The sequence below is a fragment of the Cellulomonas sp. P5_C5 genome (genome assembly GCF_054049655.1).
In genome coordinates, this window is the sequence record NZ_JBFULY010000010.1 from 1 (window position 1) to 115,343 (window position 115,343).

Below are 115,343 nucleotides of genomic sequence, written 5' to 3' on the forward strand. Positions count from 1 at the left end.
TGTTGTTCCTCCCCCACCCGTACGCTGCCCCACCACCCGTGACACACCAGGTGTTGAAGGCGTCCGTCGACGCCGAGGCGCACGAAGGCAGACCGACTACCTGCCCGACGCTCCGAGCAGGCTCCTCCGGCCCGTTGTAGCCCCAGCGGTACATGGTTCCGTCGGCCGTCAGGGCGACCGAGCCGGACTCGCCGGCTGCGATGGCGACAGCACCAGAGACCCCCGGAACCTGCAGGGCGATGGACCCCGTTCCGACCGCTGTCTGCCCCCACCCGTTGACGCCCCACGCCCACACCCCGCCGGAACTGGTCAGCAGGAGGGCGTGCGAGCTGCCGGCTGCGACGTCCACGAAGGAACCTGTCGCTGCCGAGTCCACCAGCGACGGGGCGGTGTCGATCATGCCGGAGTTGTTCAGCTCTCGACCCCACCGGTAGGCGGCTCCGTCCCGGGTCACGGCGATCGTCATCGATGAGGACGCTGCGACAGCCCGTGCCGGAGGAAGACCGGGCACGCGGAACGGAGTCATCACAGCCTGCCCCACTCCGGGCGTCCCGTTGCCGAGCTCCCCGTAGTACCCGTTACCCCACGTCCACACCGAACCGTCGCTGGTGAGCGCCACGGTGTGGCTCGAGCCGACGGACAGGTCGACGACGTCGGTGATGGAGACCTCGCCCGGACGGTACGGGTCGCCGCCACGCCCGAGGTAGTTGGCCCAGCCCCACGTGAACACCCGGCCGTCGACGGTACGGACCGCCGCAGAGCGCAGCCCGACGAAGACCTCAGCAACCGGGGGCAGACCTTCCACCTTGGTGCGCGCAAAGACGGCGGCACTCGGGGACTCACCGTTGCCGATCCCCGCGGCCGTCTGGGCGCCCCACGCGTACACCGTCCCGTCCTGCGTCAGGCCAAGGGTCGTACCCGCATCGCTGGAGACGACCTGCTTCCACCTGCCACCGCCATCGCCGGTCGGCTTGCCGCCGTCGTTGTCCCAGATGTGCCACGTGTGCTCGAGCATTCCGGGCTTGCTCCAGCTCGCGAGCTCGAACCCCAGGACGCTGACCTCGAAGCCGGCACCGGTGGAGAACTCCACCTCAGCGTCTGCCCGCGGGGTCTTGCCGGTCTCCAGCTTCCCGGTGAGCTTGGGGGTGATGGACGTGCTGACGAACGGGCCGGCCATGTCGTAGAGGTCGAAGCTGAGCTTCGCCTCTCCTGTCACGGAGGCCTCACCCTCCAGGGTCCCCGCCCATGCAGTCTCGGGGTTGCTCTTGACGTCGTGAACGCCCTGCCAGCCGTCCTTCTGGGTGTACCGAACTCCGAGCTCCTCGTGCAGGGTGACCTCGGTCGTCATCTCCAGCGACGCCGTCGCCTCGAGGGCTCCGGTGAGGGAGAGCTCGATCTGCGGGGTGAAGACCAGCGGGACGAGTCCGGTCGGCACGGTCACAGGGGGCAGGTGCAGCGACGGGAAGTACTTGTCCAGGAGCTCGCGCGGAGAGCCCTCCACGGAGGCGCCCGCAGATGCGCTCAGCGACCCCTCGATCGCGCGCTCGATCTCGATCTTCTGATCACCGACGAGGACGAACGAGACCTGGTGCAGCGACGGCGTCAGGTCGAGCCAGGAGTCACGTTGGATGTCGATGTCCACCTCGGCGTCGAGCGCGAAGGTGAGCGAGTCCTTCGCGGTCACCGCAATCTCGCCGCTGATCTCGTGTTCGGTGCCCGTATCCGGCCCGTCGTCCTCGCCGGGCTCGTCCTCGTCCTCGTCCTCCGGGCACAGGCTGAACTCGGTCATGTGGGCGTCGTAGCAGACGTGGAACGCGTACTCGTTCGCCCAGGTGTGGTCGATCAACGAGAGGCTCAGGTCCGTGGCGGCCGCGACGCCCGTGCCCTGCGACGTAGCCGGCGCCGGCGGCGTGCCGGTGATCCTCTGGTGCACGTGAAGCTCGTTGAACGTCTCCTGCAGCGTCGCGTTCACGGTGTCGAGGACCACGGTGCTGCCCAGGTCGTGCACAGCGACGACCCGTCGCAAGGCGCCCTGCGGCGTCGCGGCCGTCGGGCCGAGCGCGACGATGTTCCCGACATCGACCGGCGAGCTTGCGGTGTCCACCGTGAGCGTGCTCGGCGTCGCGGCGGTGATGGTCGACTCGATGGCGTCCGAGCCGGCCGCGTCGAGATCGGGATTCGGGATGACCTCGCCGGGGCTTGTCGTCGTGACTGTGCGCCGGACGCTGCTGACGTTGCCCTTCTTGTCGAATGCGCGCACGACCACCGTGTGGCTGCCGTCGAGCGGGACGACCTGCCAGATGAAGTCGGCCCGGTTGCCGTGCCGGGTCAGGGTCGCGTCGCCGGTGTCTGTTCCGTCGACGACGACCTCGACCTTCGCGACACCGGAGCCGGTGTCCGTGGCCGAGCCCTCCACGATGACCGCGCCGTCGACGGACAGGTCGATGCGCACGCCGTCGTCCGGGGAGGTGACGGCGAGCGTCGGGGCGAGCCTGTCGATGGGCAGCCGAGCGCTGAGCCTGTGCAAGCGCGCAGCGGCGAGCGTCGTGGCCGTGTCGGTGGTCGTCTCGAATGCGTTCTTGCCGCCCAGGGCGCCGGTCAGGGTCGCGTCCGTCGGCAGGGAGCGTGGGGCGTCGCCGAACGCGGGCACCGCTGCCGTGAGCGTGCCGTTGGTCGAGCCGAACGCGACGGCGGGTGTAGTCGTGTGCGCGGGCGACGAGCTCGTCGACCTGGCCTGGGAAGACGTAGGCCTGTTGTCAGGGCCACTGCACGCAGCGAGCCCGAGGGCTCCGACCATGACCGTGACGAGCACTGCCTGACCTCGAATGCGCACAGCACCTCTTCTCGTGGGCGCGGACGACTCCGCACGCGCGGGACCCTGCCGGGCCGGTGGGCCACGGCAGTCCGCGTTGCCCCATCGGCACGCTGACAGGGCTGGTTGAGGAGGCAGGACTTGCGCACCCGTGTGGACCCGGACACAGCCGTGCACGCTGACTGGGGTGTTTTCTTGGGTGCGGCAGTCTCCGCGGGCTCGGCCTCGTCAGGCGAAGTCGAACAGCGGCGGGAACACGATCACGATGACCGCGGCCCAGGCGGCGTAGACCGGTAGGTACCGCGTCTGCCAGCGCTCGAGCTCGGAGAACGTGCCGCGACCGCGCAGGAACCGGGCGCTGCGCCACGCCGAGACCCCGAGGTGCACGAGCAGCAGCAGGTTGAGCCCGAGCGCGGCGATCTTGTTGGGGCTGGTGCCGAACTCCGCGATCCGCGTGAGCATCGCGGTCAGCATCACGGCGTCGACCGCGAGCGCGACCCCCACCATGACGAGCTGGAGCCAGTCGGCGAGCGCGGGCGGTGCGAGCGGGTCGCGAGCCGAGACCGAGTACAGGAGCAGCGCCAGGACCAGCACGAGGATCGCGTCCATCAGGATGAGCAGCTCGCGGTCCACCTCGACGAGGCCCCCGGAGGCGACGAGCGCCACGAGGACGGCCACGAGCATGGCGATGGTCAGCGGCGTGAAGATCCGGGTCAGCACAGGCGCGATGTTCTCGACGACGTCCTGCTTGGCCTCGACGAGCCAGGCGGCGACGATGAGGGCGCCCGGGACAGCGAACGGCATCACCCACTGCGTGATCACCGGTTCGGGGTCGACGCCCACGAGCTGCAGCACCGCGGCGGTGAGGCCCAGGAGGACCCCGCCACCCAGGGCGAGCAGCGTGAAGTAGATCGCGAGCTCGCCCGTGAACCGCACGAAGTCCATGCGTCGGCCGTCGGAACGCCACGATTCTGCGACGTACGCGAGCCCGACGAGCAGCCACAGGACGACGGGCGCGTGCAGGATCGCCAGCACCTCGGTCGACCCCTCGGGGACGAACGGGTACACGTTGAGCACGACGGCGAGCACGAGGAACGGCACGACGATCGCGGCGACGGTCCGCACGCCGACCCGGCGCTTCCACCCGAGGTACGCGGCGAGGAACGGCACCACGAGCAGGCCGATGTTGCGCGCGAGCGCGACCTCGTCGTCGCCGAACCAGGCGATGCCGGCCCGCACCGCGACGCCCGCACCGGCCGCGAGCGCGATGACGACCGCGAGCTCGCGCCACCGCGGTGCCGGCGAGCCGGGCGAGTCGTCGGGGACCAGCGCGAGCTGCTTCCACAGCCGGTCCGAGTGCTCGCGGGCGTACTCGCGGGAGACGGCGTCCAGGTTGCCGAGGCGCTTGATCGCGACGAGGAACGCCTCGTCGTCGTCGAGCCCGGTCGCGCGCAGGTCGGCCACCTGACCCCGGAGGTGGTCCTCGAGCTCGTCGACGTCGGCCGACGAGATGACCTGCCGTCGGTGCACGTAGCCGCGCCAGCGGTCGATCTGGGCCTCGAGCTCGTCGTCGTGCGCCATCACGCCCACCCCTCCACGACGGGGGTGGGTCGCGGTGCCGACTCCCAGACCTGCCGCAGCGCGTCCGCGACGACGCTCCACTGCGCCTGCCGTTCGGCGAGCGCCGCCCGGCCGGTCGGGGTGATCGCGTAGTGCTTGCGACGTCGACCCGACTCGGACGTGCCCCAGGACGCCGAGACGTGGCCGAGCCGTTCGAGCCGGTGCAGGAGCGGGTAGAGCATGCCGTCCGTCCACTGCATGCGTCCGCCGGAGAGCTCGCCGACGCGCTTGAGGATCGCGTACCCGTAGAGGTCGCCGTCCACGAGGATCCCGAGCACGAGCGGTGTCGCCGAGGCGGCGACCAGGTCCTTGTCGATGTGCACGACGTCTCCTCTACCTTGATGTGCTAGGTATCTAACCCTAGCTGATCTAGGTATCAGCGGTACCGCTCGACGAGCGCGTCGCCGATCGAGGCCAGGCGGTCCCGCACCCCCGCAGGCCCGGTCACCTCGATCCACTCGACCAGCCCGGAGAGCTCGCCGGCGAGCACGTACTCGTCGCCGCCGCGGATCACGACCTCGATGCGGCCGTCGGCCGTGGCACCTCCCACCTCGAGCCGGTCGCCGAACGCCATCCGCAGCAGTCCCGTCGCGTCGGCCGCGCAGACCGCCTGGACCTCGAGCGGAGTCCGCAAGCGGTCCACCTCGTCGGCGATCTCGCGCCAGCTCCGGGCAAGGTCGAAGTCGTCGGGTCGGTGCACGGGGTCGACGGTCGGGTCGACGGACGACACGCGGTCGATCCGGAAGGTCCGCCGGCCGGCCTCGGTGTGGGCGACGAGGTACCACGACGGACCCTTGGCGATGATGCCGAGCGGATGGACGGTCCGCTCCGTGTCGACGCCGGTGCGGTCGACGTAGCCGAGCCGCACCTGGACGCCGCGGATCACCGCGTCCTGGAGCTCGTCGAGGAACCGCGGCGGTCGCGGCTCGACCCGGCTGGACCCCCATCGCTGCGGGTCCAGGACCAGCGACGACGCCGCTGCCTCGGCCTGCACCCGGAAGGGCTCCGGCAGGGCACGGACGAGCTTGCGCAGCGCTGCCTTCACCGCCGGCGTCGCGGCCGACGCCGGGCCGGCGACGAGGAACAGGGCGCGGGCCTCGCTCGCGGTCAGCCCGGACAGGTCGGTGCGGGCGCCGCCCACCAGGCGCCAGCCACCGCCCCGGCCCTGCAGCGAGTACACGGGGACCCCTGCCATGGCGAGGGCGTCGAGGTCGCGGCGGGCGGTCCGCTCGGAGACCTCCAGCTCCCGGGCGACCTCTGCCGCCGTCACCTGCTCGCGCCGCTGCAGCAGCAGGACGATGGCCATCAGCCGGTCGGCTCGCATCCCCCCAAACTCGCACAGAAAACCGGTCACGAGGTGACCTGTTTCAGTCCGCACCATGGCGGCATGACCTCTTTTCCCGACCCCACCCTTGTCCCCGTCAACGGCGTCGTGCTCGAAGTCTTCGAGGCAGGCCGAGAGAACGCCGGGAATCCCATCGTGCTGTGCCACGGCTGGCCGGAGCTCGCCTACTCCTGGCGCCACCAGGTGCCCGCCCTGGTCGCCGCCGGCTACCACGTCATCGTCCCGAACCAGCGGGGCTACGGAGGCTCGTCCCGCCCGACCGAGGTGACCGCCTACGACATCGCGCACCTGACGGGTGACCTCGTCGCCCTGCTCGACCACTACGGGTACGACGACGCCACGTTCGTCGGGCACGACTGGGGCGCCATGGTCGTCTGGGGCCTGGCCCTGCTGCACCCGGACCGCGTGACCAGGGTGATCAACCTGAGCCTGCCCTACATGGAGCGTGGGGAGATGCCCTGGGGCGAGCTCCTGGCGCTCGTGCTCGGCAGCGACTACTACTTCGTCCACTTCACCCAGCAGCCCGGCGTCGCCGACGCCGTGCTCGACGCGAACACCGCCCGGTTCCTGCGCAACCTGTACCGGAAGAACGAGCCCCCCGCGGAGCCCGCGCCGGGCATGGCGATGATCAACCTCGCCCGAGCGGAGACACCGCGCGGGGAGCCCGTCCTGAGCGACGACGAGCTGGCCGTACTGGTCTCCGCTTTCGAGCAGTCGGGGTTCACCGGCAGCATCAACTGGTACCGGAACCTCGACCGCAACTGGCACCTGCTGGCCGACTCGGACCCGGTCATCCAGCAGCCCACCCTGATGATCTACGGCTCCCGGGACACCGTCGCGCGGTCCGAGAACCTGGCCGCGTTCGTGCCGAACGTCGACGTGGTCACCCTCGACTGCGGTCACTGGATCCAGGAGGAGAAGCCGGAGGAGACCAACCAGGCGATCCTCCACTGGCTGGACCAGCGCGACGCCAGCTAGTCCGCGCCCGCCGGCCGCAGCCCGTGACGGAGGCCCCGTGACCAGCGTCTCCGCTGGTCACGGGGCCTTTGTGACTCCCGAGTGGCCGAGGAAGTTCGTTCCGTCGCGGACCGGCGGCAACTCGCTCTGAGAACGCATGAGGGACGACTGCACCAACTGGCGCTCCTCGGGTGCATCCAGCGTCGGTTCTCGGGAGCGCGCCGCATCACCAAGTGCTCTCACGTGAACACCCGTTGGACCTGGCCCCAGCCGGGGTCAGTCAGGTGAGCCTCGAGACCCGCCTCACGCACGGCTGCGGCGGCGTACCGGCCCGCCTCGCGCAGAAGGCCGGCCTCGTCGACGCGCGTGGCCACCCGGTCCTCGAGCAGCACCTCGCCGGCGACGAGAACGGTGCGCACGTCACGGCCGACGGCCTGCAGCATGATCCGGTGGACGGGCATCCACCAGGGGGTCAGGTGCGGCGCGGCGGTGTCGAGCAGGACCAGGTCGGCGCGCTTGCCGATCTCGATGGACCCGATCTCGTGCTCCATCCCGAGCGCCTTGGCCGCGTCGACCGTGATCATCTCGAGCAGCTTGCCGGGCGGGAACAGGTACGGGTCGCCCGTGCGGACCTGGTGCGCGCTGCGCACACCACGCGCGGCCTGCAGCAGGTCGAAGGGGCGCAACGGCGCGCAGCCGTCGGTGGTCAGTGCGACGTTGATGCCCTGGGCCATCATCGCGGGCACGTTCACCTCTCCGCCGGGTGCGTGACCGAAGTGCGTTCCGGTCGCGGCGAGCATCGCGATCTCCTCCTCGGAGATCCCGATGCAGTGCTGCAGGAGCACGTCGGGACCGAGGAGCGCGTACTCGTCGTCCTGCAGTGCCAGCCGCACCTGCCCGCCGAACGCGTCCGAGTGGATGCGCACGCCGTGGCGCGCGGCCAGCTCACGTACGCCGCGTGCGTGCTCCCTGTCACCGTCGGTCAGCCGCACCGCCGCGTCGGGCGTCGACGGGTTGGCGGAGTCCACCGACGGCACGATCGAGAACGGCGTGACGAACACGCGCGTGAGCCCGCCGCGCGTGCCGTCCAACGTCCGCACGACCTCCTCGGTGACGTCGAGCATCTCCGCGAGCGAGGTCGAGCGAGCACGCCAGCCGGCGCCGTCGGGGACTGACGACGGATACGGATAGGGCAGGCCGGACGGCCCGACGCAGACGATGTCGGCCAGACCCACCTCCCCGTACGCACGCGCGTGCTCTGTCGATGGCCAAGCCACGTCAGAGCGAGGCTCCGAGGCCATCACCGAGACCGACGTCGTGACGCCTACCCGAAGCCTGTCGATGGCCGAGACCAGACCGTCGAGGTACCAGAACTCGGGAGTGGTCCAGTTGAAGTAGAACGGCGTCACCACCGACTCCCAGGTGCGGGGTGCGTCGGAGGCGAGGGACTTGATCAGCGAGTGCCCCGCATGCCCGTGAGCATCGATGAGGCCAGGCAGCAACGCGACGTCGTCGCCGCCCAAACGCCGCGTGGCGGCGGGGTGGCGGACGTCGATCTCCGCGCGCGGCCCCACGTCGACGATGCGGTCACCGTCCACGACCACGCTGGCGTTCTCGAGGATCCGCCGTTCACCATCCATGGTGACCACGGTCTGCGCGTCGATGATCAGGTCCGCCACGTGTCGATCTCCTTCGTCTACGTCGGGAACGCCATTCGACTCACGGAGTCGAGGCCGCCTCAACGGCGACGGCGGGCTGAGGGTGGGTGCGCGGGCGGGGTGCCCGGCTCAGGGGGTTCGCGTCGGCATGGCCGCGAAGGACGGGAGGCGGTCGCGTTCGATGTGGGCGTAGGCGACCGACTCCGCGACGCGCGGGTTCCCGGAGGCGATGGCATCGCGCAGCGCGATGTGGTCGTGGAAGGCCTCGTCCACGTCGAGATCACTGGTCAGGTAGAACAGCCAGGTCATGCGCCCCGAGATGGTCCGCATCATCTTGAGCATCAGGGCGTTGTCCGCGGTCGCGACGATGGCCTCATGGAAGTGCGTGCTCTCCTGCGCGATCCGCAACGGGTCGCGCAGGGCGACGACGTCGTGCGACACGGCCAGAGCGGCCTCCAGGACGTCGAGCGACGCTCCGTCGGCAACCTGCCGTGCGGCGTAGCCCGCCGCGCCGACCTCCAGGCACAGCCGGACGTCGAACAGGTCGTCCACCTCCTTCTCCCCCCACTGGGCCACGACCGCGCCGCGCCGGGGTGAGGTGTGCACGAACCCGTCGCGCTCCAGCAGCGGGACAGCTTCGCGGAGCGGGACGCGGGACACGTCGAGCTCCTCGGCGATGCGCTGCTCGGGCAGTCGGCTGCCCTGCGGGTAGTGGCCCAGGATGATCCGCTCGCGGACCGTCTCGTAGATGCGCTGCGACAGCGAGGCCCGCGGCTCGGCGGTCTTCGTCATGACGCCCTCTCTGGGGTGGGGAGGCCGGGCCCCGAAGGACCCGGCCTCCAGTGGATCACTGACCGTCGATCACTTTCCGTCGATACCGAGCATCGCGAAGTTCAGCTCGTTGGCGCCGATGCTCTGGGCCTCGGCCACGCCAGTCAGCCACGGCTTCGTGACGACCCAGTCCTTGATGTACGCCAGGTTCATGAAGCAGCCGGTCTCCCCGAGCAGGTCGCCGGCCTGGACGTAGAGGGCGGTGTCACCGCTCACCACGGCTTCGTCGAGCAGCGCGTTGACCTCCTTGGACTCACAGCCGAAGTAGTTGACGCCACCGCTCGCGTCCCAGAAGACGTGTCCCCACATGTACGGGTCGCCACCGTCGGGACCGTTGTTCCCGTCGATCATCGCGTCCGGACCCTTCGACGGGTCGTTGATCCAGTCGTACGCGGCGCTCGTCTCGTAGCCCTGGGCCGTCGCGTCCAGACCGGCGGCCTGGAGGTTGGCGACGACGATGTTGGCCATCAGCTGGGCGTTGGCGCTCGAGTTGCCGTATCCGATGACCAGCGACTTCGCGTCGTCGGGCAACGTCTTGGCGTACTCCGTCAGCACCGTCGGGTCGTAGGTGATGGCCTGCTTGTCGGCACCGCCAGGGATCATGCCGGCCGCGTACATGGTGGTCGCGACCGCCGACCGCTCACCGAGCACCTGGTCCACGAACGCTTCCTGGTCGAGCGACTTGAGGAACGCGATCCGCGCCTCGGTGTCCGTGAAGAACGGCATCGCCGAGTTCAACGTGACGAGCGAGGCCTGGAAGGTCGGCAGGAAGTAGTTCTTCACGTCGGCAGCCGTGGAGTACTTGTCCAGGCTCGAGGACGGCAGGGCCGAGACGATCACGTCGACGTCGCCGGAGTCGAAGGCGAGCTCGAGGGCCGAGGCGTCCGTGTAGATCGGGAGCTCGACGGTGGTGAACGGCGAGGACTCGCCCCAGTAGTCCTCGTACTGGGTGAGCGTGTAGCCGACGCCGGTCTCCGCCTTGGTCAGCTCGTACGGGCCGGTGCCCAGGTCGTGCGTGGACAGGTAGGTCTGCGCGTGGTCGTCGCCCGCGTTCGCCTCCAGGCCCTCGGGCGACTCCATCTTGGGGCCGTACGGCGACGCGAGGTAGCTGAGGAACGCCGAGTTGGGCTTGTCGAGGTGGATGACGGCGGTCAGGTCGTCGGGGGTGTCGACGCTGGTCACGCCGGCCACCATGTACGACGCGCCGCCCTCGACCGCGATGCGCCGGTCGAACGCGACCTCGACGGCGGCGCTGGTGAACGGGGTGCCGTCGTGGAACGTCACGCCTTCTCGCAGGTGGAACGTGAACTCGGTGTTGTCCGGGCTGGCCTCCCAGCTCGTCGCGAGCCGAGGCGCGATCCCGATGGCGTCGCCGTCCATCTTGTACTGGACCAGGCCCTCGTACGTGTTGAGGATGAGCGCCTGGCCGTTGTTGGCGTAGTAGATGTCGGGGTCCGGCGGCTGGCCGATGTCACCGAGCAGGCCGACCGTCAGCACGCCGTCGGAGGGCGCAGCCGCGCTCTCGCCGTCGTTGGAGTCGATGGATGAGGCCGAGCACGCGGACAGGGCGAGGGCGGTCACGAGCACGCCTACCAGGGCGAGGCCGCGCAGCTGTCGAGAAGGTCTCGTGGACACGGGGGTCTCCTTGAGTTGGTCCGGTCGAGGGGTCGGTCAGGTAGAGCGGCGGCGGCAGTGCGCCTCTCCGTCGTCGTCACGCGGTGATCCGCGGGTCGGCTGCCGCCTGGATCAGGTCCACGGCGGTGTTGGAGAGGACGTAGATGGTCCCGAGCACGAGCGTCACGCCCGCGATCGCCGGGAAGTCGGCCACGGGGATGCTCGCGGCCAGGTAGTTGCCGATGCCGGGCCAGCCGAACACCTGCTCGACGACGACCACGCCGGCGAACATGAAGCCCAGCTGCAGGCCGGCCATCGAGACGGCGGGCCCGGCGGCGTTGCGGAAGACGTGCTGGCGCAGGACGTGCCCCTCGTCGAGACCCTTGCTCCGCGCGGTGCGGATGTGGTCCGCGCGCAGGGTGGCCTCGAGGCTGGTGCGGAAGATCCGGCCGATGGCGATCGCGGGGATGATCGCCAGGACCGTGGCGGGCAGGACCAGGTGGCGCAGGGCCTCCGTGAGCAGCGGGCCGTCGCCGTGCAGAGCGGCGTCGATCACGAGCATGCCGGTGGGGCCCGGGGAGTCGGACGCGCCTTGACCGTTGCCTGGGAGCCAGCCCAGGCGGCCGTAGAAGAACACGATGCCGACGATGGCCAGCACGAACGGCGGCGCCGCCCCGAGCACCAGGAGCCCACCGCGCACAGCTCCGGTCCCGCGCCACTGCAGAGCGCCGGACACCGCGAACAGCGTGGCCAGGACCAGCGCGACGAGGAACGCGGCAAGGACCAGCTCGATGGTCGCCGGCAGGTATGTGCCGAGGTCGTGCGTGACGTCGTTCCGAGTGCGCAGCGAGCGGCCCAGGTCGCCGGTCACGGCCGACTGCAGGAAGTCCACGTAGCGCACCGCGAGCGGGTCGTCGAGGCCGAGCTGCTCGCGCTTGGCGGCCACCACCTCCTGGGAGGCGTTGGCGCCGACGTAGGCGCGGGCGGGGTCGGTCGGTGAGATCTGCTGGAGCAGGACGAGGACGAACGACAGGACGACGAGCAGCAGGATCGCCGCACCGGCACGTTTGAGGGCGAAGGTGCGCACGTCACCACCTCGCCGGGAGGAGCGAGCGGACGGCGTCGCCACCGAGATTGGCGACGAGGGTCAGGACCAGGACGGCGAGCGCCGGCACACCCGGCACCGTCCAGTGGCTCAGGAGCTGCTGCATGGCGCGTGCCGTGTCGGCGCCGAGCTCGGGGGCGGGAGCCTGCTGGCCGAGGCCGAGGAACGACAGCCCCGCCAGGAGCAGGATCACGTTGCCGACGTCGAGGCTCGCCGTGACGACAGCGGTCGGGACCACCCCGGGCAGCAGGTGCCGCGTGACCAGCCGGACCTCGCCGACGCCCGACAGCCGGGCCGCCTCGACATGGGGTCGCGCGGCGAGCGCCTTGACCTCGCCACGGATGATCCGCGCGTAGAAGGGCCACCAGACGATCGCGACCGCAACGAGAGTGTTGCGCAGACCCGAACCCATCGCCGCGACGATCGCGATCGCGACCAGCGCGCCCGGCAGGGCGAGGAACAGGTCGGTGAACCGCATGAGCACGTCGTCGAGCCAGCCACCGCGCGACCCGGCGATGACGCCGACGATCCCGCCGATGATCAGGCCCGACGCGACGACGACCAGGGCGCTGAACCAGCTGACCTGCATCCCGATGAGCGTGCGGCTGAACAGGTCCCGACCGATCGAGTCCGTGCCCAGCACGTGGTCCGGGCTGAACGGTGGCAGGTTCAGCGCGCCGACCGGCTGGACCGGGTCGTACGGCGCGATGACCCGCGCGAAGAGCGCGACGAGCGTGATGACCGCGAGCAGGGCGACGAGCGCGATGCTGACGGGGCGGGCGAGCCGCACCGCGGGGACCGGGCGGATGCGGGTGCGTGGGACGACGGCGGTGGACATCAGACCTGGACCTCCCGGATCTCGGGGACGGCGTCGAGGAGGGTGCGCGTGTACTCGTGCTGCGGGCTGCCGGTGACCTGGTCTGCGGTGCCCAGCTCGACCACGGCGCCCGACTGCATCACGGCGATCCGGTCGCCCATCAGCCGCGCGACGGCGAGGTCGTGCGTGACGAACAGGACCGTCATGCCGAGGCGGGCGCGCAGGTCCCGGATGAGGGCGAGCACGCTGCGGGCCAGGGAGGCGTCCAGCGCGCTCGTCGGCTCGTCGCAGAGCAGGACGGCCGGTGGGACGACGGTCGCGCGGGCCAGGGCGACGCGCTGGCGCTGACCGCCGGAGAGCTCGCTGGGTCGAGCCCTGCTGACGTCGAACGGGAGGCCGACGGCGTCGAGGGCCTGTTCGATGCGGTCCTGCTGGGCGGTCTTCGACAGCTTCAGCGGCCTGAGGCGTTCGGCCAGCGTGTGGCCCACGGACATCCACGGCGTCAAGGACGAGCCCGCGTCCTGGAACACCATCTGCGCGCCGCCGGGGGCGATCTCGACGGTGCCCGCCGTGGCCTTCTCGAGGCCCGCGATGATCCGCAGCAGCGTGGACTTGCCCGAACCACTCTCGCCGACGATGGCCAGCCCCTCGCCCGGGGCGACGTCCAGATCGACCCCGGTCAGCGCCCGGACCTCGCCGTGCCTGACCGTGAACGTGCGCTCGAGCCCGCGGACCCGGACGGCGGGACCGGCGATCTCCGCGGCCGTCGCGTCACCGTCCGCGAACCGCTCGTCGCGCGGCGAGCTCAGCGACAGCCGCGACGTCAGCAGCGACCGCGTGTAGGCGTGGGACGGGTGGGTGACCACCGTGCGCGCAGGTCCGAGCTCGACCAGCTCGCCGTGGTGCAGGACGGCGAGGCGGTCGGCGATCTGGTCGGCGACGCCGAGGTCGTGCGTGATGAGCAGGACCGAGCAGCCGAGGTCGTCGCGCAGCTCGCGGAGCAGCTGCAGGAGCTGGGCCTGCACGGTGACGTCGAGGGCTGTGGTCGGCTCGTCGGCGATGACGAGCCTCGGGCGGCCGGCGACGGCGATTGCCGCCATGACCCGCTGCCGCAGGCCGCCCGAGAGCTGGTGCGGGTGGACCCGCAGGCGAAGGGTCGCGTCGCGCACGCCGACGGCCTCGAGCAGGCGGACCGACTCGGCGTCGTCCCCCGTGGACTCGCGGATCTGCCGGCCGATGCGCATGGTCGGGTTCAGCGACGTCATCGGGTCCTGGAAGATCGCGCCGAGCGACTCCCGGCGGACCCGTCGCAGCTCCTTGTCGGGCGCGCGCTGCATGTCGACGCCCGTCACGGTCACGCTGCCGGTCACCTCGGGGTGGCTGCTGTGCGGCAGGAGTCCGAGCAGCGCGAGCGCGAGCATGCTCTTGCCCGAGCCGGACTCGCCGACCAGCCCGACGATCTCCCCCGGCGCGATCGCCAGCGACACCCCGTGCAGGATCTCGCGACGCTCCCCGTTCCGGACCAGGGACAGCCGCAGGTCGTCGACGACGGCGACGGCCTCCGTGGTCGACGCCTTCACGGGCGCCTCGCTCACGGCCGTCACCGGGGAGCCCCGAAGATCGCCGGGTTCGCCACGACGGCCGCGTGGATCTGGTCGGGCGTCGTGAACCAGATCTCGTCGGCGCGGGAGGCGAGGTGCTCCAGCGCGCGGGTCAGGGCGCGCAGGCGGAACGGCGCCCCGGAGATGAACGAGTGCAGCACCACCGACATGACCAGCGGACGATCCTGGGCCGCGAGCAGCAGCTCGTCGAGCTCGTCGACGATCATGTCCGCGAAGTCCCGGGCCGTGATGTCGCGGCCGATGACCGTGCTGGAGTCGTTGACCTCGGCGTTGTACGGGATGGCCAGCAGGGGGCCCTTGTCCGTGCGCAGCCAGACGGGCTGGTCGTCGACCCGCAGGTCGAGCAGGTACCGGTAGCCCGAGGCCGCCAGCAGGTCGATCGTCGCCGGGGTGTGCGTGAGCCACGGGCTGGACCAGCCACCGGGGGCCGTGCCCTCCGCGTCGAGGATGCGGTCCGCGACGGCCCTGAGGTAGGCCGCCTCGTCGGGCACGTCCGCCAGCGAGTCGGAGTTGCTCAGCCCGTGCCCGACGATCTCGGCGCCATGCTTGCGGGCCGCGTCGAGCACGTCGGGTGCCGAGTCGTACACGTCGGTGTTGAGCAGCACGGTCGGTGAGATGCCGAAGTCGGCGAGCCGGTCGAAGAGCCTGAAGGCTCCGACGCGGTTGCCGTAGTCACGCCAGGCGGTGTTGACGAGGTCGGGCGAGGGCACGCCGGGCAGGGTGTCCTCGACGTGCTCGCCGCCCACCCGGTACTCCTCGACGCCCACGCACACGTACACGGCGAGCTTGGCGCCGCCCGGCCAGGTGCCGGCCGGTCGCGTCGTCACGGGGCTGTAGTCGTACCGGGTCACTGGACTCCCACCCATCGGTGCACACCCACGTCGTGCCGGGCGGCCTTGTGGACCATCGCGCGGTACGCGGGCTCGACGACGGCCGCGTGCGCTCGCGCCTGCGCCAGAGCCGGCTGCTTCGCCTCGAAGATCGCGCGGGCTTCGGCGAGGAGCGCGTCCTCGTCGACCGTCGTGACACGGCCGTTCTCCGCGACGACCTGCCCGTCGACGACCGTGAGGACGACGTCCCGGCCGTCCTCTGCGTAGACGAGCTGCTCCCTCAGGTCGTTGAGCGGGGTGAACGGCAGGGAGTGCAGCTCGACCATCGTGAGATCCGCGAGCATGCCGACCTCGACAGCGCCGAGCCGCCCCTCGAGCCGCTGTGCGCGGGCGCCACCGAGCCAGAGGGCGTCGAGCACCTCGTGCGCCGCCGGCCAGTCGTGCGGGTCGCGACCGGACACGTTGTGGATCAGGCCCGCGGTCTTCGCGACGGTCCAGATGTTGACGGTGTCGTCGCAGATCGCCTCGTCGGTGCCCAGCGCGACGGGGATGCCGCGGTCCAGGACGTCGCGCCACGGCATGACGCCGCTGCCGAGGCGCAGGTTGCTGACGGGGTTGTGGATGACGGTGGCCTTCGCAGCGGCGATCCGGTCCAGGTCGTCGTCGGACACCCAGACCGCGTGGATGACGTTGGTGCGCTCGGTGAGCAGGCCGAGCTCGTCGGTGTAGCGGACGATCGATCTGTCGTGGAAACGCGGATGCGTGGTGAGCGCCGCCTGCGTCCGGGTCTCCAGCATGTGTGCGTAGACGGCGAGGTCATGCTTGTCGGCGAGCGTCTGCAGAGCGGCGAAGTACGCGGGACTGACCCGCTGCGGCGCAGACACCGACACCGCGGCGCGCACGCGGCCGCGTCCGTGCCAGCGGCTGATCAGGTGGTCGTAGGCGGCCAGGAGCTCGTCGGCACCCGCTGCAGGCGGCTTCGCCAGGTAGTCCCCGAGCTCCGGGGCGTCGTCGGAGATGAACGGGAGCTTGTCCTTCTCGGGCAGCTCGGGCTGGTCCAGGGCGAGCGTCGCGCGGATGCCGGAGTCCTGGTAGGCCTGCGCGACGGCGTCGATGATCTCGGGCTTCGGTGTCGGCATGAGGAAGGCGTCGTCCTGCACGCTGGTGATGCCTCGCTGGAGCATCTCGACCGCCGCGAGCATGGTGCGCACGTACGCCTCGTGCGGCGTCGGGGTCAGCGACGGGTCCGCCGGCGACTCCTGCAACATGAACAGCTCGAGCGGCAGGCTCCGTACGCTTCCGCGTAGGTGGTTGGCGGGCGAGTGGAAGTGCGCGTTGACCAGGCCGGGCACCAGGAGCCGGTGCGCGTCCCCGGGAACGACATGGTCCGCTCGTGCCGACTGAACGCTGGGGTTCGAACCGAGTCGAGGGCCGATGGCGGCGATCTTGTTGCCCTCGACCATGACGTCGGTCGGGCCGACGTAGCCGGCGGGGGCGGTGCTGTCGTAGACGAGGACGTCGGTGAACAGCAGGCTCATCGCCAGACCTCCGCGACTCGCGGCGTCGTCACGCTTCCGAACGAGCTGGCCCGCGACGTCCACAGGCCCTGCGCGACGAGCCCGGCAGCCATGACGACTGCCGCGGCGACCCCCTCGACCACGGGAACCTCCAGCGCTTCGCTCAGCGGGTCGACGATGTCCGCGAGGCCAGCGCAGCCGAGCACGATGACCTCGGCGTGCTCTCCGATCGCCTCGCGTCCTGCGGCGACGAATGCCGCCAGGACACCCGCGCTGCCCTCCTCGAGGTCGGCGACGGCCGCGTCGACGGCGGTCACCGTCACTCGGTGCCCCAGGCCCAGGTCCCGCACCACGCGCTCGGAGTGCACGATGGTCCGCGGTGGCATGGTGATCACGGCGATGCGGTGCCCGAGCAGCGCAGCGGTCAGCAGGGCCGCCTCGGTCATCCCGACCACCGGCCCGGTGGCCACCTCACGGGCCGCCGCGACGCCGGTATCCCCGAAGCACGCGATGACGAACGCGTCGGTGGTGGCGTCGTGCTCCTGCACCTGCTCGACGACGCCCAGCGCGGCCCACGCCTCCTCGGCGTGACTCTCGACAGAGGAGACACCGTGGGAGGGCTTGGTCCCCGTGACCTCGACACCCGGCGCAGCCGCGCGAGCCGCCTTGACGATGGTGCGCGTCAGCGCCTCGGACGTGTTCGGGTTGATGACGGTGATGTTCACACCGACCTGCCGTTCGCCCGCGGGGCTCGGACGAGCCCGTCGACGGCGATCCCAGGGACTGCGGACATGAGTGGCGGTTCCCTTCCGTCGGCGACCTGTGACGGGGACGGTATACAAGCGGCGTTTCCGAAGCGGCCCTCCTTCGTGAACGGCCTGTTACGGCGTGCGAAGTTGTAGACAAAAGACCCCAACGGGGGAACCGCAGTGGAGGTCAAGGGCTGATCCGACCCCTGGCAATCACCCGCATCGCTTGTCGTTGCACTAGCCACGGGACTCGCGGGTCGCGTCGTACCAGGAACCGACCGCACGCTTTCCCAGCCACCCGAACACCACGAACACCACGACGCCGAAGAGCGACGCGACGATGATGGCTGCGAACAGCTGTGGCGACTGCACCTGCGCCTGGTAGCGGCTGATCAACGCTCCGATCCCCGGTTCGCCCTGACGGAAGAAGAAGTCGGCGACGATCGCGCCGACCACGGCGAGGCCGGCCGAGATGCGCATGCCGGCGAACAGGGCGGGCATGGCGGCCGGGAGCTCGAGCCGGGTGAGCACGACGAAGCGGCTCGCATGGTGCAGCCGGAAGAGGTCGCGTGACCGGGCGTCCACGGACTGCAGCCCGAAGAGAGTGTTCGAGACCACGGGGAACAGCGCGATCATCACGCAGACCACCACTCGGGCGAAGAACCCGAAGCCGAACCAGAACCCGATCAGCGGGATCAGCGCGAGAACCGGGATGCACTGGAGCATGACGGCGTAGGGGAAGAGGGAACGTTCGACCCAGCGCGCGTGCGCCATGGCGATCGCCCAGCCGACCCCGAGCACGATCGCGACGGCGAGCCCGGTCATCGCGACGACAGCGGTGCGTCCCAGGGCCTGCATGATCTCCTGGCGCACCTGGTCGTCGAGGAAGCCCTCGATCAGGACCTGGTGCGGAGGGGGCATGAGGAAGCGTCGGTCGGCATCGAGGAGCCCGTAGCTGATCAGGTACCAGATGCCGATCGCGAAGCCGAAGACGGCCAACGGCGGCCAGAGGTCGCGCAGAAGGTTCGTGGTCACGGTCCGCGGCGCCTGCGTCGGCCCGCCGTTTCTGGCAGCAGTGGTCATGGTCACCCGGAGTACCCCGATCTGAGTGCGGCACTGATGCGCTCGTTGAGAGCGGCGAACTCCGGGCTGAACCGGACGGTCGCGTCGCGGTCGAGCCCGAAGGGGACGTCGACCTCGTCCACGATGCGTCCTGGGCTGCCGGACATCACGACGACCCGGGTCGACATGTAGATGGCTTCCCGGACCGAGTGGGTGACGAAGAGACCGGCGAACCGACGGTCCGCGAAGATGCCGAGCACCTCGTCGTTGAGGCGTTCGCGGGTGAGCTCGTCGAGCGCCCCGAACGGCTCGTCGAACAGGAAGAGGTCAGGCTCCAGGGTGAGGGACCGGGCGAGCGACACCCGCATCTTCATGCCGCCCGAGAGCTGGTGCGGGAGGTAGTCCCGGTAGTCCGTCAGACCCACCGTCTCCAAGGCGTCCAGGGCGTTCGATCGCCGGGCCCTCCCCAGCGTGCCGTCGAGCTCGAGAAAGAGCTCGACGTTCCTGAGCACGTTCCGCCAGGGCAGCAGGTTCGCGTCCTGGAAGACGAACCCGCGGCGCTGCGCCTCCACGACCGCGGAGCCAGACGTCGGTGACGCGAGCCCGGAGGCGATGCCGAGGAGCGTGCTCTTGCCACACCCGGACGGCCCCACGACCGAGACGAACTCCCCGCGGCGGACGGTGAGGTCGACGTCACGGACGGCCTCGGCCCCACCGGGGTAGGTCATGCCTACCCCGGTGAAGTCGAGCATCGTGCCGCCCAGTGCCCGGGCGCCGCCCGCAGCGCCGGTTGCCGAGTCGGAGAGATGACTCATGCTGATGCTCACTCGCTGTCCGGGAGTCCGATGGTGGTGTCGAGGAAGTCGTTGGTGTACAGGTCCGTCGCCTCGAGTCCGTCGGCAGGCGCAGTCCCGTTCGCAGCCACGATCGGGCTGGCCAGGTCGAAGATCGTCTGGACCCGTGCCTCGTCGAAGTCGCCCAGCGTCGCGTTGGAGCCGTTGCTCACGAGCCCCAGCTCGAGCTGCTTGCTGGTGGAGTGCTCTGCCTGGGCCGTCGGGTAGACCCATCCGGTCGCGAACTTCTCGACCGCCTCCGTGATCAGGGCGTTCGTGCCGTCCGGGTCGGCGAAGAAGTCGACCGTGGACTGCTGGACGACCGGGACGAGCTCCTTCAGGCAGTCCGCCTCGGCTGTGACGTCAGCGGTCCGGACGGACAGCGCGACGGCGTAGAGGGGGTAGCCGGCGTCCGCGATCAGCTGGTACGCGACCGGCTTGGCCCACTGCTCGAGCTCGTTCTCGTAGACGAAGGGCTCGACGGTCGCGAAGCCCTGCTGGCCGTCCGTGCCGCCCGCCGCGATGAAGTTGCCGGGGGTCCCGTCGTAGCTGCCGTCGATCTGGCTCTCGTCCAGAATTCCGGCACCGACCAGGTAGTCCATCCAGGTGGCGCCGTCGAAGTACCGCACCTTCGCCCCGGTCGCCCCGAGCTCGGCGATCGTCTCGACGTCGGGGTAGGTCGCCGGGTCCCACATGACAATCCACGGCGCCTTCTCGAAGCTCGCCAGGACCGCCGTCGTCGGCATGTCGGCCGAGCTGGCGATCGCCTCGTCCGTGTTGACCCAGCCGAGCAGGATGTCCTTGTCGGTGTACATCTGGGCGGGGACGCCCTGGAAGCCGATCGCGGGACCGCCGGAGCGGATCTCGACATCGACGCCGGTCCACTCACCCCCGGCGAAGAGCGGTCCACGGACCACCTTCTTGTCCGCGTCGATCGTGGCGCTGGGACCGGCCAGGCCGTAGAGGCCGCCCATCTCCGACTCCGGGTTCCAGTCGGTCTGGATGACGACGGTGCTCGGGCACACGCCCGAGAGGTCGACGGCTCCGACGCTGAGCGTCTCGGACGACGACGGGGTTGCGGCGTCGGAGGATCCGCAGGCGGTGGCAGCCAGGCAGACGGCTCCGAGGACCAGGGCTGAGCGAGTCGCGCGGTCGGGCTTCATTGTTCTCCTTGGGGGGATGTGCCGTCAGGGCGGAGCGGCTCCGGTGGGAGTGTCAGAACTCGTCGATCTCGGTGACTCGACCGGGCTCACCTTCGCCGTCGGAGGAGAGGGAGAAACGGTCTCGGGTGGAGGTGTAGAAGCTGGCACCGAACCGCCCGACGGGTGCGTAGTCCTGCAGCCGCACGCGCCAGGTCTGTGTGTCGACCAGGCCGGCACGCGCATGCAGCCGGCGGATGCGGCCGAAGTAGATGTGCCTGCTCGCTGTGGCCATGCCCTCGAAGAGGGTGCACTCGAAAGCGACCGGGGCCTCGGCGATGCGTGGGGGGCTGACGACGTCGCTCGGCAGCGCGGTGAGCCCGACCGTCGCGAGCTCGTCGACGTGCGCCGGGAAGCGAGTCCCGCAGGCATGCATCTGTCGGACGATCGGCTCGTCCACGAGATGGACGACGAACTCCCCCGACGACTCGATGTTGGCGACGGTGTCCTTCTGGTCCCCGTCGTCCAAGCGGTTCACGCTGATCATGACCAGCGGCGGATCCTCACCGGCCATGGCGAACATGCTGAACGGCGCAGCGTTCGCGACGCCGTCCGGACTCACCGTCGTGACCAGCGCGATCGGCCGGGGCACGATCAGGCTCGCCATGAGCTTGTAGCGCTCGTAGGCACCGAGCTCGTCGAAGTCGACGACCGTGAACGCCGGTGCGGTCGGGGGCTGGGCCGTCACGCCCTCACGCATGGCTTGCCACCCACCACGACATGATGATGTCGCGCAGAGCGTCGCCGTCATCCTTGTACACGTCGTGACGCCGCACCCGTGAGAACGACAGCTCGTCGGACGCGTCGAGCTCGACCTCGAGCTCGACCATGCGCAGCGGTGTCCGTGGGAACGCAGAGACGTACGACGGATCGCGGACCAGAGCGCGGTCGGTCCGGATGTTCGGCTGGCGGAACTGGGCCGGGGTGCGCTGGCTGTCGTACTCGAGCAACGCCGGCACGGCGGCGATCTCAGCCACGGTGGGGGTCAGCACCTGCGCCAGGACCGGACGCATCGAGTAGTTGCTCGTACCCATGATGTCGTTGCCGCAGATGTTGGGCACCGCGAGGACGTCGACCAGCGCCATCAGCTCGACGTGGCTTCCCGGCGCGCTCGCCTGACGGACGATCTCGGGCATCCCGTCGGTGACCTGGGTCGCCATGAACAGGTTGAACGAGTCGTGGACGTCGTCCGGGGTGAGTCCGTACTCGCGCTGGGCCTCAGCCTGGATGTCGGCGCAGTTGGTGTGCTCGGAGAAGCCGTGCTTGGACTCGTACATGTTCGCGCTGCAGCGCGGGAACAGCGTGTCGTTGATACGCGCCGTGTCGGCCTGGAGGTACATCAGGGCTCGTTCACGCGGCGGAGCCGACCAGAGGAAGTCGCCCTGGCTCGGGTTGATCCCGTGCAGCGTGCGGGTCCGGCCCACGTGCATGAACTCGCGGTAGTCGTGAAGGTTGAACACGTTGAGGTCGACGCACTGGTCGCCGTCGATCTGCTCGACCCGGAGGATCTCGCCGGCTCTGACCTCGAGAGCGCGCCCGGTTCCAGGCTCGAGCACATGGTTCGTCACGATCGTGCGGACGGGCGTCGGAACGGCTGCGTCGTACCACGTCCACGGACGGCCGCTGGGTCGGGGGTGCGGTCGCCGGACGACTCCGGTCGCGGTCTCACGGATCGCAAGCCGGGCGAGCCCGCCACGGTCCGGAGCGACGCCGGCGTCGACGGACGCGTCGATCAGCTCGAGCTGCTGGTCGGTGAGGCGGAGCAGTGTCATCACGAAGCGGACCTCCAGTTGTGTATACGGAACTAGTAGAGACTGCATACGTTTCTGAAACATTGCGCATACGTAAGACCTGGGTTTCGAACCGGTTTCGCACGACGAAGGGCCGATTTCACGTATACGGTGCTGTTGTGACTGCTGCTGAACGCCCCGCAGACCGCGCCAACCACGCGTTCCTGAGCCTGCGCTCCGCGATCGCCGAGGCCGCTCTGCCTCCGGGTACGCGGCTGCCCGAAGATGTGCTCGCGCAGCAGTACGGCGTCAGCCGCACGTTGATCCGAGGCACGCTCGCGCGGTTGACCGCTGCGGGACTCGTCGAGACCGGGAAGGCGAAGTCCGCGCTGGTAGCCAACCCGTCACTGACCGAGGGGAAGGAGACGTTCGAGGTCCGCCGGTGCCTCGAGCGGCAGGCCGTGCGCCGCATCGCGAACAGCTGGCAGCCGTCGATGGGCGCCGTGCTGAGCGAGCACGTGACCCGCGAGCTCGCGGCGGCGGCGACGCCCAGCCCGCAGGTGTCCGGGCGGCTCGGAGCCGAGTTCCACATCCTGCTGGCAGAGCTGTGCGGGAACGCGCTTCTCGAGCGCTACCTGACCGAGGTCATCTGGCGCTGCGCGCTGATCCTTGCGGTGCATGGGCGCGCGCACGACCAGCGCGGATCCGTCGAGGAGCACCAGCGCCTCGTCGACCTGCTCGCCGCACGGGACGCCGACGGCGCCGACGCGCTCGTCGTCCAGCACGTCGCGGCCGTGGAGGAACGCACCCTGGCCGGCGTGGGCGCCGACGAGCACCTCGACCTTGCCTCGGTGCTCAGCCGGTACTGAGCCGGTACGCGCCACCACCACCGCGCTGAACCCCAGGAGCTGCTGTGAGCATCACGACCGTCCTTCAGGATGTCCGCCCGTGGGGCGGCGAGGCGCGCGACGTGCACCTCGACTCGTCCGCCATCCGCGCAGTCGTCCCCGTCGGGTCACCGGTCCCCGACGGGGCGACCGCCGAGCCCGGCGGTGGCAGGATCCTGCTGCCGTCGTTCTCCGACGTCCACGTCCACCTCGACTCCACCCGGATGGGTCTCCCGTACCGCCCCCGGACCGGGGGCAAAACCCTGTGGGAGCGCATCGCGGACGACCGGGCAAACTGGCGCTCCTCCGGCGCCTCCATCGCCGAGCTGGCCACCTTCACGTGGGGCCGGATGGTGGCGCAGGGCACCACCCGCGCCCGCAGCTACGCCGAAGTCAGTGCCGACTGCGGGCTCGAGCGGCTGCACGGCGTGCTCGCGGCCCGCGAGGCGCACGCCGACCGCGCCTCCCTCCAGGTGGTCGCCTTCCCGCAGGCGGGCCTGTTCATCGAGCGAGGTGCCGTCGAGCTCCTCGACGAGGCCCTGTCCCAGGGCGCCGACGTGGTGGGCGGGATCGACCCGTGCGGGCTCGACAAGGACCCGGTCCGGCACCTCGACACCGTCTTTGCGATCGCGCACAGGCACCAGGCGGACATCGACATCCACCTGCACGAAGACGCTGCTCTCGGGCTCTTCACGACCGGGCTCATCCTCGACCGCGTCGCCGCCCTGGACATGCGCGGACGGGTCACCATCGCCCACGCCCCGTGCCTGGCGTCCGGGCACTCCGACGTGCCCGGCGTCATCGCCCGTCTCGCCGAGCTCGACGTCTCGGTGACGCACGCGGCACCGCCCGGGCCGTGGGCGTTGCCGCTCGTCGCGCTGGCCGAGGCGGGCGTGCGCGTCGGCGTCGGCGAGGACGGTCAGCGCGACTACTGGTCGCCCTACGGCAACGGCGACATGCTCGAGCGCACATGGCAGCTGTCGTTCGCGCAGCGCTTCAACGACGACCCACTGATCGAGCACGCTCTGGCGGTCGCCACGTGGGGCGGGGCGACGATTCTCGACGCCACGCTGCCCCGCGTCACCGGGACGCTGGATCGACCGGGTACCGCCGTCGGCGACCCGTCGGAGCTCGTGCTCGTCACCGGCGACGCACCCGCCGCCGCCGTCATGGACCGCTCTCCCGACCGGGTCGTCCTCCACGCCGGTCGGGTGGTCGCCCGTGGCGGCCAGCTGGTCTCGCACTAGCGGACGGGCCACCGCGGGGTCGTTGCAGGCCCCCACGACGAAGGCCCCGCGCCAGCGTTTCCGCTGGTCACGGGGCCTTCATGGTGGGAGCCGCCTAAGAGAATCGAACTCTTGACCTTCTCATTACGAGTGAGACGCTCTGCCGACTGAGCTAAGGCGGCGTCGTCGGGATCCGTGGACCTCGGCGAGCCCGCTCACTGTACCTGGCCGACCCCCGGCGCTCCAAAGCGAGCACGGCAGGCGATGGCGGTCGCAGTGAGCGCCACGGCGTCCTCGGCGATCGCGGCCAGCACGCCGGGGAGCCGACCGACTGCCCACGCCCGCCAGGCGGCTCCGCCGTAGGCACCGGCGAGGCCGCCGATCCCGCCTGCGAGCGCCGGCACGACGGGGTTCGCACCGGCGCGCGCGGCGAGCATCGTCGCGCCGATCGCGCCCGAGGTCGCGCGGACCAGGGCACCGCCGTGCTCCAGCCGGCTGGGGGCGGTGGGGAGCTTGTCGCCGACCAGCTCGCCGATCACGCCGAGGGCCGCGGCCGCTCGGACGAGGGGTGGACGGCCGCCGGTGAGGGTCGGACCGGCGGGGCCGAGGGAGGCGCGCGCTCCGGCGGCCCAGCCGAGCAGGAGGGAGCGTGCCACCAGCGCGGTGCGGGCATCGTCGCGGGACGGGGCTGTCATCAGGACACCGTCACCTGCGGACGTGCGTGCGGCAACCCGAGGGTCAGCAGCGGGTGCCCTCGTCGGGGACGGCGCCGGTGAGCAGGTAGGCGTCGACGGTGTCGGCGATGCACGCGTTGGAGGAGCCGTACGCGGTGTGCCCCTCCCCCTCGTACGTCAGGAGGACGGCCGACGACAGGGTGCCCGCCAGCTGCTCGGCCCACCGGTACGGCGTCGCGGGGTCGTTGGTGGTGCCGACGACGAGGATCGGCGCGGCGCCCTCGGCGGCGTAGGAGTCAAGGCCGCCGACCTCGGGCACCGGCCACTGGGCGCAGACGGTGCCGCCGTAGCCGAAGAAGTAGCCGACGGTGGGCGCGGCGGCCTGGATCTCGGCCGCCTCCGCGCGCATCACGTCGAAGTCCGCGGAGTCGCGTCCGTCGAGGCAGTTGATCGCGTAGAACGCGACGGTCGAGTTGGTGCTGAACGTGCCGTCCGGCTGGCGGTCCGCGTACTGGTCGGCCAGCTGGAGGAGCATCGTGCCGTCGTTCTGGTCGATCGCGGCGGTCAGTGCCTGCGACAGGAGCGGCCAGTAGGACTGGGCGTACAGCGGGAGGGCGATCCCGTAGAACGCGAGCGACCGGGTCAGCACGCGGTCGCCGTCGGTGGGCAGGGGGTTGGCCTCCGCCCGCTCGAACAGCTCGGTGATCTGCGCGAGCCCGTCCTCGACCGACCCGTCGAGCGGGCACCGCGGGCCGGCCTGGCAGTCGGCGATGTAGGCGCGCAGCGCGTTCTCGAAGCCGACGGCTTGACCCTCGGCCGCCTCGGCGGAGGTCAGGTCGGGCGGGAGGGCGCCGTCGAGCACGAGCCGGCCGACCTTCTCCGGGAAGAGCGACGCGTAGGTGGCGCCGAGCGCGGTGCCGTAGGAGAAGCCCAGGTAGGTGAGCGTGGCGTCACCGAGGGCCGCGCGGAGCACGTCGAGGTCGCGCGCGGCGCTGACCGTGTCGACGTGGCCGAGCGCCTCTCCGGTGTTCTGCTTGCACGCGGCGCCGAGCTCGCCGTACATGTCGATGACGTCCTGGATCCCCGCATCGGTGGAGTAGTCGGGGTCGTAGGCCAGGATCTTGTCCAGCCCGGGTCCGTCGACGCACTCGACGGGGCTCGACCGCTGCACGCCGCGCGGGTCGAAGCCGACCAGGTCGAACTGCTGGGTGATGTCGTCGCTCACCATCGCCGCGACCTGGCTGACGAAGTCGACGCCGGAGGCGCCGGGGCCACCGCGGTTGAGCAGCAGGGAGCCGATCGGCTCGCCGCCGGTGGCCTTGGCCCGCGCGAGCGCGATCCCGATCGACGGCCCCGCAGGGTCCGCGTAGTCCAGCGGCACCTGCGCCGTGGCGCACTCACCCTGCGCGCACGTCGTCCACTCCAGCTGCTGGCCGTAGTAGCGCGCGAGGTCGCCCGTCACCTCGGGGGTCGGCGAGCCGGGGGTCGTGGTCTGGCCGGACGCCTGGTTCTTGGGGGGCACGCAGCCCGCGAGCAGCACGACCACGACGAGCACGACCGAGAGGAGGGCGGCGGTGCGGTGCCGCCGGTCGCGCGCGACGCCCGTGGGCGCGACGAGGCGGGCGGAGAGCGGCATGCGCCCACGGTAACCGTCCGAGCTGAGCGCCCGGCCCCGCGTCCGCCGGATGCGCGGGACCGTCACCCGATCTGCACAGCGCTGTGCCGGGCGGAGCCGGTCAGCCCTGCGGGCGCAGCGCCACGGCCATCGCCTCGACAGCGAGCAGCGGGGCGACGTTCCCGGCCAGGCGGGTCCGGGCCTGCCCCACCGCGTCCATCCGGCGCAGCGTCTGCTCGGCCGTGCTCGACCCGGCGAGGGTCCGCACCGACTGCTCGTGCTCGACGTTGACCAGCTCGACGCCCGCGCCCAGCTGCACGACGAGCACGTCGCGGTAGAGCGACAGCAGGTCGACCATCGCGCGGTCCAGCACGTCGCGCTGCGCCCGGGTGGCCCGGCGCTTCTGGTCCTCCTCGAGCTGCCGGACCTGGGTGCGCAGCGTCGGCGGCAGCGTCGCAGCACCCTCGGCACCCATCGACCGCAGCAGCTCCGCCTTCTCCTGCGCGTCCCGCTGCTCGGTCGCCGCCTTGGCGTCGGCCTGCGCGGTCTCGACGAGCTCACCGGCGGCCAGCACCGCGTCGCCGACCCCGCGGATCTTCGCCGCGATGCCCAGCACCGCGGACCGCCGCGCGCGCGCCTCCGGGTCCCGGGCGAGCCGACGGGCGATCCCCACGTGGCTCTGTGCGGCGCGGGCAGCGACCGCCGCGACCACCGGGTCGATGCCGTCCCGCGACACCAGCAGGGCGGCGACCGCGTCGACGGGCGGCACGCGCAGCGCCACGGAACGGCTGCGCGAGCGGATGGTGACCAGGACGTCCTGCGGGCTGGGCGCGCACAGGACCCAGACGGTCCGCCCGGCGGGCTCCTCGATCGCCTTCAGGAGCGAGTTGCCGCTGGTGTCGTTCAGCCGGTCGGCGTCCTCGATGATGATGACCCGGTAGCGCCCCTGCGACGGCGACCGCTGCGCGAGCTCCACCAGCGGCCGCGCGGTCTCCGCCCGGATGAAGACGCCCTCGGTGGCGACGACCGTGACGTCCGGGTGCAGCCCGCGCAGGGTGGTGGTGCAGTCGTGGCAGGTGCCGCAGCCGCCAGTCGAGCACTGCAGCGCCGCGGCGAACGCCCGGGCGGCGTTGGACCGTCCGGAGCCCGGCGGTCCGGTGAGCAGCCACGCGTGGGTCATCGCGGCCGGGTCCTCGATCGCGTGCCGCAGGACCTCGACCGCGGGCTCCTGGCCGACGACGTCGTCCCAGACGCTGGTCACGCGGCCACCCCGAGCAGGGCGGCGACGCGGTTCCTGACCGCCGTGGCGAGCGCGTCGACCGGCTGCGTCGCGTCGAGCACGAGCCAGCGCCCCGGCTCGGCCTCGGCACGTCCGAGGAACGCCTCGCGGGTGCGCCGGTGGAACTCGTCGCCCGCGCGCTCCAGCCGGTCGGGGTCCCCCGTCAGCCGAGCCTTGCCCGCGGCCGGGTCGAGGTCGAGCAGCACCGTCAGCGCGGGGAGCAGACCGTCGACGGCCCACAGCGAGAGACGCTCCACCTCGTCGGCCCCCAGGTCACGCCCGCTGCCCTGGTAGGCCACCGACGAGTCGAGGTACCGGTCGGTCACGACGACCGCGCCGCGGGCCAGCGCGGGGCGGACCAGCGACGCCACGTGGTGCGCGCGGTCGGTCGCGTACAGCAGCGCCTCGGTCCGGGCGTCGACGTGGTCACCGTGCAGCACCGCGTCGCGCAGCAGCAGCCCGAGCTCGGTGCCGCCCGGCTCACGCGTCAGCACGACCTCCCGGCCGAGGCCGGTCAGCCACTCGCCCAGCAGCCGCGCCTGCGTCGACTTCCCGGCGCCGTCGCCACCCTCGAAGGAGAGGAACAGGCCAGGGAGCGTCGTCACGTGCGTCAGGGTAACCGTCGGGTCCGACGTCACTCGCCCGGGTAGGTGACGCCGACCAGCGACCGGATCGTGTCCATCGTGCGCAGCACCTCGAGGGTGTTCTCCCACGTGAGGCGCGGGCTCTGCGTCGCACCGGCCGCGACCTGGCGGGCGACCTCCGCGGCCTCGTACTGCAGACCCTTGGTGCCGGGCTGGTCGAAGTCCCAGACGCGGCCGTCCAGACGCTGCACGCGGAACGACGTCGGGCCGTAGAAGCTGCCCTTGACCCAGATGTTGCCCTCGGTGCCGGAGATCGTCGCGATCGTCGGTGTCTTGGCCCACAGGGTGGTCGACAGGGTCGCCTGCGCGCGGTCGCCGTAGGACAGGACGATCGAGATCTGGCCGTCGACCCCCGTCGGCGTGAGCTGCCCGACGGCCTGCACCGCGTCCGGGACGCCCAGGAAGTCGTGCGCGAACGACACCGGGTACACGCCGAGGTCGAGCAGGGCACCGCCGGCGAGGGCGGGGTCGAACAGCCGGCTCTTCGGGTCGTACGTGAACGCCTGGCCGTGGTCGGCGGACAGGTTGATGATCTCGCCGATCTCCCCGGCGTCGATGACCTGGTGGAGCGCGTAGACGTGCGGCAGGAACCGCGTCCACATCGCCTCCATGACGAACACCCCGGCGGCGGCCGCGGCGGCGAAGACCTCCTCGGCCTCGCCCGCGTTGCGCGTGAACGCCTTCTCGACGAGCACGTGCTTGCCGGCGCGGATGGCCAGGAGCGCCTGCTCCTTGTGCTCGGAGTGCGGGGTCGCGATGTAGACGGCGTCCACCTGCGGGTCCTCGACCAGCTCCCGGTAGCCGACGTGCGTGGTCGGGATGTGGTGCGCCGTGGCGAACCGCTGCGCGCGGTCCCGGTTGCGCGAGCCGACGGCCACCAGCTGCGCGCGGGTGTGCGCGTTGACGGCCGACGCGAACGTCGCGGCGATGTTGCCGGCGCCGAGGATGCCCCAGCGGATCGGCGGAGCGGAGCGGGGGTCTTCAGCGCGATCAGCCATGGGCGACAACCTAGTACGCGACGCACGACGGTTCCGCCCGGTCCCGGTCCCGGTCCGTGCGCGCGAGACCGTCACTTCGACGCGAGACCGGCAGTTCGAGGTGACGTTCTCGTGCCGAAGTGACGGTCTCGCGGCCGCCGGCCGGACAGGCGGCGTTGACGTGGGCGCGTCCGCCTTGTTGGGTGTCCGGGTGCCCGACGTCCCCGACCGCCTCGCCGCCTGGGGCCAGGAGCTGGTCGAGGTGCACGACCGGCTGCGCGACGAGCTGGACCGGCTCCTCGACGGGCTCGACGAGAGCTCGGTGCTGACCCCTGACCTGCGCAGCCACTGCGTGGCGTTCTGTGGCGCCGTCGGCCGGCACCACACCAGCGAGGACCGGACCGCGTTCCCCGCGCTCGCGGCCCAGTACCCGGAGCTGCAGGACACCCTCGACGGTCTCTCCCGCGACCATCACGTGGTCGCGGGCCTCCTGCAGAGCATCGACGCGGTCCTGACCGGCAGCGACGACCTCGCGCGGGCGCGCAGCGAGATCGACGGGCTGGCCGCCATCCTGGAGTCGCACTTCCGCTGGGAGGAGCGCACGGTCGTCGCGGCGCTCGACGGCCTCCGGGAGCCGGGGCTGACCGCCGAGCGGCTCTACGGGCAGGACGTCTGACTACTTCTTGGCGGCGGCCTTGGGCTTCGCCGGGGCGCGGCGGGCGGGGGCCTTCTTCTTCGCGGGGGCCGACGCGCGCTTCTCCACCAGCAGCTCGATCGCCTGCTCGCGCGTGATCGACTCGGGCGTGAGGTCGCGCGGGAGGGTCCGGTTGGTGACGCCGTCGGTGACGTAAGCGCCGAAGCGGCCCTCCTTGACGGTGATCGGCTTCTCCGACGTCGGGTCGTCGCCCAGCTCGCGCAGCGGGGGCGCTGCGGTGGCGCCGCGACCGCGCTTGGGCTGCGCGTAGATGGCCAGCGCCTCGTCGAGGGTCGTCGTGAAGAGTGCCTCCTCGGAGGCGAGCGTGCGCGAGTCCGTGCCCTTCTTCAGGTACGGGCCGTAGCGGCCGTTCTGCGCGGTGATCTCGGTCCCGGACTCGGGGTCGACGCCGACCACGCGGGGCAGCGACAGGAGCATGAGCGCGTCGTCGAGCGTGACCGACTGGAGCGACATCGACTTGAACAGCGACGCGGTCCGCGGCTTCGGGGCGGCCGCCAGGGCGCGCTTCTGGGCGGCGGCCGACAGGGACGTGTCGATCTCCGGGTCGGGCAGGATCTCGGTGACGTACGGACCGTAGCGGCCGTTGCGCGCCACGATCTGCGTGCCGGTGACGGGGTCGGTGCCGAGCACCTGGTCGCCCTCGGGCTGCGTCTCCAGCAGCTCGCGGGCCTTCGCGACCGTCAGCTCGTCGGGCGCCAGCTCCTCGGGCACGGAGGTGCGCCGCGTGGTGCCGTCCTCGGCGGGCTCGGCGGCCGAGTCCTCCAGGTACGGGCCGTACCGGCCGACGCGCAGGACGATGCCCTCGCCGATCGGGATCGAGTTGACCTCGCGCGCGTCGATGTCCCCGAGGTTGGCGACGAGGTCCCGCAGACCCTCGCCCTCCTCGTTGCCCGTGCCGTCGCCGAAGTAGAACCGGGACAGCCACGCCACCCGGTCCTTGTCCCCCGCCGCGATCGCGTCGAGGTCCTCCTCCATCTCGGCGGTGAAGTCGTAGTCGACCAGCCAGTCGAAGTTCTCCTCCAGCAGCCGCGTCACGGCGAACGCGAGCCACGAGGGCACCAGCGCCTGCCCGCGACCGGTCACGTACCCGCGGTCCTGGATCACGGAGATCGTGGCGGCGTACGTCGACGGCCGGCCGATCCCGCGCTCCTCGAGCGCCTTGACCAGCGAGGCCTCGGTGTAGCGCGGCGGCGGGGACGTGCGGTGGCCGTCGGCGGTGAGGTCGGACGCGGACATCGGGTCGCCCTCGGCCATCTTCGGCAGGCGCGCGTCGTCCTTCTCGGCCGGGGCGTCGTCCGACGAGTCGTACCGCGAGACGTCGCGACCCTCCTCGTACGCGGCGAGGAAGCCCCGGAACGTGATGACGGTGCCCGACGCGGAGAACAGCACGTCGGTGCCGTCGGACGCCGTGGCTCCGAGGCGGACGGACGCGGTCTGCCCGCGCGCGTCGGCCATCTGGGAGGCGACCGTGCGCTTCCAGATGAGCTCGTACAAGCGGAACTGGTCGCCCGACAGCTCCTTGGCCACCTGCGCAGGGGTGCGGAAGTGGTCACCGGCGGGCCGGATGGCCTCGTGGGCCTCCTGCGCGCCCTTCGCCTTGCTCGCGTACACCCGGGGGGCGTCGGGGATGTACTCCGCGCCGTACAGCTCCGAGGCCTGCCGGCGCGCGGCGTCGATCGCCTGCGAGCTCAGCGACGAGGAGTCCGTACGCATGTAGGTGATGTAGCCGTTCTCGTACAGGCCCTGCGCGGTGCGCATGGTCTGCCGGGACGCCATCCGCAGCTTGCGCGACGCCTCCTGCTGGAGCGTCGAGGTGGTGAACGGTGCGGCCGGGCGGCGCGTGTACGGCTTGGTCTCGAGCGACGCGACGGAGAACGCGGAGTCGGCCAGCCCGGCGACCAGGGCGGTGGCCCGGGCCTCGTCCAGGTGGGCGACGTCGGCGGCGCGCAGCTGTCCGGTGTCGAGGAAGTCGCGTCCGGTGGCGACGCGGCGGCCGTCCACCGACGTCAGGCGTGCGTCGAACGACGGCTCGGCGTCGTCGGCGACGGCGAAGGTCCCGGTCACGTCCCAGTAGTCGGCGGCGACGAACGCCATGCGCTCACGCTCGCGCTCGACCACCAGCCGCGTCGCGACGGACTGCACGCGGCCCGCGGACAGTCCCTGCCGGACCTTGCGCCACAGGACCGGGCTGACCTCGTACCCGTACAGCCGGTCGAGGATGCGTCGGGTCTCCTGGGCGTCGACCAGCCGGTCGTCGAGCTCGCGGGTGTTGGCGAGCGCCCGCTGGATGGCCTCGGGGGTGATCTCGTGGAACACCATGCGCTTGACGGGGACCTTGGGCTTGAGCTCCTGCAGCAGGTGCCAGGCGATGGCCTCGCCCTCGCGGTCCTCATCGGTGGCCAGGAAGAGCTCGTCGGACTCCTTCAGGAGCTTCTTGAGCTCGCTGACCTTCTTCTTCTTGTCGGCGTCGACCACGTAGTACGGCGCGAACCCGTTGTCGACGTCGACGGCGAACTTGCCGAAGGGGCCCTTCTTCATGTCCGGGGGCAGCTCGGAGGGCTGCGGCAGGTCGCGGATGTGCCCGACGCTCGCCTCGACGTCGTACCCCTCACCGAGGTACCCGGCGATCGTGCGCGCCTTGGCAGGCGACTCCACGATCACGAGCTTGCGCCCTGCAGACATCAGTCAGGCCCTTCTCAGACTGCGACGGGCCGGTCGACCCGTGCGACGTTGGGGACTCTACGGCGTCCGGTCAACCCCGCGGCAATCGCGATGCCGCGGCCTGGCGCAGCAGCAGCATGATCGCGAACGCGAAGCAGGACGCCATCAGCACGCCTGCGGCACCGCCGAGGTAGGCCGTGACCTCTTCCGCGCGAGCGTCCAGGTCGTCCAGGTTCTGCCACGTGTGGGACAGCGCGACGACGGCCGACGCACCCGCCCCGACCCCGACGACCAGCAGCCCCGCGACGACACCGCGCATGGTCGCCGGCGTCGGCGGCCGGTCGACCGAGAGCCGCAGCGCACCCGTCGCCGTCGACGCCCGCGCGGGGGTCAGGGCGACCAGCGCGCACGCGATCGCCGTCCAGGCGAGCACCACGAGGACCGCCGCGACGACGTCCGACGGTCGGTGCCACTGGCCGATGAGCGTCGAGATGCCCGTGGCCGTCGTGTAGCCGGCGCCGAGCACCGCCGCCCACGGGCGGACACGCGGCGGCACGACGAGGAGCAGCGCCGCCGAGACGGAGGCCGCCGCGGTGGTGTGCCCGCTGGGCAACGTGTTGCCGTAGTCCGCCTCGACGTCGAGGTCCGGGCGGTACAGCACCCACTTCTTCAGCACCTGCGTCGTGAGGTTCGCGCCGATCATCAGGACCGCCACCTGGACGGCGAGCGACCAGCGGCGCCGCAGGACGGCGATGACCATCGCGGCGATCAGGACGGCGACCATGAACCCGACGGAGACCACGTCGAGCACGCGCTCGGCGACCACCCACAGCCGCGTCTGGCCGTGCAGGGCCCCCTGGAACGCCGCGTTCTCCACCTGCTGACCGGCGAGGGTGTCCACGAACACCCGCCACAGCAGGTAGACCCCCGCGAACGAGAGCACCGCGACAGCGATCGCCACCGCGACCACGACCCCGCGGCGGTCCCCGGCGTCGGGGGCCCGGCGCACGGGCGCGGGGAGGGTGGGGGCGTTGCTCACCGGACAACGGTAGGTCACCCGCGCGGGTGCACCGGGCGCTGTTCCGACGTGCGGATCACGGGACGGGCGTCGGCTCCCCCGGCCCGACCACGACGGCGTGGCGGCAGCCGCCGAGCCGGGCGCGCGCGTCGTCGTCGGCGTTGATGCACAGCAGGCACCCGCCGCGCCGTTCCAGCTCCCAGCCGGCCTCGTCGATCGCGTCCGCGGCGCGCCCGCTGCGCAGGGTCATGGCGGCGAGGTCGAGCACCACGAGCGACGCCGACGCGGCCAGGACGCCCAGCAGGTCACGGAGCCGGCCGACGTCGGCCCGCCCGAACGACCCGGCCGGGCGCACGTTGGCCGTGATCCACGCCGGCGCGGCGTCGGCCTGGCCGGTGCCGCGCCGGCTGACGGGTGCGTCCGGTACGTCTGCGGTCACCGTGCTCATGGCGGGCCTCCCGGCTCTGTCGGTCACGCGGTCGTCCACGTGCTCGACCCCCACCTCACCCACTGCACCTGTGGAACGCCTGGACGTGACCGGCTCTTTACCTGTGCCATCGCGCCGCTCAGGCGGCAGCCGCGACCGCGCGGACCGTGTCCTGCGCGATCAGGTCCATGTTCAGCGCGGCCGCCGCGCGCGTGCCGGCCGCCATCGCGCCGGTCACCTGCGCCATGAGGTCGGTCGCGTTGCCGGCCACCCAGACCCCGGGCACGGACGACGCGCCCATGAGGTCGGTGGCCGCGTGCTCGCCGACGCCCATCTCGTGGGGCACCGCCGTCAGGCCGAGGCCGGCGAGCCCGTCGAGCCGGGCGACAAACCGCGGCATGACCGTGAGGGCGGACCGCGCGACGACCTCGCCGGACGCCAGCCGCACCCCGGTGAGCCGTCCGTCGACCGACAGCACCTCGGCGACGACCCCGGGCACCACCCCGATCCCGAGCGCGGCGAGCTGTTCGGCCTGCTCGGGCGTCGGCTCCGGTGCGGTGTGCTGGAGCAGCACGACGTCGTCGGACCACTGCCGGAACAGCAGCGCCTGGTGCACCGCGCGCTCGGACGTGGCGAGCACCCCGATCGGCTGGTCGCGCACCTCCCAGCCGTGGCAGTACGGGCAGTGCAGCACGTCGTGGCCCCACCGCTCGCGCAGCCCGGGGATCGCGGGCAGGTCGTCGACGAGCCCGGTGGCCACGAGCAGCCGTCGCGCCCGCTCGGTGGTCCCGTCGTCGAGGGTCACGACGAACCCGCGGTCCTCCTGCGCAGCGTCGCTGCCCGTCGGGGCCGACCCGCCGTCGTCACGCACCGCCGCCACGATGCGCCCCTGCCGCAGCGACCCGCCGTAGCCCGCCAGCTCGGCCCGACCGCGCGCGAGCAGCTCCAGCGGGGAGACGCCCTCCTGCCCGAGGAGCCCGTGCACCCCGTCCGCGGGCGCGTTCCGGGGCGAGCCGTCGTCGATGACCAGCACCGACCGCCGGGCCCGTGCCAGCGTCACCGCCCCGCTCAGACCCGCAGCACCACCACCGATGACGATCACGTCTCTCATGCGGCAAGCATCCGGCGGCCCGTCGTCAACCGGCAAGCATCGTTGCCGAAGTGGCAAACTGCGACGCATGGATGACGTCGACCAGCTGATGCGCACCGTCGGCCCCCGGCTCCGGGCCGTCCGCCAGCAGCGCGACCTGACCCTGGCGCAGGCGTCCGACGCGACCGGCATCTCGGTCAGCACCCTGTCCCGCCTGGAGTCCGGCACCCGCCGTCCGCAGCTCGAGCTCCTGGTCCCGCTGGCCGCCCTGTACCGGGTGCCGCTCGACGAGCTCGTCGGCGCCCCCGCCACGGGCGACCCGCGCATCCACCCCCGTCCCGTGATCGAGCACGGCATGACGGTCATCCCGCTGTCCCGACGCAGTGGCGGCCTCATCGTCTACAAGCTGGTCCTCCCGCCCGGCGGCCCGCACCCCGACCCGGAGACGAACTCGCACGAGGGCTACGAGTGGCTGTACGTCATCGACGGCCACCTGCGCTTGGTGCTCGGCGAGCACGACCTCGTGCTGCCGCCCGGCGAGGCCGCCGAGTTCGACACCCGCGTCCCCCACTGGTTCGGGAACGAGACCTCCCAGCCCGTCGAGCTGCTGAGCATCTTCGGCGCCCAGGGCGCCCGGGTGCACGTTCGTGCACGGCCCACAGACCGGCGACGAGGGGACGCGCCTCGTCAGTCGGGGTAGTCGCCCTCGGGCACGAGGTTGGCGCCCAGGTCGACGGCGAGCATGCGCAGGGGTGCGATGAGGTGTTCCCAGGACTCGATGGTGGGGTCGATGGGTTGGAGGTGGATTGCCCGGAGGTGGCGCTTGTGGGTGAGCGTCATGAGCTGGGCGACGCCGTCGGCGTGGAGGAACTCCTCGCCGCTGAGCAGGTCTGCGACGCTCAGGTCCTCGAACCCGCCGTCGCGCAGCGCCTCGGCCACGCGGTCGGCTGGCAGCGGGGCCAGCAGGCCGGGGTCGTCGAGGCCGTCGCCGGGGCCCTTGGCCAGGATCATGTCCGACCAGTCCCCCACCTCGCGCACTACCGGGTCCGGGGCGGGTGCGGCCTGCGCTTGCTGCCACCAGGCCCACGGTGAGATACGGGCAATCTCCGGGATCGGCGGAAGATCCGCATCCAGGTACGGGGTCAGCACCGAGCCCAGTGGCTTCTGCTTCATCCGCCCCAGATCCTTGGGAAGCCGCAGAACGAGCATCCGGTGGAGCTGGCCGGAGTCGTAGTTGTTCAGGCGGATCACGCCATTTGATGCTGGGAGCGCCCAGTGCAGCTGCACACCCCAGTCCTGGCCTTTGGGGCGATGGGGGTCCTTGCGTCCGCGCAGCACGAGCTCGGTCTGATGGTGATCTCTCTCCCTGGCGCCGAGGGGCCCCCGGTAGACCTGCCAGCTTGTGTCCGGATGCAACCGGGTGACCGCCAGGCGCAGGTAGTGCACCAACCGGTCACCACCAACGAGCGACTGCCGGATCCGCTCTCTGGACGCCTCGTCGCTGGGCATCAAAAGCTCGGGGTCGGTCGAGGGTGTCAGCCCGTCGGTCAGGCCACGGAAGTCGGCCCGTGCGAGCTCCACGTACCACTCCCACAACGGCACCAACGACGCGAGCGAGGCGTCCATCTGGTCCACCGGACCACCGGTGGCCACCATCCACTGCGCGAGCTCGCGCAACAGGTACGGCTCACGAGCGACCACGTGGTCACGGAACTCGGTGGCCTGCGCCAGCGACAGCGTCGGGAAGTCCACGTCTACCTCGGTCCATCGATGTCGCAGGGCTCTGACGACGATCGAGATCGCCGGGGCCCGCGCTGGTGCCACTGGGCCCTTCAGATCATCGGAACGAAGCGCGCTCGACTGGAGCGATCGGCCTCCTTCGTCAGCGATCACTGGAGCGGGAGCGCCTCGCTCGACACCCACCGCTCAGAGAAGGGGGCCGCCCCGCCCCCCGCTAGCAGCCCTGTGGAGAGGGAGCGGGGGGCAGGGCGGGGATCAGCGGACCGACAGCTCCACCGGGACGGGCTGCGGCTCGAACCCGGCGGCGGCGACGGCGGCGGGGTCGTGCCGCAGGCAGGCGACCGACCGGCGCGGGTCGTCGCCCTCGACCAGCGGCGCGACGAGCTCCGGGGTGATCGCCGAGCACGCGTCGAAGACGTGCGCGCACCGGTCCCGGTACGGGCAGCCGCTGGGCAGGTTCGACATGTCCGGGGGTGAGCCGGGGATGCCGGTCAGCTCGCGGCGCGGCCCGCGCAGGGGCGGGAACGAGTGCAGGAGCGCGTCGGAGTACGGGTGCCGCGGGCGGCGGTACATGTCCTGGGCGGAGGCGTCCTCGACGATCTCGCCGGCGTACATGATCGCGATGCGGTCGGCGATCTCGATCAGCAGCGACACGTCGTGCGTGATGAAGATGACCGAGAACCCGAGGCGGTCGCGCAGCTCCGCGATCTGCTCGACGATCTGCCGCTGCATGACCACGTCGAGGGCCGTCGTCGGCTCGTCCATGATCAGCACCTGCGGGTCGAGCGCGAGGGCCATCGCGATCATCACGCGCTGCCGCATGCCGCCCGAGAGCTGGTGCGGGTAGTCGCGCAGCCGGTCCGCGGAGATGCCGACGAGCTCGAGCATGCCCGCGGAGCGCTCCAGGGCCTCCTTCTTGGAGACGCCCGGCAGGTGCGCCCGGATGGCGTCGGCGATCTGCCGGCCGATCCGGTGCACCGGGTTGAGGGAGTTCATCGCGCCCTGGAACACGATCGCGAGGTCCTGCCAGCGGGTGGCCCGCAGGTCGGCGTCGCTGAGCGTGAGGATGTCGGTCTGCTGCCCGCCGCGGTCGGTGAAGACGACCTCGCCGCCGGTGATGAGGCCGGGCGGCGGCAGCAGCCGGGTGGCCGCGTACGCGAGCGTCGACTTGCCGCAGCCGGACTCGCCGGCCAGGCCGAGCACCTCGCCGCGGTTGAGGGTCAGCGACACCTGGCGCAGCACGTGCGTCGGGTCGTCGTCGTACCCGTAGTCCACCGAGAGGTTCTTGATCTCCAGGACGGGGTCGGTGGCGGCGGCGTTGGCCCGGAAGGCCCGCTGCGTGGTGACGGCACTCATGCCCTGTCCTCCTTGGCCTCGTAGACGACCGGCGTGAAGCCGATGCGCGGACGGATCTTGCGCTTGCGCATCGAGCGGGCGTTCAGGCCCACCGAGCGCAGGCGCGGGTTGACGAACTCGTCGATGCCGAAGTTGATGAGCGTCAGCGCCATGCCGAGCAGGGCGATGAGCAGACCGGCGGGGACGAACCACCACCACGCGCCACGCTGCAGGGCGAGCTGCGCCTGCGCCCAGTACAGGACGGTCCCCCAGTTCCACTCGTTGGTCGGCGTGATGCCGACGAACGACAGCGTGATCTGGGACAGCACGGCGAACCCGACGGTGCCGACGAAGCCCGCGGCGATGATGGCGGTGAGGTTGGGCAGGATCTCCGCGGAGATGATCCGCCACGTGCTCTCGCCGTTGGCGCGCGCGGCCTCGACGAAGTCGCGTCTCCGTAGCGAGAGGGTCTGCGCCCGCAGGACGCGGGCACCCCACGCCCACCCGGTGAACGCGATGACCAGGGCGACGGTGAGCCCGCCGGCCGACGGGAGCTGCCCCGCGATGATGATGATGAGCGGCAGCTGCGGGATCACGAGGAACACGTTGGACAGCGCGGAGAGCGACTCGTCGCCGATCCCGCCGATGTAGCCCGCGGTGACGCCGACGATCACGCCGATCACCGTCGCGACCGTCCCGGCCACGAACCCGACCACGAGCACGCTGCGCGTGCCCAGGATCAGCTGGCTCATGACGTCCTGCCCCTGGTGCGTGGTGCCCATGAGGTGCTGCCACGACGGCGACTGCAGGATGTCCGCCGACCGCGCGTTCGGGTCGTACGGCGCGATCCACGGCCCGATGATCGCGATGAGGAAGAAGAACCCGAGGATCGCCAGGCCGGTCAGGGCCTTCGCGTTGCGCATGAAGAGGAACCGGCGCTTGCCCTGGCGGGGCGTCGTCGACTCCGGGGAGATCTCGAGGTCCTCGAAGAATGCGGCTTCGACGGTCATGTCAGCCCTCCTGACGCGTGCGGGGGTCGAGCACGCCGTAGGCGACGTCGGCCGCCATGTTGGCGAGCAGCACGGCGAACGTGATCACGAGGAAGCACCCCTGCATCAGGGGGTAGTCCTTCGCGTTCACCGCGCTGAACAGGTAGTAGCCGATGCCCTGGTAGGAGAAGACGATCTCCATGACGAGGGTGCCGCCGACGATGAAGCCGAGCGACAGCGCGAAGCTGGACACCTGCGGCAGGATCGCGTTCCGGGCGGCGTAGCCCATCATCACGGTGCGCTCCTTGAGGCCCTTGGCCTGCGCGACCGTCACGTAGTCCTCGGAGGACACGGTGACCATCATGTTGCGCATCCCGAGCATCCAGCCGGCGATCGAGGACACGACGATCGTCATGGCCGGCAGGAACCCGTAGTAGATGACGGACCCGATGAACTCCCACGACAGGGTGGGCACCATGCTGCGGTCGTAGCTGCCGCTGGCGGGGAACCAGCCGAGCGTCACCGAGAACAGCGAGATGGCGATCAGGGCGAGCCAGAAGTACGGCACGGCCGAGAAGAAGGTGGACAGCGGCAGCAGCCCGTCCATCCACGTCCCCCGGCGCCAGCCGATCCCGGTGCCGACGAGCGTGCCGATGGTGAAGCTGATGATCGTCGCGACGCCGACCAGGCCGATGGTCCACGGCAGCGCCTGCCGGATCACGTCGGCCACCGGGGCCATGTACGTGAACGAGGTGCCGAGGTCGCCCTGCAGCAGGAGCTTCCAGTACGCCACGTACTGGTCCCACAGCGACATGTTCTCGTCGAGCCCGAACAGCGCCCGCAGCGCCTCGGCGGCGTCGGGGCTGATCCGGCCCTGGTTCTTGGCGATCAGGGCGCTCACGGGGTCGCCCGGCATGATCCGCGGGATGAAGAAGTTGATGGTGATCGCCGCCCACGCGGTGATCGCGTAGAAGACGATGCGTCGGGTGAAGAACCTCATCGGTCGCCCTCCAGCACAGAGACGTCGACGGTGGGCCGCTCGCCGTACGCGTCGAGCACCGAGCCCAGCGACGGGCGGTCCTCACGGTCGGAGTAGCCCCAGCAGGCGGCCTCCCGGCCCTCGCCGACGGAGATCAGCGGTGGCACCTCGGCGCGGCACAGGTCGGTGGCGAACGGGCAGCGCGGGTTGAACCGGCACCCGCTGGGCGGAGCCACCAGGCTCGGCGCCTCGCCGCGGGCGCCGCGGGCGCGGGACTCCAGGTCGTCCGGGTCCGGCGCGGAGCGCACCAGCAGCTGCGTGTACGGGTGCTTCGGGTCCTGCGTCACCGACTCGGAGTCGCCCGTCTCGACGATCCGGCCGGCGTACATGACCATCGTCCGGTCGGCGAAGTAGCGGGCCGACGCGATGTCGTGCGTGATGTAGAGGATCGCGAGTTGCAGGCGGTCCCGCAGGTCGCGCAGCAGGTTGAGGATGCCGAGGCGGATCGACACGTCGAGCATCGAGATCGGCTCGTCGGCCAGCAGCACCTCGGGGTCGGCCGCGAGCGCGCGGGCGATGGCGACACGCTGGCGCTGACCGCCGGACAGCTCGTGCGGGAACTTGTCGATGTACCGGGCGGCCGGGCGCAGCTGGACCCGGTCCAGCAGCTCGTCGAGGGCCGCCTCGAGCTCGACGCCCCGCAGGCGACCGCGGTGGATCTTCAGGCTGCGCGTGAGCGTGTACCGGACGGTGTGCACGGGGTTCAAGGACCCGAAGGGGTCCTGGAAGATCATCTGCACCTTGCGCACGTACCGGTGGAACGCCGTGCGGTTCTTCGCCGTGGCGTCCTCGCCGTGCAGCAGGATCTGCCCGCCCGTCACGGGCATGAGCTGCGCGAGCAGCCGGGCGATCGTGGACTTGCCGGAGCCCGACTCCCCCACCAGCGCGACCACGCGGCCGCGGTACAGCTCGAGGTTGACGTCGTCCACGGCGTGCACGACCTTGCGGGCGCGGGTGCCGCGCACCGGGAAGTGCTTGCGGAGGTCGATCGCCTGCAGGACAGGCTGGTCTTCTGACATCGGGTCACCTTGGGGGTCGGGTGCGGGCCGCACCCCTCATCTCAGTCCTCCGTCGGAACGAGCTTCGACAGGATCAGAGCGGCCTGCGGACCCGTCGGCTGCGGGTTCGCGTACGGGTCGTCATCGGTGGGGAAGCCCGTGTAGTTGACCGTCGAGTACTGCGCGACGGCGGGACGGGACCAGATGACGAGGCCGGGGACGTCCTCGACGAAGGCCTTCTGGACGACGTCCAGGGCGGCGGAGCGGGCGTTGTCGTCCGTCCCTGCCTTGAAGTCGGCCAGCGCGTCGGTGACGGCGTCGTTCTTGTAGCGGCCGAAGTTCCACGTCGCCGACTCACCGAGCGGCACGTAGGACGCGCCGTCCATGATGTTGGAGTACATGTTCCACGGCGTGCTGCCCCCGTCGGTCCAGTGCAGGGTCGCCTGGAAGTTGCCGAACGGGATGATGTCGTTGAACCAGGTGTCCTGGACGACGCCCTCGACGGTGGCCTCGGCACCGAGGGCGGCTGCGCCCTCGCTGATGATGCCGAGCGCGTCCAGGTAGTCGGTCCAGCCCGTCGGGTTCTGGAGCTTGAAGGTGACCTTCTCGCCGTCGGGGTCGACCAGCGCGTCGCCGTCCCAGGTGTAGCCGGCCTCCGTGAGGACCTCCTTGGCACCGTCGACGTCGACCGTGAGCTCCTGGTCGAGGTACGCGTCCGAGATGAACGCGTCGCCCGACGGCTGGGGCAGCCCGGTCACGCTCTTGATCTGCGGCCACACGCCGTAGCCGGCGGTCGCCGAGATGTCCGAGCGGTCCACGACCATGTTCAGCGCCTTGCGGAACGCCACGTCGTCGAACGGCTTGGTCTCGTTGTTCAGGTAGAGGACGTCGACGCCGAACCCGCCGCCCGCGACCTGGTGGAAGTGCTCCGGGTCCTTGGCGATGAACGTGTTCTCGAAGTCCGGGATGAACGTCCAGCCCCACTGCGCCTCACCGGTGGTGAGCGCCGTGGTCAGGCCGGCGTTGTCGTTGAACGTGTCGTACCGGAGGGTGCCGACCTTCGGGGTCTCGCCCCAGTAGTCGGTGTTCGGCTCGAGGGTCACGGCCTGCGGCGTGAAGCTCTTGAGCTTGAACGGGCCGGTGCCGATCATCGCGTCGTCGGTCCACGACACCGGGTCCTCGTTCTCCCACAGGTGCTTGGGCACGATGAGGAGCTTGAGCAGCTTGTCGCGGTTGACGTACTGGCCGGACTCGAAGTTCACCGTGACCTTGTTGCCGTCGACCGTGATGTCGCCGTACTGGTCGGGGAAGTCGGTGTTCAGCTCCTTGTTGTCCTTGCGGAGCTGGATCGAGAACGCGATGTCGTCGGCCGTGAAGTCGGTCCCGTCGGTCCACTTCACACCCTCACGGGCCGTGATGACGGCCTGCGTCGAGTCCGGGTTCCACTCGACCGACTCTGCGAGCCACGGCGTCGGGGGGTCCGTCGGCTTGAGCTCGTTGACCTGCATGAGCGACTCGTAGACCGCGAACGCGTACCCGAGCGAGAGCGACGCAGAGCCTGTCGCGAGCGGGTTCTGGTTCGGCTGCTGCGGGCCGTTGGGCATGCCGATGGTCAGGATCTTGTCCGAGACGCCGTCGGCGCTCCCGGTGCTGTCGTCGCTGGAACCGCCGCCGCCGGAGCAGGCGGTGGCGAGCAACGCGAGGGTGGCCGCCGTAGCGACGACCGTCGAGAGCTTGCGGATTCTCACGAGTGCCTCCTTGCACTGATGCGGAAACTGCTGGTCGAGCCGGTCCGACGAGACTGCGGATCACGCCGGACCGGGACTTGCGGGGGCCGTGCCTATGTCGACGAGGGACTGAGCACGGCCACGTCGACGCTGAGGCGCAGGTCGCTCGACGAGCGGCCGACGCGGATCGGGTAGGTACCGGCCGGGGTGACCCAGCCGGGCAGTGCGCTGTCCCAGGTGCGGAACGCCTTGGCGTCCACCCGGACCTGGACATCTGCGTGCGCGCCGGCGGTGGCGTGCACGACGGCGAACCCGCCGAGCCAGCGCACGGGACGGGACTCGTCCGGAGCGGGCGGCTCGACGTAGACCTGGACGACCTCGCGACCGTCACGGGCACCGGTGTTGCGGACCCGGACGTCCAGGACGACCGAGCCGTCCGCCGCCACCGAGTGGGACACCGTCTGGTACTCCCAGGTGGTCCAGCCGAGCCCGTGCCCGAACGGCGCGGCGGGGGTGCGGTCGAGCCGGAGCCACGAGCGGTACCCCACGTGGACGCCCTCGTGGTACTCGATGACGCCGTCGACGGGGACCGCGTCGGGCACGGGCACGTCGGACTCGTGCGCGGGCAGCGTCCACGGCAGGCGGCCGGTGGGCTCGGTGATCCCGGTCAGCACGTCGGCGAGCGCGTCGGGCCACTCCTGGCCGCCGAGCCACGCCCACAGGACGCACGGCACCTCGTCGAGCCACGGCAGCAGCACGGGGGCGCCGGCGTTGACGACGACGATCGTGCGCGGGTTCGCGGCCAGCGTCGCCTTGACCAGCTGGTCCTGGGAGCCCGGCAGCGCGAGGCTCGTGCGGTCGTACCCCTCGGACTCGATCTCCTCGTTGGTGCCGACGACCACGATCGCCAGGTCGGCCGCGGCGGCCGCCTCGACGGCGACCGCGAGCAGCTCGTCCGGGGAGGTGCCGGGGACGCGGTGCACCAGCTCGGCGCGCGCGAAGCTGGCGTACCCGACGGGGTGGACCGCCTGCACGAGCGCATCGATCTCGACGGTCGTCGGCTCGGTCACGTCGATGACGAGCGTCGCGGGGACGGGCTGGTTGACGCTGGAGTCGAGGATGACCTCGGCGCCGACGACGTGGTCGCTGGTGGAGAGCACCTGCCCGCCGACCGTGATCCGGTGCTTCCCGACGGTGCCGACGCCGACCTCGTGCCGACCGGGCTCGTCGAGCCGCACGGTCGTCCGCAGGCGCAGCGCGACGGCGGGGCCGGGCACCTCGCGCAGCCAGCCGGGCCAGTCGGTGACGTCGGTGGTGACCAGGACGGTCCCGTCGGCGTCGACCAGCTCGCCGAGCGCGCCGGGGTGGCCGTCGGGGGTGGTGCAGCGGCCGGCCAGGTCGAGCGCGGGCGGCAGCAGGCGGGACACGGCACCGGGGTGCACGTCGACCTCGACCTCGCCGAACGCGTCCCGCAGCGCGGCCTCGGGCGTCGTGGCGCGGTCCGGTCGCACGTACGCGGACCCGCCGCCCTGCACGAACGGGTGCACGGCGTTCGGGCCGAGGAGCGCGATCCGGGTGACGTCGTCGGGCGCGACGGGCAGGGCGTGCTCGTCGTCGCGGAGCACCACCATCGAGCGGGAGACCAGCCGACGCAGCACGCCGCGCACGTCGACGTCGGCGACGCGGTCGCGCTGGGTGCCCGCGGGCTCGGCACCGTCGAGGGCGCCGACGCGCTGCGCCAGCCGGAGCAGGCGCAGGACCTTGGCGTCGAGCAGCTCTTCGCTGACCTCACCGGACCGGACGGCGTCGAGCAGCCCGTCGCCCCAGGGCCCGTCGGGTCCGGGCATCTGCAGGTCGAGGCCGCCCTCGGCGGAGGCGACGACGGAGGTGGTGGCCACCCAGTCGCTCATCACGACGCCGTCGAAGCCCCACTCGTCCTTGAGCACGCCGGTGAGCAGCGGGCGGTGCTCGGCGGCGGTCGCGGCGGTGGTGCCGTCGTCGATCCCGGAGTACGCGCTCATGACCGACCACGCCTGCGCCTCGTGCACCAGCTGCTCGAACGGCGCCAGGTACACCTCGCGCAGGGTCCGCTCGTCGACGCGCGCGAGGTAGGTGGTGCGCTGCGTCTCGGAGTCGTTGGCGACGAAGTGCTTGACGCACATGCCGACGCCGCGGTCCTGCGCGGAGCGGACCACGTGCACGGCGATCGCGCCGGTGAGCAGCGGGTCCTCGGAGTAGCACTCGAAGTGCCGGCCGCCGACGGGCGTGCGCTGCAGGTTGACCTGCGGGGCGAGCACGACGTCGACGCCGTGCCGGCGGGCCTCGGCGGCGAACACGTGCCCCACCTCGTCGGCGAGGTCGACGTCCCACGTCGCGGCGAGCGCGCTGGGGGCGGGGAACGAGGCGGAGGTCTCGTCCGTGGAGTCGGAGACGCCGCGGACGCCGGCGGGGCCGTCGGAGACGTGCATGGCGCGCAGACCGATGTGCGGGATCGCGGCGGTGGACCACAGGCCGGCGCCGACGACCAGGCGCACCTTGTCCTCGAGGCTGAGGGCAGCCGCGAGGGCAGTGAGGTCTGTCATCTGGATGAGGGGCACCGCGCGATCTCCGATCAGACGTCGTCGTCTTCTGCGGCGAATCTACGCACAACTTACTGACGTGTCAGTAAGTTGTAGATCACGGTTTGGTCTCGCTTACTGACTTGTCAGTAACTTCGACGATCGCAGTAAGGTTCGCTCATGGACGACGCCGTTCCCCCCGCCGCAGCGCCGAAGCGCCGCGCCCGGCAGCCCCGCCAGGCCACCACCGAACGGCGCGCGGAGATCCTGCGGGCCGCCGCGCACACCTTCGGGTCCAAGGGGTACAAGAACGGCTCGCTCGCCGAGGTCGCCGAGCAGGTCGGCATCACGCACGCGGGCGTCCTGCACCACTTCGGCTCCAAGGAGGCGCTGCTGGTCGAGGTGCTCGAGTTCCGCGACAAGGAGGACGTCCGGGACCTCGAGGGTCAGCACATCCCCGACGGCATCGAGCTGTTCCAGCACCTCGTGCGCACCGCCCGGATGAACGTCGAACGGCGCGGCATCGTCCAGGGGTACACCGTGCTCACCGGCGAGTCCGTCACCGAGGACCACCCGGCCCGCGGCTGGGTCACCAACCGGTTCAGCATCCTGCGCGGCGAGATCACGGCGGCGATCCTCGAGGTCGGCGGCGGCGACGTGCCCGACGACGTGGCCGCCTGCGCCGCGAGCGCGATCATCGGCGTCATGGACGGCCTGCAGGTGCAGTGGCTGCTCGACGACGGCGTCGACCTGCCGGCCGCCACGAAGTTCGCCATCGAGGCGATCCTGACCGCCGCGCTCCTGGGCACCGGACGACCGCACCCCCTGGTCTGACCGCACTCAGCAGATTCACAGGCTCGCTCCAGGCTGACGTCAGGTAGCGGATCGACCCTGGGCGCATGACAACGACCACCACCCGTCGCCCGGAGGTTCTGGCCCGCGCCGACGGTTCCCCCGTCCGCGCTCTCGTGGTCGACGACGAGCCGACCCTCGCCGAGCTCCTGTCCACCGCCCTGCGCTACGAGGGCTGGCAGGTGGACCACGCGCTCACCGGCCACGCCGCCGTCCGAGCCGCCAAGGCGCTGGACCCCGACGTCATCGTGCTCGACGTCATGCTCCCCGACCTGTCCGGCATCGACGTGCTCCGCCGCGTCCGCACCACCCACCCGAACGTCCCCGTCCTGTTCCTCACCGCCAAGGACGCGGTCGAGGACCGGATCGCGGGCCTGACGGCCGGTGGCGACGACTACGTCACCAAGCCGTTCAGCCTCGAGGAGGTCGTCGCGCGCCTGCGCGCCCTCCTGCGCCGCACCGGTGCGGTCTCGTCCCGCGAGGAGGCCACGCTCGTCGTCGGCGACCTCACCATGGACGAGGACAGCCACGAGGTCACCCGCGGCGGCGAGGACATCCGCCTCACCGCCACCGAGTTCGAGCTGCTCCGGTACTTCATGCGCAACCCGAAGCGGGTGCTGTCCAAGGCCCAGATCCTGGACCGCGTCTGGCAGTACGACTTCGGCGGCCAGGCCAACATCGTCGAGCTCTACGTGTCCTACCTGCGGCGCAAGATCGACAAGGGCCGCACCCCGATGCTGCACACCCTGCGCGGCGTCGGGTACGTGCTCAAGCCGTCCGTCTGATCGTGGGTCGCTGGACCCTGCGCCGCCGCCTCGTCCTGGTCGTCGTCGCGCTCGTCGCGGTCGTGGCCGCCGCCATGGGGACGCTGTCCACCCTCGCGCTGCAGAGCTCGCTGACCACGCAGCTCGACGAGAAGGTCACGGCCGCGCACCGACGCACCGTCGAGGGCCCCGTGCGCCAGGTCGGCGGCGCCTTCGCCGGGCAGGCGGAGGACGAGGTTCCCGCGCCGCCGACCGGCACCTTCCGGCCCGGGCAGGACGCCGGCACCGTCAGCGTCCAGCTTCCCGACGGCGCCGACCCCGCGGACCTCACCGCGCTGCAGGCGGGCTACGTCGACGACGACGGCAACCTGGTCGCCCTCGACGAGACGCAGACCGCGCAGCTGCTCGCCGTGCCGACGGACGGGCAGCCCGTCTCGATCGTGCTGTCCGACCTGGGCGGCTACCGGGCGGTCGCCAGCGTCTCCCCCGACGGCACCACCGACGTGACCGCCCTGCCCAGGGCGTCCCTGACCAGCACCGTCACCGCGTTCGTCGCCGTCGAGGTGGTCGTCGCCGCGCTCGCCCTGCTGGTCGCCGCGGCCGCCGGCATGGTGCTCGTGCGCCGCGAGCTGCGCCCCCTCGACCGCGTCGTCGGCACCGCCAACCGGGTCGCCCGGCTCCCCCTCGACCGCGGCGAGGTGGTCCTCGCCGACCGCGTGCCCGCCCGGGACACCGACCCCGCCACCGAGGTCGGGCAGGTGGGTGCCGCGCTGAACAAGCTGCTCGGGCACGTCGAGCAGGCGCTGGGTGCGCGGCACGAGTCCGAGTCGCAGGTGCGCCAGTTCGTCGCCGACGCCAGCCACGAGCTGCGCACCCCGCTGGCCTCCATCCGCGGGTACGCCGAGCTGGTCCGCCGCTCCCCCGACGAGGTGCCCGTCAGCGCGCTGCAGGCCATGTCCCGCGTGGAGTCCGAGTCCGAGCGGATGACCGCCCTGCTCGAGGACATGCTGCTGCTCGCCCGCCTGGACGCCGGCCGACCGCTGGCGTCCGAGCCCGTCGACCTCACCGTGCTCGCCATCGACGCCGTCACCGACGCGCACGCCGCCGGCCCCGACCACGACTGGCGCCTCGACCTGCCGTCGGAGGACCACCTCGAGGACGCCCTCGTGCTCGGCGACGACCACCGCCTGCGCCAGGTGCTGGCCAACCTGCTGTCCAACGCCCGGCTGCACACCCCCGCCGGCACCGCCGTGACGGTCCGCGTCCGTCGCACCGGCGACCGGGTCGTCCTGCAGGTGGCCGACGACGGTCCCGGCATCCCGCCCGCCCTGCGCGAGAGCCTGTTCCAGCGGTTCACCCGCGGCGACGCCTCCCGCAACAGCGCCACCGGGTCCACCGGCCTGGGCCTCGCGATCGTGCACGCCGTCGTCACGGCCCACGGCGGCACCATCACGGTGTCGAGCGGCCCGGGCACCACGTTCACGGTCACCCTCCCCGCCGCACCGCTCACCCCGTAACGTCCGAGCATCCGGTCGCTGGGGCGCTCACTTCCTCGGACGTCCCGTGCCGACGGTGCGCAACGTCCGAGGATCTGGTCGCCCCCGCGCTCGCTTCCTCGGACGTCCGGTGGCAGCGGGGCGGTGGGCAGGGGAACCTGGACGGGTTGCGACGATGTCTCCGGGGAGTGGTCATGGCGGATCTCAGCAAGGCGTTCAGCGGGTTCTCGACCGACGACGTGCCGGCCACGCGGGCGTTCTACGCCGACGTGCTCGGGCTCGACGTCTCCGAGGAGAACGGGATGCTCTTCCTGCGCTTCGAGAGCGGCCATGAGGTCCTGGTCTATCCGAAGGGCCCCGCGCACGAGCCCGCCGGCTACACGGTGCTGAACTTCCCGGTCGAGGACGTGCCCGGCACGGTCGCGGAGCTCCGCGAGCGCGGGGTGGCGTTCGAGAAGTACGCGGGCACGCCCACCGAGACCGACGACGACTTCGTGTTCCGCGGCGGTGGCCCGCTGATCGCCTGGTTCACGGACCCGGGCGGCAACGTCCTGTCGATCATCGAGGCCAGCTGACCCGCTGCTAGCCGGTCACCGTGACGATCAGCGTCACCGCCACGATGCCGACGACGTGATAGCCGCCCGTGATGAGCCCCAGGCGGAACGGGTGCGGGGTGTGCGGGGTCAGGGCGTTGTTCACGGACACGGCCAGGGCCACGCCGAGGCCGACGACGAGCCCGAGGACGAGCGCGTCCCTCGACCTCTCGATCCCGGCAGCGTCGACGAGGACCGCCATCGCGACCGTGACCAGCAGGCTGCTGACCAGCGGAACCACGTAGTACGCGGCGGAGAAGCGCTCACCGCGCACCCTCGTGTGCCCGATGGCGGCGTCCCAGGCCGCGCCGAACAGCGGCGTGAACCACAGGGCGCCGAGCAGGTAGTAGGCGAGGGTCGCGACGGCGATCGCGAGCCAGCTGAGGTCGGTCACGGTGGTGGTCACGGGTGCCATCGTCGGCACCGGCCGGCGGTGGGGTCTTGGAGAAACGCGACACCCACCGCGATCGTGGGGCATGCGCATCCGAGCCGACGAGACCTCGGGCGTGCTCCACCCGGAGAACCTGACCCGCTACGCCGCGCGGTGGATCGCCCCCGACCCGGCCGTCCACGACGTCGTCGACACGTACTGGCACGTGCGCTGGCACCTGGACCAGGACGAGGTCGTCGACCAGACGATCGTCGACCTGCCGGCGGTCACGCTCACGGTCGAGACCGGTGACGTCCCCGCCCACCTCGTCGTCACCGGCCTGCACCGCCGGGCGTGGCGGCGGCGCATCGCCGGGTCCGGTGACGTCTTCGCCGTCCGGCTGCGGCCCGCGGGGCTCGCGGTGCTCGGCTCGCTGCGACCGCGCGACCTCGCCGACACGACGACCCCGCTGACCGCAGGCGTCGACGACGGGCTGCGCACCCTCCTGGCCGGCATCGCGGTCGCGCGGACGCCGGAGGACCGTGCGCGCGTGGCCGACCGGCTCATCGCCGAACGCCTCCGCGCGCACCCGCCGCCACCGTCACACCTGCTGGCCAACCGGGTCCTCGACGAGCTGCGCGCACGCGCGCACCGCCGGACTGGCACACCCCTCGCGGAGCACCTCGCGGTCAGCGAGCGCACGATCCAGCGCGCGCTGTCCGCGACCATCGGCATCGGCCCCAAGCAAGCGGCCCGACGGATCCGGCTGCAGGAGGCCGCGCGAGCGGTCGCGGTGCACGGCGACGAGGACCTGGCGGCGATCGCCGTGCAGCTCGGCTACGCCGACCAGGCGCACCTCACGAGCGACTTCCGTGCGTCGACGGGGACCACGCCGGGCGCCTACCGACGGCAGCTGGCCGCCCTGCGTCAGAGCGGGAACGCGTTGTAGACGTTGACGATGTCCTCGACCGGGGCGGTCACCTGGAAGACCGTGGTGCCGTTGGTCCACACCGCGACACCCGTCCCGTCGCCGGCGTCGGCGATGGAGTAGGTGCCCGCGACGGCGCCGGCCGCCGTGACCTCGCCGGTCTGCGGCAGCGCCGGGCCGCTCGGCGACGCCGACGGGGAGGGCGCGACCGGCAGGGCGGCGAACAGGGTCGCGGCGAACGCGTTGGCCTCCTCGTTCGTCTCCCACTGGCCGGAGCGGACGGTCACGGTGCCGGAGCCGCCGTCGGTATAGGTCTCGGTGTACGCCTCGACCGCGCCCGCGGCCTGCCACTCGGCGTCCGGGGCCGACGTCGCGAGTGCGTACTGGAGCACGCTCGTCGGCAGCGCGACGGCGAAGGCGCTGGTCGCGGTGCGGGCGACCGGCTCGACGGTCGGGGTGGGCGAGGGCAGCAGGATCGTCGTCGCGACGGCCGGTGACCCGTCGGCCGTCTCGTCGCCGGAGCTGACGACGATGCCGATGACGATCGCGGCGACCACGAGCACGACGACCCCGATGATCCCGGGGATCAGCCACCTGGGCCGGCCGGACGCCGCCGAAGGGTCCGCCGGTGCCTGGTTCGGCTCAGCCGGGGCAGGGTCCTGCGGAGCCGCGTGCGCGGCGAACGCCGCCGGGATGCCGGGCGTGGCGGCCGGGATCGACGCTGTCGGAGGCTTCGGCTGCATCGCCTGCCAGTTCGAGATCGGTGGCGTCGACGGGCCGGCCGGCCGCTCAGGGCCAGGACGGTCGGTGTCGCTCATCGGGGCTCCCCCTTGCATCACGTCGCCCGAACCCTCGCCGGACGCCCCGCAGCCTACCGAGCGAAGTCAGCCGGTCACGTCACGCCGCCGGAACGCGGCGAGCCCCGCGGCGTTGAGCGCGACGGCGACGGCGGCGAGCACGAGCACGGGCGGCCAGTCCATCGCCTCGGCGGGCAGCTGCGGTGTGTACGTGAACGGCGACAGGACGTCGGAGCCGTCCGGCAGGAGCGCCGCGAACAGCCCGACGACGCCGACGTACGTGACGTAGGCCCAGACCAGCCCGAACGCGCGGGGCGCGACGCCCATCACGACGACCGCGACTCCGAGCATGATCCCGACCGCGGGGAGGGTCACCGCGGTCGCGCCGACCAGCTGCGCGACGGAGCGCTCGCCCAGGGACGCGGTCGCGGTCAGCCCCATCAGCAGTCCCGTGACCAGCATGATCACCACCGCAGCGACCGCTGCGACGCCCACCTGCGAGCCCAGCCAGCGCACCCGCGACACGGGTCCGGCCAGCACGAGGGCACCTCGCGTGGCGTTCTCCTCCGTGCGTGCCGCGTTCACGGCGGTCGCCGCGTACGCACCCGCCATGACCGCGAGGAACACGGTGTAGAGCGCGAAGGCCGACGCCGCGGCGCCGTTGGGGCCGGTCGGGAACATCTGCGCGAGCTGGGGCTCGTCGGCCACGAAGTCGACGATCTCACCCGCCAGGAGCCCGATGAACACCCCCATCACGACGATCCCGACGCCCCACGAGAGGATCGCGCCGGACTGCCGCCGCAGCGTCAGCGCGGCCATCCCCGACAGGCGTGCCGACGCCCCCGGCCGGCCGAGCCGCTCGGCGAGCAGCCCGGTGCCCAGGTCGCGCCGGCCGACGAGCCAGAACGCCACGGCCACGAGGACCGCCGCGACGACGACGCCGATCGCGAGCGGCCAGAACCGCTCGTCGACGTACGCGCGCGTCGCCTGCGCCCACCCGAACGGGGACAGCCACGTGAGCACGCTCGTGCTCTCCGGGCCGCGCACGTCGCCGACCGCCCGGAGCAGGAACGCGACCCCGAGCGCGGCCATGCCGAGCGAGCTGGCCGCCCGCGCGTGCGCGGTGAGCTGCGAGGCGACCGCGGAGATGCCGGCGAACACGAGCCCGACCATGACGATGCCACCGGTGAGCGCGAGCGAGCCGACCGGGTCGAGCCCCGTGGTCAGGAGCGCGAGGAACGTCAGTCCGCCGACGACCACCGTCGCGACGACGGCCGCGACCAGCCCGGCGACCACGGGCGCGTCGCGACCCACGGGTGCGGACCGCACGAGCTCGAGCCGCCCGTCCTCCTCGGCGGCCCGCAGGTGCCGCGTCACGGTCAGCAGAGCCATGATCGCGACCGGGATCATGAGCCAGAGGCCCAGCTCGTTGGCCGTCATCGCGCCGACCGTGTAGTCGTCGAGCCCGTACCCGGGACCGGCCAGCGCGGTCGCCGCGGGCGACGAGATCAGCTGCGCGCGCCCGGCCAGCGCCTCGGGCGTGGAGTAGACCTGCGACAGCCCGCTGACCGACACCTGCGTGAGCCCGGCGATCGCGACGGCCCAGATCGTCGTGCGCCAGCGGTCGAGCCGCAGTGCGACCCGGACCAGCCCGCGGGTGCCCGCGAGTTCGGTGTCGGTGGCGGTACTCATCGCGACTCCTCGTGGACACCCAGGGTGGCCAGCTCCTCGCTGTACTCGCGCAGGAACAGGTCCTCCAGGGTCGGCGGATGGGCGGTCAGCGAACGGACACCGAACCCGGTCAGCCGCGCCAGCACGTCGTTGAGCGAGGCCGTGTCGACGTCGACGGTCAGGTGGCCGTCGTCGCGCTGCACGTGGTGCACGCCGTCGAGCGCGGTCAGGGCGCGCTCGGCCTCGTCGGCGTCGCGGAGCCCGGCCGTGACCGTGGTGCGCGTGAGGCTGCGCAGCTCCTCCAGCGACCCGCTCTGCACCGCGCGACCCTGCCGGATGATCGTCACGCGCCGGCACAGCGCCTCGACCTCGGCCAGGATGTGGCTGGACAGCAGCACGGTCCGGCCGTCGGCGGCGGCCTCCTGCACGACCTGCTGGAACACCGCCTCCATGAGGGGGTCCAGGCCGCTGGTCGGCTCGTCCATGAGCAGCAGCTCGACGTCCGCCGCGAGCGCCGCGACGAGCGCGACCTTCTGCCGGTTGCCCTTCGAGTAGGCGCGGCCCTTGATGCGCGGGTCGAGCTCGAACCGCTCGATGAGGGCGTCGCGACGTGCCGGGTCCAGCCCGCCTCGCAGGCGCCCGAGCACGTCGATCGACTCGCCGCCGGACAGGTTGGGCCACAGGTTGACCTCGCCCGGCACGTAGGCCAGCCGGCGGTGCAGGGCGACGGCGTCGCGCCACGGGTCGCCGCCGAGCAGCTGCACGTCACCGGAGTCGGCGCGCAGGAGCCCGAGCAGCACGCGGATGGTGGTCGACTTGCCCGCGCCGTTGGGGCCGAGGAAGCCGTGCACCTCCCCCGTGCGGACGGTGAGGTCGAACCCGTCGAGCGCGCGCTTGGCGCCGAACGACTTGACGAGTCCGCTGACCGCGATGGCGTCGGTCATGACTTCTCCTTGTCCTGCTGAAAGTGCTGGTAGGCGTCGAGGTATCTGCTGTCGGTGAAGAGGCCGTGCGTGTAGAGCTCGAGGCCGGCGAGCATGGTGCGGCTGGTGAGCTCGTCGATGGCCGCGCCCGGGTCGTCCGTCGGCGCGACGCCCCGGCCCGCCGCCGCGTCCAGCTGGGCCATCACGATGAGACCCACCTGCGCGGCGACGACCTGACGCGCCCGCCCGCGGGGGTCGGACGAGCCGCGGACCGTGCCCGCCGCCTCGCCGGCCTCCAGGTAATCCGCCGCGTCGTCCATCAACCCGTCGACGAAGTGCGCCGCGACCGCCCCGCCGTCCATGAGGCTGCGGACGATGTAGGCGAACAGGGGTGCGTACTCCTGCACGCGCGCCAGCATCCCGATCGTCTCGGCCGGCGACTTCTCCGCGATCGCCGACGACTTCTCCTCGCGGATGACCCGCAGGACGTGCTCGTCGCACTCGGCGCGCAGGGCGTCCTTGGAGCCGAAGTGGTGGATCACGAGTGCGGCGCTCACGCCGGCGTCCTCGGCGATCGCCCGCACGGGCGCGCGGAACCCGTCGCGGCCGAAGCGTGCGACGGCGGCGTCCCGGATGCGGGCGCGGGCGGTGAGATCCTCTGAACGCACGTTCACTACACTAAACACTCGTTCAGCCGTGGCGCAAGAGGGTCGTGTCGGAGCCTGCGGCTACCGTGCGGCGCGTGACCACGACCTCCTCCAAGCGGCCCGACCGCAGCGCTCGCCCGGCCTTCCGCTGCACGGAGTGCGGCTGGACCGCGAGCAAGTGGGTGGGCCGGTGCGGCGAGTGCCAGCAGTGGGGGTCGGTCGTCGAGGACACCGGCCCCGGCGGCGGCGCACCGCGCACGGTCGCCACCTCCCCGACACGCTCCCCGGCCCGCCCGATCGACCAGATCGACATCGAGACGGCGCGCGCCCGTCCCACCGGGGTCGACGAGCTGGACCGGGTGCTCGGCGGCGGGCTCGTGCCCGGCGCGGTGGTGCTGCTGGCCGGCGAGCCGGGGGTCGGCAAGTCGACCCTGCTGCTCGACGTCGCCGCGCGCGGCGCCCGGACCGGGCGCAAGGTCCTCTACGTGACCGGCGAGGAGTCCGCCGCCCAGGTGCGCCTGCGGGCCGGCCGCATCCACGCGCTCGACCCGCGCCTGCTGCTCACCGCCGAGACCGACCTGGGCACGGTGCTCGGGCACATCGAGCTCGTCGACCCCGACCTGCTGGTGCTCGACTCGATCCAGACCATCGCGTCCGCGCAGGTCGAGGGGACCGCCGGCGGCGTGTCCCAGGTCCGGGAGGTGGCCAGCGCGGTGATCCAGGCCGCCAAGTCCCGGGACCTGCCCGTCGTGCTCATCGGGCACGTCACCAAGGACGGCTCGGTGGCCGGCCCCCGGACGCTCGAGCACCTGGTGGACGTCGTCTGCCAGTTCGAGGGCGAGCGGCACTCGCGCCTGCGCATGCTGCGCGCCACCAAGAACCGCTACGGCCCCACCGACGAGGTCGGCTGCTTCGACCTGTCCGAGACCGGGATCGTCGGGCTGGCCGACCCCAGCGGCCTTTTCATCTCCCAGGCCCTGCACGCGGTACCGGGCACCTGCCTGACCGTGACGCTGGAGGGCCGGCGACCGCTCGTCGTCGAGGTGCAGTCGCTCGTCGCGCCCAGTGCCGTGCCCAACCCGCGACGGACCACGAGCGGTGTCGACAGCAGCCGGCTCGCGATGGTGCTCGCCGTGCTGCAGCGCCGGCTCGGGGCGCGGCTGGCGGACCAGGACGTCTACGTGTCGACCATCGGCGGTGCCCGCGTCATGGAGCCCGGCGCGGACCTGGCGCTCGCGCTCGCCGCGGTGAGCTCCCGCGAGAACGTGCCGCTGCCCCGCGGGCTGGTCGCGATCGGCGAGGTCGGGCTGGCCGGGGAGATCCGGACCGTGTCCGGTGTCGGCCGCCGGCTGGCCGAGGCGGCGCGGCTCGGGTTCACGCGCGCGATCGTCCCCGCGGGCGCGCTCGACGGCGCGACCCCGCCCGCGGGCCTGACCGTCCTGACGGCGGCGGACCTCGGCGAAGCCGTCACCGCGGCCGGCCTCGTGCCGGACCTGGCGTCGGCGGCGGCGGGTCGCTGACCCACGCCACCCCCGTCCGCGGCCCTGACAGCCGCGAACCTCGGCGCCGTGATCCCGGCCGGCCTGGTGGTGCACCGTCGGCCGCGGGTCGCGGACCCACGCGCCCGCGGTCCATAGCGATACAGACCGCGGTCGGCGCTGGTCTCGTCCGCAGCCGCCCGCCGAACCCGACATGGCTACCGCCATCACCCTCGTTCACGACACCCATGTCGGGTTCGACCGCGTCCGCCCCAGTGCGACGGCATCGCGAGCTGAAGTCCGGGGCGGCCCGCATTTCCTCTTGACCGGTACAGAGAACGGGGGTTACTTTAGCGGTACAGAAGAACGAGCCGACAGGAGAAGCTGATGTCGATGGACACCCCCCAGTTCGGGCTGCTCTTCGGAGTGACCGCCGCGCGGCACGAGGCCGAAAGCGCTCGGCCCTGGGCGCCGGTCGAGCCCGAGGCCACGCAGCCGCAGCGTGTGCGTCGGTCGCGCGCACCCCGGACCCGACGCACGCTCGCCGGAGCACTGCACTCCTTGGCCGACGCGGTCGCCCCGACGAGCACCTGCGAGGTCGGTCACCCGGCCCGATGACGACGTTCACCCCTCCGAGAGGGGCCTCGGCCACCTACCCTGTCCCGCATGGTGCGGAACAGGGTGGTGTCGTCGTGTCCCGGGTGACGCTGCAGACGATCGCGGACCGCGTCGGCGTGAGCAGGATGACCGTGTCCAACGCGTTCTCCCGCCCCGACCAGCTCTCCGCGGAGATGCGCCGCACGATCCTCGCGGCGGCGGACGACCTCGGCTACGTCGGACCCGACCCGTCGGCCCGGGCGCTGGCCCGCGGGACCACCGGTGCGGTCGGCGTGCTGCTCACCGAGTCGATCGGGACCGCGTTCCTCGACCCCATCGCCGCGGCGTTCTTCGGGGCCGCCGCCGAGGGGCTCGCGCCCACGGGCATGGCGGTGGTGCTGCTGCCGTCCACCAGCTCCGAGGACACCATCCCCGCGCGCGACATCCCGATGGACGGCGCCCTCGTGTACGGCTGCGCGGGCGACTACCCGGCGGTCGACTGGCTGGTGAAGCGTCGGCTGCCGCTGGTCTTCATCGACAGCGCACCCCTCGCCGGGGCGTCCAGCGTGCTCCTCGACGAGCAGCACGGAGCCCGGCTCGGCGCCCGGCACCTCCTGGACCTCGGGCATCGCCGGATCGGCATCCTCACCATGAACCCGCGGGTGCGTGCGGCGTTCGCGCCCGACGCCGCCGCGGCCGGGTCCGGGTACGTCGCCCGCGAGCGCCAGGCGGGGTGGATCGACGCTCTGGCCGATGCCGGGGTGACCCCCGTCGTCATGGAGGTCCGCGACAACAGCGAGCCGTACGTGTCGGAGGGTGCGCGCCTGCTGCTCGCGGGCGACGACCGCCCGACCGCGATCCTGTGCTTCTCCGACCTCATGGCGGCGGCGATCGTGAAGGCCGCCGAGGAGCTGGGCCTGCGGATGCCGGAGGACCTGTCGGTCGTCGGCTTCGACGACTCCCCCCTGGCCCAGCGGGTGCGACCGACGCTCACCACGGTCCAGCAGGACTTCGTCGCCAAGGGCAAGGCGGCGGCCGCGGCGCTGACGGCGTCGATCAGCCGCTCCCGCGCGGGCCTGGCCCCGGCGCCGGAACAGCACCGCATCCTGGTCGACCTGGTGGTCCGGGACAGCACGGCTCCTCCAGCGAGTCCGTGACGCGCACGTGAACCGTGTCGAACGGGCGAACACGTCATGGCGAACGGGTCCGGCATGCGGGTCGCGGCCACCGACGTCGGTCCCCGTCGTTACCATGCAACGGTGCCCCACTCGCACGCTCCCGACGACCTCCTGAGGTCGACCCTCGCCGCCGTCGCCCCCGGCGGCGAGCTTCGTGACGGCTTGGAGCGGATCCTGCGGGGTCGCACGGGCGCCCTGATCGTCCTCGGCTTCGACCAGACGGTCGAGAGCATCTGCTCGGGCGGCTTCGTCCTGGATGTCGAGTTCTCCGCCACGCGCCTGCGGGAGCTGGCCAAGATGGACGGCGCCGTCGTGGTCGACGCGGGGATCTCCCGCATCCTGCGCGCGGCCGTGCAGCTCCTGCCCGACGTCACCATCGAGACGTCCGAGTCCGGCACCCGGCACCGCACCGCGGAGCGTGTCGCCAAGCAGACCGGTCTTCCGGTGGTCTCCGTCTCGGCGTCGATGCGGATCATCGCGCTGTACGTCGGCGGGCAGCGGCACGTCATCGAGGACTCGACCACCATCCTGTCCCGCGCCAACCAGGCCCTGGCCACCCTCGAGCGGTACAAGTCGCGGCTCGACGAGGTCAGCGGCACCCTGTCCGCGCTGGAGATCGAGGACCTGGTCACGGTCCGCGACGTGTCTGCCGTGGTGCAGCGCCTCGAGATGGTCCGCCGCATCTCCGAGGAGATCGAGGGCTACGTCGTCGAGCTCGGTACCGACGGCCGCCTGCTGACCCTGCAGCTCGACGAGCTGGTGGGCGGCATCGGCTCGGACCGCGCGCTCATCATCCGCGACTACGTGGACACCAGCCGCCGTGAGGTCGACTCCGTCCTCGACGAGCTGGCCGAGCTGGACTCGACCGAGCTGCTCGACAACGCGCGCATCGCCAGCGTCCTGGGCCTGCCGGGCGGGGGCGACGCGCTCGACGCGGCCGCCGGTCCTCGCGGCTACCGCCTGCTGTCCAAGGTCCCGCGGCTGCCGGGTGCGATCGTCGACCGTCTGGTCGCGCACTTCGGCGGGCTCCAGAAGCTCCTCGCGGCCGGGATCGAGGACCTCATGGCCGTCGACGGCGTCGGCGAGCAGCGCGCCCGGGCCGTGCGCGAGGGGCTGTCCCGGCTCGCGGAGTCCAGCATCCTCGAGCGGTACGTCTAGCCCAGCGAGCGAGACGACCAGCCCGGTCGCCCCTGCCTCAGCCCAGTCCGAAGACCGCCGCCGGTGCGGCCACCCCGGCGAGGGTGAGCTGCGCGGAGTAGGTGCCGGCGCCGGGGACGGGCAGGTCCGGGGGGCAGCCCTCCGCGGAGCGGATCCGGTTCCAGGCGAACGGTGTCGTGTCGGACCCACCGCCGGCGAGCAGCAGCGTGCGGGTCTCGGTGCCGGGCACGATGCAGTCGCGGTTGGACCACACCCGGTCGGTGCCGGACGTGATGACGATCTCGCGCTGCGCCTCGCCCGCGTCGACCAGGCACGCCTCCGCGCCGGTGTTGGTGATCGAGACGGTGAACGTCGCGCTGGCTCCCGGCGCGAACGAGGCGGCGTCCGCGGTCATCGCGATGGCGACCGCCGCGGGATCGCACGTCATGTCGCTCGGCTCCGGCTCGGTGGTCTCCTCGACCGGTGCGGACGACGTGTCGTCCTGAGCGGCCGGGCTCTCTCCGGCGTCGGGTCGCACGAACAGCCAGACGACGACCGCGATGATGATCAGCGGGATCCCGAGCACCACGAAGCGACGCACCCAGTAGACACGGGCGGGCAGACGTCGTGAGTCGCTCATGCATCCTCCAGTGCGGGCGCCGCGGGACCTCGCGGCGCGACCACCGTAGGTGCAAGGTTCGCCGACCCGCCCGGCCGACGCGCGGGCACGCTCAGAGAGCGAGACGGACGACGGCGCGGTCGTCCTTCGGCCGGGCGACGACCTCGGACCCGGCGGCGAGGAACAGGCTGACGGTGCCGCGGTCGAGGTCAGCTGACGAGAACCTGCTCACCAGGTGAGGCAGGATGCTGCGGTGCCGCCGACCCCCGCCGAGCTGCGCGAGCCGGTGCTCGCCTGGTTCGGGGTGCACGCTCGCGACCTGCCGTGGCGGGCGGCGGACCGGACCGCGTGGGGCGTGCTGGTCAGCGAGGTGATGCTCCAGCAGACGCCGGTGGTCCGGGTGGAGCCGGCGTGGCGGTCGTGGATGGCCCGCTGGCCGACGCCCGCCGACCTGGCGTCCGCCTCGACGGCGGACGTGCTGCGGGCGTGGGACCGGCTGGGCTACCCGCGGCGCGCACTGCGGCTGCAGGAGTGCGCGCGCACCGTCGTCGAGCGCCACGACGGGGTCGTCCCCTCGTCGGAACCCGAGCTGCTGGCCCTGCCCGGGGTCGGGTCGTACACGGCTGCCGCGGTGCTGGCGTTCGCGTACGGCCGCCGGTCGGTGGTGCTCGACACCAACGTCCGCCGCGTGCTGGCCCGCACGGTCGACGGGGTCGCGCTGCCCGCACCGAGCCAGACGGTCGGCGAGGTCCGTCGCGCCACCCGGTACGTCCCCGACGACGACGCGACCGCTGCCCGGTGGGCGGCGGCGTCGATGGAGCTCGGCGCGCTGGTGTGCACCGCTCGGTCCCCGCGCTGCGACGCCTGCCCCGTGCAGGCCGTGTGCGCCTGGTACGCGGCGGGCCGTCCCGCCGACGAGCACGCCGGCCGCCGGAAGGTCCAGGCGTTCACCGGCACCGACCGGCAGGTGCGCGGCCGCGTGATGGCCCTGCTGCGCGACGCGCTCGGTCCGGTGCCCGCAGCGGCCGTCGACGCAGTGTGGCCGGACGCCCGCCAGCTGGCGCGCTGCGTCGACGGCCTGGTCGCCGACGGTCTGGTCACCCGCGACCCGGCCGTGAGCGACGACGACCCACCGACCTACCGGCTGGCGTCCTGACCGCTCGCCCAACGCTCCTGGGTGATCTCGTACCGGAACCCGCCGAGCTCGGAGTCCTCGACGCCGAGCATGTCCTCCGGGGTCGGCAGGGTCTCCGTGACGGTCATCCCGACCTTCTCCATCACCTTCTGCGAGACGCAGGTTCCGGGCCGACGTCGCGCCCCAGACCACCCGCACGTCGAGCTCCGAGAACGCCTTGCCCAGCAGCGCCGTCGCCACCTCTCGTCAAGCTCGGTGTGCGGGCGTGAGTCCGACTGGACGCTCGAGATCGGTCGACCGTCTGAGGAAGCCGAGTCAGCAGGCCAGGTCTGCCGGTGTGGGGGCCGTCTCGGTCACAATCCACTCGTCGCCGTGCGCGGCAACTCGCAGGGCGAGCGGCTGCCAAAGAACTTGCTGGGGCGCTACCCGCCCTAGCTCAACGCCCCAACCGGATTGGTCGACGCACGCAGCGACGGTCGCGGTCTGACCGTCGAGGATGACCATGTGACCGGTGAAGGCGGCACCACCTTCGGGGATGAGGTAACCGGCGGCCTGCAGGTCGCGGGCCTGGGCCAAGGTGTCCTCGACGATCTGGCCCGTGGCGACGCCCTCGAACTGCGCCGGGTCGAGGTTGCCGCTCTGGGCTGCTGCCTGGGTGTCCACGAACCGCTGATAGGCCTCCACCGCCGCCGCCTGGGGGTCCTTCACGATTGTGACAATGCGCTCGCCGGGTGTCGTGGTCTGCGTCGCCATCGACGTCTCGGGGGACACGGCTGAGCCCGTCACACCACGCTGGGAGGCGCATCCTGCCGCGCCCGCGAGCACGGCACCGGCGATGGCGACGGTGAGCACGGCAGTCGAAGACGTACGCATGGACGCACCGTAACCCTCACCTCCGCAGCGCGACGCTCGGCGGCACGGTCGTGGTGCGTGCCCGGACAGCCCGCCGGCCCCTGCGGTGGTCGCCGAGGGCCCGGACAGGACGTGCAGTCGGGGCACGTTCCACCGTCTCATGCTCCTCGTGTCTCGGACTTCGCCCGCTCGCTCGTGGCCCGCAACGTGCGCGGCGGCTCATGCGGTGCTGGCCACGCCTGGACGAGAAACCGCTCCACCGGCTCGTCCACCGCCACATCCCACAACGTGTCGCGTCCGATCGCGTGAGCGCGCACCCGATAGGTACCGGGCCCTGCCGCGTCCAAGCGGTCGGGCTCCGGGTCGTCAGCCCAGCCGAGAACAACCAGCGGGAACGGACCGACGACCAGCGACACCTCTGCGACGTCCTCCCATTCGTCCGGAACCTGCGCGGGCGGTTCCAACAACGCCTGGCACTCGACCAGCACCGGTCCGCTCGCGATGCCTGACAGAACCGATGCGCGGGTGCGCAGCGGCTCGAAGATCAGACTCACCGCCGGCGTCTGCATGGGTTCTTCCTCAAACGTCCCGGCAGCGATACGGAAATGGTGGAAGTTCACCTCAACCCGAACTGGCAGAGCCATGCGCGACCGCCTTTCTGCTAGTCGTTGAAACCCACGAGGAACCCTTCGCCGTGGAGGACCCTGTTCTTGGTGTAGAAGTCGCCGAGGAGGGCGCCGGCCGAGGAGTTCTGCGCGGCAGGGATCATGCAGATGCTGAACCCTGACGCGCCGGTGACGAAGGGCTTGTACGGGAACGTGACCTGGTGAGCAGGTCGGCCTCGTCGGGGGTGAAGGGGCGCTGGGCGAGGCGGTCGGTCGCCAGGTAGGTGCTCACCCGGCAAGCGTGCCCGAGCGGACCTACCGATTTCCGGGTTGCGGTCCTGAGCGCTGAGCTTGGGGCATCGTGGCCGAAGGACGCAGGCTCAGCCCAGCTCGATGAGCATCCGCGTGTTGCCCAGGGTGTTCGGCTTCACGCGGGCGAGGTCCAGGAACTCGGCGACCCCGTCGTCGTGCGACCGCAGCAGCTCCAGGTACACGTCGGGCGTCACGGGAGTCCCCTCGATGACGTGGAACCCGTGCGACTCGAAGAACGCGACCTCGAACGTCAGGCAGAAGACCCGGCGCAGGCCCAGCTCTCCGGCGCGCTCCAGCAGGGCGTCGAGCAGCGCGTGGCCGATGCCGGTGCCCCGCCAGGTCCGGTCGACCGCGAGGGTGCGGATCTCGGCGAGGTCCTGCCACATGACGTGCAGCGCGCCGCACCCGGTGACGGTGCCGTCCTCGGCCTCGACGACCAGGAACTCCTGCACCGCCTCGTAGTACCCGACCCACTCCTTGGCCAGCAGGATGCGCTCGGCGGCGTACGGCTCGACGAGCGCGCGGATGGCGCGGACGTCGGCCGGCAGGGCGGGGCGGACACGGAAGGACATCGGGCCAACCTACTGGCGAGCCCGCTCCAGGCCGTGGAGAGGACCGGGTCCCGAGATGTCCCGACCATCGCCCGCGACCCACGCCTCCCAGTGCGGCCGCACCAGGTCCGCGAGCGCGGCGTACCCGCGCGCGCCCGGGTGAGCCCCGTCGCCGGCGCGGACCTCGGACATCCACACCTCGTCGGCCAGGAGGTCGCGCACCACAGGCACCACCGGCACCTGGAGGGTGCGCGCCGCGTCGGTCAGCAGGGCGTCGAGCTCGACGATGCGGTCGTTGGTCTGCGGGTCCGCGATCGGGGGCGGCCCGACGACGAGGGTGGCAAGTCCGAGCGACGACGCGCGCGTCACGATGGCCCGCAGGCTCGCCACCGAGTCGGCGACCGGGACACGACGGTGCCCGCCACCGTCGTCGGTCGAGTCGTTCACCCCGAAGGCGAGCACCAGGCCCACCCGGCCCGCGTCGGGGATCCGCGCGACCGTCTCCGCCTCCCAGCGGGCGAGCACGTCGACGGACGTGTTCCGACGGATGCCGAGCGGGTACACGGTCAGGTCCAGGTCCCGCGGTCGAGGTCCTGCGGCGAGGCGACCCGTCCAGCCGAGACCGGACGGGTCGCCCACACCGGCGACGAACGAGTCACCGAAGAACAGGACGGTCAGGCGCGTCGGCATCCGGACAGTCAACCGGACCGGTCACGCCGACGCGCCCGGTCGTCAGACGGCGGGCTCCGGCTCGGCGGCGACGGGAGCCGGGAGCGTCTCGTCGGGCATGCCGTCCGCGATGGACCAGGCCTCCTCGGACACGGTGCGCGGCCAGATCGCGGCGGCGACCAGGTAGGCGATCAAGGAGGCGCCGAACCCCCAGAACGTCGGCCAGCCGTCGAACGACGCGTCGATCAGGTCGTTCGGGATGTACCAGACGTCGTTGGGGACGCCGTAGACGGTGGGCGTCAGGACGAAGAGCACCAGGCGGACCGTGACGCCGACGACGAGTGCCGCGACGGCCGCGCGGGTGCCGCCACGCTTCCAGAACAGCCCCAGGATGAACGGCACCAGCAGGCCGGCGAGCATGAGGTCGAACGCGAGGGTCAGCAGGATGCCGGTCTGGGCGACCTTGAGGGCGATGCCGATGCCGAGCAGGACGATCGGGATCATGGCGACGCGGGTCCACAGCAGGAGCGGGTCGCGGACACCCTCCTCCTTGATCGAGACGACCCGGCGGACGCCGAAGATGTTGCGGACCGCCACCGCGGACGTCGCCAGGATCGCGCCGGACGCCGTCGAGAACGAGGCCGCGACGATGCCGGACAGGACGAGGACCGTCAGTCCGGACGGCGCGTAGTCGTCGAGGAGCTGGAAGAGGATCGGGCCGTTCTCGGTGGTCAGACCCAGCACCGACGACGCGCCGAGGGCCACCATCGCGAACGCGACGCCGATGATCGCCGTGCCCGCGGCGCCCGTGAAGCAGGACTTCTGCGCGGTCTCCGGGCTTCGCGCGGCGAAGATCCGCTGCATGAAGTCGATCGCCACGATGTCGCCGATGCCGAGCGCGATGAGGGTCGCCCAGTTGATCGGGGCCCCCGCACTGGTCTGGGTGAGCTGCTCGAAGTCGAACGGACCCATGCCGGGCGCGACCTCGAACCCGTACGTCGTGCCGAACCAGACCACCAGGCAGATCGTCGCGACGACGGTGATGACGATCTGGATCGCGGCCGTGTGGGCGTCGGAGAACATGCCGCCGCCGATCGTGTAGACGAGCACCAGGGCGATCGCGACGAGCACGCCGACGGTGTAGTCGATGCCGAGGAACCGCTCGAGCAGGTACCCGCAGGCCACCAGGTTGCCGGCCATGAGGATGGCGAACGCGAAGATCATGAAGACGGACGACGCCACCTCGACCCCGCGCCCGTACCGGAGCCGGTAGAAGTCGGCCAGCGTGAACAGCTTCATGCGGTTCATCGGCTTGGCCAGGAACAAGCCGGTGAGCAGCAGGCAGATGGCGAGCCCGAGCGCGAGGGACGCCCCGGCCCAGAACCCGAACGACGACGTGAGGTCGGTGTTGCCGACGGTGGCGTTGGAGTCGACGGCGGCCGCCATGAGGGAGGCCGCGACGAGCGGGACGCCGAGGCGGCGGCCGGCGACGAGGTAGTTGGCGCTGTCGCCGTCGACCTTGCGGGCGACGACGATGCCGACGAGGACGACGGCGAGGACGGAGAGTCCGACTCCGGCGATGATCATGGGGGCTCCGAGGGGACGGCAGACAGGTCTGGGGGGGTTCGACGACCGGCCGGCAGAGTTTCTGTCGTCCGACAGGTTCATTGACCACCCGGCCTGTGTCGGATCCGATGCGCGCACGAAACGCTTGTGTTAAATCGGCGACCGCAGCACCCGCGTACGCGCGCGCGTAGGAGGCCGTCCTCCGCCGAACCCGACATGAGGGTCGTCCTGGAGCGCCTCCCGGCACTCCTGTCGGGTTCGTCGGGGCGAGCGCGACGAACGGGCCGCGCGACGAGCGCCAGACGACGGGCGGGTGCGTCAGACCGTGAGCGCGACCGGGAGCGCTCGGGCGAGCGCGATCTCGGCAGGGGTGCAGCCGACGAGCCGGAGGACCCCGTCGGCCACGGCGTCCTGCACGGCGGCGACGTCGAGGTCCGGGGTGTCGCGGCGGCGCAGGATCACCGACTCGACAAGGCCGAGGACCAGTGCACCGCGGTCGTCGGCGCCGTCGTCGGCCGCCGTCGCGAGCTCGCTGTACCGGGCGCGCAGTCGCGACCGCAGCCCGTGGAACTCGGCGAACTGCTCCCCGGCCACCTCGGGCAGCATGTACAGCACGCCCAGGTTCACCGGCCCCGCGCAGAGCAGGCCGACGTCGGCGTGCACGAGGGTCCACAGGCGGGCAGCTGCGGGCTCGGTGCCGGCCGCGAGGGCGTCGGCGAGCTCGAGCGACGGCCGGACCGTGCCGAGCAGGAGCTCCAGCAGGATCGCGTCCTTGCCGGCGAAGTGGTGGTAGATCGACGCCTGGCGCACGCCCGCCGCGTCGGCGACGGCACGGGTGCTGGTCGACGTGAAGCCGACGGTGCAGAAGAGGGCGGCGGCCGCGTCGAGCACGTCGCGACGGGTGTCGCGCTCACCGTCGGGGTCACCGCTCGCGCGCGGTCGACCGGGTCTGCGTGCCATGGCGAGCCGACGCTACCACCGCCCCTGCATCCCTCCCCCGCCCGCACCGTCCGCCCCTCCGATCCCGCGCACGCACCCCGCCAGACACCGCGGACGTCCGCGCTCGTGCGGGTCCGAACCCACCGGAGCGCGGACGCAGGCGGCTCCTCACCGCGAGCGTCCGCACTCGTGCGGGGCGGAGCCCGCCTGAGTGCGGACGCAGCGGGCGGCGTAACAGGAGGTTTACCTGGCGGTGACCGGGGCGGAACGTCGGGGCGTGAGCCTGTTTCTGTCAGTCGACAGAAATCGAGGACGCGATGACCGCCACCACCACCGGGACCACCGCCGGCGCCCGTGAGCACGCCCGGGCGCAGGAGGCCGACGCCGTCGGCACGGTCGCCACGATGCCCACGCGACCCGCGCGGTCGCTCCCCACGCCGCCGAGCGAGGTCGACCCGGCCACGCTCGTGCACGCGGAGCTCGTCGCCGGCGGCGGCTACACGCACCTCGCCGTCGCGCGCGGCACCCACGTCCGGCTGACCGACGTCGAGGGCGACGCCTGCGCGCACGTCCTGGCCTACCGGCTGGACCGACCGTGGGAGCGGCTGAACGTCGCGGACACCGTCAAGGTCCAGTGGCAGGTGTACCTGACGGCGGGCCACCTGCTGCTCAGCGACCAGGGCCGCGTGCTCGCGAGCATCGTCGGCGACACGTCGGGCCGGCAGGACGCCCTGTACGGGACGACGACGCGGGCCCGCAACGACGAGCGGTACGGCGACGGCAGCGCGCAGGGCCCGACGCCCGCCGGGCGCGAGCTGTTCGCGCTGGCGGCGGCCAAGCACGACCTCGGCCGACGCGACCTGCCGCCGAGCATCTCGTTCTTCCAGGGCGTCCGGATCGACGACGACGGCCGCCCCGTGTTCGAGGGGTCCGCCGGCCCCGGCACCACACTCACGCTGCGCGCCGAGGTGCCGCTGCTGCTGCTCGTCGCCAACACCGCGCACCCGCTCGACCCGCGCGAGTTCGTGAGCACGCCGCTGGAGGTGCTGGCCTGGACGGGCGCACCGACGACGGACACCGACCCGCTGTGGGCCGCCACACCGGAGGGCCGCCGCGCCTTCGTCAACACCCAGGCCGACCTGACCGCACGGGGGATCGCATGACCGGCACGCTGCTCGACGACGTCGTCCCCGCCCGCGCGCCCTGGTCGGCCGTGGTGCACGCCGGCGACGTCCTGACCATCGTCGACCTCGGCGGCAACCAGGCCGTCGACTTCCTGGTCTTCGACGCCGTCGACACGACCCTGCGCTACAGCGCACCCGACACGATCCAGGGCCAGGACTCGGTCTTCCTGACCACCGGCTCGGTCCTCCGCGACTGCGAGTACGGCCCGCTGATGACGGTGGTCGCCGACGAGGTCGGTCGGCACGACACCCTGGGCGGCGCGTGCTCGAAGGAGTCGAACACCCTGCGCTACGGCAACCACACCTGGGCCCAGCACGCGTGCGCGGAGAACTTCCTCGCAGAGGGCGGCCGGTACGGCCTGGGCAAGCGCGACCTGGTCTCGAACATCAACTGGTACATGAACGTGCCGGTCGACCCGGACGGCGCGCTCGGCATCGTCGACGGCATCTCCGCGCCGGGCCTGTCGGTCTCCCTGCGGGCCGAGCGGGACGTGCTCGTCGTGGTCAGCAACTGCCCGCAGATCAACAACCCGTGCAACGGCTTCGACCCGACACCGGTGCGCATGGTCGTCACCTCGGGCAGCGACCAGGAGGCGGCACGATGAGCTTCGACACCCTCCTCGTCGCCAACCGCGGCGAGATCGCCGTGCGCATCCTGCGGACCGCGAAGACGCTGGGTCTGCGCACGGTCGCGGTCTACTCGGACGCGGACGCGGGCGCCGCCCACGTGCACCTCGCCGACACCGCGGTCCGCCTCGGCCCGGCCCCGGCGGCGCAGTCGTACCTGCGCAGCGACCTGATCCTCGACGCCGCGCTCGCCCAGGGCGCGGGCGCGATCCACCCGGGCTACGGGTTCCTCTCGGAGAACGCGGGCTTCGCGCGGGCGGCGGAGGCGGCGGGCATCGCGTTCGTCGGGCCGACGCCGGAGCAGCTGGAGCTGTTCGGGTCGAAGCACACGGCTCGCGACGCGGCCCGGGCGGTGGACATGCCGATGCTCGCGGGCACGGGTCTGCTGGAGACCCTCGACGAGGCGGTCGCGGCGGCGGAGTCGATCGGCTACCCGGTCATGCTCAAGGCGACGGCGGGCGGTGGCGGCATCGGCATGCGCGCGTGCGCGTCGGCCGACGATCTCAGGGAAGCCTGGGAGGCGGTGCGCCGGACCGCGGGCGCCGCGTTCGGCTCGGCGGGGGTCTACCTCGAGCGGCTCATCACGGCCGCGCGGCACGTCGAGGTGCAGGTGTTCGGCGACGGGCTGGGCCGCGTGGTCACCCTCGGCGACCGCGACTGCTCCCTGCAGCGCCGGCACCAGAAGGTGGTGGAGGAGGCTCCTGCGCCCAGGCTTCCCGACGAGGTCCGCGCGCTGATCGCGTCGTCCGCCCGCACGCTCGCGGCGTCGGTGGACTACCGGTCCGCGGGCACGGTCGAGTTCGTCTACGACGCCGAGCGCGAGGAGGCCGCGTTCCTCGAGGTCAACACGCGGCTGCAGGTCGAGCACCCGGTCACGGAGGCCGTGTTCGGTGTCGACCTGGTCGCGTGGATGATCCGGCTGGCGCAGGGCGACACGTCCGTCGTCGACACGGTGCTGGAACCGCGGGGAGCCGCCGTCGAGGCGCGCGTCTACGCAGAGAACCCGGACCGCGACCACCTGCCGAGCGCGGGCACGATCACCGCGTTCGAGGTCCCTTCCCAAGCACGCGTCGACACCTGGATCGAGCCCGGCAGCGAGGTGTCCACCCACTACGACCCCCTGCTGGCCAAGGTCATCACCGCCGGTGCCGACCGCGAGACCGCGTGGGCGGCGCTCGGTGAGGCGCTCGCCGCCACCCGCCTGACCGGAATCGCGACGAACGTCGGCCTGCTCCGCACGATCGTGCACGCCCCCGAGGTCGCGGCCGCGCTGCACCACACGGGCACGCTCGCGCACCTGCACGACGAGACGCCGCGCATCGAGGTGCTGCGTCCGGGCATGCTCACCACCGTGCAGGACTGGCCGGGCCGCACCGGCCTGTGGCACGTCGGCATCCCGCCGTCGGGGCCGATGGACGACCTCTCGTTCCGGCTGGGCAACACGGCGCTGGGCAACCCCGAGGGTGCGCCCGGCCTGGAGTGCACGATGGCCGGCCCGGAGCTCCGGTTCGTCACGGGCGCGACGGTCATGGTGACCGGCGCACCGGCGACGATCACGCTCGACGACGTGCCGGTCCCGCAGTGGGAGCCGGTCGAGATTGCGCCCGGTGGCGTGCTCGCGCTCGGCGCCCCGGCGGTCGGCATGCGCACGTACCTGCTGGTCAGGGGCGGTCTGGACGTGCCGCAGGTGCTCGGGTCGGCGGCGACGTTCGACCTGGGCCGCATCGGTGGCACCACCGGCGTGCCGCTGCGCTCGGGTGACCAGCTGGGGATCGCGGCCGGGGCCGGACGAGCAGCACAGGCCGTCGCGCCACAGGACCGCCCCCTGATCACGAGCGCCTGGCAGGTCGGCGCCCTCGAGGGCCCCCACGCCGCACCGGAGTTCTTCACGCCGGGCGACGTCGCCGAGTTCTACGCCACCACCTGGGCGGTCCACTTCAACAGCGCACGCACGGGCGTCCGGCTCGTCGGCCCCAAGCCCACCTGGGCGCGGCCCGACGGTGGCGAGGCGGGCCTGCACCCGTCGAACATCCACGACACCCCGTACGCGGTCGGCGCCGTGGACTACACGGGCGACCTGCCGATCCTGCTCGGCCCCGACGGCCCGTCGCTCGGCGGCTTCACGTGCCCCGCGACGGTCGCGCTCGGCCAGCTGTGGAAGCTGGGGCAGCTGCGCCCCGGTGACACCGTGCGGTTCGTGCCGGTCGACGAGGCCGAGGCGGACGCGCTCCGCAGGCGACCGCAGGCCACCCCGCGCGCGACGCGGCCGGCGCACGACGACGGCGGGATCCTCGCGCGCAAGGACAGCGACACCGACGTCACCTACCGCCGCAGCGGCGACGACAACCTCCTGGTCGAGTACGGGGCGATGACGCTCGACCTGGCGTCCCGGATGCGCGTGCACGCCCTCGCGCAGCAGGTCCAGGACCGCGTCGACCACGACGGGCTGCGCGGCATCGTCGACCTCACCCCGGGCATCCGCTCGCTCCAGCTGCACGTCGACCCCGACCGGCTGCCGCTGCGGAAGGCCCTCGACATGGTCCGCGAGATCGAGGACACGCTCCCCGCCACGACGGACCTCGTCGTGCCGAGCCGGACGGTGCACCTGCCGCTGAGCTGGGACGACCCGGCCACCCGGGAGGCCATCGAGCGGTACATGGCGGGGGTCCGCGACGACGCCCCGTGGTGCCCGTGGAACATCGAGTTCATCCGCCGGATCAACGGCCTGTCCTCCGTCGACGACGTCTACCGGACGGTGTTCGACGCGTCGTACCTGGTCATGGGCCTGGGCGACGTGTACCTGGGCGCCCCCGTCGCGACCCCGCTCGACCCGCGGCACCGCCTGGTCACCACGAAGTACAACCCGGCCCGCACGTGGACCCCGCAGAACGCGGTCGGCATCGGCGGCGCGTACCTGTGCATCTACGGCATGGAGGGTCCGGGCGGCTACCAGTTCGTCGGCCGCACCATCCAGGTCTGGGACACGCACGCGCGCCACCGGCCGTTCGAGCCGGGCACCCCGTGGCTGCTCCGGTTCTTCGACCGGATCTCCTGGTACCCCGTGGGCGCGGACGAGCTGCTCGACATGCGCGCCGACATGGCCGCCGGGCGGCTCGACGTCGCCATCGACCCGGGCACGTTCTCGATCGCGGAGCACCAGCGGTTCCTGGCCGAGAACGCCCCGGACATCGAGGCGTTCCGTGCCCAGCAGGCGTCGGCGTTCGGCGCGGAGCGCGACGCGTGGGCGGCGGCGGGCGAGTTCGACCGCGTGATCGAGCCCGACGCACCCGCCCCGGCGGCCGACACCGAGGTCCCCGACGGGTGCGAGGGCGTGGAGGCACCCTTCGTCGCGACGGTCTTCCGCGTCGACGTCCGGCCCGGAGACGTCGTGGAGCGGGGTCAGCAGCTGCTGGCGCTGGAGGCCATGAAGATGGAGGCCCCGGTCACGGCGACGGTCGCCGGCACGGTCGTCGACATCGTCGTGACCCCGGGCGACCAGGTGGGTCCCGGCCAGGTGCTGGTCATCGTCGAGCCCGCGGCGGTGTCGGCCGCGGCGTGAGCGCCTACCCCGGTGCCCGCGCGCGCACGCGCCGGGGGTGGGGTGGCTCGGCCGCGTCCAGCAGGCCGGTCGCGGTGATCTCGTCGACGACGAGGTCGGTCACCACCCCGGCACGCAGGGCGGCGAGCAGCGGCGCGACCTTGTTGTCGCCGGCCACCACGCAGACGCGCCGCGGGACCCGCTGCAGCTCGACGGGGGTCGGTCCCGTGGCGCGCTCGTTGAGGTGCACGTCCTGCCAGGACCCGTCGGCGCGCAGGAAGACGGTGCAGACGTCGCCGACGACGCCCTCGTCGTGCAGGTTCTTCACGTCGGCGTCGTCGAGGTAGCCGGCCGAGTAGACGTGCGACGGCACCGCCCCGGCCACCGCCCCGACGGAGAACACGGCGATGTCCGCGCGGCGCTGCATGTCGAGCACGCGCCGCACCGACCGCTCGCGCCACATGGCGGCCTTGGTGTCGGGGTAGTCGAAGAAGGCGGGCACCGAGAAGTGGTGCACGGCCGCGGCGAACGCCGTGCCGAACGTCGAGATCAGGTCGCTGGCGTACTCGATCCCGCTGGTGCGCATGTTCGCCGCACCGTTCAGCTGGACCACCGCGGAGCCGCGCGTCGGCTTCGGCGCCAGGTACCGCGACACCGACGCCAGCGTGGTCCCCCACGCGACGCCGAGCACCATGTCGGAGTCGAACCACGAGGACAGCAGGCGGGCCGCGGTGATCGACACCTGGTCGAGGCGCTCGATGTGGCTGGCCGAGTCGGGCACGGGCACGACGTAGGTGTCGATGCCGAACGCCGCCGCGATCGTCCGGCCGAGCCCGGGTGCACGCGTGCTCGCCGGGCGCAGCGTGATCTCGACCAGCCCCGACTGCCGGGCGCGCTTGATGAGCCGCGAGACGGTCGACCGCGACGTGCCCAGGTGCCGCGCGATGACCTCCATCTTGATGTCCTGGAGGTAGTACATCGAGGCCGCCCGCAGCACGTCCTGCTCCCGTTCGATGTACATCGCGACCCCCTCCCCGTCCGCGATCGACGTTGCACGTTTGTGCAGCCCGGTTGCGCGTTCGTTCGCCTGGTGACGACGATAGCGAGCAAGCCCGTACCGGGCGAGCCGGATCGAGCACCACCCAGCGCAACAACCAACCGGGGGTACGACGGATGAGGACCGCGCCGCTGACGGCCCAGGCACGACAGGACGCACTCGACGCGATGCGTGGGAGTGCTGAACGCGGGAACGAGCTGGACGTCCTCGTGATCGGTGGCGGCGTCACCGGGGCGGGGATCGCGCTCGACGCGGTGAGCCGAGGACTGTCCACGGCGATCGTCGAGGCGCAGGACTGGGCCAGCGGCACGTCCAGCCGGTCCAGCAAGCTGGTGCACGGCGGTCTGCGCTACCTGCAGATGCTCGACTTCCACCTGGTCCGCGAGGCGCTCACCGAGCGTGACCTGCTGATCAACCGCCTGGCACCGCACCTGGTCAAGCCGGTCAGCTTCCTGTACCCGCTGGAGAACCGCGTCTGGGAGCGGGCCTACGTCGGCGCCGGCGTGGCCCTCTACGACACGCTGGCGTCGGTCACCGGCTCGAAGCGCGCGCTCCCCATCCACCGGCACCTGACCCGCAAGGGCATGGAGCGGCTCTTCCCGGACCTGCGGCACGACGCCGCGATCGGCGCGGTCCGGTACTGGGACGCCAGCGTCGACGACGCCCGCCTCGTCGAGACCCTCGTGCGCACCGCCGTCAGCTACGGCGCGCACGCCGCCTCCCGCACGCAGGTGGCGGACCTGCAGACCACCACGGGCGGCGCGGTCACCGGCGCCGAGGTGGTGGACCTGGAGACCGGCGAGCACATCGACGTCCGGGCGCGGGCCGTCATCAACGCGACCGGCGTGTGGACCGAGCAGACCGAGTCGCTGGCGGGGGCCGAGGGCGGGCTGCGCGTGCTGGCCAGCAAGGGCGTGCACATCGTCGTGCCGCGCAGCCGCATCGCCGGCGACGTCGGGCTGATCCTGCAGACCGAGAAGTCGGTGCTGTTCATCATCCCGTGGTCGCGGTACTGGGTGATCGGCACCACGGACACGCCCTGGGAGCAGGAGCTGGTGCACCCCGTCGCGACGAGCGCGGACATCGACTACGTCATCGAGCACGCCAACGCGGTGCTGTCCCGGCCGATCACGCGCGACGACATCATCGGCACCTGGGCCGGACTGCGTCCGCTTCTCCAGCCGCAGGTCAAGGCCGGCACCAGCTCCGCCAAGGTCTCGCGCGAGCACACGGTGGCCGCCCCCGCGCCGGGCCTGACGGTCATCGCCGGCGGCAAGCTCACCACCTACCGCGTGATGGCCAAGGACGCGGTCGACTTCGCCATCGGCAGCCGCGCCACCAGCCTGCCGTCCATCACGCACGACCTGCCGCTGGTGGGCGCCGAGGGCCTCCAGGTGTTCCAGCGCCAGGCCCGGGCGATCAGCCAGAAGTACGGCTGGACCCGCCCGCGCATGGACCACCTGCTGCACCGCTACGGCTCGCTGCTGGGCGAGCTCATCGACCTCGTCGACGCCGACCCGGCCCTGGCCGAGCCGCTGCAGGGCGCCGACGCGTACATCGGCGCCGAGATCGTCTACGCCGCCAGCCACGAGGGTGCGCTGCACCTGGACGACGTCCTCATGCACCGCACCCGGCTCAACTACGAGCAGGCCGACAAGGGCCTGGGCGCGATCGAGGAGATCGCCGACCTCGTCGCCCCCGTGCTCGGCTGGGACGCGCACACGCGCAGCCGGGAGATCGAGGCGTACCGCGCGCGGTGCGAGGCGGAGGACGCCGCCGCGCAGGAGCTGGACGACGCGGAGGCCGTGAAGGTACGGCTGCGCGCCGGCGACGTGTCGCCGATGCTCGACGAGGGGGCGGCCACGGGAGCCGGCACCAAGCCGGGATCACCCGCGGGGAAGGGATCGTCCGGACCCGTCGGGACCTGAAGACTCCCCGCGGCCATCCGCGGGGCGCACGTGACAACGATGTCCGTCAGAAAGGGTCGACAGTGGACTACACAATAGGTGACGCCTTCGTCTCGGAGGTGATGGGTACCGGCATGCTGATCCTGCTCGGCGCCGGTGTGGTCGCGAACGTCATCTTGCCGAAGAACAAGGGTTTCGACGGCGGCTGGCTCCTCATCAACTTCGGATGGGGCCTCGCGGTCTTCTCGGGTGTGTACGTCGCGTTCAAGTCGGGGGCGCACCTGAACCCCGCGGTGACCATGGGCATCTGGACGAGTGGGGCGGAGGAGTTCGCACCCGGCATCCCCGTGACGGCGGCGAACGGCTTCCTCTACGTCACAGCCCAGATGGCCGGTGCCGCGATAGGTGCCGCACTCGCCTTCCTCGCCTACAAGAAGCACTTCGACGAGGATGCCGACCCGGGCACCAAGCTCGCCGTCTTCTCCACCGGTCCCGCCATCCGCTCCTACGGCTGGAACTTCTTCACCGAGGCCATCGCCACGTTCGTCCTCGTCTTCGTCATCCTCGCGTTCGCGAAGACGCCCGCCGCCCTCGGGGCGATCCCTGTCGCCCTCCTCGTGGTCGGCATCGGCGCCAGCCTCGGTGGCCCCACCGGCTATGCCATCAACCCCGCGCGTGACCTCGGTCCGCGCATCGCGCACGCCCTCCTGCCCATCCGGGGCAAGGGCGTGAGCGACTGGGGGTACTCCTGGGTGCCGGTCCTCGGCCCCCTCGTCGGCGGCGCGATCGCCGGCCTCGTGGCGTCCGTCTACATCGGCTGACGTCACATCGGCTGACGCCACAGCACAGTCGTCCCCCGTCCGGGCGGCGCTCCACACCCCCCGCGAGCGCCGTCCGGGCCACCCGAACCACCGGAGGAATCTTCACCATGCCCGACACCAAGTACGTCCTTGCCATCGACCAGGGCACCACGAGCTCCCGCGCGATCGTCTTCGACCACTCCGGCCAGATCGTCGAGACCGGGCAGATCGAGCACGAGCAGATCTTCCCGCGCGCCGGCTGGGTCGAGCACAACGCCGAGGAGATCTGGAAGAACGTCCGTGAGGTGGTCGGTCTCGCGCTGACCCGTGCCAACCTCACCTACAAGGACCTCGCCGCGGTCGGCATCACCAACCAGCGCGAGACGGCGGTGGTCTGGGACCGGACCACCGGTAAGCCGGTCTACAACGCGATCGTCTGGCAGGACACGCGCACGCAGAAGATCGCCGAGGAGCTGGGGGCGCTCGGCGGCGGTGCGGAGCGGTACAAGGCCAAGGTCGGCCTGCCGCTGGCCACCTACTTCTCGGGCCCGAAGGTCAAGTGGATCCTCGACAACGTGGAGGGTGCCCGCGCCAAGGCGGAGGCCGGTGACCTGGCGTTCGGCAACACCGACTCGTGGGTGCTGTGGAACATGACCGGCGGGGTCGACGGCGGCGTGCACGTCACCGACCCGACCAACGCGTCGCGCACCATGCTGATGGACCTCGAGACGCTGTCCTGGGACGCGGACATCGCCGCGGACATGGGCATCCCGCTGTCGATGCTGCCCGAGATCAGGTCGTCGTCCGAGGTGTACGGGACGGGCCGCGAGGGTGGCATGGTCCCGGGTGTGCCGATCGCCGGCATCCTCGGCGACCAGCAGGCCGCCACCTTCGGGCAGGCGTGCTTCGAGGTCGGCATGGCCAAGAACACCTACGGCACCGGCAACTTCATGCTGATCAACACGGGCACGTCGCCGGTCCCGTCGAAGAACGGTCTGCTGACGACGGTCTGCTACAAGATCGGCGACCAGCCGACCGTGTACGCGCTCGAGGGCTCGATCGCCGTGAGCGGCTCGCTCGTCCAGTGGCTGCGCGACAACCTCGGCATCATCTCGTCGGCACCCGAGATCGAGGAGCTGGCCAAGACCGTCGACGACAACGGTGGCGCGTACTTCGTGCCGGCGTTCTCGGGCCTGTTCGCGCCGTACTGGCGGTCCGACGCCCGCGGCGCGCTCGTCGGCCTGACGCGGTACGTCAACAAGGGGCACATCGCCCGGGCCGCGCTCGAGGCGACGGCGTTCCAGACCCGCGAGGTCCTGGACGCGATGAACGCCGACTCGGGCGTCGACCTGACCGAGCTCAAGGTGGACGGCGGCATGGTCCAGGACGAGCTGCTCATGCAGTTCCAGGCGGACATCCTCGGCGTCCCCGTGGTCCGGCCGAAGGTCGCGGAGACCACCGCCCTGGGCGCGGCCTACGCGGCCGGCATCGCCGTCGGGTTCTGGAGCGGTGAGCAGGACGTCATCGACAACTGGGCCGAGGACAAGCGCTGGGAGCCGGCCATGGCCGACGACGAGCGCGACCGGCAGTACCGGAACTGGAAGAAGGCCGTCACCAAGACCTTCGACTGGGTCGACGACGACGTGAGCTGACCGACCGACGGGCGAGGGCCGGGGTGCGACGAGGCGCCCCGGCCTTCGTCTTGTGCACAACTCGGACACACCCGTCGGGTTGTCGGCTAGCCTCCGACGCGTTCATGCACATCAACGGGGGAGGGCTGCGTGGTCGTCTCGATCGACCCCGACGGCGTCCTGGCCGTGAGTGCTGCGACGCTCCTGGTCTCGCAAGACCTCTCGGAGCGCGGCCGAACGCTCCAGGCCGAGATCGACGCCGTCGACCACCTAGTCGGGTACCGGCCGATGTTCACCGGCCGCGTGAACGCCACCGTGGGGGATCTGGCCGAGCTGGCGGGATGGTCGCGCCAGCTGGTCATCACGTACATCGACGACGAGCGTCCCCTCCAGCAGCTCAAGACGTTGGGCTACTGGTTGCCCGACTTCAGCAAGCTCGGCTGGGACGGCGACATGATCGCCGGCCAGAACGTGGACAAGATCGCCCGGTCCGACGAGTTCGGGTCCTTCGTGCTCGGCACCGCGGGCGGCCTGCTGGAGCGGTACCGGCGCTACTCGTTCCTCCTGCCGACCGAGGGGGTCCCGGGACCGTCCCTCGCCGTCCGTGCTCCCGACGTCGTCTTCCGCGGGATGCCCTTCGTCCAGGGTGCTCCCGGGCAGCTCCTTCTCCCCCAGTTCAGCTCGGTCGACCCCGATGTCCGGCGCATCTACGACGCCGCGGACAGCTCGCACACCCTCGTGGACCGGCACGCTCTCACCGCTGAGCCGACGCTCGGACGACCGCCCGCCTGGGCCCGGGTCGGTGGGAAGACACTGGGCGTCGCAGGGATCGGCCTGACGGTCTACGACTCCTACATGTCCCAGTGGGAGCAGGACGCCACCTACCACCCCGAGTGGGACACCGGCGAGCGCGTCGCGAGCGCCGGGTACAACGCGGTGGCCGAGGGTGGTGGTGCCATCGCGGGCGGGATCTACGGCGCGCAGCTCGGTGCCGCACTGGGATCGTTCATCCCGATCCCGATCGTGGGGACGGTCGGGGGAGCCCTCATCGGCGGTGCCATAGGCGCGTTCGTCGGCAGCAAGGCGGGCAAGGTCGCCGGAGACGCCCTGCTGGAGGTCGGCGAACTCGGAGTGGACAAGGCGAAGGACGTATGGAACTCACTGTTCGGCTGACGACCGAGGCCGTCCCCGGCTCCATCGCCGGAGGGTATGCCATCGGCGCCGTGTGCGGCGCCGTCTTCCTCGGCATCGGTGTCGCCCACTACGCGGGTGTGGGGAAGTCGATGGCGGGCTTCTGGTTGTTCACCACCACCAACGTGCTCGCCCTCGCGTGGCTCGGCGCTGGGGTGCTCGTCGGCGTGGCATCGGTCGCGGTGCTCGACGGAGACGGCACCGTCAGGACGGTGCTCGGCCTGCTCCTCTCCTTCGCCGCCGTGACGTCGTGGCTCGTTGGGGTCGTCGGCATCTTCTGGCTCCCCCGTCGCCTCAGGCCGCGCTGGCACCGCGAGTCGCACCCCCCACGACGGAAGGCACGACGATGACGGAGCCCCTGAACCCGACGGTCACCGGGGGAGGTGTGACGCTGGTGGTGCCGCAGGACTGGGAGCAGGTCGACCTCCCCGGCACCCAGCTGGCGATCGCCGGACCCCCGTTCGTCCTCGATGCGGACGGGACCACGTTCCGGCCGTCGATGAACGTGCTGGTCGCCGACGCGGCGCCGGAGGCGGACATCCGCATGCTCGGTACGGAGGCTGTCGCAGCAGCGCACGTCGTGGCCGAGGGCGTCCACGTGCTCGCCTACGACATGTGGGCGTCACCCGACGAGAAGCGCGGTCGACGCCTCCAGTTCACGTACCAGCAGGGCGACGTGCCGCTCTACGTCGTGCAGTGGATCGTCTTGCGCGACGCGGTCGTCACCACCCTCACCGCGACCTACCCGGTCGCCCAGCTGTTGCGGGTCCACCAGCTGTGCGAGGACGTCGCCTCGCTCGCACTGGGACCGCGGCCCGCCCGATGAGCGCCCCCCTGCCCAGGTTCGACCCTTATCTCGCGTCCGTCGGGGAACAGGTCGAGGACATCTCCCGCATCGCGGCGGCCCAGCCGTTCCGGAGCCGGGGACCGTCGCTCCCCCGCGACGACCTTGACCTCCTGGTCCGCGCCACCCGGGCGAAGCTGCGCAAGTTCCGCGCGACGCCGGCGCTCCTGGATGCCGGTCTCATGGACGACCAGGGTCCGACCAGCGACGGCCGCACTGTCGCGAGGCTGCTCCAGGTGCCCGCCGGTCGCCTCCACCTCGAGTCGGGTCGCGGACGAGCCCCGTTGACGCTCGATGTCTACGTCCACGGCACTCGCGCGATTGCGCTGTCCACCGTCTCGCCTGCGGCGCTGGTGGACGTGCTGCACGGGGACGACCTGCTCGCGGCCGCGACGACGGTTGGGGTCGACATCGTCGCCTCGTCAGCCGTCCCGGCTCACATCGCCGCCTGGGTCGGCCTCGCACCGGCATGGAGCCTGGGCACGTCCCCGGTCGAGATCGCTGAGGCCACCGTGATGGCACGCGTCGACGACCCGTCGACACCTCCGCCTCCGGACGCGGACGCTGCCCTGCGCTACGTCTGGGAACAGCCCTGGTTCCTTTTGACCATGACGACCGCACCGTTCCAGCGAGGACTCTTCGTGGTCAACGCCGGGCCGGCGGGGCAGTTCGTCGTGAACGCGACGACGAAGCGAGGCGTCTACGTTTTCCAGGCGTTCCACTCCTCCGTGGTGTGGCTCACCCTCGTCGACACGGTGGCGCTGGCTAGCGACGTCTGACCGGGCGCGTCAGCCCGTGGCCAGCGCGCGTTCGAGGGTGTCGGCCTCGATGTCCCGGCGACTTGCCTCGAACTCGCAGTCGTCCGCGAACCGGTCGACGTCCCGCCCCACCTGCGCGAGATCGAGACTGGCGACCGCGAGCCCGTCGGCGAAGCGGGTCGCGTTGGCACCGTCCCACAGCGTCACTGACGGCAGCGGGTACCGCTCCTGCAGGGTGGTGACGTCGTCGACGAGGGCGTATCCCTGCTCACGGATGCACAGCGCGGCTGCACGGAGCTGACGGGCCTGGTCACGGAGCGTCTGGAGGTCGGGCACCGCAGGAGCCTAGCGAGGATGGTCGGTCTCCGGTGCGGCGTGCGTGCCGTGCGTCACGTGGGCGTGGGCGGGCGGCTCGTCGACGGGGGTCGCGGCCGCGTGCGAGCCGGTGCGCTCCAGCGCTGCACCCTCGATGTCCACGTTCGGGATGATCTTGTCGAGCCAGCGCGGGATCCACCAGGCGGCCTTCCCGAGCAGGGCCATCGCCGCCGGGATCATGGTCATGCGGACCACGAGCGCGTCGAACACGATCCCGATGGCCAGCGCGAACGCGATCGGGCCGATCTGTGCCGAGCCGCTGAACACGAAGCTCGAGAACACCGAGATCATGATCAGCGCCGCGGCCAGCACCACGCGGGCACCGTGGGCGAACCCGATGCGGACCGACGGGATCGGCTCGGCGCCGTGCACGTGCTCCTCACGCATCCGGGAGACCAGGAACACCTGGTAGTCCATCGCGAGCCCGAACAGCACACCGACCAGCAGGATCGGCAGGAAGCTGAGCAGCGGCCCGGTGGAGTCGACGTTGAACGCGGGAGCCAGCCACCCCCACTGGAACACGGCGGTCGTCGCACCGAACGAGGCGGCGATCGTCAGCAGGAAGCCCAGCACCGCGGTCACCGGCACCAGCAGCGACCGGAACGCGACCATCAGCAGGACGATCGCCAGCCCGACGACGATCAGCAGGAAGAGCGGGAACGCGTCCGCGAGCTTCTCGGTGATGTCGATGTTCGCCGCGGCGGCGCCGGTCACCCAGAGCTGCGTGCCGGTCGTGGTCTCGATGTCCGGGCGGGCGTCACGGATCGCGTGCACCAGGTCGGCGGTCTCCTCGGAGTCCGGGGCGCCGGTCGGGATGACGACGACGAGCGCCGCCTCGGCACCCTCGGCCGCGCCGGGCGCCGCGATCGGAGCGGCGTAGGCGACGTCGGGCAGGGCCGAGACTGACGCGACGACCTCCTCGACGGCACCGGGGAGGGCCGACGGGTCGTCGGCGGCGTCGACCAGGACCACGAGCGGGCCGTTGAAGCCCGGGCCGAATCCGTCGGCGAGCATCTCGTAGGCCGCACGGTCGCCCGAGCCCTCCGGCTCACGACCGGCGTTCGGCAGGCCGAGCCGCATGCTCAGCGCGGGCACCGCGATCGTGAGCAGCACGGCCGCCGCGACGAGCAGCGTGATGACGGGGTGCGACGTCGTGAAGACGCCCCAGCGGTTCTCCGCCGTGCGCGACTTCTCGGCCTGCTTGGCGGCGCGACCGCGCGGACGCAGACGCTCCCCGGCGAAGCCCATGATCGCCGGCAGCAGCGTGATGGCCACGAGGACGGCGATGACGACGGTGGCCGCCGCGGCCAGACCCATCGCGGACAGGAACGGGATGCCGGTCACGGTGAGGGCCGCGAGCGCGATGACGACGGTCGTGCCGGCGAAGACCACGGCGCTGCCGGCGGTGCCGACCGCGTGACCGGCCGACGCCTCCGGCGCCATCCCGTCGGCCAGCTGCTGGCGGTGCCGGGACAGCAGGAACAGCGCGTAGTCGATGCCGACCGCGAGGCCGAGCATGAGCGCGAGCGTCAGCGTCGAGGAGGAGATGTTCGCGATCCCCGACAGCGACAGCACGCCCGCGACCCCGATGCCGACACCGAGCAGCGCGGTGAGGATCGGCATGCCGGCCGCGAGGAGCGACCCGAAGGTCACGACGAGCACGATCAGCGCGACGACGAGCCCGATCGCCTCCATCGGTCCCGCGAGCTCGAGCGGGTGGGTGAACGGGCCGCCGGCCAGCGCGACCTCGTACCCGTCGGCCTCGAGGCTCGCCGCGGCGTCCTCGAGCGCTTCCGTGGTCGCGGCCGGGATGTCGTCGACCCCCACGCCGAACGACACATCCACGTACATGACGCTGCCGTCCGGGGCGACCGCCTGGGCGGTCACGGGGTCGGAGACCGCGACGACGTCCTCCGCGTCGGAGACGGGCGCGAGCGCGGTCAGGACGTCCGGGATCCCGGTGCCGGTGAGGAACGACTCACCCTCGGGCGCCGCGACGACGACGCGTGCGCTCGAGGTCTCGCCACCCTGCTGGGCGGACATGCTGCTGTCCGAGCCGACGTCGGCGGCCTGGTCGCCCAGCCGCTCCGCGACGAGCTCCTGCGCCCGCTGGGACTCGGTCCCCGGGATGGAGAACGAGTCCGAGATGTTCAGCCCGGACGCGACGGCTCCGAACGCGGCGGCGGCGAGCACCAGCAGCCACGCGACGAGCACGATCCAGCGGTGGCGGAAGCTTCCCCGGCCCAGACGGTCCAGCACGCGTGCCATGTTCACTCCTTGGTCGACGGTGCAGGATACCCGACAGGTGTCGGTTACTTGTCGGTGGCATCATGGGTCGGGTGACGATCCAGGACGAAGGCGCCCGGGTGGATCCGCGAGTGCTGCGCACCCGCCGACTGCTCCAGGATGCCCTGCTCTCGCTCGCACGGGAACGCGCCCTCGACGAGATCTCGGTCGCCGACGTCGCCGACCGCGCCACCGTGAACCGCAGCACCTTCTACCAGCACTACGACGACACCGACACGCTGCTGGCCGACGCCCTCGACGCGCAGGCCGCCCTCGTCGGCGCCGACCTCTCCCAGATCCACCCCGGCACCGGCACCGCGACGCCTCCGGACGTGCTGGTCCGCTACGCCACGCACGTCGCCGAGAACGTCGGCCTGTACCGCAGCGCGCTGGGCGAGCACGGCTCCCCCGTCGCCGTCACGCGGCTGCGCCGGCGCATCGCGGCGCTCGCGCTGGAGGGCCTGGAGCTGCACGGCGCGCCCCCGGCCCTGGCAGGGCTGCCCCGGCCGATCGCCGCGGCGGCGCTCGCCGGGTCGGTCATCGGGGTGCTCGTCGCGTGGCTGGAGCGCGACCCGCTGCCCCCCGCGCACGACGCGGCCTCCTGGGCGTGGTCGGCCGTCAGCGGCTGGCCGTCGGACGCCTGACCCACGCCCCACCGGCGTGCGCTCCGCAACGTCCGCACTCGTGCAGGCCCCACCCCGCCGGAGCGCGGACGTCGTCGATGCACAGACGCGAGCGTCCGCACTCGTGCAGGTCCCACCCCGCAGGAGTGCGGTCGTTGCCGGGGGTGGCGTCAGGTGAAGTACGCGCCGCCGTTGACGTCGAGGACCGTGCCCGTCACGAACGAGGCGCCCTCGGAGGCCAGGAAGACGACCGCCCCGGCGATGTCGTCGGGAGCACCCGCCCGGTTCAGCGCGGAGGCGGCGACCGCGGCACGCTGCGCCGGTTCCGGGGTGTACGTCGCGTGCAGCGGGGTGCCGCCGACGAACCCCGGCGCGACCACGTTCACGGTGATCCGTCGCGGCCCCAGCTCGCGCGCGAGCGCCCGGCTGAACCCCTCGAGCGCCGCCTTGGCCGTGGTGTAGGCGACCATCCCGGTGCCCCCGCCGCTGCGCGCCGCCTGGGCGCCGATCGTGATGATGCGACCGCCGTCGGGCATGACCGCGAGCGCCGACCGGCTCGCGTAGAAGGCCGACGACAGGTTGAGGTCGAGCACGCCGTGCCAGTGGGCGTCGTCCATCGCGGGGACGTTGCGCCGGTCGACCGGTCCGCCCACGTTGTTGACGAGGATGTCGATCCCGCCGCCGAGCGCTGCCGCGGCGTCGCCGACCGCCTTGTCGACGTCCCAGCTGCGGCGCAGGTCCACCTGGAACGACGCCGCGATCTGACCCGTCTCCTTGATCTCGGCGACGACGGCCGTGGCGTCGTGCGACAGGTGCGTGACGGCGACGTCGGCCCCTGCCCGCGCCAGGGCCAGCGCGACGGAACGTCCGATCCCGGAGGCGCCGCCGGTGACGAGCGCGCGGCGTCCGGTGAGCGCGTGCTCCACCTCGGTGCCCTCCTGTTGGACTGTTGTCCTGCACCGTACGGGAGCGGTTCCTCCCGCTCAACACCTGATTGTCCGAATCGTCCGGTCGGCTCAACGGTCGCCTGCTCCGGGTAGCGTCCTGCCCCATGCGCCTGGCCACCTGGAACATCAACTCGATCCGCGCGCGAGCGGACCGCGCCCTCGCCTTCCTGGAGCGGACGGGCGTCGACGTCCTCGCCCTGCAGGAGACCAAGTGCAAGGACGACCAGTTCCCGCGCGAGGGTTTCGAGGCGCTCGGCTACGAGGTGGCGACGACCGGGTTCAGCCAGTGGAACGGCGTCGCGATCATCTCGAAGGTCGGCATCGAGGACGTCGAGGTCGGGTTCCCCGGCATGCCCACGTGGGGCGACCCGGCTGCCGCGGAGGCTCGGGCGCTCGGCGCGACGTGCGGCGGTGTGCGGGTGTGGAGCCTGTACGTGCCCAACGGCCGCGAGCTCGAGGACCCCCACTACGCGTACAAGCTCGACTGGCTGGGCCGCCTGCGCGACGCCGCCGCGGGCTGGCTCGCCGCCGACGCCGACGCCCAGGTGGCCCTCGTCGGGGACTGGAACATCGCGCCGCTGGACACGGACGTCTGGGACATCGGCTTCTTCGCCGGCCGCACGCACGTGAGCCCCGCGGAGCGCGACGCGTTCACCGCGATCGCCGGGGCCGGGTACACCGAGGTCTCCCGGGTCCACCTTCCCGCCGAGCACACCTACACCTACTGGGACTACCAGCAGCTGCGGTTCCCCCGGAACGAGGGCATGCGCATCGACCTCACCTACGCCACGCCCGCGCTGGCCGCGCGGGTGACCGGGGCGACCATCGAGCGCAACGAGCGCAAGGGCAAGGCTCCCTCCGACCACGTGCCGGTCGTGCTCGACATCGCGGGGTGATGTCTGTGGAAAGGGGCGTCGTCGCGGGTGCGCGGTGGGCTACCGTGCGCGCATGAGCAACGAGCCTGGGGGGCCGGCTCCGGTTCCCGACCCCTACGCCGTCCCCGCCGACCCGACGCCGACCGTCCCCATCCCGCCCAGCGGGCACGAGGCCGTGGCGCCCAGCGGGTACGAGGCGGTGCTGACACCGGTCGGCGAGACCGCACCGACGGCTCCCTACGGCGTGCCGCCGACGCTCCCGCCGCAGTCCGGCCCCTACGCGACACCGACGCCCTACGGCCAGCAGCAGGCCGGCCCCGCGTCGCCCCCGTACGGCGCTCCGGCGCCGCAGCCTCAGTACGGCGCACCGGAGTACGGCGCACCGCAGTACGGCTCCCCGCAGCCGCAGTACGGCGCTCCGCAGTACGGGGCTCCGCAGCCGCAGTACGGCGCACCCCAGTACGGCGCACCCGGGTACGAGCAGGTGCCGCCGCCCTACGGCGGGCAGCCGTACGGGTACGGGCAGCCCTATGCCGCGCCGCCCACGGAGGGCATGGCGATCGCGTCGTTCGTCACCAGCACCGCCGGCCTGTTCATCCTCGGCGGGCTCTCGGGGCCGGTCGGGCTCGGGCTCGGCATCGCTGCGCTGCGCCGCATCAAGGTCTCTGGCAAGGCCGGCCGCGGCTGGGCCATCGCCGGCATCGTCATCGGTGCGGTCGGGATCCTCTGGATGCTCGCGATCGCCGCGTACATCGTGTTCGTCTTCTGGCTCATCGGCAGCACGGGGAGCTCGACCGGGATCCTGGACGAGTTCGAGCAGGGGATGGAGGAAGGGTTCGAGGACGGGCTGGACGACGGGACCGACGACGGCGCGACCGGCTCGGACGCCGGTGAGCAGCTGCCCGACTTCGCGCTGCGCACCGACCTCACCGCCGGCACCTGCCTGACCACGTACGCGTGGGAGTACGACATGACGGACACCGACCCCGTCGACTGCGCCGTCCCGCACGACGCCGAGGTCGTCGCCCTCGTCGAGCTGTCGGCCCCGGTGAGCCTCGACCCCGAGGACGTGTCGGACTCGGCGTTCAACGAGGCGTGGAGCTCCTGCGACACCCTCACGGAGGCCCTCGTCCCCGGCTACTTCGACAACGGCAACGTCGAGCTGTACTACCCGCACCCCGACGCCTTCGCCGGTGGCGGCACGACCGCCTACTGCGTGTACTACGGCGACGAGCCCGGCATGACCGGGTCGGCGGTCGCCGGCAGCCTCGTGCTCGCGGGCACGGGAGCGTAGTCCTGAGCGACCCCCGCGACCCGTACGGCTACCCGGCGGTGCACTACGCGCCCGGGTGGACCGAGCCGCGCGCCCGGGTGGAGCCGACGGCGGTCTGGTCGCTGGTCACCGGGATCCTCGGGCTCGGTCCGGTGGCCCTGGTGCTGGCGGTCGTGGCGTTCCGGCGTCTCGCGGCACGGCACACACGCGGGCGCGGCCTCGCGATCGCCGGGGCCGTCCTGGGTGTCGTCGGGACGATCGGCCTGGTGGTCGGGGTGACGGTCGCCGTGCTCACCGTGATGGGCACCCGGCCTCTGCCCGCGGACGTGCCCGCCGCCCGGGACGCGCGTGCGCAGCAGCTGGTCACCGGCAACTGCGTGCTGTCGGTGCCTGCCGACGGGCGGGTCGACACCGTGCGCGTGGTCCCGTGCGCGGAGTCGCACGAGGCCCAGGTGGTCACCGAGTTCACGTTCGCGCCGGAGGCGGTGTGGCCCGGCCAGCAGTCCGCCGACGCGCGGGTCGCCCGGGCGTGCGTGCTCGACGCGAGCGAGATCGAGGCCGGCGTCCGCACGGTGACCTGGTCCCCGACCGAGCGCTCGTGGTCGGGCGGCGACCGGGTGGGGCTGTGCCTGGCGGTCGTCGACGGCGGCGGGGTCACGGGCTCGTTCCTCGACGGGACTGCACGGCTGCCCTGACCGGCCTTCCTCGACTCTTACCACGTGGTAGGTAATGGGCTATGGTGGCGGACAACGAACCCCACCGAGGAGGTACCCCGCGATGACGCAGGTATTCGACGTCGAGCGTGTCCTGGCCCAGCTGACCCTGGAGGAGAAGGCGTCGCTGACGTCCGGCTCCGACTTCTGGCACACGGAGGGCGTCGAGCGCGTGGGCGTCCCGGCGGTCATGGTCACGGATGGCCCGCACGGCCTGCGCAAGCAGGCCGAGGACGCCGACCACCTCGGGCTCGGCGACTCGGTGCCGGCCACCTGCTTCCCGACGGCCGCCGCGCTGGGCTCGTCGTGGGACGTCGAGCTGGTCACCCGCGTCGGCGAGGCGCTCGGCCGGGAGACGCGTGCCAACGACGTCGCCGTGCTGCTGGGCCCGGGCGTCAACATCAAGCGGACCCCCCTGTGCGGTCGCAACTTCGAGTACGTGTCCGAGGACCCGGTGGTCGCCGGCGCGCTGGGCACCGCGATCGTGCGGGGCATCCAGAGCCAGGGCGTCGGGACGTCGCTCAAGCACTTCGCGGCGAACAACCAGGAGTCGGACCGCATGCGCGTGTCCGCCGAGATCGACGAGCGCACGCTGCGCGAGATCTACCTGCCGGCGTTCGAGCGCGTCGTGAAGGACGCGCAGCCGTGGACGGTCATGTGCGCGTACAACAAGGTCAACGGCACGTACGCGTCCGAGAACCACTGGCTCCTCACCGAGATCCTGCGCGACGAGTGGGCCTTCGAGGGGCTCGTCGTGTCCGACTGGGGCGCCGTGCACGACCGCGTCCCCGCCCTGGCGGCTGGCCTCGACCTGCAGATGCCCGCCGCGGGCCCGCGTCCCGACGAGGAGGTCGTGGCGGCCGTCCGCGAGGGCTCGCTCGACGAGGCGGTGCTCGACGTCGCCGCCCGCCGCGTGCTCCACCTGGTCGCCAGGTCCCTGCCCGGGATCGAGGCGGACGACACGTTCGACGTCGACGCCCACCACGAGCTCGCCCGCGAGGCCGCCGCCGCCGGGTCCGTGCTGCTGAAGAACGACGGCGGGCTGCTCCCGCTCGCGTCGGTCGAGGGCGTCGCCGTCATCGGTGAGTTCGCGCGCACCCCCCGCTACCAGGGTGCTGGCTCCTCGCAGGTCAACCCGACGCGACTCGACGCCCCGCTCGACGCCCTGCGGACGGCCGGCGACCTCGCGTTCGCCGCCGGGTTCACCATCGCAGGCGGGCCGGCCGGCGACGACGCCACGCTGCTCGCGGAGGCGGTGGAGGTCGCTCGTGCCGCGCAGACCGTCGTCGCGTTCCTCGGCCTGCCCGGTCCCGACGAGTCCGAGGGCTACGACCGCCCGCGCCTCGGGCTGCCCGACAACCAGGTCGCCACGCTCCGCGCGATCGCCGAGGTCAACCCGCGGGTCGTCGTGGTGCTCGCCAACGGCTCGGCGGTCAGCGTGACCGACTGGCGCGACCTCGCCCCGGCGATCCTCGAGACGTGGCTCGGCGGGCAGGCCGGCGGGTCGGCCGTCGCCGACCTGCTGCTCGGCGTCCGGTCGCCGTCCGGCCGGCTCACCGAGACGATCCCCCACCGCATCGAGGACACCCCCGCGTTCGGGAACTTCCCCGGCGAGGCCGGTGTCGTCCGCTACGGCGAGGGCGTCCTGGTGGGCTACCGCTGGTACGACACCCGTGCGATGGACGTCGCCTACCCGTTCGGCCACGGGCTGTCGTACACGACGTTCGCCTACGACGGGATCACGGCCTCGCTCGACGGCACGGACGTGTCCGTGCAGGTCACGGTCACCAACACGGGCTCCGTGGCGGGGTCCGAGGTGGTCCAGGTCTACGTCCGCGACCCCGAGGCCTCCGTCCTGCGGCCGACGCGCGAGCTCAAGGCGTTCGCCAAGGTGACGCTCGAGCCGGGCGAGTCCCGCGAGGTCACGTTCGGTCTGACCGGCCGCGACCTGTCCTACTGGCACCCCGGCCTGCACCGCTGGGTGGTCGAGGGCGGCGAGTTCGTGATCGAGGTCGGAGCGTCGTCGCGCGACCTCCGTGGGTCCGTGTCGCTCGACGTCGAGGGCGAGCCGCTCTGGGGCGAGCTCACGGTGATGTCGACGATCGAGGAGTGGTTCGCGCACCCGGTAGGCGGCCCGCTGCTGCAGGCGGCCCTGGTGCCGCCGGCCGACATGGGTCCGCTCGACGAGACCATGCAGGCGATGATCATGCAGATGCCCGCCAAGGTGATCGCCGAGTTCGGCCTGGCCGGCTTCGACCGCGAGGCGCTGGACACGCTCGTGGTCAAGGCCGCCGCCGGCTGACCCACCGAACGCACGAGTCGGCCCGTCCCGGCGGAGGGGTGATCACCGGGAGCCACCGTCGAGAACGTCGATTCGCCGCGAGAACGTCACTCTGAACTGACGTTCTCGCGGCGATCTGACGTTCTCGGCGGATCGGGGTGGCGCTTCAGTCCGTCAGCAGGCCGCGGAAGTGGGCGCGCAACGCCGCTGCCATGTCCGGGCGGGTGTCCGGGGTGTCGGCGGCGAGCAGCCACTGGATCTGCATGCCGTCCATCACCGCGACGGTGAGGCGGGCGGCGGTGAGCGGGTCGGTGCCGGGCCGGAGGCGGCCCTCGTCGCGCCAGCGCTCGAACCCGGTCAGGGTCATCGCGATGACCCGGCGGTACCGGTCCTGGAAGTACCCGTGCGCGGGGTGGTCGGGAGACGTGGCCTCGGCGGAGAGCGTCGCGTACAGCTCGACGATGCCCGGCCGTGCGGCGTTGCGGTCGATGAGCATCGCGAGGGCGTCGAAGTAGTCGTGCCCGGCGGCCAGGTTGGCCTCGAACGCGACCTCGTCGACCTCGTCGCGACGCTCCAGGACCGCCGCGAGCAGCACGGCCTTGCTGGAGAAGTGGTGCAGCAGGCCCGGGTGGGAGATGCCGACGCGGGAGGCCACCTCGCGCAGGGACGCGGTGTGGTAGCCGACCTCGCCGAACAGCTGCATGGCGGCGTCGAGGATCTCCTCGCGGGTCGCGCGGCCCTTCGCGTAGCCACCGGCGCGGGCGCTGGATGCGGTCGTGACCTCCGTCGTCATGGCGACAGGATCGCATGCGACGGCTAATTCCGACCAGATGGTAAGTACCGTCTTCCGTCAATCCCGACCGGGTGGTAACTTCCCTACTTACCACGTGGTCGGGATTCAATGATGGTCCCACCCGCCGTCCGACACAGGAGTCGACGCATGGCCCTCTCGCAGCCCACGGCGCCGCTGACCGGCGCAGCCCAGGCGGTCCCGACCGCGACCACGCCGCCGCCCGCCGGCCGCGAACCCCGCAGCTACCTCCCGTTCCTCGGCGTCGCGAACCTCGGCGTCTACATGGCGCTGCTGACGCCCGTGATGGTGTCGATGGCGTTCAAGATCGACCACCTGGTCGGCGCCGCGGCCGCCCCGGCGCAGCTCGGGATGGTCATGGGGGTCGGCGCGCTGTTCGCGCTCATCTGCAACCCGCTGGCCGGCCGCCTGTCCGACCGGACGACCAGCCGGCTCGGCATGCGCCGCCCGTGGATCGTCGGCGGTGCGGTCGTCGGCGCCGCGGCCCTGACCGTCGTCGGCACCGCGCAGTCCGTCGCGCTGGTGCTCGTGGGCTGGTGCGTCGCGCAGGCCGCGTTCAACGCCGTGCTCGCCGCCGCGAACGCCACCATCCCGGACCAGGTGCCGGTCGAGCGCCGCGGCAAGGTGTCCGGCCTCGTCGGCATGGCGACGCCGCTCGCGATACTGCTGGGCAGCGTCATCGTCAACCGGATCTCCGCCGACGCCGCCAGGTTCATCGTCCCCGCCGCGCTCGGGCTGATCTTCTCGCTGCTGTTCGCCGCGGTGCTGCGCGACCGCAGGCTCGAGCACGCGCCCGCGCAGCGGTTCACCGTCGGCCAGTTCTTCGGCTCGTTCGTGTTCAACCCGCGCAAGCACCCCGACTTCGGCTGGACCTGGCTGACCAAGTTCATGGTGATGTTCGGCTACGCGGGCATCGCGACGTTCCTGCCGTACTACCTGGTGGGCAAGTTCGACCTGTCCGAGCAGGAGGCCACCGGCGTCATCCTCACGGCGACGTTCGCGTCGGTGATCGGCATGGTCGTCTCCAGCCCCGTCGGCGGCATCCTGTCCGACCGGTTCGGCAAGCGCCGCCCCTTCGTCGCGGCTGCCGGCGCGATCATGGCCGTCGGCCTCGTGGTGCTCGCGTTCGCGCCGACCATCGCCCTGGTCGTCGTCGGCCAGGCCATCGTCGGCCTCGGCGCCGGCGCGTTCTTCTCCGTCGACATCGCGCTGGCCACCCAGGTGCTGCCCAGCAAGGACGACACCGCCAAGGACCTCGGCGTCCTCAACATCGCCAACGCCCTGCCGCAGTCGCTCGCCCCCGCGATGGCCCCCGCCATCCTGGCGGTCGGTGCGAACCTGCCCATGGGCCAGTACCCCACCTGGTACCTGTTCGGCGCCGTCGTCGCGCTGGCCGGTGCCGCGCTCGTCTACCGGATCAAGGGCGTGCGCTGATGACCGTCTACCAGGACCCCGCACGGCCCGTCGACGAGCGCGTCGAGGACCTGCTCGGCCGGATGACGCTCGAGGAGAAGGCCGGTCAGCTGTTCCAGCACATGATCACGGCCGGGCCCCTGGCGGACGGCGACCCGATGTTCGGGCTGCCCAGCGCCGACGAGTACGTCAACCGCCTGCACATGACGCACTGGAACCTGCTGGGCGTCCCGGGCAGCGCGCGCGAGCTCGCCGAGTGGCACAACCGGCTCCAGGCCCTGTGCGAGGAGACGCGGCTCGGCATCCCCGCGACGATCGCGACCGACCCCCGGCACGCGTTCACCGACAACCCCGGCACCGCGCTGCTCTCGGGCCCGTTCTCGCAGTGGCCCGAGACCCTCGGCCTCGCGGCGACGCGCGACGAGGACCTCATGGAGCGGCACGCCGACGTCGCCCGCCAGGAGTACCTGGCCGTCGGCCTGCGCACCGCGCTGCACCCCCAGGTCGACCTGGCCACGGAGCCCCGCTGGGCCCGCGCCAACGGCACGTTCGGCGAGGACGCCTCGTTGACCGGGCAGATGGGCGCCGCGTACGTGCGCGGGTTCCAGGGTGCGACCTTCGGCGTCGACAGCGTCTCGACGATGACCAAGCACTTCCCGGGCGGCGGACCGCAGAAGGACGGTGAGGACCCGCACTTCGCGTACGGCCGCGAGCAGGTCTACCCCGGCGGCCGGTTCGCCGAGCACCTGGAGCCCTTCAAGGCGCTCCTGGCGGCCGGGACGCGGCAGATGATGCCGTACTACGGCATGCCGGTCGGGCTGCCGGGGATCCCCGAGGTCGGGTTCGGGTTCAACAAGCCCGTGCTCGACCTCCTGCGGGACGACCTCGGCTTCGACGGCGTCATCTGCACCGACTGGGGCCTGGTGTCCGACGCCGAGATCTTCGGGCAGCCGTTCCCCGCCCGCGCGTGGGGCGTCGAGCACCTCTCGGTCGAGGACCGCGTCGCGCTCGTCCTCGACGCCGGCGCCGACCAGCTGGGCGGGGAGTCGTGCCCGGAGGTGGTGGTCGCGCTCGTGCAGAAGGGCCGGGTCACCGAGGAGCGCATCGACGCGTCGGTGCGCCGGCTGCTGCGGGAGAAGTTCCTGCTCGGCCTCTTCGACGACCGGCGCTACGTGGACGTCGAGGCGGCCTCGGCCGTCGTCGGGAACGACGAGTTCCGCGCGGCCGGGCTCGCGGCGCAGGCGGCTGCCGTGACCGTCCTGACCAACGACGGGATCCTGCCCCTGGCCCCCGGCCTGCGGATCTACGCCGAGGGCCTCGACGGCACGGTCGACGACCCCGCCGACGCCGACGTCGCGATCCTGCGGCTCAAGGCCCCCTACGAGCAGCGCGGGCCCGGGTTCGACGCGTTCTTCCACGCGGGGTCGCTGGACTTCCCGCAGGCCGAGATCGACCGCATCAACGCGATCAGCGCGCAGGTCCCGACGATCCTCGACGTCTACCTGGACCGTCCGGCGATCCTCACGCCGCTGGTCGACCAGGCCGCGGCGGTAGTCGTGAACTTCGGCGCCGGCGACGGGCCCCTGCTCGACGCGCTCCGGGGCGCGGCCCGAGGGCGGCTGCCGTTCGACCTGCCCCGGTCGATGGCCGCCGTCGAGGCGTCCCGCGAGGACGTCCCGTTCGACACCGCCGACCCGCTGTTCCGGTTCGGGCACGGGGTGCCGGTCGGCTGAGCGGACGCGCCCCTCACTCCCCCGGGTACGTGACCCCGAGCTGGCGCCGGATCTCGTCGGCGGTCTCCAGGATCGTCACGGTCTCCTCCAGCGGCTGCCACGGCGACTCCGTGCGCCCCTCGGTCACGTACCCGGCGAGCGCCGCCGCCTGGAAGCACAGCCCGTCGTGCCCGTGGATCCGGTTGTCGTCCCACGTGACCCGTTCCCCGTCGCGGACCAGGGTCACCGCCGTCGGCATGTGGAAGTTCTGGCCCACCTCGACGCGCGCCGCCGACCCGGCGATCTCCGCGGTGTGCGGGGTCACGGCGAGCATCGACGTGAACACCGACGCCTGCAGCCCCGGGCCGTAGCCGACGAGCGCCGACACCTGGGCGTCGACGCCGGTCGCGGCCAGCGCGCCGGTCGCCTGGACGCTCGACGGACGCGCACCGGACGCGGCGAACGACGCGAACGCCAGCGGGTACACGCCGAGGTCCAGGAGCACCCCGCCCGCGAGCGCGGGGTCGAGCAGCCGGTGCGTGGGCTCGCGGTCCGCGCGCACGCCGTAGTCGGCGGTCACGCGGTGCACGTCGCCGAGCACGCCGTCCTCGAGCAGCCGTCGGACCACGTCGGTGTGCGGCAGGTACCGGGTCCACATGGCCTCCATGAGCAGCACGCCGGCGGACCGGGCGGCGTCGACGAGCGCCCGTGCCTCGGCCGCGTTGCGCGTGAAGGCCTTCTCGACGAGCACGTGCTTGCCCGCGGCGATGGCCAGGAGCGCCTGCTCGTGGTGGTGGCTGTGCGGGCTGGCGACGAGCACGACGTCGACGTCCGGGTCCTCGACGAGCTGCTGGTAGGAGCCGTACGCGCGGTCGATCCCGTGGGTGTCCGCGAACGCCTGCGCCCGCTCGAGCGACCTCGACCCCGCGGCGACGACGCGCTGGGAGGTGTGCGTGCGCACCGCGTGCACCCACCGGCCGGCGATGAAGCCCGGCGCCAGGACACCCCAGCGCAGCGGCGGGGCGTCGCGGGGGTCGGCGACGCGGGACTCGGGGAGCGCAAGGTCAGGTGCCATCCGCCCACCCTGCCAGCCGCGGCGGCGGTACTGTCCGGCCATGTCACGCCGCGACACGCTCGCCACCGTCGAGCTCGTCGAGGACGTCGACGACGTGCCGGACGCGCCCGTCCGGTCGCGGAGGCGCTGGTGGCTGCTGGCGATCCCGGTGGTCGCCGCGTTGCTCGTCGCCGGGGTGCAGCTCGTGGCGGACGCCCTGGAGAGCGCCGCCGACGCGCGCGTCGCCGCGCTGCCGGGGGCCGTCGACCCGCTCGGGGACCACGCCGACGTGCTCTGGCGGGCCGACCTGGGCATCGGCTCGCTCGCCGACGGGCTGGTCGCGCGCGACGCCCTGCACGGCGTGCTCGTCGGCCGGGACGGCTCGCTGTCCTACGACGCGCTCGACCTGAGCACGGGCGAGCGGTTGTGGTCCGCACCGCTCAGCGGCGCCGATCCCGCGCAGACCGACCCGACGTACCCGCGCGCGACGGTCTGCGAGCCGGATGCCGAGCCCGGCGCCGAGCCCGAGCGGGTGGTCTGCCTGGTGACCGACGGCGCCGCCCCGTTCACGCGTGACCCCCGACCCGCCACCCGGTCGCGCGTCGTCGTGCTCGACCTCGCCGACGGGCACGTGCTGGCCGACCGTCCGGCGCCCTATGTGTCCTCGTTCGCGGTCCTGCCCGGGCTGACCGCGACCGCCGTCGTCGAGGACCGGCACATCGTCGTCGTCGCCGCCGACCCGCTCACCGGCAAGGAGCTCTGGCGGTACCGGCACGCCGAGGCGTCGGACCAGGAGCCGGCCATCAGCGCCGGGGGCGGCGTGATCGTCGCGTTCGGTACACCCGGGGGCCCGGTCGTCCTGTCGGCGTCCGGGGACCTGGTCCCGGCGGAGCCCGGCACGACAGGTTGGGGGACGACGCAGGAGGGCTGGTTCGTGACCGAGCGCTCGGACCCGGCTGGACAGCTGCGACGGGTCGTCCGGCCCGGCGAGCCGCCGGTCGAGGTCGTCGGGCGGCTGCTCGACCGCAGGGTCGACGACGGCAGCGTGCCCGGGCTCGAGGTGTCGACGGGCGGTCTGACGTTCGGGTGGGACGCGCGCACCGGGAAGCGACTCTGGGAGGCGGACGTCTCCGTCTCCCCCGAGGACGACGGGGCCGTCCTGATCATCGACGGGACCGCGTTCCTCTGCTCGGACGACGCGGTCGTCGCGCTCGACGCGCGGACGGGCGAGACCCGGTGGACCGCCCCGCGGCAGCAGGGCGACTACGTCGGCGAGCTCCTCACCGACGGTGCCCACGTGCTCCTGGTGGAGGCTCCGCAGGACGGCGCCAGCACGGCCTTCGTGACCGTGCTGGACCGTCGCGACGGCGAGCTCGTCCGGCGGCTGGCGCTCCCGGCCGGCGTCACCTCCGTGTCGGCGGCGGGCCGCCACCTGGTCGACACCAGCAGGCGGGGCGCGGTGGCCCGGATCGGCTGAGGCGTCAGGTCCCCACCACCAGGCCGTCCTCGCCGCGGTCCACCACCACGGTGTCCCCGTCGTGGACCTGCCCCGCCAGGATCTGCCGGGCCAGCCGGTCGCCGATCTCACGCTGCACCAGTCGCCGCAGCGGTCGCGCGCCGTAGGCGGGGTCGTACCCCTCCAGCGCCAGCCACTCGCGCGCCGCCGGTGAGACCTCGAGCGTGAGCCGCCGGTCCTTCAGACGGTTCGCCAGCGCCGCGACCTGCAGCTCCACGATGTGCCCGAGCTCGTCGAGCGACAGCGGGTCGAACAGCACCACGTCGTCGAGCCGGTTGAGGAACTCCGGCTTGAACGAGGAGCGCACCGCGGACATGACGGCCTCGCGCTTCTCGTCGGCGGACAGCATCGGGTCCACCAGGTACTGCGAGCCCAGGTTCGACGTGAGCACCAGGATGACGTTCCGGAAGTCGACCGTGCGGCCCTGCCCGTCGGTCAGGCGACCGTCGTCGAGCACCTGCAGCAGCACGTCGAACACCTCGGGGTGCGCCTTCTCGACCTCGTCGAAGAGGACCACCGAGTACGGCCGGCGACGGACGGCCTCGGTCAGCTGACCGCCCTCCTCGTACCCGACGTACCCCGGAGGGGCGCCGACGAGCCGGGCGACCGAGTGCTTCTCGGCGTACTCCGACATGTCGATCCGGACCATCGCGCGCTCGTCGTCGAACAGGAAGTCCGCGAGCGCCTTGGCCAGCTCGGTCTTGCCGACACCGGTGGGCCCGAGGAACAGGAACGAGCCCGTGGGACGGTCAGGGTCGGAGACGCCTGCACGGGAGCGTCGGACGGCGTCGGACACGGACGCGACCGCGGGCCGCTGCCCGATGAGCCGCTCGCCCAGGACCTCCTCCATGCGCAGGAGCTTGGCGGTCTCACCCTCCAGCAGCCGGCCGGCGGGGATGCCGGTCCACTGCGCGACCACCTCGGCGACCTCGTCGGGTCCGACCTTCTCCGCGATCATCGGCGGAGCGTCGGGGGCGGCGTCGATCGCCTCCTCGTCGGCCTCCGCAGCACTGATCTGCTCCTGCAGCGCCGGCAGCTCTCCGTACTGGATGCGTGCCGCTCCAGCGAGGTCACCCTCGCGCAGCAGCCGCTCGGCGTCGGAGCGCAGCGTGTCGAGGCGCGCCTTCAGGTCACCGACGAGGTTGTGCCCCGCCTTCTCCTTCTCCCACCGCGCGGTCAGCGACGCGAGGTCCTCCCGGCGGTCGGCGAGGTCCTTGCGCAGCCGCGCGAGGCGGTCGGTCGAGGCGGGGTCGTCGGACTCGGAGAGCACGACCTCCTCCATCTCGAGCCGGGTCACCGCGCGCTGCAGCTCGTCGATCTCGATGGGCGACGAGTCGAGCTCCATGCGCAGGCGCGACGCGGCCTCGTCGACCAGGTCGATGGCCTTGTCCGGCAGCTGGCGGCCGGTGATGTAGCGGTCGGACAGGGTCGCCGCGGCGACGAGCGCGGAGTCGGCGATGGTCACCTTGTGGTGCGCCTCGTACCGCTCCTTGAGCCCGCGCAGGATGGCGACGGTGTCCTCGACGGACGGCTCGCCCACGAACACCTGCTGGAACCGCCGCTCCAGGGCGGGGTCCTTCTCGACGCGCTCGCGGTACTCGTCGAGCGTCGTCGCGCCGACGAGGCGCAGCTCGCCGCGGGCCAGCATGGGCTTGAGCATGTTGCCCGCGTCCATGGCGCCCTCGCCGCCCGCGCCCGCGCCGACGACGGTGTGCAGCTCGTCGATGAACGTGACGACCTCGCCGTTGGACCCGGTGATCTCCGCGAGCACGGCCTTGAGCCGCTCCTCGAACTCGCCGCGGTACTTGGCGCCGGCCACCATCGCGGCCAGGTCGAGCGCGACGAGCTTCTTGCCGCGCAGCGACTCGGGGACGTCCCCGGCGACGATGCGCTGGGCGAGGCCCTCGACGACCGCGGTCTTGCCGACGCCGGGCTCGCCGATGAGCACGGGGTTGTTCTTGGTGCGCCGGGACAGCACCTGCACGACGCGGCGGATCTCGGAGTCGCGGCCGATGACGGGGTCGAGCTTGCCGTCGCGGGCGCGCTGCGTCAGGTCGACGCCGTACTTCTCGAGCGCCTTGTAGGTGCCCTCGGGGTTCGGGGTGGTGACGCGTGCGGACCCGCGGACCGTCGGCAGGGCGGCCGCGAGCGCGTCGCGGGACGCGCCCTGGGCGCGCAGCGCGTCGGCGACCCCGGACTGGCCGGTCGCGAGCCCGAGCAGCAGGTGCTCGGTGGACAGGTAGTCGTCGCCGAGCGAGCGCGCCTCGGACGAGGCGGCCTCGAGCGCGGTCGACGTGGCCCGCGACGCGGACGGCTGCGCGACGGTGGAGCCGCTGCTGGCCGGCAGGCTGACGAGCATCCCCCGCACGGCACGGCCGAGCGCGGTGCGGTCGGCCCCGACGGCGTCGAGCAGCCCGTTGGCGACGCCGCCCTCCTGCTGGAGCAGGGCGTTGAGCAGGTGCGCGGGCTCGAGCTGCGGGTTCCCGGCGGCGGACGCCTGCTGGATGGCGTCGCCGAGAGCCTCCTGGGACCGGGTGGTGAACTTGGCGTCCACATGACCTCCTGAGTGATCGACTGCTTGTCGCAACGACGGCCGAAGTTGAGTCTATTCCGCTCAACTCTTTGGACCACCTGGGGAGCCGGCCCGTGCGACGATCACGCCATGACCGACGACGCCGACGTGCTTCCTGATGTGCTCGGACCCGGCTGGACCGCCCGCACCCTCCCCCTGCGACCCGACGGCGGGACGCCTGACCCGGTTGCCACTCTGGTCCATCGCGAGGGGACGGACAGCCGACGCGCCCTCCTCTACGTGCACGGTTTCGTCGACTACTTCTTCCACACGCAGTTCGCCGACACCCTCGCCGCCCACGGCTACGACGTCTACGCGCTCGACCTGCGCGACTACGGCCGGTCCATCCGCGACGGCCGCCCGGCGAACCACATCACCGACCTGGGCACGTACGCGGAGGAGATCGACGCGGCGATCCGGGTCATCCGGGCCGACCACGACGAGGTCGTCCTGCTCGGCCACTCGATGGGCGGCCTCGTCACCTCCCTGTGGGCCGACTCACGCCACGGCGAGGGGCTCATCGACGCGCTCGTGCTCAACGCGCCCTGGCTCGACCTGCGCGGGAACTGGTTCGAGCGCACCGTCCTGACCGGCCTGATCGACGGCGTCGGCAAGGTCGCCCCGAACGTCGTGGTCGGCAAGGTCGGACCGCACTACGGACGAGCGCTGCACGAGGGCACCGGCGGCGAGTGGTCGTACGACCTGGCGTGGAAGCCGCTGGACGGCTTCCCGGCACGCGCCGGGTTCGCTCGGGCCGTGCGCCGGGGACATGCACGCGTCGCCCGCGGGCTCGCCGTCGACGTCCCTGTGCTGGTGCTGGCGTCCGACGCGTCCGGCCCGGACGACGTCTGGCACGACGCCCTGGTGACCACCGACTCCGTGCTCGACGTCGCGGACATGAAGCGGCTGGCCCCGAACCTCGGGCCCGACGTCACGTTCGTCGAGATCCCCGGTGGTGCGCACGACCTGGCGCTGTCCCCGGCGCCCGCCCGGGACACCTATGTCGCCGAGGTCCTCGCGTTCCTGGACGCCCGGCTGCCGTGACCACCACCGTCGAGCGCGCGCGCGTCCGCGCCCTTCGGATCGCGGCGCGCTACCGCCGCACCCCGGTCGGCCGCCTCGTGCAGCGCACGGTCGACGGGTTCGTGGACATCGAGCCCTTCGACCGCGCGATGACCCTCGCCGCACAGGCGTTCGTCTCGGTGGTGCCGGTGATGATCGTCATGGCGGCATTCCGGCCCACCCAGCCGGGCTTCGCCTCGTTCATGGCCGACAGCATGGGGCTCTCCGACGCGACGCGGGACACCGTCGCCGACAGCGTGTCCACGAGTGCGACGTTGGGCAGCAGCGTCAGCCTGCTCGGTCTCGTCGTCGCCCTCATCACCGCCACCAGCTACTCGCGGGCCCTCGAGCGCATGTACGCCAAGGTGTGGCAGGTCAGGCGGCCCGGGCTGCACGCCGCGTGGCGTTGGTTGGCGACGGTGCTCGCGGTGATCCTCGCGGTCGGGCTGCTGGGCCTGACGCGGGAAGCCACGGAGGGGGTCCCGCTGCCGGCTCTGTGGGACTTCGTCGTGCGCATGGTCGTCTGGACGGTCGTGTGGACGTACGTGCCATGGGCGCTCCTGCGCGCCGAGATCCCCGTGCGCGCGCTGGCGTTCACGGGTGCCGTCACGGCGTTCCTCATGTGCCTCCTGAGCGTCGTCGGCATCGTGTACCTGCCCATCGTCCTGGAGGCGGGCGCGCACCAGTACGGGCTGCTCGGCCTGGTGTTCGCCTACATCGGCTGGCTGTTCGCGTTCAGCTTCGCGCTGGTGCTGGCCACCGTGGTGGGCCGCGCGTGCGCCGAGGACGAGGGTGCGCTCGGGCGGCTGGTCCGCGGACGCCGCAACGACGACGCCACGGAGCCTCGCGTCCTCACGGAGTGACGCGAGGGCCCTCGGGCGCCGGGTCGTGCGAGGGCGCGGGCGCCGGGTCGTGCGAGGGCGCGGGCGCCGGGTCGGCGGGTGCCAGCAACGCCGGCCGGTTGGTCACGATGAGCCACGCCGCGAGCGTCGCCAGGACGACCGGGATCAGCAGCGTCACCTGCGGCACCACGGCGATCGCCATGAAGATGCTGAGCCAGCCGTTGCGGGTGGCGGCCACGACGATGCCGACCACGGCGGCGCTGACGGCGATGGCGAGCGGCACCGCGTCCCAGGCCTGATGGATCGCGAACCCGAGCGCGACCCCGACGAACAGCGCCGGGAAGATGCGGCCGCCGCGGAACCCCGAGGTGGCGGCGACGAGCATGGCCAGGAGCTTGATCCCGGCCATCGCCAGGAAGCCGAGCGCGGTGGTCGTCGCGGCCAGCCCGGGCAGCTCCTGCATCTGCGTGAGGCCCTTGAACAGCGTGACCTCGCCGCCGAGCGCGCCGAGCAGGCCCAGGATCAGGCCGCCGGTGGTGAGCATGAGCACCGGGTGGCCGATCCGTCGGAACAGGCGGTGCATCGGCACGAACAGGTACACCGCCACCAGGCCGAGGAGCGCGGAGCCGACCGCGATGGCGATCGCGAGGCCGAGGTCGTCCAGGCCGCCGTAGGTGTAGGCGGGCACGTCGACGGCCAGGTCGAGGTCCTCCAGCTGCATCATCGTCAGGGATCCCGCCGTGGCGGCGACGAGCGGCGGGAACAGCCGGTCCCACAGCGGGACGCGACGGTCGCCCGGGTCCAGCTCCGAGAACAGCAGGGCCGCCGCGACGGGCGTCCCGAACATCGCGCCGATGGTCCCCGCGACGGCCATCATCAGCCAGATCGGGGCCTTCACCTTCGGCAGGAACCGCATCCCGACGCCGACCGCGAGGCCGACGTTGATGCCGATGATCGGGTTCTCCGGACCGAGGCTCACGCCGCTCGCGAGCATCAGGACCAGCGCCAGCGCCAGCCCGGGAAGCACGCGCAGCGGCAGGGGCTCCGCGACGAGCTCGAGCGTGGCCGGGTCTGGGCCGGCATGCCCCGGCACGTACCGGACGACGAGCCCGATGAGCAGGCCGGCCGCCGTGAGCACGCCGATGATCCACAGGGCGGAGTCCGACGTCTGCCCGACCGCCGCGCTCAGGTCGTCCCAGACCCAGTGCTCGATCAGGCCGGCCAGCCGGCTGAGCCCGAGCAGCGTCAGGGCGCTCACGATCCCGACGACGATCGCCGGCACGGCGAGCCGGAGCAGGTTCAGCACCGGCACCCGGAACGGTTCGTCGGCCGCCACGACCGGCGAGGGCTGCTCCTGCATCATCGGTGTGCTCCTTCGTCGGAGGGGCGAGCGTCACGGTGGTCGTCGACCCAGGCCTGACCCCGGGCGACGGCGTCGCGGGCGGAGGCGAAGATCTCGTCGTCGGCGAGCAGGACATTCTCCAGTCCCACGACACCGAGCAGCCCGCTGCGCCCGGCGACCACGAGGAACTCGGACGAGACCCCGCAGAGCAGCAGCAGGTTGTCCCGTGCCCGCAGGCGTTCCGCGAGCGCGTCGAGCGCCTTCACGAAGGTCGCGGACGGGACGTCGGGCAGCGTCCGCAGGCTCAGCACGAGCGCGGACCCGACCGTCCGCGTGGTGTCCGGCCAGGTCTCCTCGATGCGCGCGACCTCCGCGAAGAAGCCTGCTCCGGCGTAGTCGAGCACGACGACCGAGTGCGACGGCACCTCCGCGGGCGGGTCGGTGACGACCCACACGCCCTCGTCGCGCCGCTCGATCGCGCGGAGCCGGCCGACGCGCGACGACGAGACCGCGTAGAGCACGAGCGAGAGCCCGGCGCCCAGGAAGATCGCCTGCTGCAGCGGCAGCTGCGTCGTCGCCAGGAACGTCACCACCATCGCGGCGGTCGACCACCACGACGTGCGGACCACCAGGACGATGTCCTTCCAGCGGCCCTGCACCAGCTCGATGCCGATGAGGATCAGCAGCCCACCGATGACGGGCATCGGGATGGTCTCCGCGTACGGGCCGACCAGCACGACGACCAGCGCGAGCCACAGCCCGGCGAACACCCCGGACCACCGGGTGCGCGCCCCGGCGCTCGTCGCGACGCCCGTGCGGGACAGCGAGCCGCCGGTGGGCAGCGCCGAGAACAGCCCACCCGCCACGTTCGCCATGCCCTGCGCCACGAAGTCCCTCGACATGTTCGGCCGCGACCCGTCCGGGTTCGGCACGGCCGCGCCGATCCCCGCGGCCTGCGCGAGCGCGACGAGCGCGACCGCGACCGCACCGAGCGCCAGCTCCGGCACCGCGGACAGGTCCGGGAGCGAGAACGGCGGCAGGCTGCGCGGGATGGCCGCGATGTCCCCGACGTCCTCCACGTCGATCCCCGCGACGACCACCCCCACCCACACGACCACCAGCGCGACCAGCGTCGCCAGCGCCCGGAGCCGCCGGACCAGCCGCGCGAGCACCCAGACGACGATCGTCGCGCCCGCGACGGCGACGGAGGCCACGTCCCAGCTGCCCACGTGCACGAGCGCCTCGACGATCTTGCCGACCGTGTTGTGCGTCTGCGGCTTGTAGCCCGTGGCGTCCCCGAGCTCGCCGGCGATGATCTGCACCGCGATCCCCGTGGTGAACCCGGTCATCACGGCCGTCGACACGAACTGCATGACCGACCCGAGCCGCAGCAGCCCGAGCACCAGCATGACGACGCCGACCAGGAGGGTCAGCGTGGCGATCGCCCCGGGGTCGTGCGGGTCCAGCCCTGCCCCCGCCAGCACGCTGGCCGACGACAGTGCGATGGCGCTGGTCAGCGTCGTGACCATGAGGACCGTCCGCGCGAACGCCGACCCGACGATCGTCGACACCACGCCGGAGTACAGGCCGACGACAGGGTTGAACCCGCCGATGTTCGCGTACGCCATCCCCTCGGGGATGGAGAACAGCCCGGTGACCAGGCCCGACGAGACGTCCTTGCCCGTCGGCCTCCCCCAGCCGCCGGTCACAGGGCGGGGTCCTGCGGCTCGGAGAGCGAGAGCGTCGCGCCGACGACCGCGGGCGTCTTCGCCAGCCGCCTTTCGAGCGACGCCAGCACGTGCGACGCCGCGTCCTCGGCCATGTTCCCGGTCAGGTCCACCGCACCCGTGAGGTAGACCTGCCGGGCACCCACGAACTCGAGCCGCATCTCCGTGACCCTCTCGACCTCGGGCTGCGCGAGCAGCGAGCGGACGGCCGCGTCGTTCACCCGCGGGTCCACCACCTGGCCGACGAGGAACCGGCGGTTGCGGTCGATGAGGACAACTGCGACGACCGCGAGCAGCACGCCGACGAGGATCGACCCGATCGCGTCGGGCACCGGGGACCCGGTCACCTGGTGCAGCCCGATGCCTGCCGCCGCGATGAGGATGCCGACCAGGGCGGCAGCGTCCTCGAAGAACACCGCGCGGACGGTCGGGTCGGAGGTCTCCAGGACGTGCTCCAGCAGGTCGCGGTCCTGCGTCGCGGCGGCCCGCTTCGCCTGCCGGGACGCCTGCAGGAACGAGATCCCCTCCAGCACGAACGACACCGCGAGCACCACGTACGCGACGATGAAGTCGCCCGCCGGCTCAGGGTTCAGCAGCTCCGAGACGCCGTGCGTGATCGACACCCCCGCGCCCACCGCGAACAGCCCGATCGCCGCGAACAGCGACCACACGTACACCTCCCGGCCGAAGCCGAGCGGGTGCTCCGCATCCGCCGGCTTGGCGGCGCGGCGCTGGGCGATGATCAGGAAGATCTCGTTGCCCGTGTCCGCCCACGAGTGCGCGGCCTCCGCGAGCATCGACGCCGACGCGGTGATGACGGCCGCCGCGGACTTGGCGACCGCGATGAGCAGGTTGGCACCGAACGCGACGACGACCGTCAGGGTGCTCTCCGACGCGGAGGAGGACGGATCCGCGACGACCGCCGACCCGGCGCCGTCCCGTGCGTCCGCCATGTCACGTGAGTAGCACAACCCGTGCCCGATGTCTCCCCGTCCGAGCGCGTCTGTCCCGGTCAGCGGCACGTCGGGCGGCTCGTCGGTGCGCGTCGGCGCGCGTCCGGAAGGGGCCTGGTGTTGGCTGGTCGCATGACGACCCGACGCGAGGCCTGGCCCCCCGGCACCCCGGCGTGGGCCGACATCACCGTGCCCGACCTCGCCGTCGCCCGCGCGTTCTACGGTCCGCTGCTCGGGTGGCAGTTCGAGGTGGGCGGCCCGGAGCTCGGCTACTACACGCAGGCCTACGTCGGCGACCGGCGCGTCGCCGGGCTCGGCGAGCCCATGGGCGACGACCCCGCCCCGCCGCCCGCGTGGTGCGTCTACCTGGCCACCGACGACCTCGCGGCGACCGTCGCAGCCGTCGCCGAGGCCGGCGGCAAGGAGATCGTGCCCGCGATGCCGATCATGGACTTCGGCAGCATGGCGCTCGTCGTCGACACCGCCGGGGCCGTGTTCGGCCTCTGGGAGGCCGCCTCGCACACCGGCTGGGACGTCGTCGACGAGCCCGGCTCCATGGTGTGGTGCGAGGTCATGTCGCACGACCAGCCGACGGCCGTCGCGTTCTACCGGCAGGTGTTCGGGTACGCGGTCGAGGACCTCAGCGCCCCCGGCTTCACCTACGCGTCGCTCTCCCTGGACGGTCATCCCGCGGCGGGCGTCGGCGGCTACGGCGCACAGGCGGGCCGCGACGCACCGGCCGCCTGGACGATCTACTTCGCCGTCACCGACATCGATGCCGCGGCCGGACGGGTCACCGAGCTGGGCGGCACGGTGGTCAGCCCGCCGACGGACAGCGCGTTCGGCCGCATGGCGATCGCGTCCGGGCCGTTCGGCGAGGTGTTCGCCCTCATCGCACCCTCCGGCGGCGCCTAGGCTGGCGGATCGTGAGCCTCCCGTCCGACGCGTTCCGGCACGTGGCCGCGCGACCCCACGAGCCGCTGCGCACGTTCCACCCGCGCCGCGCCCCGCTGGGCCGCGAGCGTGAGGACGCCCTGCGGTTCCTGTGGCCGCGGCTCGGCTTCTCGGTGCACGACGCGGACTCCCCGATCCCACTCACGGCCGACGGCGCACTGGACACCGTCGCGCTCTTCGGGCGGTCGGCGCCGGTCGTCCTCGAGATCGGCTCCGGCATGGGTGAGACCACCGCGGCGATGGCCGCCGCCGACCCGTCGCGGGACTACCTGGCCGTCGAGGCCCACCTGCCCGGCGTCGCCAACCTGCTCGGCCTGCTCGACCGCGGCGGCCTCACCAACGTCCGCGTCGCCCACGGCGACGCCCTCGACCTGCTCCGGACCGCGATCCCGGCCGTGCCGCCGCGCGAGGGTGACGCCGTCGTCGCCGCCAGCGAGCCTGGCCTGGACGCCGTGCACGTGTTCTTCCCCGACCCGTGGCCCAAGGCCCGCCACCACAAGCGCCGGCTCGTGCAGCCGTCGCACGTGGCGCTGCTGCGGTCGCGGCTGCGCGTCGGCGGCACCCTGCACTGCGCTACCGACTGGGTGGACTACGCGGACGCCATGCTCGAGGCGCTCACCGCGGACCCGTTCCTGGAGAACACCGCCGACGGCTTCGTGCCGCGGCCCGCGCACCGGCCCGTCACCAAGTTCGAGCAGCGCGGCCTCGACCTCGGTCACGAGGTCCGCGACGTGATCTTCCGGAGGGTCCGATGAGCGTGTTCCGGCTCGCGCTCGTGCCGGGCGTCAACCCCGACCGGTGGCTTCGCGTCTGGCAGCAGCGGCTTCCCGACGTCCCGGTCGAGCTCGTGCACACGTCCCCCGACGAGGCAGTGGCCCTCCTGCGCTCCGGCGGGGCGGACGTCGCCCTCGTGCGGCTGCCGGTCCTCGGCGACGACCTGTCGACCATCTCCCTGTACACCGAGGCCACCGTCGTCGTCGTGACCAAGGACCACGTGGTCAGCGTCGTGGAGGAGGTCGACGCCGCCGACCTCGACGACGAGACCCTCCTCGTCCCCCTCGACGACCAGCTGCACTGGACCGACCCGCCCGGCACCCCGTTCGCCGGCGACCCCGTCCCCACCACCGCCGACGCCATCGACCTCGTCGCCGCGGGCATCGGCGTGCTGGTCCTGCCGCAGTCGCTCGGCCGCCTGCACCAGCGTCGCGGCCTGACGGCCCGCGTCGTGCGCGACGCCCCCGGGTCCGCCGTCGGCCTCGCCTGGATCACCGACCGCTACGACGACCTGACCGAGGAGATCATCGGCATCGTCCGCGGCCGCACCGCCACCAGCTCCCGCGGCCGCGGCGCCCCGGCACCCGCCGAGCCGACGACCCGAGGTCGCAAGGCGGGCGGGTCGACCGCGAGCACGGGCGCATCCAGCAAAGGCGGCGCATCCAGCAAGGGCGGCGCATCCAGCAAGGGCGGCGCATCCGGCAAGGGCGCGTCCGGCAAGGGGTCCAGCAAGGGCGGGACCGCGCGGTCGTCGTCGGCCCGCTCGTCGTCGAAGAAGCCCAACCCCCGCAAGCCCCGCCCGGGCCGCTGACCTCCCTCTCCACCCCTCCAGCCCTCGACCACGCCATGAGTGCCGCCACCGAGCGCTGTCGCGTCAGCCAGGGCTCGTTCGCTGCCGGCTCGACGGTCGGCCTGGTGGCGAACCCGACAGGGGTGACGGCATCCACCCGTTCGCGGTACCCATGTCGGGTTCGAGGGCCGGGTTCGCCCCGCGGCGACGTGGCGGGAGTACTGTCCGGTCTCGGGGGCACCGCGACGACGCGAGCCGGGAGGTCCGATGAGCAGTGCCGTGACCGATGAGTCCCCTGCGCCGGCGAAAGGGCTGAGCTCCGGCAGTCTCGGCCTCTGGGGCAACACCGTCATCGGCCTCGCGTCGACGGCCCCGGCGTACTCGCTGGCCGCCACGCTCGGCTACGTGGTGCTGGCGGTCGGTGAGAAGTCGCCGGCCATGTTCCTCATCGCGTTCATCCCGATGCTGCTGACGGCCATCGCGTACCGCGAGCTCAACTCGGTCATGCCGGACTGCGGGACCACGTTCACCTGGGGCGCCAAGGCGCTGGGTCCGTGGGTCGGCTGGCTGGGCGGCTGGGGGGTCGCCGTCTCGGGGATCATCGTGCTGGCCAACGTCGCCGAGGTCGCCGCCGTCTACTTCCTGCGCGCGTTCGGCCTGGACGAGGTCGCGGAGAGCCGGATCGCCGTCCTGCTGCTCGGCGTCGGGTTCATCGTCGCGATGACGTGGGTGAGCTACCGCGGGATCATCGTCAGCGAGCGGCTGCAGAACGTCCTCGTCGTGTTCCAGTTCATCGTGCTCGGCGGGCTGAGCATCCTGGCGCTCTGGAAGGTCTACGCGGGCACCGCCGGGCCGCAGGCCGTGCTCCCGGAGTGGTCCTGGTTCAACCCGGCAGGACTGTCCTCGTCCGCCATCGCCGCCGCCGTCATCCTGTGCCTGTTCATCTACTGGGGCTGGGACGCGTGCCTGGCGGTGAATGAGGAGACCAAGGACCTCGCGCGGACCCCCGGACGTGCGGCGGTGCTGGCCACCGTCATCCTCCTGGTCACCTACTGCCTGGTCGCCGTCGCCGTGCAGGCGTACGCGGGGTTCGGCACCACGGGGATCGGCCTGAACAACGAGGCCAACATCGACGACGTCGTCACCGTGCTGGGTGGACCGATGCTCGGGCCCGTCATGGCGTTCATCCTGCTGCTGGTCATCGCGGTGTCCGCCACGGCGTCGACGCAGACCACCATCCTGCCGACGGCCCGCGGCACCCTGGCGATGGCCATCTACAAGGCGGTGCCCGGGCAGTTCGCCCGCGTGCACCCCGTGTTCAAGACGCCGTCGTTCTCCACGATCGTCATGGGCGTCACCGCCGGCGTCTTCTACATCGTGCTCAAGCTGCTCAGCGAGGACGCGCTGTTCGACTCGATCGCGTCGCTGGGGCTCGCCGTGGCGTTCTACTACGCCGTGACCGCGTTCGCGTGCGTCGTCTACTTCTGGCGCTCCATCTTCCGCAGCGCCCGCAACTTCTTCCTGCGCGGCCTGTTCCCCGTGCTCGGGGGCCTCGGGATGGTGTGGGCGTTCGGCATCTCCGCCCGGGACATGCTCGACCCCGACTACGGCTACACCAGCTTCGGCGGCATCGGCGGCGTGTTCGTCATCGGCGTCGGCATGCTCGCCCTCGGCGTCCCGCTGATGGTCGCGTGCGCCGCGAAGGCGTCGCTGCGCCCGTACTTCCGCGGCGAGTCGCTCAACCGCGAGACGCCGGTGCTGGTGCCGGACTTCGAACCGCCCCACGGGGGGCTCTGACCGGCCTCCCCGAGGGCCGGTCGATCAGGACTTCTGCGCGGCAGCCTTGCGGTCGGCCTCGGCCTTGCGGTCCGCCTCGCGGGACTCCTGCAGACGCTCCTCCAGGCGGACCTGTGCGGCGATCTCGCGCTCACGGACCAGCCAGTTCGGGGGCTCGGCCTGCAGCGCCTCGATCTCCTCGGTGGTCAGCGGGTCGGTGATCCCGCCGCGCGCGAGGCCGCTGATCGAGATGCGCAGGCGGCCGGCGATGACGCTGCGCGGGTGCGGTCCCTCACGACGCAGGTCCACCAGCCACTGCGGAGGCGTGCGCTGCAGCTCCGACAGCTCGTCGCGCGTGATCATCCGGTTCTGGAAGTCCTCCGGGGTCGCCGGGAGGTACACGTCGAGCTTGGCGGCGGCCGTGGACGCCTTCATCTCCTGGGACTTCTTCGCGGGTGTCACGCGACAAGGGTAGGCCCCGCCACCACACAGCAGCGTCCGAGGAAGTGGCTGCTGGAGCGCTCACTTCCTCGGACGCTGCGCGGTCGGGCTAGTTCCTGTGCTTATGGTCGCGCTGACCTTGCGCTTCGCTTCGGGCGGGTGCGCTGGCGCGCCCCCACCCTTCGCTGCGCTCCAGGTCAGCGCTCCGGCGGCACGGGGTGGGTGCCCCAGATGCGGTCGATGTAGTCGCGCATGCTGCGGTCGGAGGAGAAGAAGCCCGAGCGGGCCACGTTGAGCACCGCCGAGCGGGTCCACGCCTCGGTGTCCGCGTAGGCCTCGTCGACCCGCTCCTGGGCGTCGATGTACGCCTGGTAGTCGGCCAGGACCAGGAACCGGTCCTCGGAGAGCAGGTTGGACACGATGGGCTCGAAGGTGGCCCGGTCGCCGCCGGAGAACGCGCCGGACGCGATCAGGTCGAGGGCGTGCCGCAGGGAGCGGTTCTCCTCGTAGTAGGACGTCGGGTGGTAGCCATGGTCCACGATCTCGGCGACCTCGGGCTCCAGCAGCCCGAACAGGAAGAAGTTGTCGTCGCCCACGAGCTCGCGGATCTCGACGTTCGCGCCGTCGTCGGTGCCGATGGTGAGGGCGCCGTTGAGCGCGAACTTCATGTTGCCCGTCCCGGACGCCTCCTTGCCGGCCAGCGAGATCTGCTCGGACAGGTCCGCCGCGGGGATGAGCTTCTCCGCGAGCGTCACGTTGTAGTTGGCGGGGAACGCGACGGTGAGCCGGCCCTCCAGCGCGGGGTCGGTGTTGACCACCCGGCCGACCGCGTTGATCAGCCCGATCGTCTGCTTGGCCATCCGGTAGCCCGGCGCCGCCTTCGCGCCGAACGCGAACGTGCGGGGGGTGACGTCCTCGATCTTCACGGCGCCGGAGGTCACCTGGTCGTAGAGCGTCACGATGTGCAGGAGCTTGAGGGTCTGCCGCTTGTACTCGTGCAGCCGCTTGACCATGACGTCGAGCATGGTGTCGGGGTCGACCGTGATGCCGTCGCGTGCCGCCAGGACGTCCACCAGCCGGAGCTTGTTCGCGCGCTTGACCTGCCGGAACGCTGCCCGGAAGTCGGCGTCGTCGGCCAACGGCTCGAGCTCCTTGAGCTTGTCCAGGTCCGTGACCCAGCCGTCGCCGATCGCCGAGGTGATCAGCTCCGACAGCCCGGGGTTGGCCAGCCGGACGAACCGGCGGGGCGTGACGCCGTTGGTGACGTTGGTGAACTTGTCCGGGAAGTGGTCGGAGAAGTCGTGCAGGACCTTGTCCTTGAGCAGCTGCGAGTGCAGGGCGGCGACGCCGTTGACCTTCGAGCCGGCGACGGTCGCCAGGTAGGCCATGCGGACGGCCCGCTCGGGGTACTCGGCGATGATCGACATGCGGCGCACGCGCAGCTCGTCGTCCGGGTAGGCCTCCCGCAGCTCGGCCATGAAGTCCTCGTTGATCCGGTAGATGATCTCGAGGTGCCGGGGCAGCAGCTTGCCCAGGAGCTCGACCGACCAGACCTCGAGGGCCTCCGGCAGCAGGGTGTGGCACGTGTAGGCGAAGCACTTCTGCGTGATGGCCCAGGCCTCGTCCCACTCCCAGCCGCGCTCGTCGACGAGGATCCGCATGAGCTCGGGGATGGCGATGACGGGGTGGGTGTCGTTGAGCTGGAAGATGATGCGGTCGGGCAGGTTGCGCAGGTCGAAGTCGTGAGGCAGGACCTGGTCGAGGAAGTCCCGCAGCGAGCACGCCACGAAGAAGTACTGCTGCTGCAGGCGCAGCTCCTTGCCCTGCGGCGTGGAGTCCTCGGGGTAGAGGACCTTGGAGATGTTCTCCGCGAACGTCTGCGCCCGGACGGCCTGCGCGTAGTCGCCGGCGTTGAAGATCTCCAGGTCGAACGCCCGCGTCGCGCGCGCGCTCCAGAGGCGCAGGGTGTTCACGCGGCCGTTCTCGAAGCCCGGGACCATGTAGTTGTAGGGGACGCCGAGGACGCTCCAGCCCGGCACCCAGCGGGACCGGGTGACGCCGTCGTCGTCGGTGTAGTGCTCGGTGTGCCCGCCGAAGTCGACGGTGACGGCCGACTCCGGGTGCGGGAACTCCCACGGCGACCCGAGGGCCAGCCAGTTGTCGGGCTTCTCCACCTGCCAGCCGTCGACGAACGTCTGGCGGAAGATGCCGTACTCGTAGCGGATCCCGTAGCCGATGCAGGGGACGTTCATCGTCGCCAGGGAGTCGATGAAGCAGGCCGCGAGCCGCCCGAGGCCACCGTTGCCGAGACCGGGCTCGACCTCCGCCTCGCGCAGCTCCGCCAGGTCGATGCCCAGCGATGCCAGGCCTTCCTCGACGACCTCGTCCAGGTCGGCGGCGAGCAGCGCGTTGTCCAGCTGGCGGCCCAGGAGGAACTCCGCCGACAGGTACGCCACCGACTTCGCCTGGATCTGGTACTGCCGGCGCAGCGTGGCGAGCCACCGGACCATCAGGTAGTGGCGCACGGTGCGCGCCATGGCGAGGTACTTGTCGTTCACCGACGCTCGCGTGAGGTCGGTGCCCTGACCGAAGTTCAGCTCCCTCAGGAACTCCCTGACGAAGCCCTCCACGGTGTGCTCGGGGGTGGCGATGGGGGTCGTGTTGTCCGTCACCCTCGCCACGGTAGCGGGCGTCCTGGACCAGAGCGCTGTCATGCGATCACTCGTAACAAACGGACTGGTCACACCCTGGCGGCGGGTGCGGCCAGTCCCTACTGTGAGCCTCAAGGGCCGGGAGCAGTCCTGCCCTCCACCGACGAAGGAGCGCGTGGCCCCATGGTCGTCTTCCTCATCCGGGCGTTCATCTTCCTGGCGTCGGCGGCCCTCGGGCTGTGGATCGCGTCGTTGATCGTCGACGGGTTCACCATCACGGCCTCCGGGTTCCTGGTGGCCGTCGTGGTGTTCGCCGTCCTGCAGAGCATCCTGACGCCGTGGTTCCTGGTGATGTCCCGCAAGTACGCGAACGCGCTCACGGGTGCCGTCGGCCTCGTCTCGACGGTCGCGGCGCTGTTCGTCGCGACGCTCGTCGGTGACGGCCTGACCATCAGCGGCACCAGCGCGTGGGTGTTCGGCTCGCTGACGGTCTGGATCGTCACGATGCTCGGGACGCTGATCCTCCCGCTGATCTTCCTGCGCAACCGCGTCGAGAAGAAGAACGCCGCCGTCTGACCTCAGCGGGTGGGGCGCACCAGCGGGAACAGGATCGTGTCCCGGATGCCGAGCCCCGTCAGGTTCATCACGAGCCGGTCCACGCCCAGGCCCATCCCCCCGGTGGGCGGCATCGCGTACTCCAGCGCGGTGAGGAAGTCCTCGTCCACCTGCATCGCCTCCGGGTTGCCCGCGGCGGCGAGCAGCGACTGGGCGACCAGGCGGCGGCGCTGCTCGAGCGGGTCGACCAGCTCCGAGTAGGCCGTGCCCTGCTCGGAGGCGAAGATGACGAGGTCCCACTTCTCGGCCAGCCGCGGGTCGACGCGGTGCTGGCGGGTCAGCGGCGAGTTCTCCTTGGGGAAGTCGGTGTAGAAGACGGGTGTCGTCGTGGTGCTCTCGCAGAGCTCGCCGTAGATCTCCTCGAGCACGACCGCCCAGCTGGCCCCCGGCTCGAGCTCCAGCCCGATGGCGTCGGCGTGCCGGTTCAGCACCTCGACCGGCGTGTCCGCCGTGATCTGTTCGCCGAGCTTCTCCGAGACGGCCTGGCAGACGGTCTTGACCGGCCAGGTCCCCGACAGGTCGTACTCGGTGACCTTGCCGTCGGCGTCCGCCCGGCGCGCGACCGGTGAGCCGTAGACGGCCGTCGCGGCCTCCTGGATCAGCTCCTGGGTGGTGATGCGCATCGTGTCGTAGTCGCCGTACGTCTCGTACATCTCCAGCGACGTGAACTCCGGGTTGTGCTTGAAGTCGACGCCCTCGTTGCGGAACTGGCGCCCGATCTCGAACACCTTCTCCATGCCGCCGACGACGAGGCGCTTGAGGTGCAGCTCCGTGGCGATGCGCAGGTAGAGGTCCATGTCGTAGGCGTTGATGTGCGTCTCGAACGGGCGGGCGTTGGCGCCGCCGTGGATGAGCTGGAGCATCGGGGTCTCCACCTCGGTGAACCCGCGGGCGTGCAGGGAGTCGCGGACACTGCGCACGATCGTCGCGCGCGTGTAGGCGATGTCCCGCGCGGCGGGCCGGACGATCAGGTCGACGTAGCGCGCACGGACGCGGGCCTCGGGGTCGGTCAGGCCCTTGTGCTTGTCGGGCAGCGGACGCAGCGACTTGCTGGTGAGCTGCAGCGACACCGCACGCACCGAGAGCTCGCCGCGCCTCGTCGTGACCACCTCGCCGGTGACCCCGAGGTGGTCGCCGAGGTCGACGTCGTGGCGCCACAGCTCCAGGTCCGCGGCGCTCACCAGGTCCGCGCCCACCATGACCTGGAGGTCGCCGCTGCCGTCCCGCAGCGTCCCGAACCCGAGCTTGCCGCCGTCCCGCATGCGGATGAGCCGGCCCGTCACGGAGACCTGCCGCCCGGTCGCGGTGTCCGGCGGGAGGTCGCCGGCCTCGTCGCGGACCGCCGCGAGCGTGTGGGTCCGCGGGTACGTGACCGGGTACGGGTCGATGCCGCGGGCGCGGAGCCGGTCGGCCTTCTCCCGACGCACCCGCTGCTGCTCGGGCAGCCGGTGCGCGGACATCGCCTCCTCGACGGCGTCCGGTGCCTGCGGGATCTGCGCCTCGACCGCCGCGGCATAGTCGTCGCCGGAGCGATCCAGCGCGTCGACCGTCCCGCCCCGCCGGTTCAGGAGCTTCAGCGACGGGCGCGTCAGGAACCCCTCCGCGCTGCCCGCCGCGGTACCGACGCGGGGCAGGTCGGAGGTGTATTCGAAGCAGATGAACCGCGGCTGCCACTCGGGCTGGTACTTGGCGTTGGAGCGGTAGAGCGACTCCAGCTGCCAGTTCCGGCTGGCCAGCACCAGCGACTGCCGCCACAGCCGCGCGATGGGACCGGCACCGACCTCGGCGCCGCGCTCGAACGCCTCGCGGAACATCGCGAAGTTCAGGGACACCCGACCGGCACCGAACTGCGTCGCACGTTCCGCCAGCGACGCGACCATGAGCTCGACCAGCCCGTTGTCGGCCGTGGGGTCGCGCCGCATGAGGTCGAGCGAGACGCCCGTGCGCCCCCACGGGACGAAGCTGAGGAACGCGCGCAGGTTCCCGTCGGCGTCGAACGCCTCCACCAGCACGCAGTCGACGTCCAGCTGGTCGCCGAGCCGGCCCAGCGCCATCGAGAAGCCGCGCTCGTCCCCGCCGTCGCCGCGCCACTGCGCCGCCGCCGCGTCGAGCGCCGCGAACTGCGCCGCGTCCAGGGACCCGTGCTTGGACACCCGCGTGGTGTACCCCTTGCGCTGCAACCGGGTCACCGACTGCCGCACCGCCTTCATGCCGGGGCCGGTCAGCGAGAACGACCGCATGTCGAGGATCGCCTCGTCGCCGATCTCCCACGCGGTCAGCCCGGCATCCGTGTACGCGACCGCGCCCGCGCTCCCGGCGCCCATGACGGCCAGCGACCAGCCGTTGAGCCGGGCCTGCCGACGCCACTCCTCGATCGCGGCCGGCCAGTGCAGCGGGTCGCCCACCGGGTTCCCGCTGGCCAGGCTCACCGAGCCGACCACCCGGTACGAGACCCCCGCCCGCGCGGTCGTCGCGTCACCCGTCTCCCACACCATCGCCTTGTCCCGGCGCGTCGCGAAGTAGCCCAGCGAGTCCTCCGACCCGAACTCCCGCAGGAGCGTCCGCACCCGCGCCTCGTCGACCGCGTCGAGGGTGCGCGTGTACGACGGCGACCGGAACAGCAGGATCGTGGCGCCGATGACGGTCGCCGCGCCGATGAGGTTGAGCACGATGCGGACCCACAGCGGTGCCGTCGCGTCGCTCGCGGCGTCGGCCTCACCCAGGTCGCCGACCATGTTGTCCCACACGTAGAACGCCGCGGAGCCGCTGTCCGGGGCGTCACCGAACCGGCTCACCAGCCACGTCCCCAGGAGCAGCAGCACCGCCCCGCCGACGAGGAAGAACGCCAG

At 72.0% G+C, this 115,343-nt stretch carries 100 protein-coding genes and 1 tRNA gene (1 of these 101 running past the window's edge); 40 read left to right on the forward strand and 61 right to left on the reverse strand.

Annotated elements, in window-relative coordinates; translation table 11 throughout:
* The 4 genes from ACXJKF_RS10910 to ACXJKF_RS10925 form a co-directional block, all read right to left on the reverse strand.
* On the reverse strand, positions 1–2,812 hold a 2,812-nt coding region (locus ACXJKF_RS10910), incomplete at its 3' end, for an Ig-like domain-containing protein (RefSeq protein ID WP_456787739.1).
* A gap of 228 nt (positions 2,813–3,040) precedes the next feature.
* On the reverse strand, positions 3,041–4,393 hold the full coding sequence (locus ACXJKF_RS10915) for a permease prefix domain 1-containing protein (protein ID WP_456787740.1): 1,353 nt from the start codon (positions 4,391–4,393) through the stop codon (positions 3,041–3,043).
* The gene (locus ACXJKF_RS10920) at positions 4,393–4,755 is read right to left on the reverse strand and encodes a PadR family transcriptional regulator (RefSeq protein WP_456787741.1); all 363 of its coding nucleotides are present in this window, start codon (positions 4,753–4,755) and stop codon (positions 4,393–4,395) included. Before ACXJKF_RS10920 ends, ACXJKF_RS10915 begins: the two co-directional genes overlap by 1 nt.
* Positions 4,756–4,808: 53 nt before the next feature.
* The gene (locus ACXJKF_RS10925; protein WP_456787742.1) at positions 4,809–5,756 is read right to left on the reverse strand and encodes a helix-turn-helix transcriptional regulator; all 948 of its coding nucleotides are present in this window, start codon (positions 5,754–5,756) and stop codon (positions 4,809–4,811) included.
* Positions 5,757–5,819: 63 nt separating this feature from the next.
* Between ACXJKF_RS10925 and ACXJKF_RS10930 the strand changes: the two genes are divergently transcribed.
* Positions 5,820–6,755: an alpha/beta fold hydrolase gene (locus ACXJKF_RS10930; protein WP_456787743.1), complete on the forward strand. Its 936-nt coding sequence runs from the start codon at positions 5,820–5,822 to the stop codon at positions 6,753–6,755.
* Positions 6,756–6,973: 218 nt separating this feature from the next.
* Here ACXJKF_RS10930 and ACXJKF_RS10935 read toward each other — a convergent pair whose 3' ends face one another.
* From ACXJKF_RS10935 to ACXJKF_RS11000, 14 genes are all read right to left on the reverse strand, one after another.
* Complete coding sequence (locus ACXJKF_RS10935) at positions 6,974–8,413, reverse strand: amidohydrolase family protein (protein ID WP_456787744.1); 1,440 nt, start codon at positions 8,411–8,413, stop codon at positions 6,974–6,976.
* A gap of 108 nt (positions 8,414–8,521) precedes the next feature.
* Positions 8,522–9,184: a GntR family transcriptional regulator gene (locus ACXJKF_RS10940; RefSeq protein ID WP_456787745.1), complete on the reverse strand. Its 663-nt coding sequence runs from the start codon at positions 9,182–9,184 to the stop codon at positions 8,522–8,524.
* Between the two features lie 69 nt (positions 9,185–9,253).
* Positions 9,254–10,858 carry an ABC transporter substrate-binding protein gene (locus ACXJKF_RS10945; RefSeq protein WP_456787746.1) on the reverse strand — a complete coding sequence of 535 codons (1,605 nt, stop codon included), beginning with the start codon at positions 10,856–10,858 and terminating at the stop codon, positions 9,254–9,256.
* 76 nt (positions 10,859–10,934) lie between these two features.
* On the reverse strand, positions 10,935–11,924 hold the full coding sequence (locus tag ACXJKF_RS10950) for an ABC transporter permease (RefSeq protein ID WP_456787747.1): 990 nt from the start codon (positions 11,922–11,924) through the stop codon (positions 10,935–10,937).
* 1 nt (position 11,925) lies between these two features.
* Positions 11,926–12,780 (reverse strand): ABC transporter permease, encoded by an 855-nt coding sequence (locus ACXJKF_RS10955; protein WP_456787748.1) that lies wholly within the window; start codon positions 12,778–12,780, stop codon positions 11,926–11,928.
* Entirely contained in the window at positions 12,780–14,354 is a 1,575-nt protein-coding gene (locus tag ACXJKF_RS10960) for an ATP-binding cassette domain-containing protein (protein ID WP_456787749.1), read from the reverse strand. Before ACXJKF_RS10960 ends, ACXJKF_RS10955 begins: the two co-directional genes overlap by 1 nt.
* 5 nt (positions 14,355–14,359) lie before the next feature.
* Positions 14,360–15,208, reverse strand: a complete 849-nt coding sequence (locus ACXJKF_RS10965) for a polysaccharide deacetylase family protein (protein ID WP_456787750.1) — start codon at positions 15,206–15,208, stop codon at positions 14,360–14,362.
* Positions 15,209–15,228: 20 nt separating this feature from the next.
* Positions 15,229–16,749: an amidohydrolase family protein gene (locus ACXJKF_RS10970; protein WP_456787751.1), complete on the reverse strand. Its 1,521-nt coding sequence runs from the start codon at positions 16,747–16,749 to the stop codon at positions 15,229–15,231.
* Positions 16,746–17,453, reverse strand: coding sequence for an aspartate/glutamate racemase family protein (locus ACXJKF_RS10975; protein WP_456787752.1), 708 nt, complete (start codon positions 17,451–17,453; stop codon positions 16,746–16,748). The genes ACXJKF_RS10970 and ACXJKF_RS10975 overlap by 4 nt, the downstream gene beginning before the upstream one ends.
* A 261-nt stretch (positions 17,454–17,714) precedes the next feature.
* A complete protein-coding gene (locus ACXJKF_RS10980) occupies positions 17,715–18,512 on the reverse strand; it encodes an ABC transporter permease (protein ID WP_456787753.1) in 798 nt (265 codons plus the stop codon).
* Positions 18,513–18,562: 50 nt separating this feature from the next.
* Positions 18,563–19,354 carry an ABC transporter ATP-binding protein gene (locus tag ACXJKF_RS10985; RefSeq protein ID WP_456787754.1) on the reverse strand — a complete coding sequence of 264 codons (792 nt, stop codon included), beginning with the start codon at positions 19,352–19,354 and terminating at the stop codon, positions 18,563–18,565.
* Positions 19,355–19,362: 8 nt separating this feature from the next.
* Positions 19,363–20,535 (reverse strand): ABC transporter substrate-binding protein, encoded by a 1,173-nt coding sequence (locus ACXJKF_RS10990; protein WP_456787755.1) that lies wholly within the window; start codon positions 20,533–20,535, stop codon positions 19,363–19,365.
* A 52-nt stretch (positions 20,536–20,587) separates the two neighbouring features.
* Positions 20,588–21,271, reverse strand: coding sequence for a flavin reductase family protein (locus ACXJKF_RS10995; RefSeq protein WP_456787756.1), 684 nt, complete (start codon positions 21,269–21,271; stop codon positions 20,588–20,590).
* Positions 21,264–22,343: a DUF1989 domain-containing protein gene (locus ACXJKF_RS11000; RefSeq protein WP_456787847.1), complete on the reverse strand. Its 1,080-nt coding sequence runs from the start codon at positions 22,341–22,343 to the stop codon at positions 21,264–21,266. Before ACXJKF_RS11000 ends, ACXJKF_RS10995 begins: the two co-directional genes overlap by 8 nt.
* 137 nt (positions 22,344–22,480) lie before the next feature.
* Here ACXJKF_RS11000 and ACXJKF_RS11005 point away from each other — a divergent pair, with 137 nt between their 5' ends.
* Positions 22,481–23,170 (forward strand): GntR family transcriptional regulator, encoded by a 690-nt coding sequence (locus ACXJKF_RS11005; RefSeq protein ID WP_456787757.1) that lies wholly within the window; start codon positions 22,481–22,483, stop codon positions 23,168–23,170.
* Between the two features lie 44 nt (positions 23,171–23,214).
* Positions 23,215–24,435: an amidohydrolase family protein gene (locus tag ACXJKF_RS11010; RefSeq protein ID WP_456787758.1), complete on the forward strand. Its 1,221-nt coding sequence runs from the start codon at positions 23,215–23,217 to the stop codon at positions 24,433–24,435.
* Positions 24,436–24,523: 88 nt separating this feature from the next.
* Here the strand turns inward: ACXJKF_RS11010 and ACXJKF_RS11015 are convergent.
* The 6 genes from ACXJKF_RS11015 to ACXJKF_RS11040 form a co-directional block, all read right to left on the reverse strand.
* Positions 24,524–24,596: transfer RNA gene (locus tag ACXJKF_RS11015), tRNA-Thr, on the reverse strand.
* Positions 24,597–24,629: 33 nt separating this feature from the next.
* Positions 24,630–25,109 (reverse strand): hypothetical protein, encoded by a 480-nt coding sequence (locus ACXJKF_RS11020; protein WP_456787759.1) that lies wholly within the window; start codon positions 25,107–25,109, stop codon positions 24,630–24,632.
* A 43-nt stretch (positions 25,110–25,152) separates the two neighbouring features.
* Positions 25,153–26,724 carry an alpha/beta hydrolase gene (locus ACXJKF_RS11025; RefSeq protein ID WP_456787760.1) on the reverse strand — a complete coding sequence of 524 codons (1,572 nt, stop codon included), beginning with the start codon at positions 26,722–26,724 and terminating at the stop codon, positions 25,153–25,155.
* A gap of 100 nt (positions 26,725–26,824) precedes the next feature.
* The gene (locus ACXJKF_RS11030) at positions 26,825–27,964 is read right to left on the reverse strand and encodes a DNA polymerase III subunit delta' (protein ID WP_456787761.1); all 1,140 of its coding nucleotides are present in this window, start codon (positions 27,962–27,964) and stop codon (positions 26,825–26,827) included.
* Positions 27,961–28,587, reverse strand: coding sequence for a dTMP kinase (gene tmk / locus ACXJKF_RS11035; protein WP_456787762.1), 627 nt, complete (start codon positions 28,585–28,587; stop codon positions 27,961–27,963). The genes ACXJKF_RS11030 and tmk overlap by 4 nt, the downstream gene beginning before the upstream one ends.
* Positions 28,588–28,616: 29 nt before the next feature.
* A complete protein-coding gene (locus ACXJKF_RS11040; protein WP_456787763.1) occupies positions 28,617–29,624 on the reverse strand; it encodes a Gfo/Idh/MocA family protein in 1,008 nt (335 codons plus the stop codon).
* A gap of 190 nt (positions 29,625–29,814) precedes the next feature.
* On the opposite strand from ACXJKF_RS11040, the gene ACXJKF_RS11045 reads away from it, so the two are divergent.
* Positions 29,815–30,279 (forward strand): hemerythrin domain-containing protein, encoded by a 465-nt coding sequence (locus tag ACXJKF_RS11045; protein ID WP_456787764.1) that lies wholly within the window; start codon positions 29,815–29,817, stop codon positions 30,277–30,279.
* Here the strand turns inward: ACXJKF_RS11045 and topA are convergent, their stop codons facing one another.
* From topA to ACXJKF_RS11065, 4 genes are all read right to left on the reverse strand, one after another.
* Positions 30,280–33,000 (reverse strand): type I DNA topoisomerase, encoded by a 2,721-nt coding sequence (gene topA, locus ACXJKF_RS11050; RefSeq protein WP_456787765.1) that lies wholly within the window; start codon positions 32,998–33,000, stop codon positions 30,280–30,282. It abuts the gene before it with no gap.
* Positions 33,001–33,070: 70 nt separating this feature from the next.
* A complete protein-coding gene (locus tag ACXJKF_RS11055; RefSeq protein WP_456787766.1) occupies positions 33,071–34,018 on the reverse strand; it encodes a phosphatase PAP2 family protein in 948 nt (315 codons plus the stop codon).
* Between the two features lie 55 nt (positions 34,019–34,073).
* Entirely contained in the window at positions 34,074–34,445 is a 372-nt protein-coding gene (locus tag ACXJKF_RS11060) for a hypothetical protein (protein WP_456787767.1), read from the reverse strand.
* Between the two features lie 118 nt (positions 34,446–34,563).
* A complete protein-coding gene (locus ACXJKF_RS11065) occupies positions 34,564–35,535 on the reverse strand; it encodes an NAD(P)/FAD-dependent oxidoreductase (RefSeq protein ID WP_456787768.1) in 972 nt (323 codons plus the stop codon).
* A gap of 67 nt (positions 35,536–35,602) precedes the next feature.
* On the opposite strand from ACXJKF_RS11065, the gene ACXJKF_RS11070 reads away from it, so the two are divergent.
* A complete protein-coding gene (locus tag ACXJKF_RS11070; protein WP_456787769.1) occupies positions 35,603–36,214 on the forward strand; it encodes a helix-turn-helix domain-containing protein in 612 nt (203 codons plus the stop codon).
* On the opposite strand, the gene ACXJKF_RS11075 is transcribed toward ACXJKF_RS11070, so the two are convergent.
* From ACXJKF_RS11075 to ACXJKF_RS11105, 7 genes are all read right to left on the reverse strand, one after another.
* Positions 36,202–37,266 carry a hypothetical protein gene (locus ACXJKF_RS11075; protein WP_456787770.1) on the reverse strand — a complete coding sequence of 355 codons (1,065 nt, stop codon included), beginning with the start codon at positions 37,264–37,266 and terminating at the stop codon, positions 36,202–36,204. The two genes, ACXJKF_RS11070 and ACXJKF_RS11075, sit on opposite strands and share 13 nt — an antisense overlap.
* A gap of 243 nt (positions 37,267–37,509) precedes the next feature.
* A complete protein-coding gene (locus ACXJKF_RS11080) occupies positions 37,510–38,610 on the reverse strand; it encodes an ABC transporter ATP-binding protein (protein ID WP_456787771.1) in 1,101 nt (366 codons plus the stop codon).
* On the reverse strand, positions 38,607–39,599 hold the full coding sequence (locus ACXJKF_RS11085) for an ABC transporter permease (protein WP_456787772.1): 993 nt from the start codon (positions 39,597–39,599) through the stop codon (positions 38,607–38,609). The genes ACXJKF_RS11080 and ACXJKF_RS11085 overlap by 4 nt, the downstream gene beginning before the upstream one ends.
* Before the next feature lies 1 nt (position 39,600).
* Positions 39,601–40,578 (reverse strand): ABC transporter permease, encoded by a 978-nt coding sequence (locus ACXJKF_RS11090; RefSeq protein ID WP_456787773.1) that lies wholly within the window; start codon positions 40,576–40,578, stop codon positions 39,601–39,603.
* The gene (locus ACXJKF_RS11095; protein ID WP_456787774.1) at positions 40,575–41,636 is read right to left on the reverse strand and encodes an ABC transporter ATP-binding protein; all 1,062 of its coding nucleotides are present in this window, start codon (positions 41,634–41,636) and stop codon (positions 40,575–40,577) included. Before ACXJKF_RS11095 ends, ACXJKF_RS11090 begins: the two co-directional genes overlap by 4 nt.
* Before the next feature lie 41 nt (positions 41,637–41,677).
* Positions 41,678–43,363 (reverse strand): ABC transporter substrate-binding protein, encoded by a 1,686-nt coding sequence (locus ACXJKF_RS11100; protein WP_456787775.1) that lies wholly within the window; start codon positions 43,361–43,363, stop codon positions 41,678–41,680.
* A gap of 92 nt (positions 43,364–43,455) precedes the next feature.
* Positions 43,456–45,924 carry a beta-d-glucosidase gene (locus ACXJKF_RS11105; protein WP_456787776.1) on the reverse strand — a complete coding sequence of 823 codons (2,469 nt, stop codon included), beginning with the start codon at positions 45,922–45,924 and terminating at the stop codon, positions 43,456–43,458.
* A gap of 156 nt (positions 45,925–46,080) precedes the next feature.
* Here ACXJKF_RS11105 and ACXJKF_RS11110 point away from each other — a divergent pair, with 156 nt between their 5' ends.
* The 4 genes from ACXJKF_RS11110 (at position 46,081) to ACXJKF_RS11125 (ending at position 49,587) form a co-directional block, all read left to right on the forward strand.
* Entirely contained in the window at positions 46,081–46,734 is a 654-nt protein-coding gene (locus ACXJKF_RS11110; RefSeq protein ID WP_456787777.1) for a TetR/AcrR family transcriptional regulator, read from the forward strand.
* A gap of 65 nt (positions 46,735–46,799) precedes the next feature.
* Positions 46,800–47,537 (forward strand): response regulator transcription factor, encoded by a 738-nt coding sequence (locus tag ACXJKF_RS11115; RefSeq protein WP_456787778.1) that lies wholly within the window; start codon positions 46,800–46,802, stop codon positions 47,535–47,537.
* 2 nt (positions 47,538–47,539) lie between these two features.
* Complete coding sequence (locus ACXJKF_RS11120) at positions 47,540–49,033, forward strand: sensor histidine kinase (protein WP_456787779.1); 1,494 nt, start codon at positions 47,540–47,542, stop codon at positions 49,031–49,033.
* Positions 49,034–49,206: 173 nt separating this feature from the next.
* Positions 49,207–49,587, forward strand: coding sequence for a VOC family protein (locus ACXJKF_RS11125; protein WP_456787780.1), 381 nt, complete (start codon positions 49,207–49,209; stop codon positions 49,585–49,587).
* 7 nt (positions 49,588–49,594) lie between these two features.
* Here the strand turns inward: ACXJKF_RS11125 and ACXJKF_RS11130 are convergent, their stop codons facing one another.
* Complete coding sequence (locus ACXJKF_RS11130) at positions 49,595–50,011, reverse strand: DUF1761 domain-containing protein (RefSeq protein ID WP_456787781.1); 417 nt, start codon at positions 50,009–50,011, stop codon at positions 49,595–49,597.
* 70 nt (positions 50,012–50,081) lie between these two features.
* On the opposite strand from ACXJKF_RS11130, the gene ACXJKF_RS11135 reads away from it, so the two are divergent.
* Positions 50,082–50,924: a helix-turn-helix domain-containing protein gene (locus ACXJKF_RS11135; RefSeq protein WP_456787782.1), complete on the forward strand. Its 843-nt coding sequence runs from the start codon at positions 50,082–50,084 to the stop codon at positions 50,922–50,924.
* Here the strand turns inward: ACXJKF_RS11135 and ACXJKF_RS11140 are convergent.
* The 4 genes from ACXJKF_RS11140 to ACXJKF_RS11155 all read right to left on the reverse strand — a co-directional run bounded on the left by ACXJKF_RS11140 (position 50,903) and on the right by ACXJKF_RS11155 (position 54,962).
* Complete coding sequence (locus ACXJKF_RS11140) at positions 50,903–51,721, reverse strand: hypothetical protein (protein ID WP_456787783.1); 819 nt, start codon at positions 51,719–51,721, stop codon at positions 50,903–50,905. The two genes, ACXJKF_RS11135 and ACXJKF_RS11140, sit on opposite strands and share 22 nt — an antisense overlap.
* Positions 51,722–51,787: 66 nt before the next feature.
* Positions 51,788–53,392, reverse strand: coding sequence for an ABC transporter permease (locus ACXJKF_RS11145; protein ID WP_456787784.1), 1,605 nt, complete (start codon positions 53,390–53,392; stop codon positions 51,788–51,790).
* The gene (locus ACXJKF_RS11150; protein WP_456787785.1) at positions 53,389–54,315 is read right to left on the reverse strand and encodes an ABC transporter ATP-binding protein; all 927 of its coding nucleotides are present in this window, start codon (positions 54,313–54,315) and stop codon (positions 53,389–53,391) included. Before ACXJKF_RS11150 ends, ACXJKF_RS11145 begins: the two co-directional genes overlap by 4 nt.
* A complete protein-coding gene (locus tag ACXJKF_RS11155) occupies positions 54,312–54,962 on the reverse strand; it encodes a TetR family transcriptional regulator (RefSeq protein ID WP_456787786.1) in 651 nt (216 codons plus the stop codon). The genes ACXJKF_RS11150 and ACXJKF_RS11155 overlap by 4 nt, the downstream gene beginning before the upstream one ends.
* A gap of 74 nt (positions 54,963–55,036) precedes the next feature.
* Between ACXJKF_RS11155 and radA the strand changes: the two genes are divergently transcribed.
* The 4 genes from radA (at position 55,037) to disA (ending at position 59,352) form a co-directional block, all read left to right on the forward strand.
* Positions 55,037–56,461: a DNA repair protein RadA gene (radA, locus tag ACXJKF_RS11160; RefSeq protein ID WP_456787787.1), complete on the forward strand. Its 1,425-nt coding sequence runs from the start codon at positions 55,037–55,039 to the stop codon at positions 56,459–56,461.
* A gap of 351 nt (positions 56,462–56,812) precedes the next feature.
* The gene (locus ACXJKF_RS11165) at positions 56,813–57,037 is read left to right on the forward strand and encodes a hypothetical protein (protein ID WP_456787788.1); all 225 of its coding nucleotides are present in this window, start codon (positions 56,813–56,815) and stop codon (positions 57,035–57,037) included.
* 74 nt (positions 57,038–57,111) lie between these two features.
* Positions 57,112–58,173, forward strand: a complete 1,062-nt coding sequence (locus tag ACXJKF_RS11170; RefSeq protein ID WP_456787789.1) for a LacI family DNA-binding transcriptional regulator — start codon at positions 57,112–57,114, stop codon at positions 58,171–58,173.
* 102 nt (positions 58,174–58,275) lie between these two features.
* Positions 58,276–59,352: a DNA integrity scanning diadenylate cyclase DisA gene (gene disA, locus ACXJKF_RS11175; RefSeq protein ID WP_055916637.1), complete on the forward strand. Its 1,077-nt coding sequence runs from the start codon at positions 58,276–58,278 to the stop codon at positions 59,350–59,352.
* 37 nt (positions 59,353–59,389) lie between these two features.
* On the opposite strand, the gene ACXJKF_RS11180 is transcribed toward disA, so the two are convergent.
* A complete protein-coding gene (locus tag ACXJKF_RS11180; protein WP_456787790.1) occupies positions 59,390–59,971 on the reverse strand; it encodes a hypothetical protein in 582 nt (193 codons plus the stop codon).
* A 232-nt stretch (positions 59,972–60,203) separates the two neighbouring features.
* Between ACXJKF_RS11180 and ACXJKF_RS11185 the strand changes: the two genes are divergently transcribed.
* Complete coding sequence (locus ACXJKF_RS11185) at positions 60,204–61,106, forward strand: A/G-specific adenine glycosylase (protein ID WP_456787791.1); 903 nt, start codon at positions 60,204–60,206, stop codon at positions 61,104–61,106.
* On the opposite strand, the gene ACXJKF_RS11190 is transcribed toward ACXJKF_RS11185, so the two are convergent.
* The 7 genes from ACXJKF_RS11190 to ACXJKF_RS11220 form a co-directional block, all read right to left on the reverse strand.
* Complete coding sequence (locus ACXJKF_RS11190; protein WP_456787792.1) at positions 61,088–61,213, reverse strand: hypothetical protein; 126 nt, start codon at positions 61,211–61,213, stop codon at positions 61,088–61,090. The two genes, ACXJKF_RS11185 and ACXJKF_RS11190, sit on opposite strands and share 19 nt — an antisense overlap.
* Positions 61,214–61,400: 187 nt before the next feature.
* Positions 61,401–61,958: a hypothetical protein gene (locus ACXJKF_RS11195; RefSeq protein WP_456787793.1), complete on the reverse strand. Its 558-nt coding sequence runs from the start codon at positions 61,956–61,958 to the stop codon at positions 61,401–61,403.
* Between the two features lie 137 nt (positions 61,959–62,095).
* The gene (locus ACXJKF_RS11200) at positions 62,096–62,581 is read right to left on the reverse strand and encodes a hypothetical protein (RefSeq protein WP_456787794.1); all 486 of its coding nucleotides are present in this window, start codon (positions 62,579–62,581) and stop codon (positions 62,096–62,098) included.
* Positions 62,582–62,922: 341 nt separating this feature from the next.
* On the reverse strand, positions 62,923–63,426 hold the full coding sequence (locus ACXJKF_RS11205) for an amino-acid N-acetyltransferase (RefSeq protein WP_456787795.1): 504 nt from the start codon (positions 63,424–63,426) through the stop codon (positions 62,923–62,925).
* A gap of 9 nt (positions 63,427–63,435) precedes the next feature.
* Entirely contained in the window at positions 63,436–64,095 is a 660-nt protein-coding gene (locus ACXJKF_RS11210) for a GDSL-type esterase/lipase family protein (RefSeq protein WP_456787796.1), read from the reverse strand.
* Between the two features lie 42 nt (positions 64,096–64,137).
* Positions 64,138–65,661 (reverse strand): sodium:solute symporter family protein, encoded by a 1,524-nt coding sequence (locus ACXJKF_RS11215; protein ID WP_456787797.1) that lies wholly within the window; start codon positions 65,659–65,661, stop codon positions 64,138–64,140.
* Between the two features lie 297 nt (positions 65,662–65,958).
* Positions 65,959–66,600: a TetR/AcrR family transcriptional regulator gene (locus tag ACXJKF_RS11220; protein WP_456787798.1), complete on the reverse strand. Its 642-nt coding sequence runs from the start codon at positions 66,598–66,600 to the stop codon at positions 65,959–65,961.
* A gap of 296 nt (positions 66,601–66,896) precedes the next feature.
* On the opposite strand from ACXJKF_RS11220, the gene ACXJKF_RS11225 reads away from it, so the two are divergent.
* The 3 genes from ACXJKF_RS11225 to uca are packed head-to-tail and all read left to right on the forward strand — an operon-like array spanning position 66,897 to position 71,949.
* Entirely contained in the window at positions 66,897–67,742 is an 846-nt protein-coding gene (locus ACXJKF_RS11225) for an urea amidolyase associated protein UAAP1 (protein ID WP_456787799.1), read from the forward strand.
* Positions 67,739–68,368: an urea amidolyase associated protein UAAP2 gene (locus ACXJKF_RS11230; protein ID WP_456787800.1), complete on the forward strand. Its 630-nt coding sequence runs from the start codon at positions 67,739–67,741 to the stop codon at positions 68,366–68,368. Before ACXJKF_RS11225 ends, ACXJKF_RS11230 begins: the two co-directional genes overlap by 4 nt.
* A complete protein-coding gene (gene uca / locus ACXJKF_RS11235; protein WP_456787801.1) occupies positions 68,365–71,949 on the forward strand; it encodes an urea carboxylase in 3,585 nt (1,194 codons plus the stop codon). The genes ACXJKF_RS11230 and uca overlap by 4 nt, the downstream gene beginning before the upstream one ends.
* A 4-nt stretch (positions 71,950–71,953) precedes the next feature.
* On the opposite strand, the gene ACXJKF_RS11240 is transcribed toward uca, so the two are convergent.
* Positions 71,954–72,949: a sugar-binding transcriptional regulator gene (locus tag ACXJKF_RS11240; protein WP_456787802.1), complete on the reverse strand. Its 996-nt coding sequence runs from the start codon at positions 72,947–72,949 to the stop codon at positions 71,954–71,956.
* Positions 72,950–73,101: 152 nt separating this feature from the next.
* On the opposite strand from ACXJKF_RS11240, the gene ACXJKF_RS11245 reads away from it, so the two are divergent.
* From ACXJKF_RS11245 to ACXJKF_RS11275, 7 genes are all read left to right on the forward strand, one after another.
* On the forward strand, positions 73,102–74,913 hold the full coding sequence (locus ACXJKF_RS11245) for an FAD-dependent oxidoreductase (RefSeq protein WP_456787803.1): 1,812 nt from the start codon (positions 73,102–73,104) through the stop codon (positions 74,911–74,913).
* Positions 74,914–75,014: 101 nt separating this feature from the next.
* On the forward strand, positions 75,015–75,713 hold the full coding sequence (locus tag ACXJKF_RS11250) for an MIP/aquaporin family protein (protein ID WP_456787848.1): 699 nt from the start codon (positions 75,015–75,017) through the stop codon (positions 75,711–75,713).
* A 107-nt stretch (positions 75,714–75,820) separates the two neighbouring features.
* A complete protein-coding gene (gene glpK / locus ACXJKF_RS11255) occupies positions 75,821–77,344 on the forward strand; it encodes a glycerol kinase GlpK (protein ID WP_456787804.1) in 1,524 nt (507 codons plus the stop codon).
* Positions 77,345–77,473: 129 nt separating this feature from the next.
* Positions 77,474–78,496: a hypothetical protein gene (locus ACXJKF_RS11260; protein ID WP_456787805.1), complete on the forward strand. Its 1,023-nt coding sequence runs from the start codon at positions 77,474–77,476 to the stop codon at positions 78,494–78,496.
* The gene (locus ACXJKF_RS11265; protein ID WP_456787806.1) at positions 78,475–78,864 is read left to right on the forward strand and encodes a hypothetical protein; all 390 of its coding nucleotides are present in this window, start codon (positions 78,475–78,477) and stop codon (positions 78,862–78,864) included. Before ACXJKF_RS11260 ends, ACXJKF_RS11265 begins: the two co-directional genes overlap by 22 nt.
* The gene (locus ACXJKF_RS11270; RefSeq protein ID WP_456787807.1) at positions 78,861–79,340 is read left to right on the forward strand and encodes a hypothetical protein; all 480 of its coding nucleotides are present in this window, start codon (positions 78,861–78,863) and stop codon (positions 79,338–79,340) included. The genes ACXJKF_RS11265 and ACXJKF_RS11270 overlap by 4 nt, the downstream gene beginning before the upstream one ends.
* Complete coding sequence (locus tag ACXJKF_RS11275; RefSeq protein ID WP_456787808.1) at positions 79,337–80,137, forward strand: hypothetical protein; 801 nt, start codon at positions 79,337–79,339, stop codon at positions 80,135–80,137. The genes ACXJKF_RS11270 and ACXJKF_RS11275 overlap by 4 nt, the downstream gene beginning before the upstream one ends.
* Positions 80,138–80,146: 9 nt before the next feature.
* Here ACXJKF_RS11275 and ACXJKF_RS11280 read toward each other — a convergent pair whose 3' ends face one another.
* Entirely contained in the window at positions 80,147–80,452 is a 306-nt protein-coding gene (locus ACXJKF_RS11280; RefSeq protein ID WP_456787809.1) for a hypothetical protein, read from the reverse strand.
* 9 nt (positions 80,453–80,461) lie between these two features.
* Positions 80,462–82,759 carry an MMPL family transporter gene (locus ACXJKF_RS11285; RefSeq protein ID WP_456787810.1) on the reverse strand — a complete coding sequence of 766 codons (2,298 nt, stop codon included), beginning with the start codon at positions 82,757–82,759 and terminating at the stop codon, positions 80,462–80,464.
* A 71-nt stretch (positions 82,760–82,830) separates the two neighbouring features.
* Here ACXJKF_RS11285 and ACXJKF_RS11290 point away from each other — a divergent pair, with 71 nt between their 5' ends.
* Positions 82,831–83,421 (forward strand): TetR/AcrR family transcriptional regulator, encoded by a 591-nt coding sequence (locus ACXJKF_RS11290; protein ID WP_456787811.1) that lies wholly within the window; start codon positions 82,831–82,833, stop codon positions 83,419–83,421.
* Between the two features lie 149 nt (positions 83,422–83,570).
* On the opposite strand, the gene ACXJKF_RS11295 is transcribed toward ACXJKF_RS11290, so the two are convergent.
* On the reverse strand, positions 83,571–84,326 hold the full coding sequence (locus ACXJKF_RS11295) for an SDR family NAD(P)-dependent oxidoreductase (RefSeq protein WP_456787812.1): 756 nt from the start codon (positions 84,324–84,326) through the stop codon (positions 83,571–83,573).
* 125 nt (positions 84,327–84,451) lie between these two features.
* Between ACXJKF_RS11295 and ACXJKF_RS11300 the strand changes: the two genes are divergently transcribed.
* From ACXJKF_RS11300 to ACXJKF_RS11315, 4 genes are all read left to right on the forward strand, one after another.
* A complete protein-coding gene (locus tag ACXJKF_RS11300; RefSeq protein ID WP_456787813.1) occupies positions 84,452–85,243 on the forward strand; it encodes an exodeoxyribonuclease III in 792 nt (263 codons plus the stop codon).
* A gap of 52 nt (positions 85,244–85,295) precedes the next feature.
* On the forward strand, positions 85,296–86,516 hold the full coding sequence (locus ACXJKF_RS11305; protein ID WP_456787814.1) for a DUF4190 domain-containing protein: 1,221 nt from the start codon (positions 85,296–85,298) through the stop codon (positions 86,514–86,516).
* A 38-nt stretch (positions 86,517–86,554) separates the two neighbouring features.
* Positions 86,555–87,190, forward strand: a complete 636-nt coding sequence (locus ACXJKF_RS11310) for a DUF4190 domain-containing protein (protein ID WP_456787815.1) — start codon at positions 86,555–86,557, stop codon at positions 87,188–87,190.
* A gap of 82 nt (positions 87,191–87,272) precedes the next feature.
* A complete protein-coding gene (locus tag ACXJKF_RS11315) occupies positions 87,273–89,510 on the forward strand; it encodes an aryl-beta-d-glycosidase (protein ID WP_456787816.1) in 2,238 nt (745 codons plus the stop codon).
* A 145-nt stretch (positions 89,511–89,655) separates the two neighbouring features.
* On the opposite strand, the gene ACXJKF_RS11320 is transcribed toward ACXJKF_RS11315, so the two are convergent.
* On the reverse strand, positions 89,656–90,282 hold the full coding sequence (locus ACXJKF_RS11320; protein ID WP_456787817.1) for a TetR/AcrR family transcriptional regulator: 627 nt from the start codon (positions 90,280–90,282) through the stop codon (positions 89,656–89,658).
* Positions 90,283–90,429: 147 nt separating this feature from the next.
* On the opposite strand from ACXJKF_RS11320, the gene ACXJKF_RS11325 reads away from it, so the two are divergent.
* Both ACXJKF_RS11325 and ACXJKF_RS11330 read left to right on the forward strand, forming a co-directional pair.
* Complete coding sequence (locus ACXJKF_RS11325; protein ID WP_456787818.1) at positions 90,430–91,734, forward strand: MFS transporter; 1,305 nt, start codon at positions 90,430–90,432, stop codon at positions 91,732–91,734.
* Complete coding sequence (locus tag ACXJKF_RS11330; RefSeq protein ID WP_456787819.1) at positions 91,734–93,446, forward strand: glycoside hydrolase family 3 protein; 1,713 nt, start codon at positions 91,734–91,736, stop codon at positions 93,444–93,446. Before ACXJKF_RS11325 ends, ACXJKF_RS11330 begins: the two co-directional genes overlap by 1 nt.
* Positions 93,447–93,459: 13 nt before the next feature.
* On the opposite strand, the gene ACXJKF_RS11335 is transcribed toward ACXJKF_RS11330, so the two are convergent.
* Positions 93,460–94,500, reverse strand: a complete 1,041-nt coding sequence (locus tag ACXJKF_RS11335; RefSeq protein WP_456787820.1) for a Gfo/Idh/MocA family protein — start codon at positions 94,498–94,500, stop codon at positions 93,460–93,462.
* Between the two features lie 40 nt (positions 94,501–94,540).
* Between ACXJKF_RS11335 and ACXJKF_RS11340 the strand changes: the two genes are divergently transcribed.
* Positions 94,541–95,956 (forward strand): outer membrane protein assembly factor BamB family protein, encoded by a 1,416-nt coding sequence (locus ACXJKF_RS11340; RefSeq protein ID WP_456787821.1) that lies wholly within the window; start codon positions 94,541–94,543, stop codon positions 95,954–95,956.
* Between the two features lie 4 nt (positions 95,957–95,960).
* Here ACXJKF_RS11340 and clpB read toward each other — a convergent pair whose 3' ends face one another.
* Positions 95,961–98,549: an ATP-dependent chaperone ClpB gene (gene clpB / locus ACXJKF_RS11345; RefSeq protein ID WP_456787822.1), complete on the reverse strand. Its 2,589-nt coding sequence runs from the start codon at positions 98,547–98,549 to the stop codon at positions 95,961–95,963.
* Between the two features lie 108 nt (positions 98,550–98,657).
* Here clpB and ACXJKF_RS11350 point away from each other — a divergent pair, with 108 nt between their 5' ends.
* Together ACXJKF_RS11350 and ACXJKF_RS11355 are read left to right on the forward strand one after the other, a co-directional pair.
* Positions 98,658–99,611: an alpha/beta hydrolase gene (locus ACXJKF_RS11350; RefSeq protein ID WP_456787823.1), complete on the forward strand. Its 954-nt coding sequence runs from the start codon at positions 98,658–98,660 to the stop codon at positions 99,609–99,611.
* The gene (locus ACXJKF_RS11355; RefSeq protein WP_456787824.1) at positions 99,608–100,492 is read left to right on the forward strand and encodes a hypothetical protein; all 885 of its coding nucleotides are present in this window, start codon (positions 99,608–99,610) and stop codon (positions 100,490–100,492) included. Before ACXJKF_RS11350 ends, ACXJKF_RS11355 begins: the two co-directional genes overlap by 4 nt.
* Here ACXJKF_RS11355 and ACXJKF_RS11360 read toward each other — a convergent pair.
* The 3 genes from ACXJKF_RS11360 to ACXJKF_RS11370 are packed head-to-tail and all read right to left on the reverse strand — an operon-like array spanning position 100,482 to position 104,493.
* Positions 100,482–101,834 carry an ion channel protein gene (locus tag ACXJKF_RS11360; protein ID WP_456787825.1) on the reverse strand — a complete coding sequence of 451 codons (1,353 nt, stop codon included), beginning with the start codon at positions 101,832–101,834 and terminating at the stop codon, positions 100,482–100,484. The two genes, ACXJKF_RS11355 and ACXJKF_RS11360, sit on opposite strands and share 11 nt — an antisense overlap.
* A complete protein-coding gene (locus ACXJKF_RS11365; protein WP_456787826.1) occupies positions 101,831–103,522 on the reverse strand; it encodes a SulP family inorganic anion transporter in 1,692 nt (563 codons plus the stop codon). The genes ACXJKF_RS11360 and ACXJKF_RS11365 overlap by 4 nt, the downstream gene beginning before the upstream one ends.
* Complete coding sequence (locus ACXJKF_RS11370) at positions 103,519–104,493, reverse strand: cation diffusion facilitator family transporter (protein WP_456787827.1); 975 nt, start codon at positions 104,491–104,493, stop codon at positions 103,519–103,521. The genes ACXJKF_RS11365 and ACXJKF_RS11370 overlap by 4 nt, the downstream gene beginning before the upstream one ends.
* A 132-nt stretch (positions 104,494–104,625) precedes the next feature.
* On the opposite strand from ACXJKF_RS11370, the gene ACXJKF_RS11375 reads away from it, so the two are divergent.
* The 4 genes from ACXJKF_RS11375 (at position 104,626) to ACXJKF_RS11390 (ending at position 108,808) form a co-directional block, all read left to right on the forward strand.
* Positions 104,626–105,408 (forward strand): VOC family protein, encoded by a 783-nt coding sequence (locus tag ACXJKF_RS11375; RefSeq protein ID WP_456787828.1) that lies wholly within the window; start codon positions 104,626–104,628, stop codon positions 105,406–105,408.
* An 11-nt stretch (positions 105,409–105,419) separates the two neighbouring features.
* Entirely contained in the window at positions 105,420–106,202 is a 783-nt protein-coding gene (gene trmB / locus ACXJKF_RS11380) for a tRNA (guanosine(46)-N7)-methyltransferase TrmB (protein ID WP_456787829.1), read from the forward strand.
* A complete protein-coding gene (locus ACXJKF_RS11385; protein WP_456787830.1) occupies positions 106,199–107,032 on the forward strand; it encodes a LysR substrate-binding domain-containing protein in 834 nt (277 codons plus the stop codon). Before trmB ends, ACXJKF_RS11385 begins: the two co-directional genes overlap by 4 nt.
* Before the next feature lie 246 nt (positions 107,033–107,278).
* Positions 107,279–108,808: an APC family permease gene (locus tag ACXJKF_RS11390; protein ID WP_456787831.1), complete on the forward strand. Its 1,530-nt coding sequence runs from the start codon at positions 107,279–107,281 to the stop codon at positions 108,806–108,808.
* Between the two features lie 24 nt (positions 108,809–108,832).
* On the opposite strand, the gene ACXJKF_RS11395 is transcribed toward ACXJKF_RS11390, so the two are convergent.
* Both ACXJKF_RS11395 and ACXJKF_RS11400 read right to left on the reverse strand, forming a co-directional pair.
* A complete protein-coding gene (locus tag ACXJKF_RS11395) occupies positions 108,833–109,222 on the reverse strand; it encodes a DUF5997 family protein (protein ID WP_456787849.1) in 390 nt (129 codons plus the stop codon).
* Between the two features lie 203 nt (positions 109,223–109,425).
* Positions 109,426–111,900, reverse strand: coding sequence for a glycogen/starch/alpha-glucan phosphorylase (locus tag ACXJKF_RS11400; RefSeq protein WP_456787832.1), 2,475 nt, complete (start codon positions 111,898–111,900; stop codon positions 109,426–109,428).
* A 162-nt stretch (positions 111,901–112,062) separates the two neighbouring features.
* On the opposite strand from ACXJKF_RS11400, the gene ACXJKF_RS11405 reads away from it, so the two are divergent.
* Positions 112,063–112,455 carry a hypothetical protein gene (locus ACXJKF_RS11405; protein WP_456787833.1) on the forward strand — a complete coding sequence of 131 codons (393 nt, stop codon included), beginning with the start codon at positions 112,063–112,065 and terminating at the stop codon, positions 112,453–112,455.
* 2 nt (positions 112,456–112,457) lie between these two features.
* Here the strand turns inward: ACXJKF_RS11405 and lysX are convergent, their stop codons facing one another.
* A protein-coding gene (gene lysX, locus ACXJKF_RS11410; RefSeq protein ID WP_456787834.1) for a bifunctional lysylphosphatidylglycerol synthetase/lysine--tRNA ligase LysX crosses the window boundary here: on the reverse strand, positions 112,458–115,343 show its 3' portion. The gene runs 474 nt beyond the window's last position; the window shows 2,886 of its 3,360 coding nt (coding positions 475–3,360); its start codon lies beyond the right edge, outside the window; its stop codon occupies positions 112,458–112,460.

Coding starts and splice junctions, on each gene's coding strand:
- ACXJKF_RS10915 (WP_456787740.1), bottom strand. CDS start 4,393: ATGGCGCACGACGACGAGCTCGAGGCCCAGATCGACCGCTGGCGCGGC.
- ACXJKF_RS10925 (WP_456787742.1), bottom strand. CDS start 5,756: ATGCGAGCCGACCGGCTGATGGCCATCGTCCTGCTGCTGCAGCGGCGC.
- ACXJKF_RS10930 (WP_456787743.1), top strand. CDS start 5,820: ATGACCTCTTTTCCCGACCCCACCCTTGTCCCCGTCAACGGCGTCGTG.
- ACXJKF_RS10940 (WP_456787745.1), bottom strand. CDS start 9,184: ATGACGAAGACCGCCGAGCCGCGGGCCTCGCTGTCGCAGCGCATCTAC.
- ACXJKF_RS10955 (WP_456787748.1), bottom strand. CDS start 12,780: ATGTCCACCGCCGTCGTCCCACGCACCCGCATCCGCCCGGTCCCCGCG.
- ACXJKF_RS10970 (WP_456787751.1), bottom strand. CDS start 16,749: ATGAGCCTGCTGTTCACCGACGTCCTCGTCTACGACAGCACCGCCCCC.
- ACXJKF_RS10985 (WP_456787754.1), bottom strand. CDS start 19,354: ATGAGTCATCTCTCCGACTCGGCAACCGGCGCTGCGGGCGGCGCCCGG.
- ACXJKF_RS10990 (WP_456787755.1), bottom strand. CDS start 20,535: ATGAAGCCCGACCGCGCGACTCGCTCAGCCCTGGTCCTCGGAGCCGTC.
- ACXJKF_RS10995 (WP_456787756.1), bottom strand. CDS start 21,271: ATGCGTGAGGGCGTGACGGCCCAGCCCCCGACCGCACCGGCGTTCACG.
- ACXJKF_RS11000 (WP_456787847.1), bottom strand. CDS start 22,343: ATGACACTGCTCCGCCTCACCGACCAGCAGCTCGAGCTGATCGACGCG.
- ACXJKF_RS11020 (WP_456787759.1), bottom strand. CDS start 25,109: ATGACAGCCCCGTCCCGCGACGATGCCCGCACCGCGCTGGTGGCACGC.
- ACXJKF_RS11025 (WP_456787760.1), bottom strand. CDS start 26,724: ATGCCGCTCTCCGCCCGCCTCGTCGCGCCCACGGGCGTCGCGCGCGAC.
- ACXJKF_RS11040 (WP_456787763.1), bottom strand. CDS start 29,624: ATGGCTGATCGCGCTGAAGACCCCCGCTCCGCTCCGCCGATCCGCTGG.
- topA (WP_456787765.1), bottom strand. CDS start 33,000: ATGTCTGCAGGGCGCAAGCTCGTGATCGTGGAGTCGCCTGCCAAGGCG.
- ACXJKF_RS11060 (WP_456787767.1), bottom strand. CDS start 34,445: ATGAGCACGGTGACCGCAGACGTACCGGACGCACCCGTCAGCCGGCGC.
- ACXJKF_RS11065 (WP_456787768.1), bottom strand. CDS start 35,535: ATGAGAGACGTGATCGTCATCGGTGGTGGTGCTGCGGGTCTGAGCGGG.
- ACXJKF_RS11070 (WP_456787769.1), top strand. CDS start 35,603: ATGGATGACGTCGACCAGCTGATGCGCACCGTCGGCCCCCGGCTCCGG.
- ACXJKF_RS11080 (WP_456787771.1), bottom strand. CDS start 38,610: ATGAGTGCCGTCACCACGCAGCGGGCCTTCCGGGCCAACGCCGCCGCC.
- ACXJKF_RS11085 (WP_456787772.1), bottom strand. CDS start 39,599: ATGACCGTCGAAGCCGCATTCTTCGAGGACCTCGAGATCTCCCCGGAG.
- ACXJKF_RS11090 (WP_456787773.1), bottom strand. CDS start 40,578: ATGAGGTTCTTCACCCGACGCATCGTCTTCTACGCGATCACCGCGTGG.
- ACXJKF_RS11095 (WP_456787774.1), bottom strand. CDS start 41,636: ATGTCAGAAGACCAGCCTGTCCTGCAGGCGATCGACCTCCGCAAGCAC.
- ACXJKF_RS11105 (WP_456787776.1), bottom strand. CDS start 45,924: ATGACAGACCTCACTGCCCTCGCGGCTGCCCTCAGCCTCGAGGACAAG.
- ACXJKF_RS11110 (WP_456787777.1), top strand. CDS start 46,081: ATGGACGACGCCGTTCCCCCCGCCGCAGCGCCGAAGCGCCGCGCCCGG.
- ACXJKF_RS11115 (WP_456787778.1), top strand. CDS start 46,800: ATGACAACGACCACCACCCGTCGCCCGGAGGTTCTGGCCCGCGCCGAC.
- ACXJKF_RS11125 (WP_456787780.1), top strand. CDS start 49,207: ATGGCGGATCTCAGCAAGGCGTTCAGCGGGTTCTCGACCGACGACGTG.
- ACXJKF_RS11135 (WP_456787782.1), top strand. CDS start 50,082: ATGCGCATCCGAGCCGACGAGACCTCGGGCGTGCTCCACCCGGAGAAC.
- ACXJKF_RS11140 (WP_456787783.1), bottom strand. CDS start 51,721: ATGAGCGACACCGACCGTCCTGGCCCTGAGCGGCCGGCCGGCCCGTCG.
- ACXJKF_RS11145 (WP_456787784.1), bottom strand. CDS start 53,392: ATGAGTACCGCCACCGACACCGAACTCGCGGGCACCCGCGGGCTGGTC.
- ACXJKF_RS11150 (WP_456787785.1), bottom strand. CDS start 54,315: ATGACCGACGCCATCGCGGTCAGCGGACTCGTCAAGTCGTTCGGCGCC.
- ACXJKF_RS11165 (WP_456787788.1), top strand. CDS start 56,813: ATGGACACCCCCCAGTTCGGGCTGCTCTTCGGAGTGACCGCCGCGCGG.
- ACXJKF_RS11180 (WP_456787790.1), bottom strand. CDS start 59,971: ATGAGCGACTCACGACGTCTGCCCGCCCGTGTCTACTGGGTGCGTCGC.
- ACXJKF_RS11190 (WP_456787792.1), bottom strand. CDS start 61,213: ATGACCGTCACGGAGACCCTGCCGACCCCGGAGGACATGCTCGGCGTC.
- ACXJKF_RS11195 (WP_456787793.1), bottom strand. CDS start 61,958: ATGCGTACGTCTTCGACTGCCGTGCTCACCGTCGCCATCGCCGGTGCC.
- ACXJKF_RS11200 (WP_456787794.1), bottom strand. CDS start 62,581: ATGGCTCTGCCAGTTCGGGTTGAGGTGAACTTCCACCATTTCCGTATC.
- ACXJKF_RS11205 (WP_456787795.1), bottom strand. CDS start 63,426: ATGTCCTTCCGTGTCCGCCCCGCCCTGCCGGCCGACGTCCGCGCCATC.
- ACXJKF_RS11210 (WP_456787796.1), bottom strand. CDS start 64,095: ATGCCGACGCGCCTGACCGTCCTGTTCTTCGGTGACTCGTTCGTCGCC.
- ACXJKF_RS11215 (WP_456787797.1), bottom strand. CDS start 65,661: ATGATCATCGCCGGAGTCGGACTCTCCGTCCTCGCCGTCGTCCTCGTC.
- ACXJKF_RS11220 (WP_456787798.1), bottom strand. CDS start 66,600: ATGGCACGCAGACCCGGTCGACCGCGCGCGAGCGGTGACCCCGACGGT.
- ACXJKF_RS11225 (WP_456787799.1), top strand. CDS start 66,897: ATGACCGCCACCACCACCGGGACCACCGCCGGCGCCCGTGAGCACGCC.
- ACXJKF_RS11230 (WP_456787800.1), top strand. CDS start 67,739: ATGACCGGCACGCTGCTCGACGACGTCGTCCCCGCCCGCGCGCCCTGG.
- uca (WP_456787801.1), top strand. CDS start 68,365: ATGAGCTTCGACACCCTCCTCGTCGCCAACCGCGGCGAGATCGCCGTG.
- ACXJKF_RS11240 (WP_456787802.1), bottom strand. CDS start 72,949: ATGTACATCGAACGGGAGCAGGACGTGCTGCGGGCGGCCTCGATGTAC.
- ACXJKF_RS11245 (WP_456787803.1), top strand. CDS start 73,102: ATGAGGACCGCGCCGCTGACGGCCCAGGCACGACAGGACGCACTCGAC.
- ACXJKF_RS11250 (WP_456787848.1), top strand. CDS start 75,015: ATGGGTACCGGCATGCTGATCCTGCTCGGCGCCGGTGTGGTCGCGAAC.
- glpK (WP_456787804.1), top strand. CDS start 75,821: ATGCCCGACACCAAGTACGTCCTTGCCATCGACCAGGGCACCACGAGC.
- ACXJKF_RS11265 (WP_456787806.1), top strand. CDS start 78,475: ATGGAACTCACTGTTCGGCTGACGACCGAGGCCGTCCCCGGCTCCATC.
- ACXJKF_RS11270 (WP_456787807.1), top strand. CDS start 78,861: ATGACGGAGCCCCTGAACCCGACGGTCACCGGGGGAGGTGTGACGCTG.
- ACXJKF_RS11275 (WP_456787808.1), top strand. CDS start 79,337: ATGAGCGCCCCCCTGCCCAGGTTCGACCCTTATCTCGCGTCCGTCGGG.
- ACXJKF_RS11285 (WP_456787810.1), bottom strand. CDS start 82,759: ATGGCACGCGTGCTGGACCGTCTGGGCCGGGGAAGCTTCCGCCACCGC.
- ACXJKF_RS11300 (WP_456787813.1), top strand. CDS start 84,452: ATGCGCCTGGCCACCTGGAACATCAACTCGATCCGCGCGCGAGCGGAC.
- ACXJKF_RS11305 (WP_456787814.1), top strand. CDS start 85,296: ATGAGCAACGAGCCTGGGGGGCCGGCTCCGGTTCCCGACCCCTACGCC.
- ACXJKF_RS11315 (WP_456787816.1), top strand. CDS start 87,273: ATGACGCAGGTATTCGACGTCGAGCGTGTCCTGGCCCAGCTGACCCTG.
- ACXJKF_RS11320 (WP_456787817.1), bottom strand. CDS start 90,282: ATGACGACGGAGGTCACGACCGCATCCAGCGCCCGCGCCGGTGGCTAC.
- ACXJKF_RS11325 (WP_456787818.1), top strand. CDS start 90,430: ATGGCCCTCTCGCAGCCCACGGCGCCGCTGACCGGCGCAGCCCAGGCG.
- ACXJKF_RS11330 (WP_456787819.1), top strand. CDS start 91,734: ATGACCGTCTACCAGGACCCCGCACGGCCCGTCGACGAGCGCGTCGAG.
- ACXJKF_RS11335 (WP_456787820.1), bottom strand. CDS start 94,500: ATGGCACCTGACCTTGCGCTCCCCGAGTCCCGCGTCGCCGACCCCCGC.
- ACXJKF_RS11340 (WP_456787821.1), top strand. CDS start 94,541: ATGTCACGCCGCGACACGCTCGCCACCGTCGAGCTCGTCGAGGACGTC.
- ACXJKF_RS11350 (WP_456787823.1), top strand. CDS start 98,658: ATGACCGACGACGCCGACGTGCTTCCTGATGTGCTCGGACCCGGCTGG.
- ACXJKF_RS11360 (WP_456787825.1), bottom strand. CDS start 101,834: ATGATGCAGGAGCAGCCCTCGCCGGTCGTGGCGGCCGACGAACCGTTC.
- ACXJKF_RS11370 (WP_456787827.1), bottom strand. CDS start 104,493: ATGGCGGACGCACGGGACGGCGCCGGGTCGGCGGTCGTCGCGGATCCG.
- ACXJKF_RS11375 (WP_456787828.1), top strand. CDS start 104,626: ATGACGACCCGACGCGAGGCCTGGCCCCCCGGCACCCCGGCGTGGGCC.
- ACXJKF_RS11385 (WP_456787830.1), top strand. CDS start 106,199: ATGAGCGTGTTCCGGCTCGCGCTCGTGCCGGGCGTCAACCCCGACCGG.
- ACXJKF_RS11390 (WP_456787831.1), top strand. CDS start 107,279: ATGAGCAGTGCCGTGACCGATGAGTCCCCTGCGCCGGCGAAAGGGCTG.
- ACXJKF_RS11395 (WP_456787849.1), bottom strand. CDS start 109,222: ATGAAGGCGTCCACGGCCGCCGCCAAGCTCGACGTGTACCTCCCGGCG.
- ACXJKF_RS11405 (WP_456787833.1), top strand. CDS start 112,063: ATGGTCGTCTTCCTCATCCGGGCGTTCATCTTCCTGGCGTCGGCGGCC.